This window comes from Nostoc sp. UHCC 0870 (assembly GCF_022063185.1).
GTDB lineage: Bacteria > Cyanobacteriota > Cyanobacteriia > Cyanobacteriales > Nostocaceae > Trichormus.
In genome coordinates, this window is the sequence record NZ_CP091913.1 from 894,558 (window position 1) to 1,009,900 (window position 115,343).

At 41.2% G+C, this 115,343-nt stretch carries 117 protein-coding genes and 5 pseudogenes (2 of these 122 cut by a window edge); 36 read left to right on the forward strand and 86 right to left on the reverse strand.

Annotated features, from left to right (window positions below):
* The 7 genes from gpmI to L6494_RS03875 form a co-directional block, all read right to left on the reverse strand.
* Positions 1-477, reverse strand: the beginning of a protein-coding gene (gene gpmI / locus L6494_RS03845) for a 2,3-bisphosphoglycerate-independent phosphoglycerate mutase (protein ID WP_237991533.1). The gene continues 1,122 nt to the left of window position 1, outside the view; only the first 477 of its 1,599 coding nucleotides appear in the window; its start codon is at positions 475-477; the stop codon falls past the left edge of the window.
* A gap of 212 nt (positions 478-689) precedes the next feature.
* The gene (locus tag L6494_RS03850) at positions 690-2,384 is read right to left on the reverse strand and encodes an ABC-F family ATP-binding cassette domain-containing protein (protein WP_237991534.1); all 1,695 of its coding nucleotides are present in this window, start codon (positions 2,382-2,384) and stop codon (positions 690-692) included.
* 293 nt (positions 2,385-2,677) lie between these two features.
* Positions 2,678-3,784 (reverse strand): RNA-guided endonuclease InsQ/TnpB family protein, encoded by a 1,107-nt coding sequence (locus L6494_RS03855; RefSeq protein WP_237991535.1) that lies wholly within the window; start codon positions 3,782-3,784, stop codon positions 2,678-2,680.
* A complete protein-coding gene (locus tag L6494_RS03860; protein WP_237991536.1) occupies positions 3,768-4,370 on the reverse strand; it encodes an IS607 family transposase in 603 nt (200 codons plus the stop codon). Before L6494_RS03860 ends, L6494_RS03855 begins: the two co-directional genes overlap by 17 nt.
* Before the next feature lie 235 nt (positions 4,371-4,605).
* Positions 4,606-4,989, reverse strand: coding sequence for a type II toxin-antitoxin system VapC family toxin (locus tag L6494_RS03865; RefSeq protein ID WP_237991537.1), 384 nt, complete (start codon positions 4,987-4,989; stop codon positions 4,606-4,608).
* The gene (locus L6494_RS03870) at positions 4,986-5,183 is read right to left on the reverse strand and encodes a hypothetical protein (RefSeq protein WP_237991538.1); all 198 of its coding nucleotides are present in this window, start codon (positions 5,181-5,183) and stop codon (positions 4,986-4,988) included. Before L6494_RS03870 ends, L6494_RS03865 begins: the two co-directional genes overlap by 4 nt.
* Positions 5,184-5,337: 154 nt before the next feature.
* Positions 5,338-5,700: a helix-turn-helix domain-containing protein gene (locus tag L6494_RS03875; RefSeq protein WP_190707514.1), complete on the reverse strand. Its 363-nt coding sequence runs from the start codon at positions 5,698-5,700 to the stop codon at positions 5,338-5,340.
* Positions 5,701-6,045: 345 nt separating this feature from the next.
* Here L6494_RS03875 and L6494_RS03880 point away from each other — a divergent pair, with 345 nt between their 5' ends.
* Complete coding sequence (locus tag L6494_RS03880) at positions 6,046-6,486, forward strand: hypothetical protein (protein WP_237991539.1); 441 nt, start codon at positions 6,046-6,048, stop codon at positions 6,484-6,486.
* 16 nt (positions 6,487-6,502) lie between these two features.
* Here L6494_RS03880 and prfA read toward each other — a convergent pair whose 3' ends face one another.
* The 31 genes from prfA to rplC all read right to left on the reverse strand — a co-directional run bounded on the left by prfA (position 6,503) and on the right by rplC (position 24,536).
* Positions 6,503-7,603 carry a peptide chain release factor 1 gene (gene prfA, locus L6494_RS03885; RefSeq protein WP_237991540.1) on the reverse strand — a complete coding sequence of 367 codons (1,101 nt, stop codon included), beginning with the start codon at positions 7,601-7,603 and terminating at the stop codon, positions 6,503-6,505.
* Between the two features lie 100 nt (positions 7,604-7,703).
* A complete protein-coding gene (gene rpmE / locus L6494_RS03890) occupies positions 7,704-7,943 on the reverse strand; it encodes a 50S ribosomal protein L31 (protein WP_237991541.1) in 240 nt (79 codons plus the stop codon).
* Positions 7,944-8,127: 184 nt separating this feature from the next.
* Positions 8,128-8,544, reverse strand: a complete 417-nt coding sequence (gene rpsI, locus L6494_RS03895) for a 30S ribosomal protein S9 (RefSeq protein WP_190707507.1) — start codon at positions 8,542-8,544, stop codon at positions 8,128-8,130.
* Positions 8,544-8,999: a 50S ribosomal protein L13 gene (rplM, locus tag L6494_RS03900; RefSeq protein ID WP_237991542.1), complete on the reverse strand. Its 456-nt coding sequence runs from the start codon at positions 8,997-8,999 to the stop codon at positions 8,544-8,546. Before rplM ends, rpsI begins: the two co-directional genes overlap by 1 nt.
* Positions 9,000-9,015: 16 nt before the next feature.
* Complete coding sequence (truA, locus tag L6494_RS03905; RefSeq protein WP_237991543.1) at positions 9,016-9,921, reverse strand: tRNA pseudouridine(38-40) synthase TruA; 906 nt, start codon at positions 9,919-9,921, stop codon at positions 9,016-9,018.
* Positions 9,922-10,002: 81 nt separating this feature from the next.
* Complete coding sequence (gene rplQ / locus L6494_RS03910) at positions 10,003-10,353, reverse strand: 50S ribosomal protein L17 (protein WP_237991544.1); 351 nt, start codon at positions 10,351-10,353, stop codon at positions 10,003-10,005.
* Between the two features lie 34 nt (positions 10,354-10,387).
* On the reverse strand, positions 10,388-11,335 hold the full coding sequence (locus tag L6494_RS03915; RefSeq protein WP_237991545.1) for a DNA-directed RNA polymerase subunit alpha: 948 nt from the start codon (positions 11,333-11,335) through the stop codon (positions 10,388-10,390).
* 346 nt (positions 11,336-11,681) lie between these two features.
* Positions 11,682-12,077, reverse strand: coding sequence for a 30S ribosomal protein S11 (gene rpsK, locus L6494_RS03920; RefSeq protein WP_010998331.1), 396 nt, complete (start codon positions 12,075-12,077; stop codon positions 11,682-11,684).
* 54 nt (positions 12,078-12,131) lie between these two features.
* Entirely contained in the window at positions 12,132-12,512 is a 381-nt protein-coding gene (rpsM, locus tag L6494_RS03925) for a 30S ribosomal protein S13 (protein WP_190707492.1), read from the reverse strand.
* Between the two features lie 119 nt (positions 12,513-12,631).
* Complete coding sequence (gene rpmJ, locus L6494_RS03930) at positions 12,632-12,745, reverse strand: 50S ribosomal protein L36 (RefSeq protein WP_015129703.1); 114 nt, start codon at positions 12,743-12,745, stop codon at positions 12,632-12,634.
* Positions 12,746-12,861: 116 nt separating this feature from the next.
* The gene (gene infA, locus L6494_RS03935) at positions 12,862-13,086 is read right to left on the reverse strand and encodes a translation initiation factor IF-1 (protein WP_006196724.1); all 225 of its coding nucleotides are present in this window, start codon (positions 13,084-13,086) and stop codon (positions 12,862-12,864) included.
* Between the two features lie 179 nt (positions 13,087-13,265).
* Positions 13,266-13,820, reverse strand: coding sequence for an adenylate kinase (locus L6494_RS03940; protein WP_237991546.1), 555 nt, complete (start codon positions 13,818-13,820; stop codon positions 13,266-13,268).
* Positions 13,820-15,133 (reverse strand): preprotein translocase subunit SecY, encoded by a 1,314-nt coding sequence (gene secY / locus L6494_RS03945; protein ID WP_237991547.1) that lies wholly within the window; start codon positions 15,131-15,133, stop codon positions 13,820-13,822. Before secY ends, L6494_RS03940 begins: the two co-directional genes overlap by 1 nt.
* A gap of 71 nt (positions 15,134-15,204) precedes the next feature.
* Positions 15,205-15,651 carry a 50S ribosomal protein L15 gene (rplO, locus tag L6494_RS03950; RefSeq protein WP_237991548.1) on the reverse strand — a complete coding sequence of 149 codons (447 nt, stop codon included), beginning with the start codon at positions 15,649-15,651 and terminating at the stop codon, positions 15,205-15,207.
* Between the two features lie 45 nt (positions 15,652-15,696).
* Entirely contained in the window at positions 15,697-16,224 is a 528-nt protein-coding gene (rpsE, locus tag L6494_RS03955; protein ID WP_190707482.1) for a 30S ribosomal protein S5, read from the reverse strand.
* Positions 16,225-16,318: 94 nt separating this feature from the next.
* A complete protein-coding gene (rplR, locus tag L6494_RS03960; protein ID WP_237991549.1) occupies positions 16,319-16,681 on the reverse strand; it encodes a 50S ribosomal protein L18 in 363 nt (120 codons plus the stop codon).
* 2 nt (positions 16,682-16,683) lie between these two features.
* A complete protein-coding gene (gene rplF, locus L6494_RS03965; RefSeq protein ID WP_237991550.1) occupies positions 16,684-17,232 on the reverse strand; it encodes a 50S ribosomal protein L6 in 549 nt (182 codons plus the stop codon).
* Between the two features lie 181 nt (positions 17,233-17,413).
* A complete protein-coding gene (gene rpsH, locus L6494_RS03970) occupies positions 17,414-17,815 on the reverse strand; it encodes a 30S ribosomal protein S8 (protein ID WP_190707475.1) in 402 nt (133 codons plus the stop codon).
* Positions 17,816-17,835: 20 nt separating this feature from the next.
* A complete protein-coding gene (gene rplE, locus L6494_RS03975) occupies positions 17,836-18,384 on the reverse strand; it encodes a 50S ribosomal protein L5 (protein ID WP_190707472.1) in 549 nt (182 codons plus the stop codon).
* Positions 18,385-18,602: 218 nt separating this feature from the next.
* Positions 18,603-18,953: a 50S ribosomal protein L24 gene (gene rplX, locus L6494_RS03980; protein WP_237991551.1), complete on the reverse strand. Its 351-nt coding sequence runs from the start codon at positions 18,951-18,953 to the stop codon at positions 18,603-18,605.
* Positions 18,953-19,321 (reverse strand): 50S ribosomal protein L14, encoded by a 369-nt coding sequence (gene rplN, locus L6494_RS03985; protein WP_237991552.1) that lies wholly within the window; start codon positions 19,319-19,321, stop codon positions 18,953-18,955. The genes rplX and rplN overlap by 1 nt, the downstream gene beginning before the upstream one ends.
* A gap of 25 nt (positions 19,322-19,346) precedes the next feature.
* A complete protein-coding gene (gene rpsQ, locus L6494_RS03990; protein WP_103140480.1) occupies positions 19,347-19,598 on the reverse strand; it encodes a 30S ribosomal protein S17 in 252 nt (83 codons plus the stop codon).
* Positions 19,599-19,604: 6 nt separating this feature from the next.
* Positions 19,605-19,832, reverse strand: coding sequence for a 50S ribosomal protein L29 (gene rpmC, locus L6494_RS03995; protein WP_237991553.1), 228 nt, complete (start codon positions 19,830-19,832; stop codon positions 19,605-19,607).
* 3 nt (positions 19,833-19,835) lie between these two features.
* Entirely contained in the window at positions 19,836-20,261 is a 426-nt protein-coding gene (rplP, locus tag L6494_RS04000; protein WP_237991554.1) for a 50S ribosomal protein L16, read from the reverse strand.
* A gap of 100 nt (positions 20,262-20,361) precedes the next feature.
* The gene (gene rpsC / locus L6494_RS04005) at positions 20,362-21,111 is read right to left on the reverse strand and encodes a 30S ribosomal protein S3 (RefSeq protein ID WP_190707458.1); all 750 of its coding nucleotides are present in this window, start codon (positions 21,109-21,111) and stop codon (positions 20,362-20,364) included.
* A gap of 51 nt (positions 21,112-21,162) precedes the next feature.
* Positions 21,163-21,522 (reverse strand): 50S ribosomal protein L22, encoded by a 360-nt coding sequence (gene rplV, locus L6494_RS04010; RefSeq protein WP_237991555.1) that lies wholly within the window; start codon positions 21,520-21,522, stop codon positions 21,163-21,165.
* Between the two features lie 80 nt (positions 21,523-21,602).
* Positions 21,603-21,881, reverse strand: a complete 279-nt coding sequence (rpsS, locus tag L6494_RS04015) for a 30S ribosomal protein S19 (protein ID WP_190707452.1) — start codon at positions 21,879-21,881, stop codon at positions 21,603-21,605.
* Positions 21,882-22,031: 150 nt separating this feature from the next.
* Positions 22,032-22,895 (reverse strand): 50S ribosomal protein L2, encoded by an 864-nt coding sequence (gene rplB, locus L6494_RS04020; protein WP_237991556.1) that lies wholly within the window; start codon positions 22,893-22,895, stop codon positions 22,032-22,034.
* Between the two features lie 6 nt (positions 22,896-22,901).
* Positions 22,902-23,216, reverse strand: a complete 315-nt coding sequence (locus L6494_RS04025) for a 50S ribosomal protein L23 (RefSeq protein WP_190707447.1) — start codon at positions 23,214-23,216, stop codon at positions 22,902-22,904.
* Positions 23,209-23,841 (reverse strand): 50S ribosomal protein L4, encoded by a 633-nt coding sequence (gene rplD, locus L6494_RS04030; protein WP_237991557.1) that lies wholly within the window; start codon positions 23,839-23,841, stop codon positions 23,209-23,211. The genes L6494_RS04025 and rplD overlap by 8 nt, the downstream gene beginning before the upstream one ends.
* A gap of 59 nt (positions 23,842-23,900) precedes the next feature.
* Positions 23,901-24,536, reverse strand: coding sequence for a 50S ribosomal protein L3 (gene rplC / locus L6494_RS04035; RefSeq protein ID WP_237991558.1), 636 nt, complete (start codon positions 24,534-24,536; stop codon positions 23,901-23,903).
* 958 nt (positions 24,537-25,494) lie between these two features.
* On the opposite strand from rplC, the gene L6494_RS04040 reads away from it, so the two are divergent.
* Positions 25,495-25,983, forward strand: a complete 489-nt coding sequence (locus tag L6494_RS04040) for an NAD(P)H-quinone oxidoreductase subunit N (protein WP_237991559.1) — start codon at positions 25,495-25,497, stop codon at positions 25,981-25,983.
* 281 nt (positions 25,984-26,264) lie between these two features.
* On the opposite strand, the gene L6494_RS04045 is transcribed toward L6494_RS04040, so the two are convergent.
* Complete coding sequence (locus L6494_RS04045) at positions 26,265-26,723, reverse strand: hypothetical protein (RefSeq protein WP_237991560.1); 459 nt, start codon at positions 26,721-26,723, stop codon at positions 26,265-26,267.
* Between the two features lie 231 nt (positions 26,724-26,954).
* Here L6494_RS04045 and L6494_RS04050 point away from each other — a divergent pair, with 231 nt between their 5' ends.
* Positions 26,955-27,494, forward strand: coding sequence for a DUF3172 domain-containing protein (locus tag L6494_RS04050; protein ID WP_237991561.1), 540 nt, complete (start codon positions 26,955-26,957; stop codon positions 27,492-27,494).
* A gap of 141 nt (positions 27,495-27,635) precedes the next feature.
* On the opposite strand, the gene L6494_RS04055 is transcribed toward L6494_RS04050, so the two are convergent.
* From L6494_RS04055 to nfi, 9 genes are all read right to left on the reverse strand, one after another.
* On the reverse strand, positions 27,636-28,325 hold the full coding sequence (locus tag L6494_RS04055; protein ID WP_237991562.1) for an AMIN domain-containing protein: 690 nt from the start codon (positions 28,323-28,325) through the stop codon (positions 27,636-27,638).
* Between the two features lie 51 nt (positions 28,326-28,376).
* Positions 28,377-28,871, reverse strand: a complete 495-nt coding sequence (locus L6494_RS04060; RefSeq protein WP_237991563.1) for a hypothetical protein — start codon at positions 28,869-28,871, stop codon at positions 28,377-28,379.
* Between the two features lie 5 nt (positions 28,872-28,876).
* Entirely contained in the window at positions 28,877-31,069 is a 2,193-nt protein-coding gene (locus tag L6494_RS04065) for a cation:proton antiporter (protein WP_237991564.1), read from the reverse strand.
* Positions 31,070-31,568: 499 nt separating this feature from the next.
* Positions 31,569-32,003 (reverse strand): hypothetical protein, encoded by a 435-nt coding sequence (locus L6494_RS04070; protein ID WP_237991565.1) that lies wholly within the window; start codon positions 32,001-32,003, stop codon positions 31,569-31,571.
* 71 nt (positions 32,004-32,074) lie between these two features.
* On the reverse strand, positions 32,075-32,800 hold the full coding sequence (locus L6494_RS04075; protein WP_237991566.1) for a GDSL-type esterase/lipase family protein: 726 nt from the start codon (positions 32,798-32,800) through the stop codon (positions 32,075-32,077).
* Between the two features lie 88 nt (positions 32,801-32,888).
* Complete coding sequence (locus tag L6494_RS04080; protein WP_237991567.1) at positions 32,889-33,779, reverse strand: CPBP family intramembrane glutamic endopeptidase; 891 nt, start codon at positions 33,777-33,779, stop codon at positions 32,889-32,891.
* A gap of 164 nt (positions 33,780-33,943) precedes the next feature.
* On the reverse strand, positions 33,944-35,914 hold the full coding sequence (locus L6494_RS04085; protein WP_237991568.1) for an FHA domain-containing protein: 1,971 nt from the start codon (positions 35,912-35,914) through the stop codon (positions 33,944-33,946).
* A gap of 268 nt (positions 35,915-36,182) precedes the next feature.
* Complete coding sequence (locus L6494_RS04090; protein ID WP_237991569.1) at positions 36,183-36,821, reverse strand: FHA domain-containing protein; 639 nt, start codon at positions 36,819-36,821, stop codon at positions 36,183-36,185.
* A gap of 130 nt (positions 36,822-36,951) precedes the next feature.
* Positions 36,952-37,617: a deoxyribonuclease V gene (nfi, locus tag L6494_RS04095; RefSeq protein WP_237991570.1), complete on the reverse strand. Its 666-nt coding sequence runs from the start codon at positions 37,615-37,617 to the stop codon at positions 36,952-36,954.
* A 300-nt stretch (positions 37,618-37,917) separates the two neighbouring features.
* Between nfi and L6494_RS04100 the strand changes: the two genes are divergently transcribed.
* On the forward strand, positions 37,918-38,754 hold the full coding sequence (locus tag L6494_RS04100) for a prohibitin family protein (RefSeq protein ID WP_237991571.1): 837 nt from the start codon (positions 37,918-37,920) through the stop codon (positions 38,752-38,754).
* Between the two features lie 264 nt (positions 38,755-39,018).
* On the opposite strand, the gene L6494_RS04105 is transcribed toward L6494_RS04100, so the two are convergent.
* Entirely contained in the window at positions 39,019-40,608 is a 1,590-nt protein-coding gene (locus L6494_RS04105) for a helix-turn-helix domain-containing protein (protein WP_237991572.1), read from the reverse strand.
* A 1,162-nt stretch (positions 40,609-41,770) separates the two neighbouring features.
* Here L6494_RS04105 and fdxB point away from each other — a divergent pair.
* The 7 genes from fdxB to L6494_RS04140 all read left to right on the forward strand — a co-directional run bounded on the left by fdxB (position 41,771) and on the right by L6494_RS04140 (position 47,942).
* Positions 41,771-42,064 carry a ferredoxin III, nif-specific gene (gene fdxB / locus L6494_RS04110; protein ID WP_237991573.1) on the forward strand — a complete coding sequence of 98 codons (294 nt, stop codon included), beginning with the start codon at positions 41,771-41,773 and terminating at the stop codon, positions 42,062-42,064.
* Positions 42,065-42,502: 438 nt separating this feature from the next.
* Positions 42,503-43,459, forward strand: a complete 957-nt coding sequence (locus L6494_RS04115) for a cytochrome c oxidase subunit II (RefSeq protein ID WP_237991574.1) — start codon at positions 42,503-42,505, stop codon at positions 43,457-43,459.
* Between the two features lie 50 nt (positions 43,460-43,509).
* Positions 43,510-45,150, forward strand: coding sequence for a cytochrome c oxidase subunit I (gene ctaD, locus L6494_RS04120; protein WP_237991575.1), 1,641 nt, complete (start codon positions 43,510-43,512; stop codon positions 45,148-45,150).
* A gap of 188 nt (positions 45,151-45,338) precedes the next feature.
* The gene (locus L6494_RS04125) at positions 45,339-45,923 is read left to right on the forward strand and encodes a cytochrome c oxidase subunit 3 (RefSeq protein ID WP_237991576.1); all 585 of its coding nucleotides are present in this window, start codon (positions 45,339-45,341) and stop codon (positions 45,921-45,923) included.
* 89 nt (positions 45,924-46,012) lie between these two features.
* The gene (locus L6494_RS04130) at positions 46,013-46,498 is read left to right on the forward strand and encodes a hypothetical protein (RefSeq protein WP_237991577.1); all 486 of its coding nucleotides are present in this window, start codon (positions 46,013-46,015) and stop codon (positions 46,496-46,498) included.
* Positions 46,499-46,719: 221 nt separating this feature from the next.
* Positions 46,720-47,331: a cupin domain-containing protein gene (locus L6494_RS04135; protein ID WP_237991578.1), complete on the forward strand. Its 612-nt coding sequence runs from the start codon at positions 46,720-46,722 to the stop codon at positions 47,329-47,331.
* Between the two features lie 89 nt (positions 47,332-47,420).
* On the forward strand, positions 47,421-47,942 hold the full coding sequence (locus L6494_RS04140; protein WP_237991579.1) for an ArsC/Spx/MgsR family protein: 522 nt from the start codon (positions 47,421-47,423) through the stop codon (positions 47,940-47,942).
* A gap of 230 nt (positions 47,943-48,172) precedes the next feature.
* On the opposite strand, the gene hpsJ-A is transcribed toward L6494_RS04140, so the two are convergent.
* The 8 genes and pseudogenes from hpsJ-A to cysK form a co-directional block, all read right to left on the reverse strand.
* Positions 48,173-48,916, reverse strand: coding sequence for an HpsJ-like protein, cyanoexosortase A-associated (hpsJ-A, locus tag L6494_RS04145; protein WP_237991580.1), 744 nt, complete (start codon positions 48,914-48,916; stop codon positions 48,173-48,175).
* Between the two features lie 62 nt (positions 48,917-48,978).
* Positions 48,979-49,626, reverse strand: a complete 648-nt coding sequence (locus tag L6494_RS04150) for a cyanoexosortase A system-associated protein (protein WP_237991581.1) — start codon at positions 49,624-49,626, stop codon at positions 48,979-48,981.
* A 5-nt stretch (positions 49,627-49,631) separates the two neighbouring features.
* Entirely contained in the window at positions 49,632-50,495 is an 864-nt protein-coding gene (gene crtA / locus L6494_RS04155; RefSeq protein ID WP_237991582.1) for a cyanoexosortase A, read from the reverse strand.
* A gap of 351 nt (positions 50,496-50,846) precedes the next feature.
* Complete coding sequence (locus L6494_RS04160) at positions 50,847-51,464, reverse strand: hypothetical protein (protein WP_237991583.1); 618 nt, start codon at positions 51,462-51,464, stop codon at positions 50,847-50,849.
* Between the two features lie 302 nt (positions 51,465-51,766).
* Positions 51,767-52,015: pseudogene (locus L6494_RS04165) on the reverse strand (cysteine synthase A); the annotation flags it as partial.
* Positions 52,016-52,242: 227 nt separating this feature from the next.
* Complete coding sequence (locus L6494_RS04170) at positions 52,243-52,782, reverse strand: DUF4097 domain-containing protein (RefSeq protein WP_237991584.1); 540 nt, start codon at positions 52,780-52,782, stop codon at positions 52,243-52,245.
* A 396-nt stretch (positions 52,783-53,178) separates the two neighbouring features.
* Positions 53,179-53,418: a hypothetical protein gene (locus L6494_RS04175; RefSeq protein WP_237991585.1), complete on the reverse strand. Its 240-nt coding sequence runs from the start codon at positions 53,416-53,418 to the stop codon at positions 53,179-53,181.
* Positions 53,419-53,733: 315 nt separating this feature from the next.
* Positions 53,734-54,678: a cysteine synthase A gene (gene cysK, locus L6494_RS04180; RefSeq protein WP_237991586.1), complete on the reverse strand. Its 945-nt coding sequence runs from the start codon at positions 54,676-54,678 to the stop codon at positions 53,734-53,736.
* A 960-nt stretch (positions 54,679-55,638) separates the two neighbouring features.
* On the opposite strand from cysK, the gene L6494_RS04185 reads away from it, so the two are divergent.
* The 6 genes and pseudogenes from L6494_RS04185 (at position 55,639) to L6494_RS04210 (ending at position 57,845) form a co-directional block, all read left to right on the forward strand.
* Entirely contained in the window at positions 55,639-56,058 is a 420-nt protein-coding gene (locus L6494_RS04185) for a hypothetical protein (RefSeq protein ID WP_237991587.1), read from the forward strand.
* An 88-nt stretch (positions 56,059-56,146) separates the two neighbouring features.
* Positions 56,147-56,437 carry a hypothetical protein gene (locus L6494_RS04190; RefSeq protein ID WP_237991588.1) on the forward strand — a complete coding sequence of 97 codons (291 nt, stop codon included), beginning with the start codon at positions 56,147-56,149 and terminating at the stop codon, positions 56,435-56,437.
* Between the two features lie 2 nt (positions 56,438-56,439).
* Positions 56,440-56,751: a hypothetical protein gene (locus tag L6494_RS04195; protein ID WP_237991589.1), complete on the forward strand. Its 312-nt coding sequence runs from the start codon at positions 56,440-56,442 to the stop codon at positions 56,749-56,751.
* Positions 56,752-56,912: 161 nt separating this feature from the next.
* Complete coding sequence (locus L6494_RS04200) at positions 56,913-57,275, forward strand: hypothetical protein (protein ID WP_237991590.1); 363 nt, start codon at positions 56,913-56,915, stop codon at positions 57,273-57,275.
* A 29-nt stretch (positions 57,276-57,304) separates the two neighbouring features.
* A pseudogene (locus L6494_RS04205) lies at positions 57,305-57,481 on the forward strand (LLM class flavin-dependent oxidoreductase); the annotation flags it as partial.
* On the forward strand, positions 57,474-57,845 hold the full coding sequence (locus L6494_RS04210; RefSeq protein WP_190704927.1) for a hypothetical protein: 372 nt from the start codon (positions 57,474-57,476) through the stop codon (positions 57,843-57,845). The pseudogene L6494_RS04205 and the gene L6494_RS04210, both read left to right, overlap by 8 nt.
* Before the next feature lie 181 nt (positions 57,846-58,026).
* Here L6494_RS04210 and hypB read toward each other — a convergent pair whose 3' ends face one another.
* The 10 genes from hypB to L6494_RS04260 all read right to left on the reverse strand — a co-directional run bounded on the left by hypB (position 58,027) and on the right by L6494_RS04260 (position 67,482).
* Positions 58,027-58,884 (reverse strand): hydrogenase nickel incorporation protein HypB, encoded by an 858-nt coding sequence (gene hypB / locus L6494_RS04215; protein ID WP_237991591.1) that lies wholly within the window; start codon positions 58,882-58,884, stop codon positions 58,027-58,029.
* Positions 58,875-59,216 (reverse strand): hydrogenase maturation nickel metallochaperone HypA, encoded by a 342-nt coding sequence (gene hypA, locus L6494_RS04220; RefSeq protein ID WP_237991592.1) that lies wholly within the window; start codon positions 59,214-59,216, stop codon positions 58,875-58,877. Before hypA ends, hypB begins: the two co-directional genes overlap by 10 nt.
* Positions 59,217-59,239: 23 nt before the next feature.
* Positions 59,240-60,343, reverse strand: coding sequence for a hydrogenase expression/formation protein HypE (gene hypE, locus L6494_RS04225; RefSeq protein ID WP_237991593.1), 1,104 nt, complete (start codon positions 60,341-60,343; stop codon positions 59,240-59,242).
* A 132-nt stretch (positions 60,344-60,475) separates the two neighbouring features.
* On the reverse strand, positions 60,476-60,691 hold the full coding sequence (locus L6494_RS04230; protein WP_190704907.1) for a tautomerase family protein: 216 nt from the start codon (positions 60,689-60,691) through the stop codon (positions 60,476-60,478).
* Positions 60,692-60,745: 54 nt separating this feature from the next.
* A complete protein-coding gene (gene hypD / locus L6494_RS04235) occupies positions 60,746-61,897 on the reverse strand; it encodes a hydrogenase formation protein HypD (RefSeq protein ID WP_237991594.1) in 1,152 nt (383 codons plus the stop codon).
* A 20-nt stretch (positions 61,898-61,917) separates the two neighbouring features.
* Positions 61,918-62,178, reverse strand: coding sequence for a HypC/HybG/HupF family hydrogenase formation chaperone (locus L6494_RS04240; protein ID WP_237991595.1), 261 nt, complete (start codon positions 62,176-62,178; stop codon positions 61,918-61,920).
* Positions 62,179-62,255: 77 nt separating this feature from the next.
* Positions 62,256-64,640 (reverse strand): carbamoyltransferase HypF, encoded by a 2,385-nt coding sequence (hypF, locus tag L6494_RS04245; protein WP_237991596.1) that lies wholly within the window; start codon positions 64,638-64,640, stop codon positions 62,256-62,258.
* A gap of 56 nt (positions 64,641-64,696) precedes the next feature.
* The gene (locus L6494_RS04250; RefSeq protein WP_237991597.1) at positions 64,697-65,839 is read right to left on the reverse strand and encodes a hypothetical protein; all 1,143 of its coding nucleotides are present in this window, start codon (positions 65,837-65,839) and stop codon (positions 64,697-64,699) included.
* A gap of 214 nt (positions 65,840-66,053) precedes the next feature.
* Positions 66,054-67,028, reverse strand: a complete 975-nt coding sequence (locus L6494_RS04255) for a hypothetical protein (protein WP_237991598.1) — start codon at positions 67,026-67,028, stop codon at positions 66,054-66,056.
* 235 nt (positions 67,029-67,263) lie between these two features.
* The gene (locus L6494_RS04260; RefSeq protein ID WP_237991599.1) at positions 67,264-67,482 is read right to left on the reverse strand and encodes a hypothetical protein; all 219 of its coding nucleotides are present in this window, start codon (positions 67,480-67,482) and stop codon (positions 67,264-67,266) included.
* 286 nt (positions 67,483-67,768) lie between these two features.
* On the opposite strand from L6494_RS04260, the gene uvsE reads away from it, so the two are divergent.
* The 4 genes from uvsE to L6494_RS04280 all read left to right on the forward strand — a co-directional run bounded on the left by uvsE (position 67,769) and on the right by L6494_RS04280 (position 72,717).
* A complete protein-coding gene (gene uvsE / locus L6494_RS04265; protein WP_237995795.1) occupies positions 67,769-68,716 on the forward strand; it encodes a UV DNA damage repair endonuclease UvsE in 948 nt (315 codons plus the stop codon).
* A gap of 57 nt (positions 68,717-68,773) precedes the next feature.
* Positions 68,774-70,366: an Hsp70 family protein gene (locus L6494_RS04270; protein ID WP_237991600.1), complete on the forward strand. Its 1,593-nt coding sequence runs from the start codon at positions 68,774-68,776 to the stop codon at positions 70,364-70,366.
* 87 nt (positions 70,367-70,453) lie between these two features.
* Positions 70,454-71,644, forward strand: a complete 1,191-nt coding sequence (locus L6494_RS04275; protein ID WP_237991601.1) for a hypothetical protein — start codon at positions 70,454-70,456, stop codon at positions 71,642-71,644.
* An 8-nt stretch (positions 71,645-71,652) separates the two neighbouring features.
* Positions 71,653-72,717 (forward strand): hypothetical protein, encoded by a 1,065-nt coding sequence (locus L6494_RS04280; protein WP_237991602.1) that lies wholly within the window; start codon positions 71,653-71,655, stop codon positions 72,715-72,717.
* On the opposite strand, the gene L6494_RS04285 is transcribed toward L6494_RS04280, so the two are convergent.
* The 6 genes and pseudogenes from L6494_RS04285 to L6494_RS04310 all read right to left on the reverse strand — a co-directional run bounded on the left by L6494_RS04285 (position 72,714) and on the right by L6494_RS04310 (position 78,583).
* Complete coding sequence (locus L6494_RS04285) at positions 72,714-73,544, reverse strand: zinc-dependent peptidase (protein WP_237991603.1); 831 nt, start codon at positions 73,542-73,544, stop codon at positions 72,714-72,716. The two genes, L6494_RS04280 and L6494_RS04285, sit on opposite strands and share 4 nt — an antisense overlap.
* A 123-nt stretch (positions 73,545-73,667) precedes the next feature.
* Positions 73,668-75,062, reverse strand: coding sequence for a TldD/PmbA family protein (locus L6494_RS04290; RefSeq protein ID WP_237991604.1), 1,395 nt, complete (start codon positions 75,060-75,062; stop codon positions 73,668-73,670).
* 136 nt (positions 75,063-75,198) lie between these two features.
* A complete protein-coding gene (locus L6494_RS04295; RefSeq protein ID WP_237991605.1) occupies positions 75,199-75,609 on the reverse strand; it encodes a hypothetical protein in 411 nt (136 codons plus the stop codon).
* A gap of 41 nt (positions 75,610-75,650) precedes the next feature.
* Positions 75,651-76,484, reverse strand: a pseudogene (locus L6494_RS04300) (FAD-binding domain-containing protein).
* Between the two features lie 210 nt (positions 76,485-76,694).
* Positions 76,695-77,477: an RDD family protein gene (locus tag L6494_RS04305; protein ID WP_237991606.1), complete on the reverse strand. Its 783-nt coding sequence runs from the start codon at positions 77,475-77,477 to the stop codon at positions 76,695-76,697.
* 140 nt (positions 77,478-77,617) lie between these two features.
* Entirely contained in the window at positions 77,618-78,583 is a 966-nt protein-coding gene (locus tag L6494_RS04310; RefSeq protein WP_237991607.1) for a DUF975 domain-containing protein, read from the reverse strand.
* Between the two features lie 81 nt (positions 78,584-78,664).
* Here L6494_RS04310 and L6494_RS04315 point away from each other — a divergent pair, with 81 nt between their 5' ends.
* The 5 genes from L6494_RS04315 to L6494_RS04335 all read left to right on the forward strand — a co-directional run bounded on the left by L6494_RS04315 (position 78,665) and on the right by L6494_RS04335 (position 84,369).
* Positions 78,665-79,630 (forward strand): stage II sporulation protein M, encoded by a 966-nt coding sequence (locus L6494_RS04315; RefSeq protein ID WP_237991608.1) that lies wholly within the window; start codon positions 78,665-78,667, stop codon positions 79,628-79,630.
* Between the two features lie 244 nt (positions 79,631-79,874).
* Positions 79,875-80,342, forward strand: coding sequence for an Hsp20/alpha crystallin family protein (locus L6494_RS04320; RefSeq protein ID WP_237991609.1), 468 nt, complete (start codon positions 79,875-79,877; stop codon positions 80,340-80,342).
* Positions 80,343-80,561: 219 nt separating this feature from the next.
* Entirely contained in the window at positions 80,562-82,451 is a 1,890-nt protein-coding gene (dnaK, locus tag L6494_RS04325) for a molecular chaperone DnaK (protein WP_237991610.1), read from the forward strand.
* Between the two features lie 656 nt (positions 82,452-83,107).
* Positions 83,108-83,353 carry a hypothetical protein gene (locus tag L6494_RS04330; RefSeq protein WP_237991611.1) on the forward strand — a complete coding sequence of 82 codons (246 nt, stop codon included), beginning with the start codon at positions 83,108-83,110 and terminating at the stop codon, positions 83,351-83,353.
* 11 nt (positions 83,354-83,364) lie between these two features.
* The gene (locus tag L6494_RS04335) at positions 83,365-84,369 is read left to right on the forward strand and encodes a hypothetical protein (RefSeq protein ID WP_237991612.1); all 1,005 of its coding nucleotides are present in this window, start codon (positions 83,365-83,367) and stop codon (positions 84,367-84,369) included.
* 239 nt (positions 84,370-84,608) lie between these two features.
* Here L6494_RS04335 and glpK read toward each other — a convergent pair whose 3' ends face one another.
* Together glpK and L6494_RS04345 are read right to left on the reverse strand one after the other, a co-directional pair.
* A complete protein-coding gene (gene glpK / locus L6494_RS04340; protein ID WP_237995796.1) occupies positions 84,609-86,114 on the reverse strand; it encodes a glycerol kinase GlpK in 1,506 nt (501 codons plus the stop codon).
* Between the two features lie 287 nt (positions 86,115-86,401).
* Positions 86,402-87,604, reverse strand: coding sequence for a phosphoglycerate kinase (locus L6494_RS04345; RefSeq protein WP_237991613.1), 1,203 nt, complete (start codon positions 87,602-87,604; stop codon positions 86,402-86,404).
* A 90-nt stretch (positions 87,605-87,694) separates the two neighbouring features.
* On the opposite strand from L6494_RS04345, the gene L6494_RS04350 reads away from it, so the two are divergent.
* The gene (locus tag L6494_RS04350; RefSeq protein WP_237991614.1) at positions 87,695-88,102 is read left to right on the forward strand and encodes a universal stress protein; all 408 of its coding nucleotides are present in this window, start codon (positions 87,695-87,697) and stop codon (positions 88,100-88,102) included.
* 233 nt (positions 88,103-88,335) lie between these two features.
* Here the strand turns inward: L6494_RS04350 and L6494_RS04355 are convergent, their stop codons facing one another.
* On the reverse strand, positions 88,336-89,895 hold the full coding sequence (locus L6494_RS04355) for an alkaline phosphatase D family protein (protein WP_237991615.1): 1,560 nt from the start codon (positions 89,893-89,895) through the stop codon (positions 88,336-88,338).
* 222 nt (positions 89,896-90,117) lie between these two features.
* Here L6494_RS04355 and L6494_RS04360 point away from each other — a divergent pair, with 222 nt between their 5' ends.
* On the forward strand, positions 90,118-91,194 hold the full coding sequence (locus L6494_RS04360) for an RNA-guided endonuclease InsQ/TnpB family protein (RefSeq protein WP_237991616.1): 1,077 nt from the start codon (positions 90,118-90,120) through the stop codon (positions 91,192-91,194).
* 99 nt (positions 91,195-91,293) lie between these two features.
* On the opposite strand, the gene L6494_RS04365 is transcribed toward L6494_RS04360, so the two are convergent.
* The 7 genes and pseudogenes from L6494_RS04365 to hemW all read right to left on the reverse strand — a co-directional run bounded on the left by L6494_RS04365 (position 91,294) and on the right by hemW (position 107,167).
* On the reverse strand, positions 91,294-92,679 hold the full coding sequence (locus L6494_RS04365; RefSeq protein WP_237991617.1) for an ATP-grasp domain-containing protein: 1,386 nt from the start codon (positions 92,677-92,679) through the stop codon (positions 91,294-91,296).
* A gap of 3 nt (positions 92,680-92,682) precedes the next feature.
* Positions 92,683-93,516 carry an O-methyltransferase gene (locus L6494_RS04370; protein ID WP_237991618.1) on the reverse strand — a complete coding sequence of 278 codons (834 nt, stop codon included), beginning with the start codon at positions 93,514-93,516 and terminating at the stop codon, positions 92,683-92,685.
* Entirely contained in the window at positions 93,513-94,751 is a 1,239-nt protein-coding gene (locus tag L6494_RS04375; protein WP_237991619.1) for a sedoheptulose 7-phosphate cyclase, read from the reverse strand. Before L6494_RS04375 ends, L6494_RS04370 begins: the two co-directional genes overlap by 4 nt.
* 1,051 nt (positions 94,752-95,802) lie before the next feature.
* Positions 95,803-95,940, reverse strand: a pseudogene (pgk, locus tag L6494_RS04380) (phosphoglycerate kinase); the annotation flags it as partial.
* A gap of 375 nt (positions 95,941-96,315) precedes the next feature.
* Entirely contained in the window at positions 96,316-100,698 is a 4,383-nt protein-coding gene (locus L6494_RS04385; RefSeq protein ID WP_237991620.1) for a non-ribosomal peptide synthetase, read from the reverse strand.
* 565 nt (positions 100,699-101,263) lie between these two features.
* Positions 101,264-105,229 carry an SdrD B-like domain-containing protein gene (locus L6494_RS04390; RefSeq protein ID WP_237991621.1) on the reverse strand — a complete coding sequence of 1,322 codons (3,966 nt, stop codon included), beginning with the start codon at positions 105,227-105,229 and terminating at the stop codon, positions 101,264-101,266.
* A 759-nt stretch (positions 105,230-105,988) separates the two neighbouring features.
* Complete coding sequence (hemW, locus tag L6494_RS04395) at positions 105,989-107,167, reverse strand: radical SAM family heme chaperone HemW (RefSeq protein ID WP_237991622.1); 1,179 nt, start codon at positions 107,165-107,167, stop codon at positions 105,989-105,991.
* 250 nt (positions 107,168-107,417) lie between these two features.
* Between hemW and L6494_RS04400 the strand changes: the two genes are divergently transcribed.
* The 5 genes from L6494_RS04400 (at position 107,418) to L6494_RS04420 (ending at position 111,809) form a co-directional block, all read left to right on the forward strand.
* Entirely contained in the window at positions 107,418-108,494 is a 1,077-nt protein-coding gene (locus L6494_RS04400) for a PIN/TRAM domain-containing protein (RefSeq protein WP_237991623.1), read from the forward strand.
* Positions 108,495-108,499: 5 nt separating this feature from the next.
* Positions 108,500-108,694: a hypothetical protein gene (locus tag L6494_RS04405; RefSeq protein WP_237991624.1), complete on the forward strand. Its 195-nt coding sequence runs from the start codon at positions 108,500-108,502 to the stop codon at positions 108,692-108,694.
* 192 nt (positions 108,695-108,886) lie between these two features.
* The gene (locus L6494_RS04410; RefSeq protein WP_237991625.1) at positions 108,887-109,303 is read left to right on the forward strand and encodes a hypothetical protein; all 417 of its coding nucleotides are present in this window, start codon (positions 108,887-108,889) and stop codon (positions 109,301-109,303) included.
* An 89-nt stretch (positions 109,304-109,392) separates the two neighbouring features.
* Positions 109,393-110,181 carry a hypothetical protein gene (locus L6494_RS04415; protein WP_237991626.1) on the forward strand — a complete coding sequence of 263 codons (789 nt, stop codon included), beginning with the start codon at positions 109,393-109,395 and terminating at the stop codon, positions 110,179-110,181.
* Positions 110,178-111,809 (forward strand): ATP-grasp domain-containing protein, encoded by a 1,632-nt coding sequence (locus L6494_RS04420; protein ID WP_237991627.1) that lies wholly within the window; start codon positions 110,178-110,180, stop codon positions 111,807-111,809. Before L6494_RS04415 ends, L6494_RS04420 begins: the two co-directional genes overlap by 4 nt.
* A 225-nt stretch (positions 111,810-112,034) precedes the next feature.
* On the opposite strand, the gene ccmS is transcribed toward L6494_RS04420, so the two are convergent.
* Positions 112,035-112,463, reverse strand: coding sequence for a beta-carboxysome assembly chaperone CcmS (gene ccmS / locus L6494_RS04425; protein WP_237991628.1), 429 nt, complete (start codon positions 112,461-112,463; stop codon positions 112,035-112,037).
* A gap of 70 nt (positions 112,464-112,533) precedes the next feature.
* On the opposite strand from ccmS, the gene L6494_RS04430 reads away from it, so the two are divergent.
* Entirely contained in the window at positions 112,534-112,692 is a 159-nt protein-coding gene (locus tag L6494_RS04430; protein ID WP_237991629.1) for a hypothetical protein, read from the forward strand.
* On the opposite strand, the pseudogene L6494_RS31115 reads toward L6494_RS04430, so the two are convergent.
* Positions 112,684-112,852 (reverse strand): annotated as a pseudogene (locus L6494_RS31115) (ABC transporter ATP-binding protein); the annotation flags it as partial. The gene L6494_RS04430 and the pseudogene L6494_RS31115 sit on opposite strands and share 9 nt — an antisense overlap.
* Positions 112,853-113,436: 584 nt before the next feature.
* Positions 113,437-113,592, reverse strand: a complete 156-nt coding sequence (locus L6494_RS04440; RefSeq protein ID WP_237991631.1) for a hypothetical protein — start codon at positions 113,590-113,592, stop codon at positions 113,437-113,439.
* A 420-nt stretch (positions 113,593-114,012) separates the two neighbouring features.
* Between L6494_RS04440 and L6494_RS04445 the strand changes: the two genes are divergently transcribed.
* Positions 114,013-114,855 carry a prohibitin family protein gene (locus L6494_RS04445; protein WP_237991632.1) on the forward strand — a complete coding sequence of 281 codons (843 nt, stop codon included), beginning with the start codon at positions 114,013-114,015 and terminating at the stop codon, positions 114,853-114,855.
* A gap of 87 nt (positions 114,856-114,942) precedes the next feature.
* Positions 114,943-115,343 carry the 5' portion of a DUF1824 family protein gene (locus L6494_RS04450; protein ID WP_237995798.1) on the forward strand. It continues 16 nt past the right edge of the window, so the window shows 401 of its 417 coding nt (coding positions 1-401); its start codon is at positions 114,943-114,945; its stop codon lies off the right edge, out of view.

Consider the following 115,343-nt stretch of genomic DNA (forward strand, 5'->3'; position numbering starts at 1 on the left):
TGCAGTGTCACGACCATCGGTAATGGCGTGAATACAAACTTCTGAAATTCGCTGTTCTTTGGCTAAGTCAAGTAGTCCAAACAGATGGGTGATATGCGAGTGTACACCCCCCTCAGAACAAAGCCCAACTAAGTGCAGTTTGCCATTTCGAGAGCGAACTTCCTGGCAAATTTTGACAAGAGCTGAGTTGCTGAGGATAGAACCATCTTCCACTGCATCAGAAATGCGTACCAATTCTTGTGGTACAACCCGTCCAGCACCAATGTTCAAATGACCAACTTCTGAGTTACCCATTTGACCTTCTGGCAATCCTACGGCTTTCCCTGACGTGTGGATGAGGGTGTGCGGATAAGCTGCCCATAGACTGCCCATAATGGGAGTTTTAGACGCAGCAATAGCATTTCCTCGCTTCTCCTCGCAGTAGCCCCATCCGTCTAAAATGACTAGCACCACAGGAGCAACAGGTGCTTTGGTCATAATAAATTGCCCTTTACTTTTTGTAATATCCGAATGATACCATTGCTAAATACCACCGCAAGTGAATTTCTGCTTATTAAGTTTTTTTTATGAAATAATTCTATGTTTTTTAGCTTTTCTTAAATCTTAGTAACTGTTGCATATATTTGGTGATAAACCAGCCACCAAATAATTGAGTAGCAGCCTGAAAATGCTACTACTCAATTATTGTCTTATTTCTTTTTGGCAGCCGATTTGGTAGATTTAGCGGATTTTTTCGCTGCTTTTTCCGCAGCGATCGCAGCTAATCTGGCTTCTTCTTTCTCTTCGGCAATTTTTGTCAAATAATAGTGATAGTCTCCCAGATAGACACGAAAATCGCCATCACGAATTTCCACGATTTTGTTAGCTATCTGAGAAATAAAATAACGGTCGTGAGAAACTACAATCGCTGTACCGTCATAATTTTGCAGTGCTTCCTCTAACATTTCCTTGGCGGGAATGTCTAGGTGGTTAGTAGGCTCATCTAAAATAATTAAGTTCGCCGGACGCAACAGCATCTTTGCTAAAGCCAGACGGGCTTTTTCTCCCCCACTCAATGCACCAACTGCTTTAAATACAGTGTCGCCAGTAAATAAGAATCGTCCTAAGAGTGTGCGGACTTCTTGATTATCCCAGTCAGGAACTTCATCATGGATGGTTTCCATAACCGTTTTGTGCAAGTCCAACGCCTCGGCTTGGTTCTGCTCAAAGTAACCAGGAATAACGTTGTGTTCACCTAGTTCTACATTGCCATCTGTGGGTGTTTCTGAACCCATAATCATCCGCAGGATTGTAGATTTTCCTGCACCGTTGGGGCCTAAGAAAGCAATGCGATCGCCTCTTTCAATCAAGAGATTCGCACCCAAAAATAAAATCTTATCACCGTAGTTGTGAGTTAAATCCTTGATTTTCACTACCTCGCGTCCGCTACGAGGTGCGGGAGGAAAGCGGAAATGTAAGGTTCTTACTCCTTCTATTGGTGCTTCGATGCGTTCGATTTTATCCAGTTGCTTTTCGCGGCTTTTTGCTTGGGTGCTGCGGGTAGCACTGGCGCGGAATCTATCCACAAAAGTCTGTTGTTTTTCGATTTCTTTTTGCTGGCGTTCGTAAGCACTCAGTTGTGCTAGTTGACTTTCGGCTTTTTGTTGGAGGTAAGCCGAATAGTTCCCCAGGTAGGTGCTAGAAACACCCCGTTCAGTTTCCACAATTTGGGTGCAGAGGCGGTCAAGAAACTCCCGGTCATGGGAAACTATCACCATTGGGGTAGTCAGCTTTTTCAGGTAATTTTCTAGCCACTCAATAGTTTCTAAATCCAAGTGGTTAGTTGGTTCATCCAGCAGTAATACATCTGGCTTTTGCAGGAGGATTTTACCCAAACTCATCCGCATTTGCCAACCACCAGAGAAACCACTCACCAGGCGATCGCTATCTTCTTGCTCAAATCCCATTTCTGGTAAAATCTTGCCGATGCGTGCCTCTAAACCATAGCCGTCTAAAGCTTCAAACTGACGCTGCAATCGGTCTAATTTATTAATTAGCGGATCGAGTTCTTCTAGCGTCGCCTTTTCCATGTCGCGCTGTACCTGAGTCAAGGCTAGCTGTGCTTGGTTAGCCTCATTAAATACAGTCCAAAATTCTTCTCTAACTGTGCGGCCTGGGTCTACTTCAAATTCTTGATTCAGGTAAGCTATGTGCAAGCTAGCCGGACGAATAATTTCGCCAGCCGTCGGTTCAATTTCGCCGGTGATAATTTTCAGTTGGGTGGATTTTCCCGCACCGTTAACACCGACTAACCCAATGCGATCGCCTGGTTTGACTTCCCAGTTGACATCCTTGAGAACTTCGCCTGTAGGATAAATTTTACTAATATGTTCTAGTCGCAGCATCAAGTTTCTCTCAGTTAGGAATTTAGGAATTATGGATAGTTGCGGACGAAGCACCTGCACTGTGTCTAATATTAACAAAAATTAACCAACAATTCGTCCTTAGTAACTCTTTTTAGACTTGCACCACCCGCTACGAATCAAAGCAAAACTTACTTTCCGTTATATAAAACCTACTCAAACTTATCTATTTAGACTTTTCTATAGAAGATAACTTGTACTAAATAGGGTTTGACGTTTACTTTCTGTTTCATCCTGGTAATGTCGGCATTATCCAGTCCACAGACTAACACTGTCTAACTGACAGCTTTTGACAAATTAATTTTGGATAAATTAATTGCTGCGTTTAAATCCCTATCGCACTCAAAACCACAATTTTCACACTTGAAAATTCTTTCGTTTAGAGTAAGATTTTCTTTTTTAGTCCCACAGCTAGAACAAGTTTTAGAACTGGGATACCACCTATCAACTACTACAAGTTCGGAATTATACAATTCACATTTGTAAGTTAATTGACGACGAAATTCATAAAATCCCATATCTGAAATAGCTTTTGCTAACTTTCTATTTGCTAGCATTCCAGATACATTTAAATCCTCAATTACTACTTGGCTGTGGTTCTTAGCTAAGAGTGTAGTGAGTTTATGTAATGTATCTTGGCGGATATTAGCAATCTTCAGATGCAACTTAGCAATTTTTAACTGGGCTTTTCTCCAATTATTTGAATTGATAATTTTATTTCGACTTAACCATTGCAGTCTACTTAATTTAGATTCATATTTTTTGTAAGACTTTGCTCCTTCTATAATTTCACCTGTTGATAGAGTAGCTAAATTTTTTACGCCTAAGTCTACTCCAACAATACTATTGGAATTATTTTCTTGTTTTTGTTTTTCTACCTCAAATCTAAAGCTAATAAACCATCTATCAGCTTTACGGCTGATAGTTACTGATTTAATTTCTTTTTGAGGCAATCTTTCGTATGTTGTCAAAATTCCAATTTTGGGGACTTGAATTTTATTTGAGCTGAAAATCTTGACAGCACCTTCTAAGGTAAAACTATCTTGTTTACCTTTCTTTTTGAATTTTGGCACTCCTGATATTTTCTTAAAGCACCTGTCCCATGCTATTTTTAAAGCTCTTAGTGCTTCTTGTGGTGCTGACTTTGAGTATTGATAATACCAAGAGTTTTCAGGTTTAACTAATGCTACTAACCATTTGTGTAAATCTATTGCTGTAGGAAATTTTATTTGAGAGTCAGGATATCTTTTATTGTGATCTAAAATTTGTTTAGTAAGAGCTAAACCCCAATTCCAAGCATGACGAGCCACACCACAATGTCCTATCAATTGAGTACGCTGATAATTATTTATTTTTAGCTCAGTTTTAAATCCTCTCAGCAACTTCTTTTAACTCCTCGATAATTTTTTTGTTTTTGTGACTTCTAGATCCATAAAGTCTGGCACTGAAAACTGTAATTATTTCTAAAACATCCTGAGCTAAATCTTCTTCAAAAGTAGCATCTTCAGTTCGGTTAATAATCACAATCTCAGTACCGAAGTGTTCACAAAGACTAAAAATTAATTCACTGCCAAATCTTAGCAGTCTATCTTTGTGAGTTAGTACCAGGCGTTCAACTTTACTATCAACAATTAACCGGATCAATCTTTTTAACCCTTTTTTGCTGTAGTTTAAACCTGAACCTAAATCTTCTATGATTTCAAATTGCCAACCATTTTGAGAGCAAAACAATTCAACAACTTGTTTTTGTCTTTCTAAGTCTTCTTTTTGGTCATGACTAGAAACTCGACAATAACCAATTGTGTAAGACAAATCAGGTTTTATTCCTAGCAATTGAGCTAAATCATAACGTCTATGACCACTAGGTGTTCTCTCAGGAATTAACTTACCCTCAGACTCCCATCTTCTAAGTGTGGAAACGCTTACACCTTTTAATTTTGCTGCTTCTGATATTGATAATTTACTCATGAACCTATGATAGCATTCTCTTTGAATAGATATGAGCAATTATAGATAATAATTTTTAATCAGTTACTACCCCTCTTTTCTATCACCTGTCCCCTATATTTTTTGTGCCGCCTGTTGTACTTCCTCCACACTCAAGTCTAAAGCTTAACTCATAGCCAAAAATCCCAAAAATACCCTATTTCTTCAAGAAATAGGGTATTTATTTTTTATTTTTTATAATATTACTATTTACATCTTAATTAACAAAAGGATTTTGAATCTTTAGTTCAGTAATTTCTTGAAAGTCCTGAACATTTCTTGTTACTAAAAATGCGTCTTGATGTATTGCCGTAGCTGCAATAATTGCATCAGGAACTTTAATCTTATACTTTCGTTTTAATTGAATTGTCTGATTCTCAATTTCTTGTAATAATGGAACTGAGTTAAACTGGGACAATAAATCTTCAATTACTTGCTCTTCTTCCTGTGATAAACCTGCAAAACTCAGTAGTTCAATCCGAATAATTGGTGAAAAAAGAACTTCATGCAAATTCAAGAATGTGTCTGCAAACCATGAATTAACTGTTGGCTCATCAGCAAGATAGTAAATAAAAATATTTGTATCATAAACGTATTTCATGCGTCCCATTCCTGACGCAAATTATTTAAATGAGCCAGCATCGCCTCTTTCTTATGTTTTAAAATCCCTTTAGCTTGAGAAATTTTTTCATAGTCTTTTTGCCAATTTAACAGCATTGACTCTGGTATATCTACTGTAATTGAATCTTCATCTTGATATACAAGATAATGTTTTGGTATCTTGATTAATGTCATAGCTTGATGCTCCTGTTTTCTTTATGATATGGAATTTACAATAAATCAATCTTCTTTCTATTGACTATTAGCATCATGACATCTGTTTTCATTTATCCAAAATTATAGTTTTTGAAAAACAAAAATGGTAAAAAACGCTACAAAGTTTCTGGATTTAACTAACGGGTGCTTCATCTTCTGATGCTTCCGCGACAGCCGCTAATCTATCCGCTGCCGCTTGGACAATCTGAGCCACCTGACTCAGAGGCATATGCTTAATTTGTCTCAAAATCAAACTCAAATCCGAGGTTTCTTGTATTGGTTTACCTTCAAGACAACAGAGTAACTCTTCCATCGTGTAGCCTGCTTTGGCTGCGATTTGAGCCAGATTTTCCGTATCTGGAACTTTTACGCCTTTCTCCCACATCTGAACCGCAGTAGCAGAAACTCCCAAAGATTTACCAAAGGCTCGCTGACTTAACGAACCACGAGCTAATTTAATGATTTCAATCAGTTTTTGTCTGCTTTCAAGCTTCACTGCTGTTATGGCTAGTCAACTTTATTTACAAATTAAGTTGTAACACTACAAGTTTACTTTACGCGATGTGCAACTTATTCTCTCCCCTACAAGGAAAGAGGCTTTGATTTTTGCTTCCCTTGCCTAGCAGTGAAGGGGTTGGGGGTTAGGTTTGAGAGAAAGTTGCACACGGCCTTACTTTGTATATTGACAGGATTTTGTTTTAGCAGTAAAGTATATAATCTTAGGTTATAATCCTACAACTAAAGTAATAAGAAAAATTACTGTTAGATAAGTAGTCTTGAGCGCAAAAGCATTAATTTGCGATCGCTGCAATAGCCGTGTGTTTAATTGAACAGGTGCATCATGTCCCGGAAGCTACATAAAATTAATCAATATCGTCGTAAAAATAAAAATTTAATTGCGGCTAATAAAATCAAACCACAAGAATGGTGCATATCTAACACCGAAGCACAAGCAACTTTAAAAGCTAAAGGCTATGATGTGAAGGAAATCAAAAAAATCCATTGCCTTAAGCATCAAATTTGTATTTCCTTCTGGGACACAAAAGGCAATGTTTGCAGTAGCTTTTTTAGCTATCGGATTTTTCTGCGTTGGCAACAAGAAATAGAAAATTTAATCTATGCCTGCGAAATCTTCAAGGAATGGCAGAAGTTAAATTATCTCATGAAATACGAGTTTGCTTACTACCACTATCCCAGTGAGATTGAAGAAGGGCTGCAAGCGAAATTAGAAAATCGCTTGACTGTGTTAAAAAACACAGAACTACAAGCGGTTTTCACATAATTAATGAGCGCGGTGATTAGGCATTAGTGCCAGAAGCCGCTAACTCTGCTAATTGTTCCTGCTGGTCTTGAGAAATACAAGATTGAATCAGTGCTTCTACATCCCCTTCTAAAACAGGGTTGAGAGAGAAGTTTTGACCTAAACGGTGGTCAGTAACCCGGTTATCTTTATAATTATAGGTACGAATTTTTTCCGATCGCGATCCTGTACCAACTTGCGATCGCCGCATCGAAGTTACTTCTTCTTGTTGTTCCCGTAACTTGATCTCATAAAGTTTCGCCCGCAGAATTTGCATCGCCCGTTCTTTGTTTTGCAACTGGCTGCGTTCTTCTGTACAAAAAATCCGAATTCCCGTTGGTTTGTGCATCAAGTCAACAGCCGTTTCCACTTTGTTGACGTTCTGTCCACCAGCACCACCAGAACGAGCCGTAGTCATTTCAATATCTTTGGGGTCAATGTGGATTTCTACATCATCCACTTCTGGCATAATTGCTACTGTCGCTGTAGAAGTGTGAACTCTACCCCCGGCTTCAGTGGCTGGTACGCGCTGTACGCGATGTACACCGGCCTCATATTTCAGCTTACTGTAAACGCTGTCACCTTGAATTTCCAGAATTACCTCTTTGAAGCCGCCCATCTCACCCAGAGACTCGCTGACTAATTTCACCTTCCAGCCTTGAACATCAGAGTAGCGGGAGTACATCCGCAGCAAATCCCCAGCCCAGATACTGGCTTCATCTCCACCAGTCCCGGCGCGAATTTCCAACATAATGTTTTTATCATCATTGGGGTCGCGGGGTAGCAGCAATACCTTCAACCGCGTCTCTAGGTATTCCACCTTTTCTTCTAACTCATGAACCTCCAGTGCTGCCATTTCTTGCAACTCTGGATCTGTATTAGACTCTTTGACTATCTGACGCGCCCCTACTAATTCTTCCTGAGATATTTTCCAAGTTTCATAGGTATTGACGACTTCTTCCAAGGAAGAACGAGACTTGGCAATTTTTTGATACTCATCGGGGTTCTTAGCGGTATCTGGGTCAGCCAAGCGGCGAGTCAGTTCATTAAAAGTTTCTTCAACTGACTTAAGTTTTTGCAGTAAGTATGTTTCAGCCATAATTCAGTGCGATAGCTCTATAAAATAACAAGTTGGCTCGGCCAAAAATGACAATCGACCCAGCCAACGCAGGGTCGTCGTTAACAGCAGAGCCAACCCGCTACTTTTTGTCTTGTTCGCCAGAGGTTTGAGTGCTGCTCATACCGTACTTCCGCAGGAATCGTTCTACTCGTCCTTCGGTGTCAATAATCTTCTGAGTACCAGTGTAAAAAGGATGGTTTCCAGACCAAAGGTCTACGTGTAATTCTGGTTTGGTAGAACCAACAGTCATCACAACTTTACCGTTACAGTAAACTTTTGCTTCAGGATACCACTGGGGATGAATATCAGATTTAGCCATTGTTCCTTTTGTGGTGAATCTATAAAAATTATAACTTTTTGCTTGTAATTCGGTACTAGGGATTAGGGACTGGGGACTGGGGACTGGGGACTGGGGACTGGGGACTGGTTAAATTGAAACCCAATCCAAAATCCACTCATTGAATTGCCCAATGCCCAGTAACCAATCCCCCATCCCCAATCGCTTATCGCTTGGAGTATTGAGGAGCTTTCCGGGCTTTGTGCAAACCATATTTTTTCCGTTCTTTTGCCCTGGGATCGCGGGTTAAGTAACCTTCGACTTTTAAAGGTGGACGGTTTTCTGGGTCTAGTTGGCATAAAGCGCGGGCTACTCCCAAGCGCACAGAGTCAGCTTGTCCAGTTAAGCCGCCGCCTTCTGCTTTGACTAAAATGTCGTATTCGTTTTCAAGTCCCAATGTTTCCAAAGGAGCTTTGATGACTCCCAGATAATTGGCGTTGAATTGAAAGTACAAGTCTCCAGGCTTGCCATTCACAATCATTTGACCGCTACCGGGAACTAAGCGTACCCGTGCTACTGCGGATTTACGGCGACCAGTACCCCAATACACGGCACGTCCGCTATTTGCTTCTGCTACTACCATTAATTTTCTGCTCCGGGAATTGTATTAATGTTGATTTCCGTTGGTTTTTGGGCTTCGTGGGGATGTGTAGGCCCAACGTAAACTTTTAGTTTAGTAAACAACTGCCTACCCAAGCTATTTTTCGGTAACATACCTTTGACAGCTTGTTCCAGGATTCTTTCTGGTAAACGCTGTTGTAGTTTAGCGAAGGTTTCAGTCTTCATCCCGCCTGGACGACCAGAGTGACGACGATAAAGTTTTTGAGTCCGTTTTTTGCCTGTAACTGCTACTTTTTCAGCATTCACAACAATCACGAAGTCCCCTGTATCTAGGTGGGGGGTATAGTGAGGTTTGTTTTTGCCTCTTAAAATCATGGCGATTTCGCTGGCGAGGCGACCGAGACGTTTATCAGTAGCATCTACTATGTACCAATCACGCTCAAGAGATGCTTGAGGAGGGACGTAGGTTTTACTCATGTTTGTTGATCCTTTGTCATTTTTTTTGGGAGTCCGTAGTTAAGAGTCCATAGTCCATAGTAAAAGCATTGGACTCTTGACTTTTAACTAATGACTCTTGACTAATAGCTAATTTTGGCATGGTGTCATACCAAACATCAGGGGAAAAGGGGAAATCTGGATATCCGACCCGCAACAAGCATAAGCCTTGTGGGGGTGCGGCGTATTTGACTTCTAAGCGGCGTTGCTCTTTCCAGATGTCGGTGAAACTAGCCAGGGTTCTTTTTCCAGAACCTACTTGTACTAGCATTCCTACCAACAGCCGCACCATGCCATATAAAAATCCATCTGCCTGAATTTCAATATGGATAAATGGGCCTTGACGATGACACTCTGCTGCTTGTACTTCCACCCAGGAATGCGATCGCTTTGACCCTGCTCGGTGAAAAGCTGCCAAGTCGTGCTTTCCCAAAAGTGGTTGCAGTGCAGCTTGGATGAGTGATTCATCTAAGGGCGGATGATAATAATGCCAACTGAAGGGTTTCACAAACAAGTTGGAACAACCTTCAGTATAGATGGTGTAGCGATACCGTCGATACGCTGCACTAAAGCGAGAGTGCCAATGGTCACTCACACTTGCTGAAGCCCTGATTAATATATCTTCGGGCAGATAACTATTTAAGACTGCCGCCCACTTATGAGCAGGGATAAAACCTGTAGCATCAAAATGGGCTACCTGAGCAGCAGCGTGAACTCCGCTATCGGTACGCCCAGCACCGTGGAGTGTGACATGATAGCCAAGAATTTTGGCGATCGCTGTTTCGATATCTTCTTGAACTGTGCGGTGCTGCTTTTGTCTTTGCCAGCCATGAAAATGAGTGCCTAGGTATTGAATTACCAAGGCTACTCGCTGAGTCGGTGTTGGCTGGTGGCTTGCTAACATAGAATTTTGTTGAGTGCTGGGTGCTGAGTGCTGAGTGCTGAGTAAAAATACTAGACTCCTGCCTTTTGCCTCCCGCTTTCTCTACACTAGTTCAATGATTGCCATCTCAGCTTTATCTCCCCGCCGAGGTACGGTATGGAGGATACGGGTGTAACCACCTTGACGATTACCATACCGAGTTGGGGCTTGCTCAAATAGAGCATGAACTAGCTGTTTGTCGTAGATATAACCTAGAGCTTCTCTACGTGCTGTCAATGAACCGCTTTTAGCGAGAGTAATCATTTTTTCTACTTCACTGCGTAGCACTTTAGCTCGCACTAAAGTAGTGGTAATCCGTCCATGACGGATCAGTTCAGTAGTGAGCGCACGCAACAGGGCGCGACGCTGGTCAGTTGGTTTACCAAGTTTTTTAACCCGACAACGGTGACGCATAAAAATCTACTTTGAAAGTATGAACGGTTTTGGTTTAGCTGCTTTTAGAGCTTCTTTCTTGGGGTAAGGTAATACCTAAGCGGCGTTGTAAAGCTTCTACTACCTCTTCTGCTGACTTCTGACCGAAGTTTTTAATCTCTAACAGGTCTTCTTGGGTGAAATCCAACAAGTCTGCTACAGAGTTAACCTGCGCCCGCTTGAGACAGTTGTAAGCCCGCACTGAAAGTTGTAACTCTTCGATGGGGATCTGAGCAGTTGGATCGTCTGGAATATCGGAACTGGTATCTGTAGGTTCTAGGGAGATATCTTTCAAGGGGTTGAATAGGTCTACCAGAATCCCAGCTGCTGAAGATAGGGCTTCTTGGGGTGAAAGACCACCATTTGTCCAAACTTCTATCAGGAGTCTGTCTTTGGTAATCGATCCGTCTACACGAGCTTCCTCAACGCTATAGTTAACTTTCCGCACTGGCATAAATACCGAGTCGATTTGCAAAAAGTCCAAGGATGTGGCTTCCTCGCGTCCTCTTTCTACGGTGCGATAGCCTTTACCTCTCTCGATCCGAAATTCCATTTCCAGCTTGCCGCCTTCTGCAATGGTGGCTATATACTGGGTAGGATCTATGACCTCTACTTCACTGGGCAAATCAAAATGTGCCGATGTAACTGTTGCAGGTCCGTTCACAAGTAACCGACCAATTTGGGGTTGAGAGGAGTAATTTTTGAGAATTACTTCCTTCATTCGCATGAGGATTTCTAATACATCTTCACGCACACCCGGAACTGTTGCAAACTCGTGTGTAACCCCGGCAATTCTGACTGCTGTAACTGCTGTTCCCTCTAAATTTGATAGTAAAACCCGTCTTAGCGCGTTGCCAACTGTTGTTCCTTGACCACGTTCTAGGGGTTCTAAGATAAACTTACTGTAATGACTCCGACTTTCTTCTGTACTGGAATCTACACATTCAATTTGAAATTGCGCCACGGAGTAGCCTCCCTTATTTAAGGTGCTGCTAGCAGGCAAATTGATTGCCTCTGGAATTTAATTTATTGCCTTGGGCTGGCTTTCGGTGGATCAAACTGCCAACTTCTCAGAGCAGCCATGTTTGATCTGCCTATTAAGCTTACGGGCATTCACTATAGTTTTGGGTGATTTGAACTCTAGCAGCCCTCCCAAATGGAAGAGCTGATCTAATTTTCCTCACCCCAGCCATTGAAAGTTGTTTACATACCACCCCGCTTGATAGGTTGTCAAGTCAACTTACCAGCAGTAATTACAGGTGATTTTCGTTGCTAAAACTGCTTACCTTCACTGGCCAAAAGTTTTGGATCTACACTCGGCGGCGTTTGGGAGGACGGCAGCCATTGTGAGGAATTGGTGTAATATCACGAATGAGTGTAATTTCTAGTCCTGCTCCTTGGAGAGCGCGAATCGCAGTTTCTCGTCCTGCTCCTGGGCCACTCACCATTACCTCAATTTGGCGCATCCCTTGGTCTATAGCTCTGCGGGCGGCACTTTCAGCAGCTGTTTGCGCTGCAAAAGGTGTTCCCTTCTTTGCACCTTTGAACCCACTAGAACCAGCACTTGCCCAGGAGATGACATCTCCATTTTGATCGGTAATAGTGACAATGCTATTGTTGAAAGTAGACTGGATGTAGGCCATCCCGTTGGGGACGTTACGCTTCTGTTTCTTACTCCCAGATTTTTTAGTCGGTTGTCTCGCCATATTTGTTCAGTTAATTTAAAGGAAAACTTGCTGAGGTTAGCAAGCATGGGAAAATTACTTACCAGGAGCTTTCTTCTTACCAGCCACTGTCTGCCTTCTACCCCGACGGGTTCTAGCATTAGTGCGAGTTCTTTGTCCTCTGACTGGTAAGCCCATCCGGTGACGGCGACCTCTATAAGTACCGATGTCAACCAATCGCTTGATGTTCAGCGATTCCCAGCGTCGCAAGTCACCTTCAACTTGATAGTTGCTTTCTATTTCTGCCCGCAAGGAGGCAACATCAGCATCGCTTAATTCTTTGACACGGGTATCAGGATTAACTCCTGTAGCTGCCAGAATTGCTTGCGACCTTGTTAATCCAATTCCGTAAATATAGGTTAGACCAATCTCAACGCGTTTGTCGCGTGGTAGGTCTACTCCGGCAATACGTGCCACAATTAATCTCTCCCTATTGTTATCGCAGTTGCTGATCGAAAAACGCAGTTTACACGTTTATACTTTTTTCAGTGATGATTGATGTTTGGTTTCACGCCAATCTTCAGAGTTTGAGAAGACTATCCTTGACGTTGTTTATGTTTAGGGTTGACGCAAATCACCATGACGCGACCACGACGTTTGATCACGTTACACTTTTCACAAATTTTCTTGACTGAGGCTCTGACTTTCATGCCTTTTGCAAATGACTCCAAATATTAAATTATAGCATTTCTAGGAAAATTTATTCAATTAAGTAAATGGGTAACACCCAAATAAATTGTTTTGTGGTAGACTTCCATACATATATCTACTTTTTCCGCAGCCGATAAGTGATTCTGCCTTTGCTGAGGTCGTAGGGAGTAAGTTCCACTTTGACGCGATCGCCAGGCAAAATCTTGATGTAGTTGCGTCTGATTTTCCCAGAAATGTGTGCTAGAACGTTAAATCCATTGTCCAAATCAACCCGAAACATCGCATTTGGCAATGATTCGGTGACCGTGCCTTCCATTTCAATCAAATCTTGCTTAGACAAGTTTTTCCCTCAATTCAACAATTTTTTGTTCGGTCGCAGCACTCCTCTGCAAGAGAACACAGTTAGATAAATATATCAACAGTTTATTAATATATCTTAGCTAAATATCGGTGGGCATTTGGAACAAAAGGGAGTAGTGGGTTTTTTGAATTCTCGACCTCCTACCCCCTGACTACAGTCTATGAACCTACTACAGTTTGTAATTCAACAGTGACTTCTGCTTGGGATTGGTCGCCATTGACAGTTAGGAGTTTATGGCGATCGCGGTAATAATCAATTAATGGTGCGGTTTCGTTCCGGTAAACTTCGAGACGACGACGAATTACTTCTTCGCTATCGTCTTTACGTCCTCTATCCAGTAAACGTGCTACCACAACTGCATCTGGTGCATCTAAATTGATTACTCTTTCGCCACCTTGACCAGTTTTTTGCAGCAATTCCTCTAAGAAAGCTGCTTGTGTTACCTTGCGGGGAAACCCATCTAAAATCCAGCCAGATTTGGCATCTTGTTGATCTAGACGTTCCGCTACTAGGTCTTGTACCAACTGGTCAGGAACTAACTCACCACTATTAACATAGCTTTGAGCTTTAATTCCTAAAGGAGTTTGCTCTTTCATGGCTTCCCTCAATATTTCCCCAGTGGAAATATGAGGTATATGTAAGTGTTCTGCCAAAATTTGAGCTTGCGTTCCTTTACCTGCTCCAGGTGGCCCCAAGAAGATTAATCGCGTCACTATTGCTTCACCATTCCTTCATATCGCTGAGAGATTACATAGGTTTGGACTTGTTTAGCTGTATCGATTGCCACACCAACCAGAATCAGCAAAGATGTAGCACCTAGTCCTCTAAAGGTTGGTACTTTCAAAGCACTTTCGACCGCCGTGGGAATAATGGCAACCAAGCCCAAAAATATCGCGCCTAAAAAAGTGAGTCGGTTGATAACTCGCTCAATATACTCACTTGTAGCTTTTCCTGGGCGAATTCCAGGAATACTAGAACCCATCTTCTTCAAGTTCTGCGCTACATCAACTGGGTTGACAATCAATGAAGAGTAGAAGTAGCTGAAGAAAACAATTGATGTTAAATAGACTAGAGCATAAACCCAAGGTGCAGAACCACCAGGACTCAAATAGGTGTTGACAATATTTGCCAGTTCAGGGTTTTTAGTGAAGTTAGCAATTAACAAAGGCAAACTGAGAATGGCAGCCGCAAAAATAATCGGCATGACACCGCCAGAGTTGAGCCGCAGGGGTAAATAGCTGCGTTGTTCTGCTAATACTCTTCTACCTACCTGACGACGGGCTGAAATAATGGGGATACGGCGGATTCCTTCCTGAACAAAGACAATACCAACGATTGTCACGAGGAAGACCAACACCAACACAATTACCCGTCCAACTATTTCTCTACCACCAACTTGCACCAAGTCAATGGTGTCACCCAAAGATTTAGGCAGGGAAGCAACAATGTTGACGAAAATCAACAAAGATGCACCATTGCCAATACCACGTTCTGTGATCAGTTCCGAAGCCCACATCACAAACATAGAACCGGCTGTTAGGGCGATCGCTGTTTCCGCTACAAATATAGGTCCGGGATTTAAGGCAAACTGTTGCAGAAATAAAGCCGAGAAAGCCACACTTTGAACAATTGCCCAACCTACAGTGACATAGCGTGTGATTTGGGAAATTTTCCGCCGACCAGCTTCGCCTTCGTTTTTCTGTAAATTTTCTAAAGTTGGAATGGCCGCCGTCAGCAATTGAATGATAATGGACGCATTAATAAAGGGCAAAATCCCTAAAGCAAAGACCCCTAAAGTGGAAAGTCCCCGCCCAGAGAAAATATCCAATAAACCGAATATAGAATTATTGCCCGATATGGCTTCAGCGAACCTACTTCTATCAATTCCTGGTACGGGTAAAAAGATACCCAGGCGAACCAAAATTAAAATACCGACAGTGACAAGCAGCCTACCTCTCAGTCCAGCTGCTTGTGCCATCTGCATAAAAGTTTCTTGAGCCGTTGGGGCTTTATCTCGACTGATCATAGAGTGCTACCTTTATCGTGAACCACGCGCTGGAAGCAAGTTAGCTAGTATTTTAAGTGCGCTGTTCTGGCTCAACCTAAAACTTCACAACTCCCTCCAACCGCCTCAATTTTGCTCCGAGCTTGTCCTGTAAAAGCTGCTGCTTTCACTGTAAGTGCCACGCCTATTTCCCCATTACCCAAGATTTTCAATGGGCCTTTGGCAGCAGTCAAAATACCTGCGGCTCTTAAGGATTCCAATGTTACTTCTGTATTGGCAGGAAGAGCGGCTAACTTCTCTACATTAATCGTAGTGTAAATTTTCCGATTAACTAAAGGAAAGCCCTTGAGTTTAGGTATACGGCGGTACAATGGCTGTTGACCACCTTCAAAACCAGGGCGAGTACCGCTACCAGATCGAGATTTTTGACCTCTCATCCCTAGACCAGCACTAGCACCTTGTCCAGCAGCAATACCTCTACCTACACGGCGACGGCGTTTTTTAGAGCCTTTTTGGGGCTTAACATCGTTAAGTCTCATGATGTAATTGACACCTGTTTACACAAACAATTTGTAACAGTAGCTCTACTGAATGTAGAGCTTTTCAATAGCAATGCCTCTGTCTTCAGCGACTTCAGTCAAGGTACGCAGGGTAGATAAGGCGTTGACTGCGGCTCTAGCATTGTTGAGTGGGTTATTAGAGCCAAGTTGTTTAGCCAAAACGTTACGCACGCCAGCTAATTCCAAGACTGTGCGGACAGCACCCCCAGCAATTACCCCAGTACCAGGTGCGGCTGGGCGCATCATCACTTTCGCGCCACCACCAACACCATCAATGGGGTGTGGAATGGAGTTTGATTTGGTGATGGGGATGTCAATTAGGTGTTTTTTGCCATCAGCGACACCTTTTTTCACAGCTCCAATCACATCAGAGGCTTTACCTACTCCCACACCCACTTGACCGCGTTCGTTACCAACGACCACGATCGCCCGGAAGCTGAGTTTTTTACCACCTTTGACGACCTTGCTCACCCGTCGGATCTGAATTACCCGCTCTTGCCAGGTGGTTTCTTCTTTTTTTGTGCGGTTAGCTTTACGACGACCAGTTGCCATAATCTATGTTCTCTATTTAGTCAATAGTCAATAGTCAGCAGTCAATAGTCAATAGTCAATTACTTTTGACTTTTGACCTGAGACTTTTGACTGTTTAAAAATCTAAACCAGCCTCGCGTGCGGCTTCGGCTAGTGCTTTGATTCGACCATGATATAAGTTACCACCGCGATCAAAAACGACTTTGCTAATGCCTTTTTCTAGCGATCGCACTGCAATCAATTTACCAACTTGTGCGGATGCTTCACAGGTAGCACCTGAAGCCAAATTAGATTTCAAATCTGCTTCTAAAGTTGATGCTGCTGCTAAAGTTTGATGCTGCGTGTCATCAATTATTTGAGCATAAATATGCTCATTCGAGCGGAATACCGCTAACCGTGGGCGTTCTGATGAACCTTTGACTTTGCCCCGGATGCGTCTGTGACGACGCTGTTTTGATTCTTTACGAGTAAGTTTCATGTTTACTTCTTACCACCCTTACCAGTCTTACCAGCTTTACGTCTGACCACTTCGCCTGCATAGCGAATACCTTTACCCTTATAAGGTTCAGGTGGACGAACGGCGCGAACTTTGGCTGCTGTATTCCCTACTATTTCTTTGTCATAACCACTGACTATGACGTTGGTGTTATTTTCTACAGCAAACTGAATTCCTTCAGGTGGCACAATTTGGACTTGATGGCTAAAACCCATATTGAGAACTAGGTTACGCCCTTGCACTTGCGCCCGATAACCCACACCTTGGATTTCTAAGCGTTGTTGAAACCCTTGAGAAACTCCCTCGACCATATTGGCGACTAAAGTCCGGCTCAAGCCGTGCATTTGTCTGGAGGTGCGAGATTCATCCTTACGAGTTACTTGTAATATTTCCCCTTCTTGAGAAACTATGACATTAGCTGGCAAATTCCGGGAAAGTTCACCTTTAGGGCCTTTCACGACAACATTTGAGCCATCAATAGTCACTTGTACTTTGGCGGGAATAGTAATTGGACGTTTACCAATACGAGACATGACTTTTTGTCCTTTGTCCTTTATCCTTTTTCAGTTGTTTTTCAGTGTGGTCTGCTCTACGGGAGGCCACGTCAAGGGGTTTTTCCCGTGATTAACTGACATTCCCTTTCGCATTAGCAGAGGGTAGGGCTTCTCGTGAGGAGAAGATTACCTTAAGGGACAGTTGACAACTGATAATTCACTACCAAACGTAGCAGAGTATTTCACCACCGACGTTCTGACGACGGGCTTCACGGTCAGTCATAATGCCACTAGATGTGGAAATTATGGCAATGCCAATACCGCCGAGTACCCTTGGTAATTCTTTTCTGTTGGAGTAAACACGTAAACCTGGTTTACTCACCCGTTTCAATGCAGTAATCAGGGGTTGACGATTTTTACCTTTGTATTTCAAAGAAATTACTAGGTTACGTTTTACGCCTTCACCGTCTTCTGCAATTTCCGCAATGAAGCCTTCTTCCTGTAGCACTTTAGCAATACTACGGGTCATTTTTGTGGCTGGCACGTGTGTAATCTGATGCCTTGCCATGTTGGCATTGCGGATGCGCGTCAGCATATCTGCAATTGTGTCGTTAGCCGCCATCGTTCCCTCTTTAGATGAACTTATTGATCGCGAAAGGGCATTCCAAATTCTTTAAGTAAAGCGCGTCCCTCTTCGTCGTTTTTTGCTGTGGTGATAATGGAAATATCTAAACCACGGACTTGATCGATGCTATCGTATTCGATTTCTGGAAAGATTAACTGTTCTCTTACGCCGAGAGTATAGTTACCGCGACCATCAAAGCTTTTGGGGCTGATACCGCGAAAGTCTCTAATTCTAGGCAGTGTCAAGCTAATTAATCGGTCGAAAAAGGCATACATTTTCTCGCCTCTGAGCGTCACCATGATGCCAACAGGCATACCCTGACGAATCTTGAAGCCAGCGATCGCTTTTTTCGCTCTTGTCACCACTGGTTTTTGACCGGTGATCACTGCAATTTCGTTTAAGGACGCTTCTAGGGACTTAGCATTTTGAGCCGCTTCTCCCAAACCTCTGTTAATAGTTACTTTCACCAACTTTGGCACTTGATGAACGTTGGTGTATTCAAACTGATTAATCAGTTTGGGGACGATTGTCTCTTGATATAAGGTTTTGAGTCTTGTTGTCGCCATAGTTTTTTGTCCTGATTTTCCCTGGTCTTGGTCAGGGACACTTTAATTTCAGATTTTAGATTTGAGATTAAATTTACAATCTAAAATCTCAAGTTGGTAAATCCTCTACTAAGCAATTCAAAATTCAAAATTCAAAATTCAAAATTAAGAAACCGAATCAAAGTCAGAAACGCATTCGTTACTTTTGTCTTTTGCCTTTTTACTTTTGGTTTCTTGTCCTAGCTGTCGAGAATTTCACCAGTTTTCTTGAGTTTCCTGACTTTCTTCCCTTCGGAGGTGAAAGTGTAGCAGATACGACTAGCAACGTTTTGCTTGGTGGAATAAAGCATGACGTTAGAGCTATGAATCGGAGCTTCTTGAGTGGAAATCCGCCCTGATTCCCCTTCTTGTTGGGGTTTCACGTGCTTAGTTTTAATATTGACACCTTTGACAATGACTTTACTCAGTTGAGGAAATGTTTTAATCACTTCGCCAACTTTGCCTTTGTCTTTGCCAGCAATTATCTGCACTGTGTCTCCAGTTTTGACGTGCATTTTCTGGAATCTAGGTTGATCCTTTTGGTTGGCCATTACAGCACCTCCGGAGCAAGAGAAACGATTTTAGTAAAGCTTTTTTCGCGCAATTCCCGTGCTACTGGGCCAAATACCCGTGTGCCTCTGGGATTACCTTCTTTATTGATAATGACGGCAGCATTGTCGTCAAAACGAATGCTCATACCACTATCACGACTGATGTTGTGGCGGGTGCGAACAATCACAGCTTCGACAACATCAGATTTTTTGACTGCCATGTTAGGAATAGCATCTTTCACAACGGCGATAATTCTGTCGCCCACAAAACCGTAACGTCTGTTACCCGCGCCTAGGACACGAATACACATCAGTTTGCGTGCGCCGCTATTATCTGCCACATTCAGGTAAGTTTGGGGTTGAATCACAATTGGTCTCCCTTATGCACAACTATCAAGTTGTAGCTTTAGTGTTGAGGATTTCTGCCACTTGCCAGCGTTTGGTTTTGCTCAGGGGTCTAGTTTCCTGAATCCGCACGCGATCGCCCACTTTGCACTTATTTTCTTCATCGTGAGCTTTATAGCGGCGTGTTTTGACTACAATCTTGCCGTACTTGGGATGGGGAGCGCGGTTTTCAATGGCAACAACCACTGTTTTTTGCATTTTATCGCTCACTACCAAGCCAACTCGTTCTTTGATTGCCATAATCTCCTACTTTTCTTCTTGAGGCGGTTGACTTGCTGCCCGTTTCCTTTCTCCTTCTACTGTTAGTAGTTGGGCTAGGCGATGGCGAGCATGGCGGAACTGGTGGGGTTTTTCTAACTGTCTGGTGGCCTTTTGCAAGCGCAACTGAAACAGTTGTCTTTTGACGTTGATAATTTCCTCAGCCAGCTTTTCGTCACTTAATTCTCTAGCTTCTGCAATTTTGGGAAGAGGCATAACCTACTCCTGCTCCTCTACTTGAGATCGCACAATAAATTTGGTCTTGATGGGTAGCTTGTATGCCGCTAAACGCATGGCTTCACGAGCTATTTCTTCAGTCACGCCGGCGATTTCAAATAAGATCCGCCCTGGCTTGACTACTGCTACCCAAAACTCTGGATTACCTTTACCTGAACCCATCCGGGTTTCAGCCGGACGCATGGTTACGGGTTTATCTGGGAAAATCCGAATCCAGATTTTACCACCCCGGCGGATGTAGCGTGTCATTGCTCGACGGGAAGCCTCAATTTGTCGAGAGGTGATCCAAGCTGGTTCTTGAGCTTGGAGTGCAAAATCTCCAAAGTTGAGGGTACTCCCACGGTGGGCTAAACCTCCCATCCGTCCGCGCTGTTGTTTGCGGAATTTAGTTCTTCTAGGACTTAACATGACTTTTACTAGGGATTAGGGATGAGGGATTGGGGATTAAGGATGAGGGATTGGGTGCGGTTTTTTGCCCAGTCACCATTCACCAGTCGCCATTCCCCTTTTATCCTTCATTGGAACGGTCTTCAAACTGCTGACGACGACGCTGTTGTTGACGGCGGCGAGGTTCACGAGTTGTTGGTTGGGATGGGGCTTCTTCCTGTCCAGGAATAATTTCTCCCTTGAATACCCACACTTTGATCCCCAAAATGCCGTAAACGGTTTTGGCTGTGCAGTAAGAGTAGTCAATGTCAGCCCGTAAGGTATGGAGGGGTACTCTACCCTCACGAGTCCACTCGGTTCGGGCAATTTCTGCACCGTTGAGCCGACCACCGACTTGCACTTTAATGCCTTGAATACCTGCACGTTGAGCGCGTTGAATTGCTTGTCTCACTACCCGACGGAAAGAAACACGACGTTCTAGTTGTTGAGCAATATATTCAGCAATTAAGTAGGCATCAGCATCAACTTTTTGGACTTCCACTACGTTGATGCGGATTTGGCGATGACCACCGAGCAAGTCTTGTAGTCCTGTCCGCAATGCTTCAATGCCTTGACCACCACGACCTACTACTACCCCTGGGCGAGCAGTACGTACTTCTAGATCGATTTGATCTGCTTTCCGTTCAATCCGCACTTCGGAAATACCAGCATTGTTTTGAGCGTATCTACCCAATTTTTGCTCTATGTATTTACGGAGTTTGTAGTCTTCTTGTAAGAGTTCTGGATAGCGATCGGGTTCGGCAAACCAACGTGATTGGTGTTCTTGGGTAATTCCCAGACGAAAGCCAACTGGATGAATTTTCTGTCCCACAAATGTTTCCTCTAAAATTTCTTACTTTACGCAATTTTATGTGTATGTAAATTACTTAGCCTTGGCATCAGCTGCTACAGCTAAGGTGATATGACACGTTGGTTTGCGAATTTGGTAAGCTCTACCTTGCGCTCTAGGTTGGAAACGTTTTAGTACAGGGCCTTGATCAGCAAATGCCTGAGTAATCACTAATTGAGTGCGATCTAATCCTGCATTATGCTCGGCGTTAGCAGCAGCACTTCTCAGGAGCTTCAGCACAGGCTCAGTGGCTCGATAGGGCATAAATTCTAAGATAATCAGTGCCTCTCTATAGGAGCGACCCCGAATTTGATCAAGTACGCGGCGTACTTTGTAGGGAGAGATGCGTATAAAACGGGCGATCGCCTTTACTTCAGTAGTATCAGTAGCCATATGTTTCTCCATTTTGGTCATTGGTTATTGGTCATTTGTCATGCGTCTTCAGCTAATGACTAATGACTAATGACTAATGACTATCTCCCCGCTTTTTTGTCACTTTTGCCATGGCCTCTGTAGGCGCGTGTGGGAGCAAATTCTCCCAATTTATGACCCACCATTTGGTCGCTGATAAATACGGGTACGTGTTGTCGCCCGTTGTGAACTGCGATGGTGTGCCCTACCATTTCGGGCAAAATTGTTGAAGCTCGCGACCAAGTTTTAATAACTTGCTTTTCGTTTTTAGCATTCAGTTTTTCAATTTTGCTTAACAAATGATCCGCAATAAAAGGACCTTTTTTAAGAGAACGACCCATAGTGCAATTTTGGATTTTGGATTTTGGATTTTGGATTTAAAATTATGAATTTTGGATTTTGGATAAATGGGTGTCTCATCAGTGTTCACAGTTTAATTAATGCTCGACTAACAGACTTAATCTCAAACCCAAAATTTAAAATCTCAAATTCTAAGACTCCCGACCACCACGACCGCGTTTAGAAGATTTACGACGACGGCGGACAATCAATTTGCTGCTAGCTTTCTTGGGTTTACGTGTTTTAGCACCCAATGTTGGTTTACCCCAAGGAGTCACAGGCCCTGATCTACCAATAGGCGCTCTACCCTCACCACCACCATGTGGGTGATCTACGGGGTTCATCACGCTACCTCTAACTTTGGGACGGCGACCTTTCCAACGGTTTCTCCCAGCTTTACCTGCACTCAGGTTTCTAGCATCGGTGTTACCTACTTGTCCGATGGTGGCGTAACATTCACGCCGAATCATGCGGACTTCTCCTGAAGGTAACTTGAGTGTGACGTAATTACCTTCTTTAGCCACCACTTGGGCGGTAGCACCAGCAGCACGTACAATTTGACCGCCTTTGCCAGCGATTAATTCTACGTTGTGAACGCTAGTACCTAAAGGAATGTTGGATAAGGGTAAAGCATTGCCATCTTCAAAGGGAGATTCTGGCCCCGCAATTACTGTTGTGCCTACTTTCAATCCATTGGGGTGCAGGATATACCGTTTTTCCCCATCTTCATAAGATAGCAGCGCAATCCGCGCGTTACGGTTGGGATCGTATTCAATAGCAATGACTGTAGCCGGGATATTACGTTTATCCCTTTTAAAATCAATGATCCGATAAAGTCTCTTGTGTCCGCCACCCCGACGACGGCTAGTAATCCGCCCTTGGTTGTTCCGACCTTTGGCACGGTGTTTATATACCGTGAGGGACTTTTCTGGTTCGGTTTTAGTAATTTCCGCAAAGTCAGAGATAGTAACTTGGCGGGTACTGGGGGTATAAGGACGATAAGAACGAGTACCCATAATATCTTAGACCTCTGGGAATAATACTTGTCTAATTTTGTCTACATCCCCAGCTGCGACTGTGACGATCGCTTTTTTATATTGGGGCTTAAAACCAATGAATTTACCAACGCGCTTTTTTTTGCGGGGTGGTAGTGCGGTATTTACTTTTACAACCTTTACCTGAAATAAGTCTTCGATTGCCGCTTTAATTTGTGTCTTATCGGCTTTGGGAACAACTTCAAAGGTATATTTGTTTTGTTCCATCAGGATGGTCGCTTTTTCGGTAACGATGGGGCGACGGATTAAATCAGGCAGGTTGCGGGGGTCAAACTTAGGCATTGTAGACCTCCTGAATTTTATCTAAAGCTGATGCTGTGATGACAATCTTGTCAGCGTGTAGCATATCGTAAACATTTAGTTGGTCAGCAGGAATGAGTTTGAGATTTTCTACGTTGCGGGCTGACAAGTAAACGTTTTCAGTAAACTCAGACAAAATTAATAGTGTCTTATTTTCTGGTGCTGCACCCCAACGGCCTAGGGCTGCTACCAACTCTTGAGTCTTAGGACGGGATAGCTCGTTATTAAATTCTTCTACTACAATCAAGTCGTCTACACGGCTGACTAGGGCTGTCCGTAATGCTAACCGCCGTTCTTTACGGTTCATCTTTAGGTTGAAATCTCTGGGTTTAGGCCCGAAGATCACACCACCACCACGCCACAATGGTGAACGAATAGAACCAGCACGAGCGCGACCAGTACCTTTTTGCCGCCAGGGTTTGCGACCACCACCTCTAACTTCCGCACGGGTTTTGGTGCTGACAGTTCCTTGGCGAGAGTTGGTCATTTGCCTGACTAGGGCGCGGTGGACAATATGAACCGCCGTTTCTTCTTTGGCAATACGCAAGTCGAACTGTTTTTGTCCGACTTCTTCTCCTTGCCAATTTTTAACTACACTTTCAACCATCTTTGTGTCCTTTGTCGTTTGTCCATAGTCTGAAGTCAGTCAACAGTTAACACTCAGCACTACTTGCCAACTAGGTTGGCTGGCACAATATTTAGCAATGCTCCTGGCTTCCCAGGAACTGCTCCTTTGATGAGCAATATATTGCGGTCAGTATCTACTTTTATTACGGTTAATTTGCTAATTGTGACGCGAGTACCACCTAAACGCCCTGCCATCCGTTTACCTGGATAAACACGACCTGGGGTTGTACCTGCACCAATCGAACCTGGCGCTCTATGGTTTTTAGAACCATGTGACATTGGTCCACGACCAAAGTTGTTTCGCTTTTGGTTGCCTGCAAAGCCCCGACCAATACTTGTACCGATAACGTCTACAATTTGACCTGCACTAAACATATCTGCTTTAATCTCTTGACCTAAAGCATAATCACTAGGGCTGTCTGTGTGATACTCTTTCAGATGCCGTAATGCTGGGGCTGAGGATTTAGCTAAGTGACCCAACAATGGTCTGTTTAGTGCTTTGGGCTTAACTTCTTTATAACCAACTTGAATAGCTGTGTATCCGTCGGTTGGTTTCGTTTTAATTTGGGTAACTACGCATGGACCTGCTTGGACGACGGTGACAGGAATTGCTACTCCTGCTTCGTCAAAGATTTGGGTCATGCCCAGTTTGGTGCCGAGAATGCCTACAGACACGGTAACTGGCTCTCCTTTCTACTTGCTGACCTTGAAATTGGGTTTTTAAACACAAACTGTATAAGTATCGGTGACGATGGACGAATCTCAGAGTCGAAAGCAGTTTTTGCTGCTGTCGATCCTCCCGGACAAAACAAGCTGTGTTGTTACTGTTTGGTGATTTTATTCAGTTGCACTCACTTTTTCACCAGCACAGCCACAAGTGCCTTCTTGAAAGAAGGAATAACTTCTGGTATCAAGGCAATGCTTTAGAGCTTTGCACTTTGTGCAGCAACGCTTTCGTCCCAGCCGTTGCTTAGGCACTTTCTGGAGGCAGCGCGATTAACGGGTCTCCCGATTTGGCGCGACTGCCCTGGCTCAGTTGGACTTAAGCAGCTTTTGCCGCTCAGTATCCTTTGTACTGAGACTAATGTAATGTCATCCAGCTAACATCACTACTCAGCTTTTCATTCACTGAACAAATCAAACCTTGAGTGTTAGGTTTTTATTGTTCTTTATGACTACAGGAGTGTGTGTAGCCTCGTGATGAGGGTGGGCTTTGTTTTTGAGCTTTTTACCCTGAGCTTGACCTAAAAGCTTTCTAAGTTTACCAGTCTTTGAGCTGTTTCAACCTGGTTGTTTTCCTGGTGAAGCTTTTCGTTAACTTTTCACGCTAGCGATCGCTCAAAATGTTGACTTTGTGGTAGCTTAATTTGCACAAATGGTCACAATCTAATACTATATACTATAGACTAATCTTTGTCTAGAAAATTAAAGATTAATTTTTACAAGACTAGTATCATTGGGCATTGGGTAAAAACGTTTCCTTTGTCTCCTCAGCTTTCTACACTCTGCCTTTGTTGATAAAATTGAGTTTAGCTTAATCTAAAGCATAAGCTTTGTGATCTAACTTGATCTATCACTTCAGGGTCAATAATAGAGATATCAAAGTGGGATAGGACAATCATACGCAAAATTTATGGCACTAATTACCACTGGCAACGGTTTCAAGCGCAATCTGGAAAAATTTGGTTCTTTAGGGGTTTATGTACCCTTGGAAGGGGGTTTTGAAGGTCGGTATCGCCGTCGTCTGCGTGCGGCTGGCTATGTGACTCTACCCATGACTGCTAGGGGATTGGGTGATGTCGCCGCTTATCTTACAGGAGTTCACGGTGTCAGACCTCCCCACCTTGGGAAAAAAAGTTCTGGTAACGGTGCAGCAGTGGGTAATGTCTACTATTTACCACCGATTGTTAATTACCAACTAGAGCAGTTACCGCCGAACTCTAAAGGGTTAGTTTTGTGGATTATTGAAGGACATATCCTTTCTGATCAGGAAGTTGAATTTTTGACAACTCTGCCTAGTTTAGAGCCAAAAGTGAAAGTAGTCGTAGAAAGAGGTGGCGATCGCTCTTTCCGTTGGCGGCCTCTCAAGGATACTTTCTCTGCAAGTTATCAGGCTGTTTAGTTTTTAGGGACTGGGGACTGGGGACTGGGGACTGGTGATTGGGGACTCAGAACTCACTACTCAGAACTCAGAACTCACTACTCAGCACTCAGCACTCAGCACTCAGCACTCACTACTCAGCACTCACTGGTTGACTGTCTGAGATAAAATTTGGGCGATCGCTTTGGCAATGTATTAGGCAAATGGCGATCGCCTAATTTTTTGATACAATGCTCAAACATTTATGAGCCATTGTACTGTCTTTGAAAGTGTTTATCTATACAAAAAGACCTATATTTTTTTCAAAATCCGACTGGGTAGATTAAATCAAATTCTCGATAAATGGTAATCTGAGCCAAAGGATCAGGTTTGTCTAAAACTTCGTAATCTAAACCACCTGTAATTTGTGTTACTGGACGCTTCAACGGTTTCTCAAACTGATGCCACTCACGGTTACTCCACTCGAAAATGGCTGCATCTAGATCGTTTTGCAATTCGGAAGCTAAAAGTAATAGTTCCAATTTATCTTGAGTATTGCCAGTAAGAATAAATTTTAGCGAAACTGACTGGGTAATTGCTGGTCTAGGTTCGTTGGCTGCCAAAGTATTACAACCACCTAACTGGACATCATAAGGCTGTAGTTGCAGATTTTTTTGCTGTTTCAGGGTTTGTTCGATGTCACTGAGGCGTTGATCTAAATAAGGCAGTAGCCCTAGTTTGCCATCGATCAACAACTTACGAATGTTAGAGACTTGAGTCATATTTGCTTCTGATCGGCTTACCCAGTCAGATTAGCGTTTTGTTGACTGAGAAGATAGAGAAACTTGGAAAAACTTTGTTTGCAGCTAGTCTTCTTGGTGAGCGCATTTATTACGCCATACCCCAGTGCGAATATTTGTCTAGAAAGTTGCGGGCAAATATAGTCACAAATCGGCATACTAAAATAGGGAGAGACTCTTGGCTTTTTCAGGCGTGAAGGTTAATAGGCACAAATGAGACGTAAATCAACTGGTAGATCAGCTACTACATCTAAACCTTCTGGTTTCCAATCTTCTATGTTTAACTTCACCACTATTGCCATTTTGGGAGGGGTGTTGATTCTGGGAATTGGAATCGGGATTGCTTTTAGTTCCACAACTACGTTAACTCCATCCAATGTAGCTTCCCGTGAATTTATTGATACTAAAGCACCGAATCCTGAGATTTGCGTACAGTATGGAGCAAGTTCAATGGTGATGGACGCTCGATTATTCGTGACTCTCAACCCCTTTAATGTCTATGTTGCCCAACCAAGTATGCGTCCTGGATGCGTAATCCGTCAAAATAACTGGGCAATTTTAGAGCAACGCAAGTTAGTCACATCTGATCAGGTGAGGGAATGTAAAAATCGCCTGAATACTTTTGGTTTTACTGGTAGCTTAGACAGTGAAAAACCTGATATTAGATGTATTTATCAAAATGAAGCCGGGCAAAATTTCTTTTTGTCTCAACCAGGCGCAGTTGCACCACAACAGGAGACGGAAAGATTTTAGTGATGTTTGTTAGCAACGCATCGAGATTAACGGTGCGTTACGGCAAAATATTTATTTTCGTAATCGTTGAGTCAGCTTGTGCCATAACGCACCCTACTTAATATGCTTATTTTCGGTTAGGTAGAGGTTGACCAAATTCAATCACCACTGGATTAGTAATATTGGGTGGATTGTTTGGTTGGCTTGAGATAGTGGGAGTGGGGAAATTGGTGGGAGATGGGGAGTATTTGGTATTTGGACAGGATTACTGGAATTTAGGGGAGGTACAGTGACAAAGGATTGCTGTGGACTGGTAATCGTCTGGGGTAGGGTGCTGGGTAATTGTAAGTAGTTATATTGTGTTGGTAAAAGATTGCTGGATGAATTATTGGTGTTGCTCAGTTGTCTAGAGCCGCTAATAAAAGGACGTAAAACCCAGCGAGTGGGATTTTGCGGGGAAATAGGTTGTAGTTTTACTTGGTTAGGGTCTACAAAAACTCCGGTTGCTAAATCTAAGACTATACGGGTGATATTGGCGTTTAATTGGGAAACACGAATTCGTTGGACAACACCAGCGTAATTTTGTTGGGTGGGGATATTACCTAGCTTGGTATCGGGAATATCAACGACAATGCGCGGCGGTTCGGAAAGGTAGAAGTAATTTGGTGTTTTGCCAACTGAAAGGTTAATTTCTAACTTCCCTGCGTCTGGGTAGAAACGCCAATTATTGAGCTTGGCTACCTGTGCAGCAATGGTAGTGGTGGTTGGAAGTGTAAATGCAGCAAACAAACTAATGCTAAACAGCTGTTTACCCCTGTGAAAAAGTTGCTGACTGGAAATTCTCTTAAACATTTTTATTTATCTGTAATTGTGTTTAACCATCAGGCAATGGGTTGCCACATTCTAATGGTTATTTGAGTTTTTGGGTTCTGCCTGGGCTGCTTCAGGTGTAGCATTAAATTCTAGATTTTGCGCGATGGTACTGATAATTATTTTTCCTTGTAGTCTACCGCCTTCTTCTAGTTGCATTTGGGCTTGAAGGGTGTGGGGAGGAGCAAGGTTACAAAGAAGAGTTTCGTTAACTTCTCCGGCTAAATTTAACTGCTGATTGTTCAAGATACCTTTGAGAGAATATTGCTTTTGAGTCTCTGCATTAGCTTGGACTGGTAACAAAGAGGCATTCAAATAAATACCTGATTGCTGAATGTTTAGTCTCAAGGGTAGTGATTGCTGACATTCGGGTACATTGTTAGTGAAGGTTAGAAGATAAGAACCGTTAGTAATAGGGGACGCTTGGAGATATTTTTCTCCATAAATAGTGACTGTTTTAAATAACAGGAGAACTGAACCTATTGCGACTGCATAGAAGGTTAGGGATTTGGCATGGAAGTGATTCATACTTTTCAGTTCTTCACGATAGGATCTTTAGTTATTGGCTCAGACAGTGCTGAGGTAAGATGAGATGTAAGATGGCTATAGCGACGGGTAATTAGCAGTGAGGAACGGCATTGAATAGCTAGCTCATCTGTATATCTTCCTAGGGTTTGACGCTCAATTCCCCAGGCGCGGCTAGTACCAGCAATGGTCAAATCAACACCCTCTGAGGCTGTGACTACAGCTTGGAGTGGATCGGGAGCATGGATAATTTTAATGTTGATGCGATCGCGTACACTCTTGGGCAATTGTTCAATCATCGCGTGCAGTTCGTAACTCAATTCATCCTGGATTTGATGTTCTGGGAATACCTGTAAAACGCGCAACATACAGGTATCACGATTTATTAATAGTCTCAAAGCCAGTGTGAGTGCCAAATCATCGTGGATATTTGCAGAATAGGGAACTAATAAACTTTCTAATCTATCTCCCCCCCTGTCTACAAAAACTGCTACATCTACTGGTACGATGCTGAGAATTTGACCAACTCGTCCACCCAAACGATTGTTACTGAAAGCAGGACGATGCCACCCTACCAGAATTAAATCTGCTTGCTCAATTTTGGCAATTTGTGCTGTTTCTCTGGCAACATTGCTAGATATCTGCACAATGGGATGGACAAAAGGTTGTGTTGTTGGCGGTTCTAGGGTACTAATCAAATCTTCTAATTGCTGACGATGCTGAATAATTAATCGGTTAGCTTCCTCTGGGGTATTCTCGAAACCATAATCTTCTTCTAATTCGATGAGGCTGAGGGGATTAACAATAGCTGGTTGTCGGTAATTCAAGGCGATCGCTGTTGCTAACTGTACCAACCCTTTTTGAGTGTTGGGATTAGCGACTGGAACTAAAATACGGTAAGGATTAATGTAAGTTTGGTGACTTGCGTCGATGTCTAAGCCTGTATTTTCTTCTGGTTCTGCTTCTACTAAATCTAATTTGATCAGTTTTTTGGGATAAGTCCACTCTAATAGAGGCGAAGTCATGAATGTGGTGACTAAAGCCATAATTACCAGCATGGTAAACAGCAAGGGAGAAATCACCCCTAATTCCAAACCAATATTCAGCACGATTAACTCAGTTAAACCGCGAGTATTCATCAACCAACCGAGTGCTGAGGCTTCCCGTTTGTTGATACCACTGAAACGAGCTGCTACATAAGTACCAATATACTTGCCTGCGATCGCTACTAATAAGACGACTGCACACAATAGCCACAGTTCGGGACGGTTCAATAAGCCGATTTCCGTCCGTAACCCACTGTAGGCAAAAAATATCGGTAGCAGAAATATGAGGACAAAATCTTCGGTTTTAATTGCTAATTCTCGGACTAAATCTGCGTTCTTGGGCATAATTGCACCCAATAAAAATGCTCCGAAAATCAAATGAATCCCAATCAGTTCGGTAATTAGTGCTGAGGCGACTACGGCGAGATAAATCCAAGCTAATACTATTTGATTTAAGCGTCCAGTGCGGCGGTAATAGGCGGAGAGGCGTTGCAAAAACAAGCGTCCTACCGTCAGCATAAAACCGATATAGACTAAGCTTTCTACAACTATGGGCAATGCACCTATGATATTACCAGTCCTGGCTACTGCGATCGCTACTGCTAACAAGCACCAAGTTGTGACATCATCTACAGCCGCACAAGTTAAAGCCAGCGTTCCTAAACGCGTCCCTTGTAAATTATTTTCTGTGATAATGCGAGCCAATACTGGAAAAGCAGTAATTGACATCGCTGCACCTAAAAATAGAGCAAAGGCTGTAAAAGAAACACTAGCATTAGAAACTAGAGGATAAAGCAGTAATGCTAATAATATTCCCAGGGAGAAAGGAACTAAAACACTGAAATGAGACGTGAAAACTGCCACTTTTAACTGATTGCTCAAATATTTGGGATTTAGTTCTAACCCAATGAGAAACATGAAAAATATCAGTCCCACCTGAGATAAAAGATTGAGAAAAGGTATCGTTTCTGGCGGGAACAAAGTAGTTGATAATTGGGGGGAAACTAAACCCAATAATGACGGGCCAATCATAATCCCAGCGATCATCTCACCAATTACTAAAGGCTGTTTAATTGATTTGAATGCTAACCCTACTAATCGGGATAATCCTATCACAATTAACACTTCAACCAGAACGAGAATCACTGTGTGCATAGTTACCTCAATAGCGACTACCTGGTTTCCTTAAGATGATTCGACAAGTGAGTAGGAATGTCAACCTTGGGTAGTTATTTATGATGATTTCCGATGGTTTTTGATGTTAATTGTTGTAACAAGAACAGCGATAAATTAGCATTACATGAAGGCGAATTTTCGAGATAATAGAGAATAAACTATGAAATATAGTAATCTGCTTTAATTTTTAACCGTACTTGCTGATGTGGTTGACTAGTACCGGAAGGCGTAAAGTAAAAAAACAAGATCCTAGGCTTCTGGAAAAAGTCTAGAATCTCAATCTCACAATGTACAAATATTCAGGACTTACGCAAGTGTCACAATCGATAGTTGGTGCGTGACGCTATATGTCTCATAACTACGTTCAAATACTTTTGCAGCGTCACACACCCTAGATAACTAGAATCTCAATCTCACAATGTACAAATATTGTTGTATTTAAATAAATACTGTGTTTAATTAATGAATATTGAATTATTTACAACCATTGTCCTCCTCGGAATCGTGAACGGGGAAATAAAATTCGCATGATGCTTTGGGAAGCGATAAATACTGATAACCAGACGATGCTGTAATGTAATACAAAAGCATCTAAGTCTATAGAATCTTTGAGTTCAGGTACTGGTAAAAAGCGAAAAAGGCTGACTCCACAAAAAACAAATATTAATTCCCAAATACCAGCCAAGAGTTGATAAGCGGCTGGCCAGTCCCTATCCCAACGGAACTTTTGTAGATAGTTATAAAGTACATCCCACCCTAAACCAAAGATAGCCACATAGCCGAGTATCCAAAAATAGATAGAATCAGGAGAGCCGCCAATTAAACCCATTGCAAAGGGTAAGGATACTAGGACACCGACAGTAGATAGTAATAATAACCGAGTTTGCCAACGACCGAATAAAGTTGGAGTCATAAGCTTGCTGATGGCTGATTAGAGGAGATGTAATTCATCTCACCTATACAAGAGATGTGAGTATTGTTTTTCTAGGATAGTTTGAATTGGTATTCAGGTCGAGGGTGATAGGCTGCTAGTGCTTCCCAATTAACGACATCTTCTAACAAAGCTTGATAACCTAGGGTATTGGGATGAAGACCATCTTCACTTAAGCGATAGTTGCACCAAGTATCGCCGCGTGCCATCCAGCGATCGAAAATATCTAGATAGGGAATTTGTCGTTGGTTGCAAGCTATTTTAGTGGCTTCTTTGTAGCGATATTGATCAACATGATTGTAGTAAAGACAATCTAGAAAAGGCATTCTAGCTTCATTGACGGGAACTACACCCACAAATAATACAGGACAAAGTTGTTGTGCTTGGTCTAATAGCGCAGCGATTTCTGACTCAAACAAAGCAAAGTCTGTATAGTTTTTACCACTAGGACGGCCTAAGCGGGGTGAATCATTGACCCCTACGGAGAGGATAATTAAGTCTGGGACACGATTTCGCAGTTCACCACGATGGCGAAATTCTACTTCTAATCTTTGTGCGACTTGCTGGGTGCGATCGCCTCTTACTCCTAAATTGTACAGGACATGACCAGAACTATTGGGTAACATCCATGAGCGACGCAATTGTTCTACCCAGCCTCCCTTTTCGGGGTCGCCAAAGCCGTATATTAAACTATCCCCCAGTGCGACAATCTTCAAAGGCTGACATTGATTGGGTGATAAAGACAGCTGCATTGAGGAAGGAACTGGTAATGTTTGCATCTTAAAAAAATTATCTTATATCTTTACAAGATTCTATACATTTCTACACCATTAAACAGTATATTTTTTTATTTTTTTCGTCAAAATTTTACTTGTATGCGGTATTAGCGTTGATTAAATATGGAATTATCGCCTCTTTGCGCGGCCAATTCCGTGTGAGGAAGCGCAGCAACAAAGGTAACGAGATTGACATCAAAAAGACTCCTACCCACCAACCAGAACGCAATTGTTCCAAAGTGTTAACGGCTGATGTCGTCCTAGTTTCAGCACCACTAGATAAAAATCCCATGCCCGATGCTAGTAAATTATTCAAGGCATGGCAGGCTATGGGTATAATTAATGACCGAGTTTTGATGTACAAAACCCCCATAACAACGCCAAATAAAGATAATCCCAAAAAGTTGGCGTGTAAAACTCCAAATAAGATGGACGAAACCACCAAAGCGGAACGAAGACCCCATTTAGCCGCCCAACGCTGTAAGATAAATCCACGAAAGATAAATTCCTCAGTGATGGGGGCAACGACTACGTAAGCGATCGCTCCCAGCAGATTGTAAAATAGCGGTGCGGAACTACGAGGTGCAGGATTGTTGGCAACTTGCTTGAGTAAGGCTTCGATGAAATTAGGTGCAATCCATGATAAAAGGGAAAACGACACTAAATAGGCACTAATAGAAAATAAAATCATCAACAAAACCAAGCCTAATGTCGAGAACCATTTATAGTTCTTGGGGACACTTCCCACTAAATATTTAAGATTAACGCCCATGCGCTTAAAGTCTGCCAATGTCCAGAGAGACAATGAGCAGAATATCAGGATGTAGAGGACTAGTATTGAAGCTTGACTATTGAGTTTTTGTCCGCTACCCCCCTGCACTAAGCCTTGTACTAAGCCGATACCAAAAGATATCAGCAAAAACTGCCAAAACAGGTAGCGAACTTTCAGTCTTTGAAATGGGTTATCTAGATTTTCATTCATCGGGATTAGGGACAAATCAATTCAAAATTCAAAATTCAAAATTCAAAATTCAAAATTAAATGACTCTTGTGGATGAGGGACTGGGAAATCGTTACCTTCACTCACAACTCACAACTCACAACTCACAACTCAGCACTCAGCACTCAGCACTCACCACTCACCACTCATGATGGTGATTGATTAGATACCCACTTTAACCACTGTCCAAAAGAACTGAAGGGGTTCAGACGGTGGACTCCAGGCGCACGGGCGGTGGCGAGTCCATCGACTGCGACTAAGGCGGAGTATTGCAAACCGAGGAAGCTATCAACGGCTGCATAGGGGCCGCCGAGGGTAATTGCCCCGGCTACATACATTTGACCTTTACCATTTCGCATTTCTGGGATTTCAAAGTTATTGGCGACAGCCAAGCGTCCCATATAGTTTAGAGGTAGGTTGTAATGCTTGACCAAATCATCTAATAGAGGATTGGCTTGCACCTTAGCATCTAAACCTGTAGCATCAACAATAAAATCAGCTACTAATTTCATTTGACCAAAGCCTTTCTCTTGGATTTGGCTGATAGTGCGATTTTGTGCGTCCCTTTCTACTGTCAATACTTCCCCAAAGGTGATTTGATACCAACCCTCTTTTAAGCCGGTTTCAGTAATTTGCTGCCAGTCTTGACGGTCGGCGGTGGTTGTCCCGCCCCATTCTGTGAGTAAGCGTTTACGTTCGTCTGGTGTGGCTTGTTCTAACATGACGCGTAGTTCACCACTCCAACAGGATTTGGGCCAGTTGAAGGGTTGAAATTCGTAATGATTTTTGACTAGGCGTGTGGCTTTTTGGAATGTGTTGCCTTGGGGTTTAGGCGATCGCATTAAATGCAAAACTGTAATATTATTATTTTTGCGTCTGGCTTCATAAATACGCTGCACAATCCGCGAAGCCACAATTCCCCGCCCGCGAATTAATACTGTTCCGCCTTGGCGTTCTAATTGCTCATATACATGATCATGTGCTTCATAAGCATTCACGACGGATTTAAAATCTTGATATTTTTCTCTATAAGCCTGCAAATCAGGGAGAAACTGAATTGCTGGATACCCAGTAGCTAAATGTAAATAACGACAAACTACAAAAGCGTGATTACCTTGTCCGCGAGAATAAGCTACACAATAGCGACCATCATCGGTTTTGCGAATTGCCCTAACTCGTCCATAACGATAAATTTGACTCCAGCCAATCCGCTTGGCTTCTCTATCAATTGAATCAAATACATTGGTTGCACGGGGAGTATAAGTTTCCGCAAAGGTTGGTTCTCCAAATACTTGCCATAAATACTGCAATGCTGTGTTTGGCTTACCTTTAGTCAAGTCGTGCCAAGCTTCTCGCCAAGCATAGCTAGGCCAACCCCAAATATTATCAGGACAAGAGTCAGAATTAGACCGCAGTCTTTCATATAAGGGAATTTGGGAATTTAAACATAGACGCTTATAACGAGCATAAGGGTCTGGTTCTAATCCCAAAGCTGCAATCTTTTCTGCACGCACACCGCTAATTCGCAGTAAATCAGACCAGATAAAACTTCCTAGTCCTCCCCCAACAGCTAAATAATCATATTCATCCACAGGTAAACCTGTAGCATGGAGTGCTTGGATAACAATCTGTTGTTCAACTTGAAATGCTGGCGGGGGAAAATTACTCCCCAAAGGTGTGACAGGTCTGGCTGGGGGTAAGCTGGGATCGGGGATATTAGTATGAGGATTAAATTGAATTAAGGAAGGGTAACTGGTGGGTGGTGGGATTGCTTGAGTAGCATTACTAGCCAAAGTCACCATCATTATATAGGGGCCAATTTGCAGCGTATCGCCATTATTAAGCACACTACGCGGTTGGCGTTGACCATTCACAAGGACACCATTGACACTACCTTGGTCAATCACCACAAATTGATTGTTTTCCCAAGCAATCAAAGCATGATAGCGAGATATTTCATTACTATTTAACAGCATTCGCGCAACGCGCTGTCCGTTCACTTCCGCAGGTAAACGAGCGAATTCTCGACCAAAAGCTATAGGCACATTTAACGTTGGTTCTCGCCGTTCCCCTGTTGTTGGATCTTCCCAAGTCAATTGAATTTGTAGGTTAGTCACGTCGCTGCGCTCCGAATTTAAAATTCAAAATTCAAAATTCAAAATTCAAAATTAATTACTCCCAGATTTATACGTAGGCTTAACGAACTTTGGGGGTCTAAATCCCCGTCGCAAAACGTAATTGCGTAAAGCCTGCGGCATAGCTGCGCTTAGAGCGGAGCGGGACGTTAGTCCATTGCGTTAGCGTAGCGGTAGCGAGTCATGCCTACGGCACGCCAAGGGCGAACGAGCGTCATTGCGAATTGCGAATTGCGAATTGCGAATTGATTTAATTCCCTGGTGCTACTAATACACTCACCGCCGCCGCTAAAGATGTACCACACCAAGGACAGCCTACTTGTAAATTTTCAATTGGGGATACTTTGTGGCATCTAGGACACTCTAAGCCGTAATTTCCTTGTGCTGGTGTTGATGGATGGTTATGTATATGGGGTGTGACTGGCGGAAGTTGTTGTACAGGTGATGTAACTTGTCGATTTTGATGCACTGGTGGCTGTTGTTGTACAGGGGGTGTGACTGGTCGATTTTGATGTGCTTGTGGTTGGGGTGGAGCTAAAATTGTGGCTGCAATGGTATTAATGTTAACAGTAGTAACTTGGAGTTGCACTTGTCCCAAGTAAATTATGCTACCTTGAACGAGGGGTCTTTCACCTTGGATGAGTTGTTGTCCATCGACAAGGGGGGGATTTTGCGATCGCAAATTTCTAATATAAAAACTTTGTTGCTGAGAATTAAAAAATACTTCTATGTGCAGGCCCGATACAGTTGGGTTTGTCAAAACAATGTCACACTGGAGTGGATCTCTACCAATGCGGACAGTGCCAGGATTTTTACTTGGTTGTTGTTCGTATATTTGCTGCGTTTTATTTTGACCAGCATCATGCCACTGTAAAGTTAGTGCGTTCATTGTTCTAACTATTGGGTTACTCTTATTTAGCTACTTCAACTACTTTCTGTGCGATTCCTAACACGATTGAGCGGTAGTAAGCAAGTTTTTAGAACAAAGTTCAACAAAATAATACGGTGTATTGTTGACTTCACCTAGCAGATGCTAATTTATCAGCTATGCGGGTGGTTTCTGGCAGACGATATTTTGGTGTGCAACGCAGCACGTAGTCAATAGCTGTGGGTAAACTGATTTTATGCCCACTGGAAACATACACAGGTTTTACTCCGGCGCGAGTTCGTAAAACTGCACCAATAGTTTCACCATGATGTATTAATGGTTGCCAACTACCCTTGGTATCAGTTAACTCTTCATGCTTACCAATCAGTAAAGATTTTGCTACACCAATTGTTGGTATATTGATGATGACTCCTAAGTGACTGGCTATGCCTAATCTACGTGGATGAGCAATTCCTTGTCCATCACACAAGATAATATCTGGTATGGTTTGAATTTTTTCTAAGGCATCAAGTATTGCTGGGATTTCTCGAAATGATAAAAAACCAGGAATGTAAGGAAATGTAGTAGGACGGTATGCTAATTGGGTTTCGATGACTTGCAATTCAGGAAAACTCAGCACCGCCACTGCTGCACGGCTAACAGTACCATCGTCTTCAAAACCCATATCCACACCAGCAACGTATTTTACCTGTTGTTGCAGTTGATCCTGTATAATTACTTGATTCCGTAATTCTTCTTGAATAGCGATCGCAGCTTCTAAGCTTTGAGGCCAAGCATGGGGTTGATAAATCTTCATATTTTTCAGTAATAATTAAAAGTTTTTTTTCTAAAAAAGGTATAGATAACTGTGTATCTACAGTTGTCACTAATTGTAATTTATTTGTACTTTCTTTATTCAAGATGAATACATAATTCAGGCTCAATTCATGAGAGATAATCTGCGAGATATTACCCCCAAATTACTACCGCTTTTTGGTGTACTATTCCCAAAAGATAAATTCTAATGATTGGCAGTGATTTGTAAAAATTTGTAATAATTCGTCAGTCAGCAGTCATCGATTCCGATAGCCAATTATTGCATAAGGATCATAAAAAGATGCGTAACCTACAGAATAATTCTGCCAGCAAATTTAAGTATAGTTTTTATCTTGCCGGAGGAATATTTTTCCTCTTTTTAGCTATGATGTTTCGTCCATTTGCAATTGTGAATGCCGGCGAACGTGGCGTATTGATGCAATTTGGTAAAGTCCAAGATCAGGTTTTAGATGAAGGACTGCATACAATTATGCCCATTGTCACATCAGTTAGAAGAATTAGTGTGCGCGTGCAACAAAATACCTTTCAAGCTGATGCGGCTTCTAAAGACCTTCAACAAGTCAAAACAGAGTTGGCTGTCAACTGGCACGTTGATCCTACTAAAGTCAATAGAGTGTTTCAACAAGTCGGAGATCAACAACAAATAGTGACCAGCATAATCACTCCGGCTGTATCTGAAGTTTTAAAGGCTGCAACTGCTAAAAAAACAGCAGAAGAGATTATTACCCGCAGAACAGAATTAAAAGAAGAAATTGATAATAATTTAAAAAATAGACTTCAGGCTTACGGTTTAATAGTCGATGATGTTTCTCTAGTAAATTTTTCTTTTTCTCCAGAATTTAGTAGAGCAATTGAATCTAAACAAATTGCCGAACAAGAAGCTAAACAAGCAGAATTTATTGCTAAAAAAGCAACTCAAGAAGCTCAAGCAGAAGTCAACCGTGCTAAAGGTCAAGCTGAGGCGCAAAGATTACAAAGGCTAACTTTAACGCCAGAGTTATTGCAAAAGCAAGCGATAGAAAAATGGGATGGCAAGTTCCCAATGGTTATGGGTGGTAATGGTTCATTACCATTGATTAATATTAATCCTAATAGTTTGACTAGCAAAAATAACTAATGCAAACGTATGTAGAGTAGAGACGTTGCATACAACGTCTCTACAGTTGTAGGCTACGGTGTACACAAAAGTTTTGGCGCAGTGTATCTATCCCGCCTCGGAATCAATTCCGAGTCTCATAGCGCAAGTCCTTTTTAGAGGACTCAAAAAGAAATTCCATTTAGTCCACTTGAGTGGACTTTAGCTATTAGACGACGGTTTTCAACCGTTGGCGAGAGTTGTAGGGGAGAGGTTTTCCAGACCCCGTGAAAGGTCACGCTACCGTTAAGCAATATTTAGCACTTTACGTAAGATTGCTTGGTCTTCTAGCTTGGCTTTTAAGCGACCATTTTCTACATCTCGAATCCAGCTTTGGCTTTTACCTGTCAGCTTGGCTAATTCTCGTTGAGAAAGATTTAAGGTTTTTCGTGCCTGTAAAATCTGCTCACCCACTAAATCACCTGCGGTGGGAGATTTACGTTTGACTCTAGCGGTGCGCCGTTGTTTTTTTTCTGATTCTGAGATTTGGCGTTCCCATTCTGGCGGTAATTCAAAAGCTAAAATCCGTGCATTCATTAAGAGATTCCACTTCCCACGGGGGCCGGTGTCGGTGAGGCGGGTTTCGCCACCAGCGTCATTAATCCAAAATTCCAAGGCTTCATCAGGATCTTCGGGAATATCCATTAATTTTGCCCAGAGGGGTTGAATTTCTGGGGGATAGGTAATGGGGTCGAAGACGGGTTTAATGCCATGATGGTTGAGAATTTCTAAATCGCTTTCAAATGTCCGTAATAGACGTTTGCGTTCTTCTCGCTGTCGGGAAGCTAGGGTAACTTTTTCTTCTCCATAAGCAATACGGAGCAAGGTAGGAACGGTGATGCGTTGTTCCTTACCCATTTTGGTTTTAAACAGCAACCACAGCATTAGTCTGACTGCGCCTTCATGTTGCTGCCAAATGCTCATGACTGTGGTTAAGACAGTTTTGGGCAAACTGCCGTATTGGTAGAATGTACTACGTTCTTTACATCCTTGTTTGTTCAAGAAATATTGTGACCATATCCCGGCGCGGATTTTAAAAGTTAGTCCGATGAGATATTTGCATCCTAGGTCATCTTCTTGAAAGTGGTGTTGAATGTTGACCAAGTGCCACAAGCGGCTATTTTTAACTGAAAACCCCTGGACTCGACCTTGTTGGGGCCAGTCGAGGGAAATAATCAGTGAACAAGCTTGCAGCACAAGGTTTTTCATTAAGGAGAGTTTGGCAATTTTACTTAGGTCTTTGCGTTTCTCCAGTCCTAAATATTTCTCTAGTTGTCGTTCGTCAATGGCAAATTCTTGCTCCCAAGGTTGATCTAAGGCTGTAGCGTGGGCTGCAAAAATGAGATGGATGCAAGCGGCGCGAATATCCAGAGTCTCAATTGCACTAATATCTTTGGCGTGTTCGCTGAGTTTAAATGGATCTTGGATGTGAAAGGCGATCGCACCCCGTCCTTGATTAACTTGTCTGCTATAACAGAGATAGCCTGCTTCATCCTGTTCCCAATTGAGGGATGTACGCTGCGCTAATAGGTTGCAAGCTTCCCAAATAGCGATCGCAGAAGCAAATGGGTTATTCTTGCCATTAGAAAACAAGTCTGAACTGGTAGCATCTCTCGGTTCTATTTTGCATCTCCCCTTCTTCGCCTGCCAGGGAATTGGAGATTTAGTTGGACAAGCTATTACACATTGCGGTTCAGGATAATAGCCTTCACAATTATTACAAAGACAAGGATCTATCCAATATTGATTGCCTTCTATTTTGATTGCACCCGTAGGACATTGGGGACGGCAGTTGTCACATCCAACGCAATTTTTGTTAGGAATTGTATAAGGCATACTGGCTCTTTTCCCACTTGAATCGTTGAGATGTTTGGTTTAAGTCTCCCCTGGATGTGTCCTGTTTATTTTGCATTTGCTACCCAGTTATTTATTCAGCAAGAAAAATATTCTTACTAGAATAATTGTCCACATCCATATTTAGACTTTGCACCCAATCAGAAGCTATTAATTTGAGCATTATTTCACTTCTTTATTAGATAAAGATTTCATAAATATTTTTATAAGTTTGTTCGTAATGAGCTTAGAAAAGGTTCTTAAGAATTTAATAAATACTTAGCTCACGAACATTTTGATTTAACCTTAAAGCCTTAACCAAAGTATTTTTATGGGATATTCATATCCATACGTATTTGATTTATTGAATTTATTAATAATTTTAATATTTAACGCTAAGTAATAATCTGTCATGGCGGTGACAAATTGGATAGGTGATGATGTAATCCTTATGTTTATGATTTTTTCCCATGATTGTAATTAAGGCATTGATAATCATTTAGCAAAAAATAGCTTTGCTGGAAGTATTTTTTTATAAATATCGAAAAAATCGTTTTGTGTATTGAGATACAGTTTTTAAATCAAAATATGGAATTGTTAGCAACTTGCTAATTAATGGCATATCTTTATTAGTATTTTTACAGAGGAATATTTATTACATTTGTAGTTATGAATGCAATACATGGGTTTATATTAGAGGGTGTTTGAAAAGTTTCAGTAGGTATAAAAATGTCATTCTGACTGGAGTCCTGAGCGAAGGGAAGGAACTGTAAGGAAGAATCTAGGCTTTGTGGCACATACCGAGATGTTTCATTCCGCTACGCTGCATACTCCTGCGGAGAAGCAAGCTACAACATGACAAAGAAACAGACTTTTCAAACGTCCTTTTACAAGCAATACCTATCTAAATAAATTTTTAAGATAATAAATCCTGTATCATTGAAGGGTAGATAGTATTTTTAATATAGAGGTGATATCAAATCATTAATCATAATCTTTTTCATTTAATTAAAATTACATATTAGGGAGAAAGTTTTTGTATTTAATTAGCTTTTATTGACTCTATGAATTAATTAATTGGTAACAAAATAACCAGATAAAATTGAAGTAGGATGAATATTCAAGTACCAACAAGTTTATTGGCAGGATGGCCGGGAGTTTAGTGATGGCAACACTCACAGGATTGACATTTGGCGGCAAGACTTGGACACCTAAATTTGCTCAATCAATCAATAAAGACAAATGTATCGGATGCGGCAGATGTATTAAAGTCTGTGGTTATTCTGTGCTGGATTTGAAAGCACTGAATGAAGAAGGTGAATTTGTAGAAGATGAAGAAGATGATGAAATCGAGCGCAAAGTCATGGTAGTTGCTCACCCAGAAAACTGTGTTGGTTGTGAAGCTTGTGCGCGGATTTGTCCTAAAAATTGCTACAGCCATGCTGCATTAGAAAACTAAGTTGTGTACCAAAGAATACTGTTATTAGCGACATAAAAATACTCAGCAAGGTGACTAGAGGGGAATATTTTAACTTTACGGATGGTAAAAAGTTCGTAGTAAACAAACGCGTAAACCACTAATTGTTTACTATTAACAAATTCATCCTTGCTATTACAACTAACAGTGTTCTTGATGGGATTCCGCACAAACATCCTTGTTCAGCAACTTCACAATCTATTGTTAAGTTTTTGGGGGAAGATATGAAGATATCTGGAATAATTCCCCCGATTTTTATTTTCATAAGCTAAAACTTTAATAAGTGAAAAAAACATTATCTGGTAAATAATGTAAAAGCCTATAGCTGGGGAATAGGGACTATGTGTGATAAAGCAATGCTCAACACCCCATGCTCCACGCCTAAAGCCCCTAATACCAATATCTAAAAAAGCAGGTACTATGCAACAAATTCCTGTTTCATTATGGACTCTGATTGCTGGAATAGTAATTGGAGTAATCAGTCTGTGGATAGGTCAAAATCACAATCTATTGCCTGTACAAGCATCACTACAAGCACCCTTGGTAGACGGATTTTTTAATATCATGTTTACCATTGCTGTAGCCCTATTTTTGGTAGTAGAAGGCACGATTTTGATTTTCTTGTTCAAATATCGTCGTCGTCGGGGTGACAATACCGATGGTGTAGCTATCGAAGGTAACATTCCTCTAGAAATCTTTTGGACGGCAATTCCATCACTGATTGTAATTTGCCTAGGTATCTACAGCGTAGATGTCTTTAACCAAATGGGAGGTTTAGAGCCTGGGAGTCATCCTAGTCATGCGGCTCACACCTCTGGAACTGCTCTGGCTGGTACTCTGGATGAAGCTAAAACTGCTCCCCGCATTGGGATTGGCGCATCTCCTACAAATCAGGCGAAACCTGCGGATTTGGTGGTAAATGTGACTGGTATGCAGTTTGCTTGGTTATTTGACTATAACAACGGCGTTAACTCTGGGGAATTGCACGTTCCTGTCGGTGCTGATGTGCAGCTTAATCTCTCAGCACAGGATGTAATTCACTCCTTTTGGGTACCTCAATTTCGGCTCAAGCAAGACGCAATCCCTGGTATCCCTACCGAATTAAGATTTGTAGCAACTAAACCAGGTACATATCCAGTAGTTTGTGCTGAACTTTGCGGTGGTTATCACGGTTCAATGCGGACACAGGTGATTGTCCACACACCAGAAGAGTTTGATAGCTGGCTGACAGAAAATCAGGTTGCTCAACAGCAGAATCTCCAACAAGCGGTTGCTGTGAACCCAGTGAACTTATCTACATCAGAGTTTCTTGCACCTCATGTTGAGAACTTGGGGATTGATGCAGCAAGTTTGGAGTCGTTGGTCATTGGTCATTAGTTAATCAACTGTTGACTTTGGACTATTCGGTAAACGTCAAAAAATCGGTTATGACACAAGTAGAATTTCCACCATACAGACCTTCAGATAAGGGACACAGTGTACATTTTCAACCGGCTTGGAAATGGCGGGATTATTTCACGTTTAACGTAGATCATAAGGTTATAGGCATCCAATATTTGGTGACTGCCTTTTTCTTCTACTTGATTGGTGGGTTGATGGCGATCGCAATTCGTACTGAGTTAGCCACGCCTGATGCAGACTTCATTGATCCGAATCTGTACAACGCCTTCATGACCAATCATGGAACAATCATGATTTTCCTATGGATTGTTCCCAGTGCGATCGGGGGTTTTGGTAATTATCTCATCCCCTTGATGATTGGGGCGCGGGATATGGCGTTCCCGAAATTGAACGCGGTCGCTTTTTGGTTGAACCCACCAGCCGGATTACTCCTTGCAGCGAGTTTCATTTTCGGTGGTTCTCAATCTGGTTGGACTGCTTACCCACCATTAAGTCTAGTTACAGCACCCATCGCTCAAAGTCTGTGGATTTTAGCGATCGTGTTGGTTGGTACTTCCTCCATTCTCGGTTCGGTGAACTTTGTTGTCACCATCCTGATGATGAAAGTCCCCAGCATGAAATGGGATCAATTACCTCTGTTCTGCTGGGCTATCTTAGCGACTTCTATACTAGCACTGGTTTCTACACCTGTATTAGCTGCGGGTTTGGTATTATTGCTATTTGACATCAACTTTGGTACTTCTTTCTTTAAACCAGATGCTGGTGGTAACGTCGTTATCTATCAACATTTGTTCTGGTTTTACTCTCACCCGGCAGTATATTTGATGATTCTGCCCATCTTCGGCATTATGTCCGAAGTGATTCCCGTCCATGCACGGAAGCCAATTTTTGGATATAAGGCGATCGCCTATTCTACTGTCGCTATCTGTGTTGTTGGCTTGTTTGTCTGGGTACACCATATGTTTACCAGTGGGACAGCAGGCTGGATGCGGATGTTTTTCACAATCTCAACTTTGATTGTGGCAGTTCCTACCGGCGTAAAGATTTTCGGTTGGGTTGCGACTCTCTGGGGTGGTAAGATTCGCTTTACTAGTGCCATGCTATTTGCGATCGGCTTATTGTCGATGTTTGTCATGGGTGGTTTAAGCGGCGTGACAATGGGGACTGCACCTTTTGATGTTCACGTCCACGATACTTATTATGTAGTGGCACACTTCCACTATGTGCTGTTTGGTGGTTCTGTGTTTGGGATTTATGCCGGGATTTATCACTGGTTTCCCAAAATGACAGGACGGAAGTTAAATGAGTTTTGGGGACGGATTCATTTTGTTCTGACTTTGATTGGAACTAATTTAACTTTCTTACCTATGCACAAGTTGGGTTTGCAAGGTATGCCTCGGCGGGTAGCAATGTATGACCCGCAGTTTGTGGATTTGAATGTGCTTTGTACTATTGGGGCGTTTCTTTTAGGGTTATCGGTCGTTCCTTTTGCGCTCAATGTTCTCTTCAGTTGGCGCAAGGGAGAATTGGCTGGTGATAATCCTTGGGAAGCTTTGAGTTTGGAATGGACTACTAGTTCTCCTCCTGCGGTGGAGAATTGGGAGGTTTTGCCAGTGGTGACTCATGGGCCTTATGAGTATGGTCATTCTTCGGAAGTAAGTGAGTAGTTAGCTCACGCATTCGCCGCTAGGCGTTCCGCTTGCGGTAGACGCAAAGGCGCAAAGAAGAGAGCGAAAGGGTAGGCTTTGTACCTACCCTAACTACTGGTGAAATGTTTCGCCCTAGGAAAATATGAAAGAAACACTCCCCCTTCTCTCTTCTCTGTAACCTGTAACCTGTAACCTAAGAGGTATGTATGACTGTAGTGACGGCGCATGAGGATCATGAGGCGCATCCTGATTTACGGGTGGCGGGGTTGTTGACTTTCCTCGCTTCGGAATCTTTGATGTTTGGTGGCTTTTTTGCTACTTATTTGTTTTTTGGGGGGACTACGGATGTTTGGCCTCCAGAGGGAACGGAGGTGGAGTTATTTGTACCGGCGATTAATACCGCGATTCTGGTTTCTAGTAGTTTCGTCATTCACTTCGGTGATATGGCGATTAAGAAGAATAATGTCTGGGGAATGCGGTTTTGGTATTTCTTGACCGCTATTATGGGAGCGGCTTTTTTGGCTGGTCAGGTTTATGAATACCAAAATTTGGGGTATGGTCTGACTACCAATGTGTTTGCTAACTGCTTCTATATCATGACCGGATTTCACGGTTTGCACGTATTTATAGGACTGTTGTTGATTTTAGGAGTGTTGTGGCGATCGCGTCGTTCGGGTCATTATTCTGCAAGTAAGCATACTGGCATCGAAATGGCAGAAATGTACTGGCACTTTGTAGACATTATTTGGATTGTTCTCTTCACTTTGGTTTACATCATCACACGGTTTTGAAATTAGGTTAGCGGTGGTCAGATCCCCGACTTCTTGAAGAAGTCGGGGATCTTGCAGTCCACTAGTCTTTAATCCCTACCCAGACAATTATGCACACTGACACAAATAAATTTTCCTGGTTTCAAGTTTCTGAAGATGTCAAAAAGTTATTAATTTTAGCTGCACAGCATTGGGAAAATACTTCAGAATCAGAAAAATACATACAACAAGCTTTAGCTATAACTGGGGAAAATACCGATGTTTTAGTAGCAGCTTATAGATTTTTCTTTTATAAAAATAATTATTCTTTGGCATTGCGAACAACTAGCCAATTATTAGATAAAATTAAAGAATCAGAGAAATTGCCTGATGAGTGGGAGCAGCTTAAACCAATCTTAGCTAATCGGAAGGAAGAACCACCTATCAGGTTGTACTTAAATGCTTATGCCGCTACAGGATTGGTATTAGCAAAGTTAGGGGAAATCGAGCGAGCTAAGGAAATCAGCATGAGAGTTAAAGAAATTGACTCAAAGCAAGATTTCGGAGCAGGAATCCTACTGGATGTATTAACACGTCCAGCAGAAGAAGATGATTAAAACAGTGAACAGTCCACAGTTATCAGTTAATACTCTACAACCATGAATATTTTTTCATTTTTTAACGCATCTTCCTACAACGCTCTATCTGCATCTTCTGATAACAATAACCTCTTTCCCTCTAAGGTTGTTGTGCCAACATTTTCTAATGAACCTCTTCCTAATCTCGCTACTCCCGTGTTGGTTTTCTCCCAATTCTCTCAACAAAGACTTTAAATATTATGCAAGGTAGGGATTGGCTCTTGACAGGAGACGGTCAATATCAAGCGTGTAAATCAGCTAGAAGTTGGAATTTATTACAAGAGAATTATCGTCTATATCGGTTTTTAACTGAGATAGAAGATGTTCTCAATGGTGTAGATGATGAATCTATTCGTCTACCCGAAATCCGAATGCTGGTGAGACGTTTGATTGTAAATTCTTACTGGGTGCAGAGTCAGTATTTAGAGCCTTCCCCTACAACCGGAACATCTGTTCTACTGTTATATGATGAATTGGGTTTCCCATTAACAGTACAAACAGTTACATTCGCACCAGGAAGCATATCTAATATTCACAATCATGGAACATGGGGAGTGGTAGCAGTATTAAAAGGACAAGAAAAAAATACTGTTTGGCGACGCACCCAACACCCAGAATTTGCAGACAAAATTGAGCCAACGGGAGAAATTCTTCTATCCCCAGGAGATATTATCAGCTTCACTCCCGATGCAATTCACAGTGTAGCAGCAGTAGGTGATGAACCAACTGTGACTTTTAATATTTATGGTGAGACTGACCCCAAACAAAGATTCGAGTTTGATGCAGTTACCCATACCGCCAAAAAATTTTAATTCGTAATTGCAATTACAAATTACAAATTACGAATTACGTAGCTTGCTTCTCGCTTTGCGAGTATTACGAATTACTAGGAGATACTTCAATGGCTAGAGTAATTTTCTATGAAAAACCTGGTTGTAAGGGTGGTACTCGACAAAAGGTTTTGTTAACTGCGGCTGGACATGAAGTTGTAGCTTATAACTTATTAACTGAACCTTGGACAGTAGAACACCTGCGGTCATTTTTTGGCGATCGCCCGATTACCGAGTGGTTTAATCCTTCTGCGCCCAAGATTAAGTCTGGTGAGATAGTTCCAGGAAATTTAGACGAACAAACCGCCTTATTCCTCATGTTGAGAGAACCTCTGTTGATTCGCCGTCCTTTAATCCAAGTAGGCGATCGCCGTGAGGTAGGTTTTGATGTCGAACAACTAGATGCGTGGATTGGCTTGAAGCCTGTAGATGAATCCTTCCGCGAAATGAGCGAAAACCTCATGAGTCAGGATTTGCAAGGCTGCGCCCACGGTCACGGACATGGACACAGTGATGGTCATCACCACGATCATCAAGGTAATTGCAACCATCACGGTCAACAAGAACACCACCGTCAAGGTTGTAATCATTAGGAGATGAGGGCGCAAAATATAGCTTAGACCTCTTGCATAAATGCTGAAGCTGTCATGTTAAGCGAAGCGAAACATCTCAAAGATTCTACATTTCATTTAGAATGACATATCTCATTTTCGGACTTTTGCAAGAGGTCTCTTGAATTAATTGTACCTGAATATTAATATTAAGCCCTTCTAGATTTGTCTACAAGGGCTTTTAATCGTAATACTCTTTTATCTAGAGGTTACTATTTGTATTGTCTTATCCACTTGTTATTTCTCCAGATGAAAATTAACCATGCCGCCGATACTAAAGCTCCTAAACACCATTTAATAGCATTTTTAATCAGACTCAATCGTTGAACTTTTTGATTTTCTTGGGTTCTTGTCTTAAGTTGATTTTCTGAAGCAACAAGAAATTCAGAAAATTTAGTTTTGATCTCTTCAAATTGTTGAGATGTTTCAATTTTGGGAATAGTACCTATGCTTGGGGTGCTGCGTAAAAGCTCCTCCATTTGTGCCGATGTTGTTGTTTGTTCCAGTTGTTTTTTAACTTGTTCCACTTGATCTATTTGCTGAACAAGTTGCGTTGTATATAGCCGCTTGTTCTCCATATCAATTCTGACACTATTAACAATTCCTAAAGGGATTAGTAATATTAATAATAAAGCAAATAATAAAGTAAACCAGTATATTACTTTTAACCCCAAAGTTTCCCATTTCTTCCGTAGATTATCTTCTCCATAGAATATAAAACTTAGACTGATTAAGGGTATAGCGATTCGTTGAATTAAATCACCAAAAACTTTAAACTCCCAAGCTGGATTCATAAAACTTGGTGGGACGAATATTGCTACTAGTTCAAATAAGAACAAGAGCAACAGACAATAGCCAGTCCAACGTAAAACTAGTATAGAACGAGCAATTTTATTATTAAAATTCCATAATTGTGTGGTTTTGTTAACCAATTCTTCTGTATCTAATGGAGTCATGAGGTAAAAAATTCCTTAATTGAAATAAAAGATATATGGTTTATTTGACAGTTATTTAAAATTTAGTTAAACAAAGAAGGCCAATATTGATACCAGGAAAACCATACATTTTCTAAAATTTGGTAGGTACTTTCCGGGGAAGAATTCTGGATAGGTATAGATAAATGTGTCCAAAAACAACGACTATCTCGCAGTGATTCTTGACCTAATAATGCTGGTAGCAGGCGATGTAACTGTATATCAGATGTATAGCGACTGCGGATAAATTGTTCATAAGTTATTGCACTTGGACTGTTTGGATTGATACAAGAACGCAAATATACACGATCTTCCTGAACTGATAGGCTGTAAGCACCAATTTTATCATTTTGACGGATAATGGTACGAGGTTTATCGGGAGCAAAAATTTTTGGATTATATTGATGGAATAATGATTCGTTATCCATTAATGTGACTACATAGTTCATCTCGATTTTTAGGTTAATCTGGTTGCGTGTATATTGATATATTATTCTTTTTGTATCTTTATCAGTTACAGGCTCACTGGACTGAAATTGCCATCCAGATAAATCTATCTTTGAAGGGAAAGTGAAAGATGCTAATATTGGTTGCTCTTTAACTGGAGCTACTATAGATTTTAAAAGAACCAAGAGGATTCCCAAAAAACTGCAAGCTAAAAAATAAGGTCGGGCTTGTTTCCAGAAAATCATTACTACTATCCATCTAGGGTTTCCTGAGTTTGAATTTTAGTTACTGTAGTTGCTGCATTATTTTCTCGTGTTAGTAAAAAATAATAAATTATACCCAATATAGCAGTAGAAATTATGGGGAAAATGAGAGAGCCTTTTCCTTTATGCCAGTAATCAAAGCCTACCTGATTGTGAGCAGCAGTTAAAATTGCCATTACAGCAATTCGCATACTGTTAGTCAAAAATGCAATGACAACAGATGCTGAAAATACCAAGATTTTTTGCTTGCTTCCTTTTAAAGGGAATAAAATCAAGAACATTACAGTCAGCCTGATTAAATTAAGTATGTTGCTTAATCCAGAACAGCCGTGATATACAACAACACTTCCTTGAGGAAGGACAACAGAAACTCCTTCTACAGATGCTTCAAAACCTAAATACCAAAGCATATAAGTTGCAAATTTAGCAGTCAATGCCGATATATCAATTAATGGTAATATTACGATATGGGGGATATTAAAAAAAAATAGCAATATGAGTTCTTGTTTATATTGTTTTATGCCCTTAAACCCAGAAGCAATCAGGCTTAATGCTAAAGCTGAAACAAAAGGTGCAATACCAATGAATGTTAAACTGAGATAATTGCTACTTCTAAAAAGAATAATGGCAACGAGAAGTAAACCTAGTATGGTGGCATAAAAACTACTGTCTAAATTTAGAGTGTCACGTTTTCTCCATACCAAAAAGGATGTAGCAATCCAAAATATAATGCTCCAAACAAATATGTTACTTTCTTGCCGACTGGTTAGTGTTACGTGAATAGCGATTAAACCAGATGCAATTCCTAATAACCAAAATTGATTGCTTTTGATTGTTTTAATTGGGTTCACAGGCTTTCATCAAGGGATAATACCAGCGCATCGTCTCCTGTGGGAGAGGCTACGCCTTCGTACAGTTTCTTCTGGGGAATGGGTTTCTCGGCTTGTAGTCAGTGGTGTTCCTACGCCGGGAAACCCTTGTGGTTTTGCCCATTACCTGGTTAGGGAAGGCTTTTTACACATCATCTTGATTGCGAATTGCGAATTGCGAATTGCGAATTGCGTTAGCGGAGCGGGGCGTTAGCCCATTGCGAATTGCGAATTGGTTTTATTTCGGCTTCTTTGTCAATGTTTAATTCCTATTTTTTTAAACAAACACTGGATTGGATGTTTAGATTTTAGGAAGTTGACAGAGGCTATAACTTAAACTTTTGAGAGAGATTTTACCTTGCTTTTTTTGTAGTATCTCTTACCCAACAACCAGAAAAAACCTAAAGAAGCTCCAATAGCTAATGTATCTTCTGGTTCAGGAACATTGTTTACTACTGTAGCTCCGCTCGAAGCTACTCGTCCTCCAGCCTGAAAGTTAAGCCCTCCAGCGAGAGTAAACCGTAAATTTCCAAAACCTTCAGCAGCAGCAGTAACTCCGCGACTTGTCACAAGTGCATTTGTTGTTGCTGGTAATTCTGAAGGTAATAGAAATGCGAAGGCTCTACTACCAGTGGTGAAACTAAATAGCCTGTCAGATAATGTTCCAAATAATCCTGCGTTTACCCGACTATTGCTAGTTGTGTAATTGAACCCTGCAATATTCCCATCTGTCGTAGTGATATTCCAATTGGTTAATTGGTTTGTAGTTGCATCATAAGCGAAAGAACCTGTTGCTTGCCCTCCACCACGAAAATTAAAATTGTTTAAATCCCAAGTTAGTGCAACCGCAGATGCTGGAGCTTGGCTCAAACCAATAGCGATAGGGGTCAATGCTATCGCAGATAAAGCGAACAGAGTTTTGGAATGTTTGGGCATAAGTATAATTGACATTAGGTTATGTATTTCTCACTATATATAATTACATACCTAAGTGCTTAAGTAATTCAATTAATTATGAAGAATATCATGAAGTTTTCATATAGATAATCGGGTTTTATTACTCTGAATAAAGAAAATATTAGTTGCGGTTGGGTTGAATTTTTTATAGAGATTCTCCCTTTTTTATTACTCTGAATAAAAAATATAAGGTAATCGACCACGCAGGGAAAACGCATCTAATTTGTTTTGACAGAATGCAACTTTTATATATGTAGATAAAAAGGTAATTATTATCAGGTTAATATCAATCTAATACGTTGACCTACCTGAATGGCTGCACAAAAAACCGCACAGAAGGATATACCAGAGAGTAAGCGTTCTTCTTTGGCTAACCGCCATCCGTAACTCATGGCTTGATCGTCGCTAACTCTAATCACTTCATCAATTAGTTCCAGACGGAGGACATCGGGAACAAAGCCTGCGCCAATACCTTGGATTTTATGCGAACCTGCTGCACCACCAGAGAGGACGGGACTATTGCTGGGTTCAACTGCGATCGCCCTCTAACCGAAGGAAACACCGCTAAATTGAAAATTTAGCGGGGGCTTGAAACCCACATAATTACCAATTACCAATTTGCTCAAGGTTGTAATCATTAGGAAATGAGGGTGCAGAATGTTGATTAATTAAGGCAGTGTGAGTTCATTTTACCAAGGAGCGATCGCTCCTTGGTAAAGAGAGTTAGTAGTTGAGAGTAGAGTGGATTAATTTATCAGTAAGCACAGTAATTTCATAAATTTGCACACTGATCTTCTTTACTACCTTGGACAATATTCCTACCACCAATTGGCTTAGGAGCATTTTCCTTACACTGCAAATTACCATTAATGCGATTTTCTCGAATTGTCACCCCTCCAGTATTTTGAACAGCTTGTAAATTTCCGCCAATCTGGTTTTGATTAGCAACTATTTGTCCTGAATTTGACTCAAACTGCACATCTCCAGTGATGCGTGTACTCACCACACGAGCAGCACTACCTTGCTTGACTTGGATGCTTCCACCCACGGTAGCACTAGAATTTACTTCCACTAGTTTTGCTCCCTCTGCTTGAATATTGCCATTTACTTTTACACCTATGGCCTTGAGGGTTGCTCTGCGTTCAACAACAATATTTCCTTTAACAGTGGTTTTACTGAGAGTGCAAGTTTTACCTTGAGGTACTTTTACATTATCAACGGTGATTGCACCTAAGTTTCCTTGGCAAATAATCTCTTCAGCGATCGCAATGTGAGGGAACATTAGACTCGTGCTGAGTCCGATCAATGTCATTGAAACACCCGAAATTGCCTTTAGCATCATGATAAAAGTTTCTGCGACAACAGTTATCAATGTCGCATTGACACATGAGAAATACTTAAATAATTGATGAGAAAAAACTCATCAATTACAGTCAGACAATTGAAAAATTTTTACCCATCCCCATTAGACATCTTGTAAAAATATTGTACAGATGTAGCAATACTACGTTTCTACTAGAATTATTACTAAACGTGATACCCTGTAATTACTATTTGCTTGTCTGGAGAGTATATCGACTCTACCCTAGGGAATTGATTGTGAATCCACCAGACTTTTACTCTGTTACCTTTAGCTGGCGCGCTCCCAGATTTAGAATATCCTGCACCAACCATTAATAATTCAAATGTACTGGCATCCAGTATTGTACTAGTGAAGTTTGGTAAACCCTGTATCTGGTGTTTGTTTAGGGTCATAACTACCCTGGTAAGTCGTTAGTATTTTATATCCTGGTAATACTAAAGCGAAACCAGCAGAGCTATGAATTTCTCCTGGATATCTATAAGGTTCATCATCTGGTATGTCACCACCAAGACGCAGAGTAAAACCTCCGAACCATAGATACAAGCCAGGTATCAGCAAATCCATGCTATGAGCTATTGCTCTCATTCTCTCCTTAGTAGAAGAATTTGAAGATAAAACTTCTTTTGAAGACGACCAGAACTTTGTGACAAATGACATGGGTCTAAATTCCCTTTCCAGGGAGAAAGCAATCAAAAATCGCTTGGATTTGATATGTGTGAATCACAATTGATGCACCTATCCCTACACATTCTATTGTGACTCACAAAAAATAACAAGTTAAAGGGATACAGTGAGACAAGTGAGAAATTTTTACGCAGTTTCCAGCTTTTCAATTTTGGATTTGCAATTTTGGATTTTAGATTATTCAATCCAAAATCCAAAATCTAAAATTCCCACTCTCTAATCAATCGTCAACCCCTGAAACATAGCTGTACTCAGATAGCGTTCACCAAAGGAAGGCTGAATCATCACGATTAATTTCCCCTGGTTCTCTGGACGTTTACCTACCTGAATAGCTGCACACAAAGCCGCACCGGAGGATATACCAGAGAGTAAGCCTTCTTCTTTGGCTAACCGCCGTCCATAACTCATGGCTTGATCGTCGCTAACTCTAATCACTTCATCAATTAGTTCCAGACGGAGGACATCGGGAACAAAGCCTGCGCCAATACCTTGGATTTTATGCGAACCTGCTGCACCACCGGAGAGGACGGGACTATTGCTGGGTTCAACTGCGATCGCTTGAAAACTCGGTTTACGTTGCTTAAGCACTTCTGCAATCCCAGTGATCGTTCCACCAGTCCCTACCCCTGCAATTAAAATATCTACCTCACCGTCTGTATCTGTCCAAATTTCTTCGGCGGTGGTTTCTCGATGAATTTTGGGGTTAGCTGGGTTACGGAACTGTTGCGGTATATAAGCATTAGGAGTGTTAGCTACAATTTCTTCAGCTTTGCGAATTGCTCCCCGCATACCCTCAGCCCCTGGTGTTAATTCTAAAGTTGCACCATAGGCTTTGAGCATTGCTCGTCTTTCTTGACTCATGGTTTCTGGCATAGTCAAAATTAACTGATAGCCACGAGCTGCTGCTACCATTGCCAAAGCAATTCCTGTATTACCAGAAGTAGGCTCAACTAAAATAGTTTTTCCCGGCTCAATTAAACCTTCTGCTTCTGCGGAAAGAATCATACTTACCCCAATCCGGTCTTTCACAGAAGCAGCTGGATTCATGCTTTCTAATTTGACAATTATTCTGGCAACTACCCCTTCCGATTGAGGAATTTTATTTAGTTGAACTAAAGGAGTTTTACCAATCAGTTCTGTGACATCTTTAGCAATTCGCATAAATTTACTCCTAAAAATCTTACATTTACAGGTCTGTACTTATAATTTTTAGTTTATAACAATGAGTTTAAATACCTTGATTTTACTAATAGGCGTATGTGTGAGTATGAGTCATGTAATCTCACTTAAGCACAAAATTTGTGAGCAAAAAGCAATTTGATGACATTTTTGCAGCGATTTATATTGCCATAAGCTTCCTAGTGGAACTTTCTTTATCAAGCTAATGTCCAATAACCAATAACTCTAGAAATTACTGTTTATTTGAGCAGCATTTTCAATTCATTACGCCCAATTGCTTAATTAATAAGAGAAACATGACTCATTTATAAAAAATTAATAGTTTTTTTTGAGTTATTTGTATATACTCACCAATAAATAGAATTTGCTTGAGTACAACTTTTTGGCATCAACTACTCAAGCAAAATCAGCCTGAGATATCCGCCCAATGAGGTTTTAGTCTGATTTGATAAATACTAGAACCCCATCTGATTAATGCTAGTACCCCGCCCCAAAAATACTAGCACCCCTACCCCAAATTATTTTTATAACCCTTAATATCTCAAGGTTTTAGACTTTGAGTACAAACTTAATAACTTTAATAATCTTAATCTGACACCCTGAAACCATAGGCGAGAAGAGCAACTGATATAAAACGTATAGGATTTACGCAGAGATTCCCCTCTACCCCCCGAAATTCAATGGGTTAAACCAGCGAACTAGGGGGGACTTCTTAATCATTAAAAAGTGATTTTTGAACAGTTATCTGTAAAAGTATCTATTTCCGATAATAAGAATACTTTTTTGTTGAATTTCCTTTCATTCACAGCGTAAATTTATTATTTTTCTGTATCATTAGCTCCTTTATTATCCAAATTATATCTCAGTTTTTTCACTCTTCATGTATGGAATTATTACGATATTTAATTTGGTGGTGCTGAGTACATAGCAAGGGGAGCAAAGATGAAATCTAAACTGCTCAATGTTCTCACTGTTTGTCTAGTTGCTTTAGTGGTAATATCTCCTGGGCTAATAGTGTTGAGTTTAGTTTGGGAAAAACACACAGAGTTCGTTAGAACACAGAAATTAGTCCCAGATGTTAATAAAATTAGTCCAACGAATAATCAAGTAATAACTAGTAACAAATCATCTCCATCTCAAATTGTTACTCCATTACCTGCTCATCAAGGTGTAAATCAAGTGGTAACTATTGCTGAGAGTTACAAGCTTGCTATTATCATCCAATGGTTTATTGTATTAATTCCTATTTTTATTGGCTTAGGAATTATTATTCATGACCGTTATCTTGTTCATCGGGCTGCAATGTTAAAAGAACAAGTAGAAATGTTAGAAAGACTTTGGCAGCAAAGTATAGAACAATAGATTTGAGGAATCAATGGTCAGTATTTATTTTTAAATTCTGACTTATCCCTAAGAATTAATCGTCAACATAATCATTCAAAAAAGCACTATGAAAGAAGTCAAAGAAGAACGCCAAACATTATATTTTAATTTAATTGATGAATTGCTACAATGTCCTAATGGGCAAGAGCCAGAAATTTTAGAAGCCAATAAAGAATTAATTGATGCTAATTTTGTAGAAACAATTGTACAAGTAGCGACTACATTTGCCCATCAAGGTAATCAAGATGGGTCAAAGTTTCTCTTTTTTCTAGCTCGTGAGTTAGCAAAATATTTAGGTTTATATCCTGAGTTACAACAAACTGAAAATACTAATACTGAAGCTGCAAATAAGGAGTAATCATGCTACTTACTGCAACTGATGCTGGACATATAGCATTAGAGTTTCTGTTGGCAGACTGGAATATTTCAGTAGATTATAGAGATTGGTTTACCATCTTAAATTCTCGCTTAGTAGGTGAGAGTTGGTATATTGTAGAATTGGGTGTAGCTGGCTTTCCTGATAGGTGGTACGTTCAAGTATATGATACGGGAGAATGTGACCCAAACTATACGTTTAAGTCGCCTATTAGTAGCTCTGAGGGATTTGTAGACTTAGGCAATTTACCTGAGATTATAGCTGAAGTATTATTTGCAGAGCGAAAATCTAGATAAGAACATTCAGGCTAAAAATTAAGCTGATTCAGTTGAAATTATTTGAGGTGTCACTTCTAAAAAGTACACCTCATTTTTGATTTATATCTAAATTTTATTCCAAATAAATTTATTATTTTGTCATGATTAAATAACAAATATATGTTATATTGAGTAGAGTGATGGACGCTACAGAAATATCAATTCCAATGATTACGGAAGATATATTAGCTAAAGAATTCATAAGAGTCGTCACTCAATATTATCCAAAAGTTGGGGAATTATTAGACGGGTGTCATGTGAAAGTCATCACCTGTTTTTGGGGACGGCCTGCCAGACGCTTGCAATATATAGGCATTTATTGTTCTGATGATATGCTTCCTCATGTGCAAGCTCACAAAGAAATACTGCGGGAATTAGCAGAAAATATGGGATTAGTGCAAGTAGTCTGCATGAATGCCAAGCGATTATTGCGAGATCCTTTATCGAAGCTTAAAGATAATGATCCACGTCTATGGTTGGAGTTACATATGGTAGAAAAATAGTCAGATTATGTAAAAGTCAAAAAAATTAAGACTACTTGATTGAAAACTCAATCATTGGGGATGTAGTCATCTGTCGGGACAAAATCAAAAAATTCCAGGACGAATTAAATCTAGGTACATTGGCGTTCAAACCTACTTCATTCAATCTAGCCAAGAATCAAGAGAGTTTGTTGCGCTACAACCAAAAGGTTAGAAATTATGTCTAAAATCAACCAGCTTCCTCCCGATGATTTACCCCCAACTGGGGTGACAAAAGAGGATGGAATGCTGCATCTGGAACTAGAACAGTCTATTGGCAGATGCTTTTATCTAGCTTGCGATCGCATTACCCAAGCATTATTATCTAATTGCCAGTGGTATCTCACCAAAAAAGACACGATGATCATGCTAGTGATTGACTGTCCTGATATAGTCTCTTACTGGCACATTGTCAGCAATATTCCGCAGCTAGGCAATAGACTCGAAAGATTTACTAATAATGCCAAAATTCGCGTTTACCCCCCTTTTGGTAAAGGCGACCCCTTGGAAATTAGTGTCAATGAAATTTCAGCTTACCGAGATTGGCTATAGAGTGCTAGGCAATCTTTTTAGGATAATTGCAATTTTATAGGACTTACGCAACTGGCACATTTGGCACGTAGGGCGTGTGACGCTGCAAGCCCTCTTTAAACGTAGTCATGAAACTTATAGCGTCACGCACCAACCATCGATTGTGACACTTGCGTAAGTCCTGTTTTATTGCAAACAACAATCAAGCATTAATGAAATTTGAATAATTTATTACCTTTTCTGTTAGCCATTTATACCAAGTATCTAAGCCTGCACCTGTGGTTGCAGACACCTGAAAAATTTGCATATTCGGATTAACCTGTTGTGCGTATTCTATACAACGCTGCACATCGAATTGTACATAGGGTAACAAGTCAATTTTGGTGATAATCATAATCTCACTGGCGCGGAACATATGGGGGTATTTAATTGGCTTATCTTCCCCTTCTGTAACCGAAAGAATGACTACTTTCGCCTGTTCTCCCAAATCAAATAAAGCTGGACAAACTAAATTACCCACATTCTCAATCATCAAAACTGAGTTGAGGGGGGGGTTTAGTTGTTGCAAACCTCTATCTATCATCGAAGCATCTAAATGACAGCCTGTACCTGTGTTAATTTGCACAACTTTACAGCCTGTCTCTTTAATTTTCTGAGCATCATTAATTGTTTCTTGGTCGCCTTCGATGACAGTTATAGGTAATTGATGTTTTAAATCGTTGATAGTGCGAGTTAAAAGAGTTGTCTTACCCGCACCGGGGGAACTCATTAAGTTTAATGCGAGAATATTACGACCTTTAAACCAGCCGCGATTTTGGGCTGCTAGGAGGTTATTTTTTCCTAAAATCTCTTGTTCTAAAGATATAGTTGTACCATGAATTTTGGCGTGAATTTGTGGTGCTTCATGGTTATGATTTTGGTCGTGATTGTGGGAATGTTTAATCACAGTACCATCTGGTAAGGTGTGGGTATGATGATGGTGATTATGTTCCATTTCACCTGTTTCTAAATTAGTTATTTTGCCGTCAGCATCATCAGAACAACCGCAGGTTACACACATACTTCCTCAATTTCTATCTCTTTAATTTTTAGTTCTTCCCCAGTGATTAAATCTAAGTGAACGCTACCACATTTACAGATACCAAATGGTTTTTCTAGAGCAATTTCTGCACCACATTGACGACATTTAGCTAAACCAGGAATTTCAATAATTTCTAATGTTGCACCTGCCAAAACTGTACCTTGGGTACAAATATCAAAACAAAATTTGATAGCATCAGGCATAATAGCGGAAAGTTTGCCAATCTCTAATGAAACTCGGCTTACTTTTGAGCCTTGAGCATATTCATTAACGATCGCAATAATATTTTGAGTAATTCCTAGTTCGTGCATGACATGAAATGCTCTACTTATTATCAACAAATTCTTGGTAATTGATCGCCAACTAGCATATCAACAATTCTTTCTGTACCAAAGGCAGTTTTTAATAAAACTACTCCTGCGGGTGAATCAATAACCTCCCCAATAATAGACGCATCTTTACCAAATGGGTGAGATTTCATTGCTGATAAAACTGTTTCGGCTTTCTCTCTCTTCACCGCTAATACTAATTTGCCTTCATTAGCTAAATATAAGGGGTCTAATCCCAAAATTTCACACATTCCTTTGACTTCTTCACGTACAGGGATAGATTCTTCATTGATGCGTATCCCTACATTAGAAGTCATGGCAAATTCATTTAAAACTGTTGCTAAACCTCCCCGTGTTGCATCCCGCATAGTGTGAACTTCAGGACAAACATTGAGGATAGTTGCTACTAATTCATGTAATGGCTGACAATCACTTTCTATGTTAGTCTCTAATGCTAATTCTCCACGGGCAATTAAAATTGCTGCGCCATGATTTCCTAATTCTCCATTTATAATTATGACATCGCCGGGTTGAATATTGTGGGCGGAAATATTAACCCCTGTGGGGATAATGCCAATACCAGTAGTGTTAATAAATATTTTGTCAGCCGCGCCACGATGAACAACTTTTGTGTCACCGGTGACGATTTGCACGCCTGCTTTTTGGGCAGATGTTTTCATACTGGTGACGACGCGCCGGAGGGTTTCTATTGGTAATCCTTCTTCTAGAATTACACTACAGGTTAAATATAAGGGTTTAGCACCACTGACGGCTAAGTCATTAATTGTACCGTTTATTGCTAGTTCTCCGATATCGCTACCAGGAAAAAATAAGGGGTCTACGACATAGGAATCTGTGGTAAAAGCGAGTCTATCTCCTTGTTTTAAAAGACTAGATAAATTAAAGCTAGCTTGGTCTTCTAATTGGGAAAGAATGGGATTATCAAAACTACTGACAAAAATATCATCTATTAAGTCGCGCATGGCTTTTCCGCCGCTACCATGTGCGAGAGTGATGTGAGTATCTCTTACTTTAGCTGGGCGACGGCGAGCTTGTTCGATTTTTTGAAATAGGGGATTTGGTGTTAATTTTGTTTTTGAAATATCCATTTTTAATAATTCGTAATTCGTAATTCGTAATTTGTAATTTGTAATTTTTAATTTGTAATTAAGAAGTTTTGGTGATTAGTTTCATGTAAGGTGCGTTACGCTTTCGCTAACACACCCTACTATTTTTTAGTGCTATCTGCCTGTTTCGTCGTGTCTACCACGATGGCGATCGCAGTGTAAAATACCATTTACAGCCCAGTTTTCTCGCTCAAACTCATCTATGTGAATGGTTATCCATTCTGGTTTGGTATCTAATGCTGCAACCATCGCATTGGTAATGGCTTCTACTAAATGCCGTTTTTTTTCGATGGAATGTCCTCTGGCAATTTTGACGGTAACAATTGGCATACAATTTTTCCTCGCAGTGTTGTTGTGTGACGTTTATCGCCACTTTTGTGGAGGTTATGAAGAGATAGTCACTTTTGGCTTTTCGACTGCTTTATTTTGCATTACAGTCGAGAATCTGCCATATTTATAGTATGCTGCACACGCGCCTTCGGAAGAAACCATACAAGTCCCAATGGGTGTTTCGGGAGTGCAAGCTGTACCAAATACTTTACACTCCCAAGGTTTTAGGACTCCTTTCAGAATTTCTCCGCATTGACAGGCTTTATGGTCGGCAACTTTTTGGTTAGGAAGAGTGAATTTTAATTCAGCATCAAATTGGGCATATTCTGGACGAATTTTTAAGCCGGAATATGGGATTTCATTTAAGCCTCGCCATTCAAAAGTTTCGCGGACTGCAAAAACTTGATTCATGGCTTTTAATGCTATTTGATTACCTGCTTTTTGTACTAGTCTGTTATATTGATTTTCGACTTCACAGCGATTTTCTACTATCTGCTGTAATAGCATCCAAATTGATTGGAGAATATCTAACGGTTCAAAGCCGGAAATAACTATGGGTTTATGATATTTTTGGGCTATAAATTCATAAGGGTCAGTGCCAATTACCATGCTGACATGACCAGGCCCGACAAATCCATCTAGTTGTAAATCGGGGTTATCTAATAATGCTTGTAAGGCGGGAATCACGAGGACGTGATTACTAAACATACTGAAGTTTTGAATGTTTTCTTCAGCTGCTTGGAGAATAGTAAAAGCTGCACTGGGGGCGGTGGTTTCAAAGCCTAAGGCGAAGAAAACAATTTCTTTACCGGGGTTGTTTTTGGCAATTTGCAGGCTATCTAGGGGGGAGTAAACCATGCGAATGTCTGCGCCTTGGGCTTTGGCTTGCAGGAGGCTATGTTTAGAGCCGGGGACGCGCATGGTGTCGCCAAATGTGGTTAAAATGACATTGGGGTTTTGGGAAATAGCGATCGCATCATCTAATCTCCCTTTGGGCATGACGCAAACTGGACAACCAGGCCCGTGAATTAGTTCAACATTATTTGGTAAGATTTCTTCGATGCCGTATTTAAAAATAGAATGGGTATGCCCGCCGCATACTTCCATAATTTTGATGTGTTTGTCTAGTTTGTAACTTAGGTTCTCGATTTCACGCCGTAAGGCTGCGGCTTTTTCTGGTTCTCTAAATTCGTCTACGTATTTCATGGGTTGGGGACTGGGGGATATTAGTTACTCATTTCTGCTTGGAGTGTGGCAATTTCTTGGAGAATTTTTAAGGTTTCGGCTGCTTCTTGTTCGTTGATTCTGTTCATGGCGAAACCTACGTGAACTAATACCCAATCTCCTACGCATGATTCGGGGGGATGTTGTTCGTCAATGATGCAGGCGATGTTAATTTGACGTTTTACTCCAGCGACGTTGACTATGGCTAGTTTTTGGTTAATGTCGGTGATTTCTGTGATTTGTCCGGGGATTCCTAAACACATTTTTATGTTCCTTGATGATGCGGAATGAGGAATTTTTTCACGCAAAGGCGCAAAGGCGCAAAGGGTATGATTTAATATTAGTGAGTTTTTATTAAGTTGGCGGCTGCAATTATTGCTTGTCCTAGGGATAAATTACCGTCGTTTGTAGGGACTAGGCTGTGGGTTAGTAGGTTGATTTTTAATTCTTTTAACTGTTTGGTTACTAACTGTAATAAAATGGTGTTCTGAAATACTCCTCCTGTGAGGATGACTTGATTAATGAGGTTTTCTTGTCGCAGATGTTTCACCATCTCTACAACGACGTTAGCTAAACTTTTGTGAAATTTTGCAGCAATGACTTGTTGAGGAGTTTGCTGCTTGAGGTCGTTGAGCAGGAATTGCCACATGGGACGGGGGTCTATACAATAAATACTATCGGAAAAGACAAAATTAAAGGGATAGATTGCCTTTTCTTCATGATTATTTAAGGTGGGTAGATCAACTATAGCTTCCATTGCGATCGCAGCTTGTCCTTCATAGCTACATTCTTCTGGACAAATCCCGATAGCCGCCGCTACAGCATCAAATAGCCGTCCTACTGAGGAAGCTAAGGGGGCGTTAATGCTTTTTTCTACAAGCTGATTCAACAGTTTTATGGGCTTTTGATTTAAAAATTGTAATATTTCTAAATCAGTATATTCTTGTTGGCAATCTTCCCAAAGATTAGCTGCGAGTAAATGGGCGTAGGTATTACGCCAAGGCTGATAAATTGCTTGTTCGCCGCCAATCATTGCGACTGGTTTGAATGTGGCGAGGCGTTTAAACTGGCGATAGTCTGCTAAGATAAATTCTCCTCCCCAGAGTGTACCATCTACTCCATAACCCAAACCGTCAAAGGCAATACCTAAAACTGGGGATGTATCTAAGGGAATGCCATTTTCTGCCATGCAAGCGGCGATATGGGCGTGATGGTGTTGAATGGAATAAAGTTGGAGATGGTTAGCTGTGGCGAGTTCTCTACCAAGTTTACTAGATAGATATTCAGGGTGTAAATCAACTGCGATCGCTTGTGGTTGATGTGCAAATAAATTTAAATATAAACTGAGGGTATCTTGGTAAGTACCAAAGGCTGCTGCATTTTCTAAATCTCCTAAATGTTGAGAAAGAATTGCTTCGCCTTCTCGTAAGAGACAAAAGGTATTTTTTAACTCGCTACCCATTGCTAAAATTTGGGGTATATTGTCAAATCCCGGTGGTAATTTTAGCGGTGCTGGTGCATAACCTCTAGCGCGGCGAATTGTTTGTAATTTATCGTCTACAACTCGCACAACTGAATCATCTAGTCTGTTCACAATCTCCCGATTATGTAAGAGAAAATAATCAGCAATGTGAGCTAATTTCTCTCTAGCTTCACCGTTATCTATACATTGTGGTTCATCGGCAAGATTACCACTGGTTAACACAATGGGGCGATTCATCCGCCGCAAAATTAAATGATGTAAAGGCGTATAAGGTAGCATGAAACCAAGTGTATTCTGCCCTGGTGCTACTGAAGGGGCGATAGATTGCTGAGTGTGTTCTTTAATTTTGACTTGATTTGTTCCCAACCCCTTTTTTTGCAACAAGACAATAGGCGCAGCCGGACTTGTTAATAACTCCCGTTCCCTATCGTTAACAATGCAATATTCTTCAATAATTTGAATATCCCGCGCCATTAAAGCGAAAGGTTTATCATAGCGTTTTTTACGCTGACGTAATTTCTGTACAGCCGCCTCTTGTGTCGCATCACAAGCGAGATGAATACCGCCTATACTTTTAATAGCGACAATTTCACCCTTTTGCAACAATGTACAAACCGCATCCACATCATCCAACATAGAAAACATGGAAGCAGTCACGGGTTTACCATCAGCTCGTTCTAGCCAAGCTTGTGGGCCACATACATGACAGGCTACAGGTTGGGCGTGAAAGCGGCGATTTTCCACATCGTGGTATGAGTTTTCACATTCGGGACACATGACAAACGCAGACATACTGGTGTTGCATCTGTCATAAGGGATGGCGCGAATAATACTCAAACGGGGGCCGCAATAAGTACAATTCGTAAAAGGATAACGGTAAAAGCGGCTAAAGGGGTCAAAAATTTCTTGCTGACATTGAGGACAGGTAGCAGCATCCGGGGCGATTTCGGTTCTAGATACACCGCTAACACTATCAGTAATGACAAAATCATCAAAGTGCAACTCACCTTGATAGGAAGTTCTCACAAGTTCCGTAATTTTTCCTAATGGGGGACATTCCTGCTGTAATCTGGTGACAAATTCTGTTAAAGCTGCTGCACTACCAGCTACCCGAATTAACACACCTTCCGCATCATTACAAACATCCCCCCGCAAACCGCAGGCTTTAGCCAAACGATAGACAGTAGGGCGAAATCCTACCCCTTGTACAGTACCGCGAACTCTAATTTCTTCCCTTCTCATATCCCTAAACGGCTTTCCTCTCCGTGTTCTCAGTGTCTCTGTGGTTCAATCGCTTCCTAAAAATCCCAAAGCAAAATCCGATTATTTCCCGAATCAGAGATTATCGCCGTCTTCCCACAAATTTTTACTCCATAACACCAATTTAAGCTGTGGCGTGTCGGCATTCCAAAGTTACGATTTTCACTTTTACTTTGAAAAGTATCTTGTCCAGCAATCCCATCTGCAACTACACCCGGCAATGATAATATTGACTCTGGCTGCTTCCATCCTAACAACCGAGAATTAGCAGTATCTGCCACTAACAACCATTCCCCAGTTGCTGCTACCCCATAAGGCATACTCAAACTACTAGCACTAGGGAAATAAACCCCCTGGTTTATCTCCACAACATCAAAATTTTTCTGTCCTAAAACCACCGCACAAGGGGCATTATTTTCTGTTGGTATCCCCTGCCAAATCATCACTCGATTATTACCCGCATCGGTGACAACTAAATTATCATTCCAAATAGCAATATCATGACACCAGCGCATACTCGCCGCCGTGGGAGAAGCCCCGCCATTTTCATTACGAAATGTCATATCTGGCTGTCCCAGAACTATATCAGCAGGCTGACCATTTTCTGTAGGTAATTGTTGCCAAATTAATAATCTTCGATTACCTGTATCCGCTACAAATAACTTACCTTGATGATATAAAATACCATAAGGCCAGTGCATAGTATTAGCCGCAGCTTGTTGACTACCCCGATTAGATTCGTTATCAATAAAATTAGCTTGCCCTAATACTAAATCGGCTGGAACATTGCTATCTTCCGGTAACTTATGCCAAATTAAAACCCGATGATTCCAAGCATCAGCTACCGCTAAACCTTCCCCACACACACAAATCCCTGTCGGTACGCTAACAGTATTTCTGCCTGGTGTACCTTTAGCATTTTGTCCCTCATGGTAAAAGTCTGGTTGTCCAATTACCCAATCAGCCGGTTGATTATCTCTTGTGGGTAAATTTCGCCATCCTAATAACCGATGATGTCCTGTATCTGATACCCATAATGACCCTGTTTCAGATACCAAACAAGCACTACGGGGGCCAAACATTGTACTAGGAGTTGGTGCTAAGGGAGTCACTAATAATTCTGGGTTGAGAACATCACCTAAAATTACCTTTGCGCCTGGAGATAAAAAGTTATTAGTCATTGGTATTGGGCATAGAGAATTTGAATTTTCCCCCTGCTACTGGTTTTCTAGATTAGACCTCTTGCATAAATATTTTTTTGTTTCGCGCATTCGCCTTTGGCGTTCCCGTTCGCGTTAGCGTCTCCGAAGGAGAAGGGTAGGCGCATTCGCGGAGCGTCCCGCAGGGAAGGCGCAAAGAAGGACGCTATAATCATGATTTTTGCAAGAGGTATATTTATATACTTACCCTAATTTCTGCTGCCACATCTTGCAAAGCTTGGGCGACTGCTGCCGCTTGTTCTATTTGTTGATGTTGGCTGAATATTTCCCAAGCTTCTTGATAGTAATTACGGGCTTGTAAAAGATTTTTGGGATTACCTAACTCTGGTTTTTCTGGGTCATCAGGTAAGTTAAATAAGGCGTTAGCTTTATTTGCGATTGTGTTAGCGTACTCTAAAGGTGTATCTTGAGCATTACGCACCTTTAACGCTTCATTATAAGCTGCGATCGCCTGTAAATTATTCTCTACAGGGTGGGAACTTGGTAAATATTGCAACGCATTACCCAAGTTGTTTTGCAACATCGCATATTCCTTGGGGTGGTTAATTAAGTTAATCTGTTGCAATGCTGCCTCAAAAGTCTGTACTGCCAAGCCTTCACACAGATTTTTCTGTTCCGCACCTCCAGACATCGAAAGGTATGCGATCGCAATATTATTAGACAAAATAGCGTATTCTTGAGGATAATCCTGACTAGTAAACACCCGCATCGCCTCATGGTAAGCAGCAATACTGTCTGTTATCTTGGCCAAACTAAAAGGAACTAAAGACTGTAACACCAGCCCCAAATTCATCTGTGCTTCTGCCACTTCTGCCGGTGCAGCTAATTGCTGTAAAACAGGTAACGCCTCCTCATAACCTGTCTTCGCCTGTACCAATAATTCCGCCCCCACATCGGGAATCGACCTTAACGCCCCCGCCATCCCCGCTTGAGAACGGGCTTTCCAGAGAGGATAATCTGCATCACAAATTTTCTTCGCCTGTTGATATAACTCAACCGCATTCCATAAATCCTGGGCAGTTTTGGGTTTTTTTTGTAAACCTTGTGCTAATTCAATCAGCATCTGAATTTTTTCTTGTGTCGTTGCTGATTCCGATGCAATGGCTGCAAGTGCAGCTTTAACTGTTGAATCTGTAATGCTGGGTATCATCTAAGGTTAATTCTGTTCAGTGAAAGAGGAAAAGGTCGATACGCTTAGATGCAAACAGCTAATTAATCTCAAAATTCTGACTGTTTATTGCCCTGAATACCGTGAAAAGAGGAATTGCCTGTATTTTAACTCTCTATTTCTCAGAATAATGAGGCGATTTTAACAAAAGCTGCTTGGGGCATAGGGCATTGCCAACTCTTTTCCATACCCAATGCCCTTTCAAATCTAATTAAAATCAAACCCTAGATGTCGGCTTCAAAAATAGCCATGCCACAAAAAATGTAGCTGCTGTAAATAGTTGCGTCAAATCCAATGCAGATAGATAGCCATCAGCAAAGGATGCAATACTGCGGTCAGTTATGCCAAATACCCAAGAGGAAAGGCCGAACAGCCAAATGCCATTCTTGAGATTACCTAAGAATTCTTGAGAATCTGACTGTGGCTGGTCTTTCATACTCCTGTACTCCTTTGCTAGAAAATTCACTGGTTTCTAAAAAATACTTGCTATCTTGAATTGTTTGAACTCCCAACCCTGGATTTATACTTATACTTAATATTAATAAATATTTCATAGACTTGACAGAACTACCAAAAGATACATATGCAAATCTTGACATTCTTCCTTTGGTTCTGTTTACTTCACACTGTCAAAATCCAGACAAAATCAAGCTTGAGATACTCCACACTGACAAGATAAATTCAGTTAAATAATAAAGATGATAAAAGTAACAGATAAATCAATGGCTGCAACCCAGTTAAATAATTTGCCTAACACAGCAAAGTTAAACAAAAACGCTACGCCAGAATTAGGACTGGTTTGTATTACTGCGGATAAAAAAGTTCGCTTTCGGACAATGACACGCACACGCTACCTAAAACTCTCCCTAACTCAGCGTGAAACTGCGTTGAAAGAAATTTATCAACATAACTTGCAACGGTTGCATGATGCCCTTTCCTTTTGTGAAGAGAACAAGATTCGCCTATATCGAATGACTTCAGCCTTGTTTCCCCTCAATGATATGGAAGACCAAATTGGGGCAAATATTTTAGAAGCAATGAGTGCTGATTTAGAGAAAATCGGTCAAAAAGCCCAATCCTTGCACATCAGAATGGTACTACACCCAGATCAATATGTAGTGCTGAGTTCTGATTCTCCCGAAATAGTCCAAAACAGCATCAAAATCTTAGCGAGACACGCCCAAACCCTAGATTTATTAGGCTTACCTCCTTCACCTTGGTCATTGATGAATATTCATGGTGGCAAATCCCAACGTAGCGAACAACTAATCAAAGTCATCTCCGAATTACCAGCCAACATCAAAAACCGTTTAACACTAGAAAACGATGAATACGCCTACAGTGCCGACGAAATTTTAGCAGTATGCCAACAAGCTAACATCCCAATGGTATTTGATGCCCATCATCATATTTGCCACGAAAAACTAGACAGTTACAATCATCCCAGCGTAGAAGCCATGTTTTACGCAGCCAGAGAAACCTGGACACAACCAGACTGGCAACTAGTCCATATTTCCAACGGTGAACAAGCATTCAACGACAGAAAACACAGCGATTTAATCACCGCCATGCCCAACATATACCACCAAGCCCCCTGGATAGAAATCGAAGCCAAAAAAAAAGAAGCAGCAATTTCACATTTGCGCTCATGGTGGCTTATGGGACAATAGTTTCAACCTCAAACACCCTTTGCGTCTTTGCGCCTTTGCGCGAAACAAATTTAGACTATGGCGATCGCAATCGATTTTGGTACAAGTAACACAGTCATCGCTCGTTGGAATCCCGTCACCCAACAGCCCGAAACCCTTACCATCCCAGGCTTATCAATTCAACAAAGCCTCAACCCCCCATTAATTCCCAGCCTAGTGTACGTTGAAGATGCCAACCAAGGTAAAATCATAGTAGGGCAACAAGTACGCGATCGCGGTCTTGACCTCAAAAGCGACACCAGATTTTTCCGCAGCTTCAAACGGGGAATCGGTTCAGATATCCAAGGCTTCCTCCCAGAACTAGACGGACAAACCATCACCTTTGAACAAGTAGGACAATGGTTTCTCACCCAAATAATTCAACAACTAGCACCCCAAGAAGGCGGCTTAGATTCCCTAGTCCTAACAGTCCCCGTAGATAGCTTTGAAGCCTATCGCTATTGGCTAGGTAAAGTTTGCCAAGCCCTCCCCGTCGAACAAGTGCGGATGCTAGACGAACCCACAGCCGCCGCTTTAGGCTATGGTTTAGCCGAAGAAGAAAACCTCTTAGTCATTGATTTTGGTGGCGGGACATTAGATTTATCCCTCGTCCAATTAAATAAAAGTAGCCAAGCCAACACCAAACCCGTAGGCTTTTTACTCAAATGGGGTAATAAATCCTTAGCGGAAGACTCCAAACAAAAAGTCAAAACCGCCCGTGTTTTAGCTAAAGCTGGGCAGAATTTAGGCGGTACAGATATTGATAATTGGTTAGTAGATTATTTTGCCAAAACCCAAGGATTAGCCGTCAGTCCCCTTACCATGCGACTAGCGGAGAAAGTCAAAATTCAGCTATCCAGCCAAAACCAAGCCAGCGAAGTGTATTTTAATGATGAAACCTTTGAAAGCTACGAACTAGAATTAAACCGCGACACCCTGGAAAATATCCTCAAAGAACACGCCTTTTTTGAGCAATTAGATGAGTCAATGACCAATCTATTGCAGCAAGCACGCCGCCAAGGAATTGAACTCTCGGATATTAACGCCGTGTTGTTAGTGGGTGGGACTGTACAATTACCAGCAGTGCAGACATGGGTTAGGCAATATTTTGCACCAGAAAAAATTCGTTCCGAACGTCCCTTTGAAGCGATCGCCCAAGGCGCATTACAACTATCCCAAGGCGTAGAAATTAAAGATTTTCTTTACCATAGTTATGGTGTACGGTATTGGGATCGTCGTAACCAACGCCATAGTTGGCATCCCATTATTAAAGCCGGACAAGGCTACCCCATGAGTCAGCCTGTAGAATTATTCTTAGGTGCTTCCCTAGAGAATCAACCCAGCATAGAGTTAATTATTGGTGAACTTGGCGCAGAAACCGGGGGTACAGAAGTGTATTTTGATGGCGATCGCCTAATTACACGCCGTCTTGATAGTGGTGTCACCAGCGTCAAACCCTTGAATGAGCAAGCAAAAACCATTGCTCAACTCACACCGCCTGGTTTTCCGGGGAGCGATCGCATTAAGATTATGTTTCAAGTTGATCAGCAAAGGTTTTTAAGAATCACCGTTGAGGATTTATTAACCAATGAAACGCTATTAGAAAATCAACTTGTAGCCCAATTGAGTTGAAAACTGATAGAACATCAAATTATATTGGGTTAATAAATGCCAGTTAAGATAAAAAATAAATACCAAATTTTGTGAGAGGCAGTAATTATGGAGAAAATAAGGAAAGAAGATATAGATATTTTAAACGATACCAGGGTAAATTGTTACTCTGTTATGACGCATTTAACAGTGAGTCAATATCTACATTTAGTTGATAGTGCATTTCATAAAAGAGGAGGTTTAGAAGGACAGAGAGAAACCCTAAAATCTACTACTGCTCGACGAATTCGTAAAAGAATGGTTCAAGATATAGAATTAGGTGCTGTACTACCACCTATAGTTTTAGGTGTTATTGTTGATCCAGATACTTTTCAAAAGATAGATACAAATAATATTAATAAAAAGGATTTAATGGATTTAATCCAAAATAATCAACAAGATAATATATCAATTATTGATGGTATGCAAAGAACCAGTGCTTTACGGGAAGCTTTAGAGAATAATCAGAATATCGAACAACATGAAATACGTATAGAATACTGGATTGCATCACAAATCAATAGTCTTACTTATCGTATGTTAGTCCTTAATACGGGACAAGTCCCTTGGAATATTAGAAGACAAATAGAAATAGTCTTCAAAACAATAATTAAAGAAATCAGACAAAAATATCCTGATATAGAAATCATGGATATAAACGATGAACGAAGACGCTCAAATCCAGGTCAATTTCAAGCAGATAATATCATTGAGCTATATCTGGTATTTGGTGCTAGAAAAGAAAAGATAGATGTTCAGGAGAGATTAGCAGATGAATTTACAAGGCAAGATTTTATTGAATCGACCTCAAATCCTAATTTCACTGAAATATTCTATGAAGTTATAAATTACTTAACTAGATTCGATAAGCTTTTTTCTATGTATAAAGACAGTACGATTGAAGGATATTTCAAGGAAGGGAAAGACTTATTTAGTAGTCAACCTGCTTGTGTTGGGTTTGTAACTGCAATTGCATTAGCTGTATTAGGTAGACCAGGATTAGACTATACACCAGAAACACAAAATCAAAAATGGAATGATATAAAAAATAATGCTAATACACTATTGAAAAAATTAGAAAAATTAAACAATCAAAATTTGGGAGATTTTTTAGATTTTAATACTTTGAATGAACTGATTCGGAAAAAACCAGGTAAATCTAGTTATTTTGAAAGGGAATTTTTTCTACAGTCCTTTAAAGTCTTAGTTGAAGAAAATTTCAGTATTGAAAGTATGACTCCTTGCTGGAGGTCTTACTGATTGAGATTATGTCCAGAAAGATGATAGACGCTAACCAATATATATTTGATGTGTTAGCTAATTTCGTTCAAGAAAGTAACCAAGGAATTTATATTCCTCCTAATAAACGTTGTATAGAAACTGATCAGGAAGAAAAAGAATGGTTACAAAAATTAAAGATTATTAAAATCAAACAGATATTACCTGATTTTAAAACATCTTCTTTTGGATTTGATAATATTAATTATTTTGCGGTGAGTGGCTGGACTAATTCATCAGAGATTAAATACGAAAACCTTGATTTGATTGAGTTAAATGCTGGTATAGTCACAGCCTTAATTTTTGAATTCAAACTAACTGTAGGAAAAAATATAGATGCTTATACTATTGCAGAGCAAGTTTTTTATGAATCTGACGAAGAAATTATAAAATATCAGTATACTCAAATATTAAAATTTTTCGCCCCTTTATCAGTATATAGAATTAGCAATAACTTTCCATTAACTAATATCATTGATTCTGATATTGCAAAGTTATCAGGATTTTTCATTATTAAAAATCCGCAAATACAATTTTTGAAATTCTCTCGCGAAACAAAAGAATATTTCGAGCGTATTTTTCTCGAAGGTGCGAATAGTATACCTTATGATAATTTACTCTTTAGCTTAGTAGCTGTTTATTGGAGATATTCTTTTCTTGATATATACAGATGTATAGAAAGATTATTTCCTATTTTCTTTCTAGAAGAACTTCATAATAAATTGCAAATAAAAACTAGTTTACTAGATTTTTCAAGCAATATTGAAAAATATATTGGCTGGAAACCAAAAGAGAGCGATGCCATTAATTATTTAATGGATAAATCACCAGAAGATGCAATTGCTATTTTTAAAGAAATAAAAAAATTTATAGATGGAAATGAAGAAGGCAAAAGTGGGGATATTGTTTATAAAATTCGTAATTCTATTGTACATTTCAGACCCGTAAATGAATATGTTGATCTAGATGATAAACAGTGGGATAATATGATATTAGCTTGTTTATATGTCATTGAATATTGGTATGCTAAGTATGATACGCAAATAAATAGCTAGATGTAAATCCATTTTACTGGGTTTAGTTGGTAGTAATTTTTCAGTAGCTCATAAAGTGCTGGATGTAGTTGCAATAATTGCTGTGGCTTTTCAAAGAAAGTCTCGGTTGACACCGCAAAAAATTCTGCGGGATTTGTTGCACCATAACTATCAATGACAGTCTCAACACCTTGCTGCACATCATGACAAAGTTGTTGATATTCTAACGTCATCACCCTAGACCAAATCCCATAATCTGACTGACGTGGCAAAATTGGGACACCCTCAGCTTTACCATCTTCTTGATCTAACTGATGAGCAAATTCATGCAGTACAACATTATGTCCATCACTCCAGTTTTGAGTATCGCCTTGTACCTGTTGCCAAGATAAAATTAATTGGTCTTTAGTCCATGATTCGCCTAATCTGGCATCACGTCTTTCTTCAATAATATAATTATCAATAGCGACAGTTTGATTAACAAAATACGTACTAGGATAAATCAAAATTGAACGCAATTTAGGAAAGTATTCACCGCGCTCATTGAGTAGTAGTAAACAAGCAACAGCAGCGATAGTTAATTTCATCTCTTCCGTTACCTGCAATCCTCCACAACCAATGAATTCTTTTTCTGCTAAAAATACTTGTATATGTCCCTGAAGTCTTCGGCGTTCAGCCGGAGAAAGACGCAGATAAATAGGTAGATTATTTTCAACTACCGCATTCCACAAACCAGGAAACAAAAGCTTTTGCATACGGCTTCTGCGTTTTCTCCTCAAAATAGGACTGAGAAAAATGACAGCAATAATCAGCCCAATAAGAAGAAAAATAATAATTGCGTTAACCATTGCTTGTTAGTGCTTATTAATATCTCTAGAAATCCAAAATTATTGTTGAAATCCCCCTAGAAACTATATTTAAACCTTGGTGGGCTTTGCCCACCATAAATTACTTTAATTACGAATTACGAATTAAATATCTCCCCCCACTACTACATCTCGAATTCGCAGACTAGGGCCGCCACAACCCACAGGTAAACCATTTTGCCCACCTTTACCACAACCGCCAGATTCATCCCAATAAAAATCATCTCCAATAGCTTCAATATCTGCCAAAGTTTGAAAAACATTACCTGAAAGCGTCACATCTTTTACTGGTTCAGCAATCTCACCATTTCTAATCATCCACGCTTCCCCCGCACTAAAAGTGAACATTTCCCCGTTTGTCATTCCACCCAGCCAATTACGGGCGTATACTCCTTCTTTAATACCAGTAAATAAATCTGCAACTGGGGTTTTACCCCGTTCAATCCAAGTATTAGTCATGCGGACAATCGGATTATAGTGATAATTGAGACAGCGCGCGTTACCTGTTGGGCTTTCCTCTAACTTACCTGCGGTTTCACGGGAATGTAAACGACCAACTAAAATACCATCTTTAATCAGTTGGGTTGTCGTGGCTGGTGTTCCTTCATCATCATAAAAATAGCTACCGCGATGACCTTCTGGGGCTGCACCATCAAAAATTTGTAGTTCTTCCGGGCCAAATTGCCGTCCGATGGTCATGACTTCCAGTAAATCGGGGTTTTCGTAAGCCATATCCGCTTCCGAAAGATGCCCAAAAGCTTCGTGAACAAACAAGCCAGTGAGAATAGGGTCAATCACTACAGTGTAGGTATTCCCCTTGACTGGCGGTAAAGATAAGGCAGCAACAGCCCTTTGTGACGCACTTTTTACCTGTTCATCCAAATTCATTAAATCTTCGTAAGCTTTGCGAGAACCTGTAGTTTCCCTGCCAGTTTGAACAGTTTCACCATTTCTGGCGGTGGCTGCAAAGCGCATTTCCATGTCTACCCAAGATTGATTGATGAGAGTACCTTCTGAGGTAGCAAGAATAATTTTATGAGAACTATCGCTATAACGAACCGAGGTAGTAGTGATGCGATAATCTTCAGCTTTTAATAGTTCAGTATAGCGATCGCACAACTCCTTTTTCTGCGCCAGGGTTACTTGTCGCGGATTTTTACCCGTCAAAGGTAGACTGCATATTGCTTGCACCGGGTCAATAGGAGCAAGTAAAGTTTCTTCATCACCCACCATCCGTGCAGATGCTACTGCTTCTTCAATGCGTTCCTTAATAGTAGACAGCTGATTAAAACTGCTCAAACCCCAGCCACCTTTATAACAAGCGCGGATATGTCCACCGCTAGAGATTCCTTCACTGAGGGTTTCCACCTTGTCGCCACGCAACAAGATATCTGTCCCCTCTGATTCCTCTAGGCGAATCATCAAATAATCTACACGCGATGAGTAGCGGGTGATGAGGTCAGAAAGTAAATTTTGTGCGTCAGCAAGTGTAGTCAGCATTTCTTGGTAGTCACCAGACAAACTGCATTTATTCTGCAATTATTTCGGTAATCTCAGCTAGTACAGCACGGTGTTCCCTTCGCGGTAGCGTCTCTAAAGAGAAGGAAAGGTAGAGAAGAGTGAACAGCACTCAGCACTAAAAAACATACTTTTCTGCTACCTTCCAATAGCGGGAGAATCGCTTGAGGTCAATATGTCCATCGTAATCAAAGAATGGTTCGACCTCAAACACTTCTAAGTTTAAAGTACGCTCAATTTCATCGCAGATATAACTAAACCGAGGACTAGGGCTATTACTTGTCGCTACTAACTCAGCGTTATGTTCTTTAGCAAAAGCTAAAACTTCTTGCGCCACATTACCGCGACGAATTTCTACAGGTAACTCTAGCAAGCATTCATAAATAAAAGTCAGCCGTTTGAGACTGAGTTGCCATTCCTCTATCAAGGCATCATCCCAAACCCAAATAGCCGGCGCATCTGGGTATGCTTGTAAGGCAGGGTTATGAGGACTTAAACAGTCACCATGTATCCAAATAATTTTAGTCATTTTTATTTTTCTCCTGTCACCTGTCACCTGTCCCCTGTCACCTACTTCTTTCCCTTTTGCCAACTTTGACTGTTGGGTTTTTTAATAAATTCTCCTTTGGGAAAAAGACGCTGTTCTAATTCTTAATAGCTACCTTCAAAATCACAATGACCGTAAAGGGGACATTGTTGACAATAAACGCTTTTGGTGTAACGTTCTAAGTTTTCACGGTTGAAAAAATAAGGTTTATGACTGAAGGTGCTGGCTACCCACTGCCAGGACATATTATTACTAGCAGGATCACCATCTAATAAGTGTTCTAGAAACCATTTTGCACCTGCTTGCCAACGAATCCGCCGCCAATGGACAACGTAAGCAGCTAACCACATCCGCATATGGTTATGTAAGTAGCCAGTCTCTCGCAATTCCTGGCTGAAGTTGTCGATGCAAACTAAGCCTGTACTACCCTCTTTGATATCTTGGGGTAAATCTGCTGCGTATTCTGCTAGGGTGTAGCCGGTTTTGTATTCTTCTTGGTCTTGCCAGATGTTATTTCCTAACTTGACATATAATCTTTGCCAGTAATCCCGCCAACCTAACTCATTAATTAGTTTGGTTGCATCATCAGGGTTTTGGACGTTATCAAGTACATAATCACGAATTTCTCGCAGACTCAAAACACCATAACGAATGTAGGGCGAAAGTCTGGTTACGTCACCTGTTAAAAAATTACGTGTCTTGGCGTAGGATACAGGGTTGATTTTTTGCAAGGCTGTTTCAGCTGCTTTTCTTCCTCCCAAAGTGTTGCTAACATGATAATCACGTTCTGCGGCTTGGGGGAATTGTTCACCCAGATAGGCTATTAATTCATCTCGACTGGCAAATTCACGCAGCATAAGTTATTTCTTGACAACATTTAAAGTCTGAAAAGACAGGTTTTTTGACCAAAGAAAAAAAGGGTACAAGCCCCTAAATAAATTTAGGGAGAAGAAAAAATTCAAACAAGATTAATTCAAGCCCCCAGATTTATCAGTGGGGTATTTAATTTTGAATTTTGAATTTTGAATTTTGAATTCGGAGCAAAGCGACGTGACTTCACGGCGGTACTAGCCCCAATCCTGATTCTGAGACCCTAAATAAACGGCTTCTAAAATAATATCTGAGTGAATGGTTGCTGGTAAATTTTCTATATTCAAAATCTCTTGAACTTGTTGGGATAACTTCAAAGATAACGCACTTCTAGCCTTGGCTGACATAGCACTACGTCGCTGTAAATATTCCCGAATTACCGCAAAATCATCAGGTAATAATCTGGATAAATCAGTAATTTGAATTAACTCCTGATATAACGATTTAGCCTGTTCAGAAATGATGATATTCGCTGATGTGGTTGGTGTCCCGGCTTGAATTACAATTGTGCCGGCGGCTAAATCACCAAGACGCTTTTCTTGGCGACTAAACATAATAAGAAAAGCTCCTATAAATAGGAACTCATCAAATGGACGCAGTAGAGCGCGTAAACTTGCTTGCTGTATCCCAATTGGTCTACCATTATCACGAACTACCCGAATTTGTGCGGCTTTTTTACCAGGAGTTTGACCTTGCCATAGAGTTTCAAAAAATACAAAATAACCAGCGTAAATGACAAAGCTGACGATGAATGTAATGGCTATCAACCACTGACTAAATGTAGAACCAAAAACTTGTTGCCAAAAATCTGATAATTGACCAGCAATAATCACCCAGGCGATTAAGAAAGTTGTCAAAATCGTGGCTAATACCAAATAGTCGATTAGCAACGCCCAAGCACGATTACCGATACCTGCAAGGGTAAATTCTAATTCTACACTTTCTGGTGTGCGGTATTTAACACGGTTAAACAGGTGCATAATTTCAATTACCCAAATTTGGCCGTTAAAAGCGAGGTTTTAGCACATTACAAATTACAAATTACGTAGCTTGCTTCCGCGTAGCGTCTTGTAGAGAACCGGAACGGAGTCTATTACGAATTACGAATTATTTTTGGTGGTTAAAATTCCCGTTCCCGTAATTTTAGCCCTAACCCTTCCCGGCGACTCCGCAAGTCATAGTAAATCACAGCTTTAATTGACTGCCAAAATGGTAAAAAGGCTGCATTTAATAAGTATGCTAAAACAAATGTGACTAAATAAACTGCGGCTATAGAGTAAACAGCATTTACTGAACCACTGATAGCATCTTGGATGGATTGTAATAATATGGGTTGGGTGACGCTTTGGGTAATGATCTGAAAAACTAATTGGATGGGAAATGTAATTAACAAGGCTACAAATAATATTACAACAATCCGCCAAGTATTATTTTGAGTTAATTCCCAACTGCGTCCAACTGTGGTAACTGCATCAAGGTTATTTTCTATTCCTATCAACACATCAGCAATCAAAAACCTAGCAGAAAACCAGACAACAGCAGTTAAGATGACCAAATATACCAGGATAGTCAGCAGTATCGTAGCTATATTCGGTTCTGTTACTCCCAATGCAAATTGAAATAATCCTAGGACAATTGCCCCAAATATAAAAAGCATGACAAAGATAGCCAAAAAAATCACAAATAATAAGAGTGCATTGAAGACAAATGTCCATAACTTAGGATTTACTTGACTGCGAGCTATACTAACAGTTTCTGGTTGATTCACTAATTCGCCAAATGCTAACCTGGAAATAACTGAAGTGTTAACTAATGCTTTACCCAAACCATACAAGTAAGCAATTATTCCCACTACTACTAAAACTACCCAAATCCCAGGGGCATTATTATTAAAGCGAACATTCCAAAAACCTACTAAACCAGCACCGATAAAAAACAATAATGGTAAGAACAACCATAAAGATGCAATTAAAGCTACGAAAAAGTAATCCTTGAGATGAGAGCGATATAATCTCATTCCAGCACTCACCACATTGCCCACAGTCAGTGGTTGCATGGGACTAGGAGAACCAATATTTCCAGCCATAAAGTTGAGCTTTCCTTAAAATTACGGGTATGAATTTGAAGCTATCTTAAGGTACGTTAGAAGCTAATATGCCCAAAATTTATGAATATTCAACGTTGGATTGCACGAAGAGAACCAAATTGGCAGCGTTTGGATGCTTTACTGAGACAGTTAGAACACAAAGGGTTAAAATCCCTCAACGCTGGGGAGATTAGAGAAGTAGCAAGTTTATACCGTTCCGTGGCGGCTGATTTGGCACGCGCCCGCACTCAACAGGTGGGCAATATTTTGATTCATAATTTACAATCCTTGACCACCCGCGCCTACACGCAAATTTACCAAGGTTCTCGTCGGCAGGAATGGCAAGCCGTATGGGACTTTTATCTTTGGGGGTTTCCCGCCGTCATCCAACAAACGTTTCTCTATATCGCCACAGCGACGGCTTTGTTTTTTGTGGGATTACTGGTGGGTTGGTGGTATGCGTGGCAAGACCCGACCTTTATGTCCTTGATTGTGCCAGAAAGCTTAATTTCGCAAGTCCGAGATAAAGGTGAATTGTGGATGGGGTCAATTGTTGGTGTTGAACCTTTAGCATCTAGCGGCATCATGATTAATAATATCAAGGTGTCCTTTGCTGCGGTGGCTGGAGGGATGACAGCCGGGGCGTTCACGACCTATATCATGGTATTTAATGGGTTATTAATTGGTGCGATCGCCACCCTAGTCAGTCAAAATAATTTAGCTTATCCTTTTTGGGCTTTTGTCTTTCCCCACGGTGCTTTAGAGTTACCAGCTATCTTTTTCGCCGGTGGGGCTGGTTTATTATTAGCAAAAGCAATTTTATTTCCTGGTAAATATCGCCCGAGAGATGCCTTAAAATTTTATGGCTCTCAAGCAGTACAGTTAGTATTTGGCATTGTGCCAATGTTAGTAATTGCGGGGATTATCGAGGGTTTTATCTCTCCTAATCCTATAATTCCAGACCCATTAAAGTATCTACTTGGTTTAGGATTATTCATAATTTTAGTCATATACTGTAACCGCAAACTTACATCAGCCAATAGTTAGATTTATTAATTTTGAATTGTACATTTTGAATTTTGAATTTTTTCTGTACGGTTATTGCGATCGCCACTGTTCATTAAACCGAACCTACGTCTATTTCACCGTGTTCTATTGTGTTAGTGAGGAAGCTTAAGACAAAGCTTTTGGAAATTAAAGATTCAACTAAAAATATATTGCTGCGCTTTCAGCTATAAAGCTTTAAATTAGGCTGCCTACATCTAAATAGTACATTTTTAGAGGTGATATTATGGCACTTGTTCGTTGGGAACCTTTCCGGGATATCGAACGCCTAGAACCATTCCGAGAAATTGATACCTTGCAACGGCAAATGAATCGCCTGATTGAAAGGTTAATACCCACCGATGGCGGCGAAAGAACGGGATTTACATTTATGCCTGCTGCTGAAATTGAAGAAAAAGATGATGCAATTCATCTCAAATTAGAAGTACCTGGTCTAGAATCCAAAGATATTAATGTAGAAGCTACACCAGACTCAATTTTAATTAGCGGTGAACGCAAATCTGAAACCAAAACTGAAGAAGGTGGTATGACTCGTTCTGAATTTCGGTACGGTAGATTTCAAAGAGAAATACCTTTACCCTGTCAAATTCAAAACGACAAAGTACAAGCTGAATACAAAAACGGCATTCTCCGGCTAAATCTGCCAAAAGCAGAATCCGAAAGACAAAAAGTTGTGAAAGTTAATCTCGGATAAGAGTGAGTGCTGAGTGATGAGTGCTGAGTGTAGTCCAGTAGGGTGTGTTATGCCGTAGGCTAACGCATTAGCCTATATTTTCGGTGCGTTAGGACTAAAGTCAATAACGCACCCTACTTAATAATACCCCACACCCCCACACCCCTACACCCCTACACCCCTACACCCCTACACCCCTACACCCCTACACCCCTACACCCCTAAAGAGAGGTAATTCTTATGGCGAAAGTAGTTGGTATTGATTTAGGGACAACAAACTCGTGCGTTGCTGTTATGGAAGGGGGACAACCAGCCGTCATTGCCAATGCAGAGGGACAAAGGATTACGCCCTCTGTTGTTGCATATACCAAAACTGGTGAACGTTTGGTGGGTCAAATTGCCCGACGGCAAGCTGTGATGAACCCAGAAAACACCTTTTATTCTGTCAAACGCTTCATTGGGCGCAAATTTGATGAAATTACCCATGAAGCCACAGAGGTTTCTTATCGAGTCATGCGCGACAGTCAACAGAATGTCAAATTAGACTGTCCCGCCGTAGGTAAACAATTTGCTCCTGAAGAAATTTCTGCCCAAGTCTTGCGGAAACTGGTAGATGATGCCAGCAAATATCTAGGTGAAAAAGTTACCCAAGCTGTAATTACAGTCCCGGCTTATTTTAATGACTCCCAACGCCAGGCTACCAAAGATGCCGGGAAAATAGCTGGTATAGAAGTTCTCCGCATCATTAACGAACCAACAGCCGCCGCCCTGGCCTATGGTTTGGATAAGAAGGAAAATGAAACTATTTTAGTATTTGACCTGGGTGGTGGAACTTTTGATGTTTCTATCTTGGAAGTAGGCGATGGTGTGTTTGAAGTCAAATCCACTAGTGGCGACACCCATTTAGGCGGTGACGACTTCGATAAAAAGATTGTTGATTGGCTAGCTAATGAATTCCAAGCTAATGAAGGCGTAGACTTGCGTAAAGACAAGCAAGCACTGCAAAGATTAACAGAAGCAGCCGAAAAAGCCAAAATTGAACTTTCTAGTGCGACTCAAACTAATATCAATCTCCCCTTCATCACCGCCACCCAAGCAGGGCCGAAACACCTAGACATGACCCTAACACGAGCTAAATTTGAGGAGATGTGTGCAGATTTGTTTGACCGTTGCCGCAAACCAGTACAACAAGCATTGCAAGATGCCAGACTCTCCCATGCTCAACTTGATGAAATTGTACTAGTTGGTGGTTCGACTCGCATTCCTGCGGTGCAAGCATTAGTCCGCCAGATAACTGGGAAAGATCCATGTCAAGGAGTTAACCCAGATGAAGTAGTAGCAGTTGGTGCAGCTATTCAAGCGGGTGTGCTATCAGGTGAAGTCAAAGATATCTTACTCTTGGATGTAACACCGTTGTCTTTGGGTGTAGAAACTTTAGGCGGTGTGATGACTAAGATTATTGAACGTAACACCACTATCCCGGTAAAAAAATCCGAAGTCTTTTCTACCGCCGTTGATGGGCAAACAAATGTAGAAATTCATGTCCTCCAAGGTGAACGAGAATTAGCTCAAAATAACAAGAGTTTGGGTAATTTCCGTTTAGATGGTATTCCTCCAGCACCGAGGGGTGTGCCGCAAGTTGAAGTAACCTTTGATATTGATGCCAATGGGATTCTCTCAGTAACAGCGAAAGACCGGGCGACCAACAAACAGCAGTCAATTTCGATCACAGGTGCTTCAACCTTAGATAAACGCGATGTGGAACAAATGGTGCGGGATGCAGAAGCCCACGCCGCCGAAGACCACAAACGCCGCGAACAAATAGACACCAAGAACTTAGCCGACTCTTTGGTCTATCAAGCAGAAAAACAACTGCGAGATTTGGGAGATAAAGTTAGTGCTAGCGACAAGAGTCGAGTTGAAGGGCTAGTAAGTGATTTACGAGCGGCGATTAACCAAGATAATTTCGATCGCATTAAATCTCTAACTAATGAGTTGCAACAAGCCCTCATGCAAGTCGGTAGTGCTGTTTACGCCCAAGCCGCAGGAACAACTCCGGGCGGTACACAGGGCGAACAAAGAGGCGACGGTGAAGATGTGATTGATGCTGACTTTGTAGAGAGTAAATAGTGATGGCTGAGTTTTGTTAAGGAGATATGAAGGCGCAAGCGATCGTCGTTTGTGCCTTTTAAACTAAAAGCCTTGATATAAAAAACTTTTGACTTGTGACTTCTACCTAGCGTTACTAGGGTTGATTTTACTGAGATCATTATTAATAATTGATGATATTTTTAAACCTGCCCCTACTTAACAAGGGTTCTTCTGGACTCCCCAATCCCTACCTAATTAAGTAATTTTAAAAATTAAAGCAGATTACTACATAGACTTTTTATACACTAATATTCACCAACTCTTTCCATTAGAGAATCTGGCTCTTAGAATGGAAAGGTGATTTTTAATTACATCCTTCATTGGGCATAAAACTTTATAACAAAAAGTACAATGTGGACACTAAAGTTACTTTGTCATAAATCTTTGTGAAAAAAAAATTTTGTGCCTAATCTTCCAAAAAATATGGCAGTAAATAGTACCTATATGTTGATAATGAACTATATGCTAATAAGACAACCAATTGATTGTTCCCGGTTTCTACTATGCCAACTGTGCATCTAATGTTTTACTCAAAATTGCTGATTTAAATCAAGCTGATAACTAAACACACACGGATCTCAGTTTATTTGCTTGAATAGCTATATTGATAGAATTGGAATTCAACGTTTTTGATTATGACCACTAAGCTAATTAATGTTAGGGAATATACTGTCAAAGCCCATCAAAGACTGATTCACACTCGCGTTTTTAATTTCGTCTGTAAAGAGTGTAACGAAGCTACACAACGCGAGACGTTTGGCCCCCGTCCTTTATATTGTGAGAGATGTCGCCCACCGCAAGCACCGAAAAAGTCTCAGCAGCCATCTCACAAGGCTAAACCTCGACCAATGTCTTATAAAAGTGATACCGATTTGGGTTGATGTGAAACTACATGATAAATACTCAATTGCATTTAGAACCCCCCCCTCAAGACTTTCTCTCTCCGTTGTTAGAACTACGAGACTACTATGCTCACCTTGTAGAAGAGTACGAAACTTTGTATACACAGGCGCGATCGCAACTTGATCATGTACAAGCTTTGTTATCTACTTGGTCTTCAGATCCAGATACAAACGGCCAAGTTGCAACTCTCGAAGCTAGACAAGAAGCATCCACCACATCCCAGGATCAGTCTTTATTATCTTTGTCTGATAGTGTTTCCCCTACTGCTATTAAATCAGTAGAGTCTAAGCAAGCTGACATCCAAAGCTCAGATCGTTTAGAAATCAAGGAATCTGCTGCTACGTTTGTAGATAATAAAGAGCCTCCAGTTATCAAGATATCAGCAGAAAGCATTAAGGGAATTGACTTTCCCATGCTACCTGAGTATCAATCTATGAGTCGGATGGAAGCTATTTCCAAACTATTGCAAGAACATCTTGGTTCTGTCTGTCATATAGATTTTGTTGTGCGATCGCTCTATGGTGAGTTAGATCCACACATCTTTAAGGTAGTTAAAGGTAGAGTCCAGTCTTCTCTTACCCAAGGTAGAGAAAGACAGGCGTGGTTTGGTATACCTGACGAGCCTGGTTGTTATACCTTAGACTTAAGTTTGGTAACTTCTAATCGCACTCATACTTACTCTCGCAATACTAAAAGTAGGAAGAAGCCACCTTTAGTAATGCCGAAGAGTAAAATTGTTCCTATGTTGAAAGCCTATGAAGGTCAATTTTTAATTGATGCTCTAACCTCTTTCTTTCGACATAATCCAGGAAAAGTTTTTAGTGTGGCGGAAGTCATTACAGGACTTTATGGAGACATCGATGCTGATGATCACAGAGAAGTCAAAAGCAAGGTATTAAATGAATTATCACGCGGTTATCGCATAGGTAGATTCGACAGAATACCGAAAAAAGTTGGTTTTTATACCTTGGATTTGGAGTTGGCTGGAAATTAGGGATTGGAGATTGGGGACTGGGGACTAAAAAAATTATTCTTTGTCTCCCAATACGGTTCGGATAAGATAATTTCTCAAAATAATAACGCCTGTAGAGACGTTGCATTGCCACATCTCTACCCACCCATAACATTATTATCCTTGTCCACCTTCCCCTATCCCCTGTCCCCTGTCCCCTGTCCCCTGTCCCCTGTCCCCTGTCCCCTGTCCCCTGTCCCCTGTCACCTGTCACCTACTCCCTACTCTTCCCACTCTAAAGTGCGTTTAACGGCTTTTTGCCAAGTAACAAAGTTAGCTGTGGCTTGATGTCTTCCTTCCCCTGGCTCAAATATGCGGTCAATTTTTCGCTGCTTTACCAGTTCTGCATAACTATCCCAAAATCCTACAGCTAAACCGGCGGCAAAGGATGCACCTTGGACTGTGGTATCACGCATGGTGGGACGTTCTACAGGAATCCCTAACACATCTGCTTGAAACTGCATCAGGAAATTATTCTCGCAAGCACCACCATCTACAATTAAACGCTGCATGGGATGACTACTAAAGGCGTTGATTGCTTGTACTACTTCTAGCACTTGGTACGCGATCGCCTCCAACACTGCGCGGACTAAATGCTGGGGTTGGACGCTGGCGGTAATGCCAAAAAATGCTCCTCTGGCGGTCATGTCCCAGTGGGGTGCGCCTAGTCCACTAAAAGCCGGGACAAAATAGACTCCGCCGTTATCTGATACTTGAGCCGCCATCGTCTCAGTGTCCGCCGCAGTGTTAATCAACTTGATGCCATCACGCAACCATTGGATACAAGCACCACTAGTAAACATACTACCTTCTAGGGCATAGCCTACATTTAAGTTATGACTTGAATTTGCTTGTGTCCATGCCACTGTAGAAATCAGTTGATTGTGCGATCGCACAATTTTCTCGCCAGTGTGAGCAACTAAAAAACTACCAGTTCCATAAGTACATTTCATCAAACCGGGGCGATCGCAGCCATGACCAAATAAAGCGGCTTGCTGATCACCTAAAATAGCAGTGATGGGGATAGCCGCACCGAGTAATTCAGCATCAGTCACGCCAAATTCGCCTAAACTCGGTTGAATTTTGGGCAAAATATGAGCCGGAATCTGGAAAATATCTAATAATTTCTCATCCCACGCGCAGGTTTTGAGATTCATCAACATTGTTCGGCTAGCGTTGCTGTGGTCAGTAGCGTGAACTTTTCCAGCAGTAAGATTCCATAGCACCCAAGTATCAATAGTACCTGCCAGGACATTATGCAAGTCAACGCCTGTAAGATTATCTAAGAGCCATCTAAGTTTAGTCGCTGAGAAATAAGCATCTATGACTAAACCAGTGCGATCGTATATTTCCTGAGCATAACCTTGCTCTTGTAATTGATTACACAGGGGAGCAGTGCGGCGGTCTTGCCAAACAATAGCTTTATGGAGTGGTTTACCTGTCGTTTTATCCCAGAGTAAGCAGGTTTCCCGTTGTACAGTCAGACCAATGGCTGCAATTTCCGACGACGCGATTTGAGATTTAGCGATCGCAGTTTTAATCACCCAGCAAGTATCCCGCCAAATTTCTTCAGCGTCATGTTCCAACCAACCCGGCTGGGGATAATATTGTGTCAGTTCTTTATATGCCTGTCCGACAATTTTACCTTCGGCGTTAAAAATAAAAGCGCGGTTTCCTGTTGTACCCAAATCCAACGCCAAAATATAGCCGGATGATGTGTGACTCAAATTCACAGTAATACCTAATTATTACGAATTAACCGAACACTAGGACTTTAAGCTACCCTTGATCATTTTGGCGGCGTGAATACCAGAAATATAGCTTTTCCTAATCACATGAGGTATATCATAGCCCCCTCCTTGCTTGCGGGGAGGGGGTTGGGGGTGGGGTTCTTGTACCTCACTAAAGCGAGAACCGCTATATCAACAAAAATAGCAAGGGTACGTTATACCGTACCCTCACTAAAGTTGTCATAAATTAACGTAATTGGACAATAGCTAGAGCAATTATTCGATTACGCGTCATTTAAAGCAGCGATACCGGGTAATACTTTACCTTCGAGTAACTCTAAGCTAGCACCGCCACCGGTGGAGATATGGCTCATTTGTTCAGCCAAACCTACCTTTTCAACAGCCGCTACAGAGTCACCACCACCGATGATGGTGGTTGTACCTGTTTTGCTGATTTCTGCTAAAGTATGAGCGATCGCTTCTGTACCAGCTGCAAACTTATCAAACTCAAATACACCCATCGGCCCGTTCCAAATCACGGTCTTACAGTCAGCCAAAGCTGCTTGGAAAACTTTGATAGAATCAGGTCCAATATCCAAACCCATGCCATCAGCAGGAATATTTTCAATGCTGACGGTGGTAGCATTGGCATCGGGGGCAAATTTATCAGCTGATACAATGTCTGTAGGTAGCAAGAAGGTGACACCACGTTCTTTAGCCTTAGCTTCCAAAGACTTTGCTAGTTCTAGCTTGTCTTCTTCTACTAGAGACTTACCAACATTCAAACCACGGGCTTTATAGAAGGTGAAAATCATCCCCCCACCGATGATTAGCTTGTCGCACTTTTCTAGTAGGGTTTCGATTACGCCGATTTTGCTAGAAACCTTAGAACCGCCAATAATTGCGGCTAAAGGACGTTGGGGTTCTTCAATTGCGCTTTGCAAATACTGCAATTCCTTCTCAATCAAATAACCACCAACAGCAGGACTCAAATAATGAGTAACGCCTTCAGTAGAAGCATGGGCGCGGTGTGCTGTCCCAAAAGCATCATTTACATAAAAATCGGCATTAGCTGCCAGTTTTTTAGCAAATTCTGGATCGTTCTTTTCTTCTTCTTTATAAAAACGGACGTTTTCTAGTAACAGCACTTGGCCATTTTGTAAAGCTGCTACTTTGGCGGCTGTTTCATCGCCAATACAGTCATCAGTTTTAACGACTTCTTGACCCAATAACTCAGATAAACGCTTTGCAACGGGAGTCAGGCGCAGTTTGTCATCTACACCTTTGGGACGACCGAAATGGCTTGCTAGAATGACCTTAGCACCCTTCTGCGTTAAATCGTTAATGGTTGGTAGAGCAGCGCGAATGCGAGTATCATCTGTGATGTTGCCTTGGTCATCCACAGGTACATTAAAATCAACCCGCACAAAGGCGCGTTTACCGGAAATATCAGCCGCAGATAAACTTGCTAAAGTTTTTTTGGACACTACCAAACCCTCCTGATTGCCTTTTTGTTATCGTTTTGAAAGTATAACCATCAAGATTTTACCGGAGTACGGGGTGCTGAGGAGAGATATATGTTCAACACAGTTTTATTTCCAATCGATCAAAGTCGGGAAGCACGGGAAGCTGCTGATGTGGTGGCTAATGTCGTGCAGAAATATGGTAGTCGCTTAGTGCTGCTATCTGTGGTGGAAGAACCCGCCGCAGATGAAGCTAAAGCTGATCCAATGGTGTCACCGGAGGCGGTTGCTAAACTTTTAGCCGATGCTCAAGCTTTATTTTCTGGACAAGGTATTCCATCGGAAATTATGGAAAAGCAAGGTAAACCAGCCTTTACTATCTGTGATGTCGCCGATGAAATTGGGGCAAATTTAATCATTATGGGCTGTCGGGGATTAGGTTTAACGGAAGAGGGTGCAACTGATAGTGTGACTACTCGCGTGATTAACTTATCACCTTGTCCCGTGTTGATTGTGCCTTGAGAGTGGTGTTAGCGGTAGCGCGGCGTTTAGCTGGTGGTGAGTGGTGCGTTGATGAAGTGTTACGCACCGCATTAAATTGCTTTGACAAATATTACTTACTTTGCTGGACGATTAACTCGAATTAATTTTCCTGTGAAAACTTCAATTACAGCGATCGCCTCATGAATGCGTTTCGCCAGTCCTGAAGAAGAAGGGAAAGGCGATCGCTTTCCCCTCTCTCCTAAAATTTAGGATCAAGCCCTTTGTGCGCCGGGTTGTCCGTTTTCTACGACAAAGGAAGCTAGGGTTCTGATAGTAGTATTCTGGTCAAGAATGCTGGAAACAACTCGATAATCACTTTGCCAGTTATTTCTAGTCAATTTGCAACGCACATAACCACGGTTAGCACCATCAAAGAATTTTGTATGGGGATTATCGCTGACTGCGGCTTGCACTGGAGCAATGAACTGGGAGGGAAAATCGGAAGTAATAGAAGTACCGACAAATTCAGTACCTACTGTTGCTGATAGGGGATTATTAAAATCAGCTTTTAAATCATGTACCCAACTGGAATGGATATCGCCAGTAATCACCACTGGGTTAGAAGGTTTACGTTGTTCTAAAAAGTCCAACAACCGCTTCCTCGCGGCTACATAGCCATCCCATTGGTCAACGTTAAATACTTGTATTCCGGGACGGGGATCAAAATCAAATTGAGCCAATATAAGCTGTTGTGCAATTACATTCCAGCGTGCTTGTGATTTGTCTAGTCCTTGGAGTAACCAATTTTCTTGTGCTGCACCTGTCATCGTCGCTTGGGGATCTAAAGCTGCGTCACACAGGGGTTTGAGTCCGTCATTACAAGGTTGGTCTGTACGGTACTGGCGAGTATCTAAGACGTTGAACTCTGCTAAATCACCAAAGGTCAACCGCCGATAAAGGAGCATATCAGATTGCTTTGGTAGGGAAGATAAGCGCAATGGCATATGCTCATAGTAGGCTTGGTAAGCATTAGCTCGTCGCTGTTCAAAGGCTGCTGGACTTTGATTATCTTCGGGGATTAAGTTGGCGTAGTTGTTATCTACTTCGTGGTCATCCCAAGTTACTGCCCACGGAAAGTTAGCATGAGCGGCTTGTAAATTTACATCGCTTTTATATAAAGCATAACGATCGCGATAATCAGCTAAAGTAATGATTTCTGGGCCAATGTGCTGACGTGGCGCACCAGTTTCGGGGCCGTATTCATAGATGTAATCACCTAGATGCACAACTAAATCTAGGTCTTCTTGAGCCATGTGTTTATAGGCTGTATAAAAGCCGTTTTGCCAATCTTGACAAGAAGCAAAAGCAAAGTTTAGTTGTGAAATTGAACTATAGATAGCGGGTGCTGTACGCGTGCGACCGATGGGACTAACTTCACTACCAACTTGAAATTGATACCAATACCAACGATGAGGTTCTAGTCCTCGGACATCAACGTGTACAGAATGACCTAGTTGTGGAGTGGCTAAAACTGTACCTCTCTGCACAACCTGTCTCATTTTTTCGTCCCGCGCAATTTGCCACCGCACAGGGACGTTTACAGGTGGCATACCGCCGCCATTTAGGGGTGCTGGTGCGAGACGAGTCCATAACACCACGCTATCAGGTAGAGGATCACCAGAAGCGACACCCAGCTTGAAGGGATAGTCAGAAAACCGTCCTCGCGCCATTACAGGCTGCAATTGGCTAGTTACGGCTAAACCTGTAAAAAAGCTTGCACCCAGCAAAAAGTTACGCCGTTTGAGCAGGCGATCGCCATTTATAAATTCCATACTCATCCCTACTAAGATTTAAATATGGTTGGCAAGCTTTAACTTGACTTGCAACCAAGCAAAAAGAACTTACCAACCCATAATCAAAGCGGGATTAAGACAATGTTAAATTTATTCACGCTCCAGGCGCAGAGCAATAACTTAGTTGACAAATAAATAGACAAACCTGTACAAGATATAACAAGCTTAGACAAGAAAGCAATACAGTGTTGAGGTCGAGCAATGCTTTTATCCATCAAAACAAAGCTCAAACTAAGTCAAAACCAAAAAATCATCATGAGTAAACACGCGGGTATTGCGAGGTTTACTTATAATTGGGGTCTTGCTACTTGGAACAACCTTTATAAAGATGGATTAAAGCCTAACAAATATCTCCTAAAAAAGTTCTTTAACAACCACGTTAAACCAGAATTTACCTGGATTAAAGAAACTGGTATTTGTCAGAAAATAACTCAATACGCCTTTGATAATCTTGGTGATTCTTTCTCTAGATTCTTTAGTGGGAAAGGTGGATATCCTAACTTTAAAAAGAAAGGACATCACGACGCTTTCACTATTGATGCTGGCGGTAAACCTATTCCTTTTGGTGGTAAATCAATAAAGCTACCTACAATTGGATGGGTAATAACTTACGAGATTTTACCTCATACTACTTGTAAATCAATCACAATATCACGCACTGCTGATAGTTGGTTTATTGCTTTCGCTTACGAGCAGAAACATGAACCAACCGTTAAGCAACACGATGTTATTGGCGTTGATTTAGGTGTCAAGGAACTGGCAACACTCTCTACAGGTGTTGTTTTTCCTAATCCCAAGCATTACAAAACTAATCTAGAAAAACTGAGAAGATTATCTAGAAGGTTTGCCAGAAAAAGCAAAGGGTCTAACAACCGATATAAAGCTAAAATTCAACTCGCTAAACATCATTATAGGGTAGCTAATCTCCGAAAAGATACTCTTCACAAAATCACTACTTTCTTATGCAAAAACCACGCAAAAATAGTAGTAGAAGATTTAAATGTTTCGGGGATGTTATCTAACCATAAATTAGCTCAAGTAATTGCTGATTGTGGTTTCCATGAGTTCAAGCGTCAGTTGGAATATAAAGCTAAAAAGTTTGGTTGTCAAATAATTATTGCAGATCGTTGGTATCCATCAAGTAAAACCTGTTCAAATTGTGGACATATTCAAGATATGCCACTCAAACAAAGAACCTATAACTGTGGTAGTTGTGGTCATTCAATGGACAGGGATTTAAACGCTGCAATTAATTTATCGAGGTTGGCTAAACCTTGAAAGCTTATTGAGGGATAACCGCTCCCATGCTCCCAGTGAAGTAAGAAATAAATGTCTAGACTTGTCTAGGATTTATATAGCAGAGTAAGAGGGAAGATTTTAATCTCCGCCCAATTCCACCAACTTACCGATATTGAAATCTATCCGCGTCCAGCCTTTCAGTTGACGGAGATTATTCAACAACAACAGAGGAATTTGCCAGTGATGCACCATCAAGAATGGTAAGGGGTCATCTAACTGTAAAATTGCATCAGTCCCGCGCCAAATATTTAGCATCCATTTCTTTAACTGGGTGAAGGAACGAATACCAGTCAAACGCCAAACTTCGTGATAAGTCCAGTAAGTTGGTTTGCTGGTCGCTAATGGCTGTAGGGTTTCCACCATTGGTGTTTTACCAATGTAAGCTTCTGCAACCTGGGGGTGGTCGTAGAAGGTGGTAATTGCTGAATGTGTGCGGGGGTTACACTCGATGACGTATACTTGTCCGTCCTCAGTTTGGATGAAGTCGAAGGAAATCTGTCCTGTCAGTTTGAGTTCCTTAACGAAGTGTCTCACCCATTCCATGATTTGAGGGTTTTCAACGTTTTCATAGTTGACTTGAAACGCTGATGATTCACAGCAGCAGTGTAGTCTTAGTTCGCCATCCCTAACGGTGCTGTGGGTGCAAAATTCTTCCCCAGGGATAAATTCTTGCATAATCCACGGTTTTTCGGGACTTATTGGCAAACTTCTGACGAAGGCGGCTGTTTCCTCTGGGGTGGCGCAGGGAAGTTTGGTTAAGTCTAAACGCCGCACTGAGTCGTAAGCAATGCTTTTGATGATGTATTTGCGAGTCTCGCCGGAAAAGTCGAAGTTGATGACTTGTTCGCCAGAGGTGATTTTAAAGGATTTGGGTACTGATAACCCAAGCGATCGCGCTTTTTCCGCTAGTGCAAATTTATCATCCAACATTTGGGTGATATCTGCATCAAAATGAAATACTTCGCAATGACGCGATAACTCTGGTTTGGCTAGGGAGTCGTAGTAACTCCCGATGGGACTGGTGACGGGAACATAGACATCGATGTTTTCTCGTTTGACTATATCCACTAAGGCTTGGATATAGGCTTCTGAGTTTTTTTCTGGTGCGGGAACTGTATAAAATTTATCCACCGCTTGAGAAAATCTATGTCCAGTTAACCAATATTTATGGGTTTCCAGCAGGACAACCCGATGTCCAGCCGCGTGGAATGACCTTGCTAGTTGCAAAGCTTTGGTCATTTTACCGCCACTGATGAGGATATTTTTGGGGTTGCTGGTTTTCGCCGTTTGGGGACGCAAAATAGCACCCAAAAACAAAGATATAAAAACGATCGCAGCGTTGACTGGCAATGTTAATAATAACAAAGCCAAAGTCAGGATATTTTGGATAATTGCGGCTATTTTCGTCTCTGAACTTAGAGACGGCGTAGCAGGGGAGGAATTAAATGAAATAGATTGTGCCATAGTTTACACTCTGCGGATAATCGTCAAACCATCGCGCAGGGGAAGTAAAACCTGTTCAACACGGGGGTCGAGGGCTACGGTATGATTAAATTCAGCGATCGCTTGACCGTTGACGCTACGTTTTTGTGCAGGTAAGTACACCTCTCCTTGTAGGAGTGTGTTATCGACACAGATAAAACCTTGCGGTGCTAACAAACTCGTATCCAGCAGCATTTGGAAGTAAGCTATATACTCTTTTTTATCGGCATCGATAAATACCAAGTCAAAAGTTTCTCCAGCCGCCGCTAATTTCTCTAAGGTTGCTAAGGCTGCACCCAATTCCACACGTATCTTTGCACCGTGGGGAGACTGTCCAAAAGCTGTCTGTGCAACTTCTGCTGCGTAAGGGTCTACTTCACAAGCCACCAATACACCATTTTCTGGTAAAGCTTCCGCCATTGCTAAGGCCGAATAACCGGTAAACATCCCGATTTCTAGGACTCTTTGCGCTTTGGTCATGTGAACAAACATCTTTAAAGTTTGTCCTTCTATATGACCAGAAAGCATTTCCTGTTCTAGAGGTCGTACAGTTGCACCTGCTGTAAAGTGTTCACCCCAAGCTTCTGTGGCTGTTATCTTCGCCAGTACAGCCAAGGCTGCTGATTCTTGGGTGGTGCATTCTTCTAAATAAGGGTCAATACCTGCTGCTAATTGCCATGCTTGGGTGATTTCAGCTACCAAATCAGCAGGTAAGTCTTGGCGTTGGTTAACTTCTTGAACAACAGCTTCTAACTTCTGAGTCAAGATTCCCAAGGGTGTGACAGGTCTAGCTGTCGGCTTTGCTATCAGATTAGTCATGATTTAGCACTCCCGACGAGTTCTTTCTGGCTGCTGAGGGGATACATATCTACACCTTCGCCACCACGAGGATAGGTGCTGCAAAGTTCTTTATGTTCAGCTAAAGCGGCGGCTAATTCTTCTTTGGTCAGGTCATTGACGAAGTGACATTCACCTATAGGTCTTGGCATTGCAGCTCGAAGTAAACCGTCTCTAGTCAGAGTAATGGATTGGGTAGCACGCCATAATAACTCTACATCCAACAGGGGATGGTCTAGTGCTAGACCAATACGGCTCATTAATCCTAAAATGCGATCGCGTTCTTGAGTAGTAATGTAGCCTCTACGTGCTGCAATAGTGGCAGAAAAAGCCATATCAATATTGACTGCGTGACCGTGGAACATGGGTATATGCGGCGCAAGTTCCAATGTCGGACTCCAAGTGTGACCGTAAGCAATTACCCTATCTAGGTCTAACTCGTGGAGGTTGGGTACTTCTAACTCCAACATCTTTTTGATGGCTTTGTGGGTGACTTGATGTGCTATTTCTTGGGTTTGAGTCGCTGCGTCAAGATTGCCAAAATGAGTATGCAGTAAGTCTTCCCCGTACTTTTCCAATAGTTCAAATACTTCTTTATGAGCAACCACGGCGATTTTGACTAATTCCGCCATACCGTTGCGTACTTGGTCTGTTGGTAAAGTACCCAGGAAGGAAAAATCTAAGAAAACTTTGTGAGAAGCGTGATAAGCACCTAGACGGTTTTTTAGCTTCTTGTGATTAACTGCTACCTTAATGGCAACACTAGCATCAATTAACCCAATTAAACTAGTAGGAATACGGATGTAATTACTGCTGCGTCGGTAGGTAGAACAAGCAAAACCAACAACATCTGTAACTAAACCCCCACCCACTACTAAAACTGGTTCTTTGCGAACTAATTTGAAATCTGCAAAGACATCGATAACTTTCTCAAAAGTTTGAATAGTCTTATTTGGTTCAGTGATGGTAATGGGGAACAGCGTCAACTCAATGCCGTAATGCTGGAAGTATTTCTGCATTTGAGTGCTGTAAAATTGACTCACATTCGCGTCAACAACAGCTAAACATCGCCCAAAACTTTTGTACACATCTGCAAGTTCTTGATTTTTAATGGCAAAAACTCCATCGACATACACTAAATCGTACTCAATTTTTTCGTAGCCTTCCACATGAAAAGCTGTTTCTGTCGCTTCAAATTTTGATTGGAAAATGCTCATTTTTTAGTCCTTGCTATACAAAAAATAGCTGATTTTGCTGGGTTTGCACACTCACAATATCTAGAAAATATTAGTTTCTAGTTAAGTAGAGCTTGCTGAAAATTTGCACTATACATAACACCTTAAATTCATAAATAAAGGCGTTTTGTAACAGTTGCTGATAATATCCAAGACTTAAATAATGCCAATAAATAACCCCAGATTTATATGGAGATTGCTTTTAAGGCATAATTAATGATTATGTTAAGCCTTGGTTAACTTTACTTGCTCCTGTGATTTGAAAGAGAAAAATGACATAAATTTTCTCTTATTTTGATATTTTGGTTACTAGACTACAGCCAAAATAAACTGACTTTTAGCTCTAGACCTTTTGTAAAGAAGCTTGTGGCAGTATATTTAAGCTGCCCAAATCACTTAAGTTTTCTTTACATTACCAAACATAACATTGTTTGTAAAATATTGGATCGATTTTTCAGATATTTCCTATGGGATACATCAGAAATGTTGAACATTCAGTAATTTATAACTAAGCTTGTTCATGCTTTTCACCTAGCGCATCCGACATAATTAGGACTAGCTAAATCAGAAATTTTACATCTAATTATTTGAGATGTTTCTGAAAATTTGCAGCGTAAATTACCCCCAATTAAATTTTAAAAAGAGGCTCTTTCAACTACATTTGATGACAGTTATAAACTTATCCGCTCCAAAACAAAACGCTTATATTTAGCGTCTTTATTTTGGTTGATACAGCCAAAGAGTTATGAACTTTAACTGCAACTTAAAGTTTTAGCAAAAATATGCAATAAAACTTTATGACTTGACTCTCATTTTTAAACCATGAATACCATGCTGAGTCCAAGGAAATTGGGGACTTTTAGCAATTAGGGACATGGTTCTCAGCCACATTGAGCAGATGTTTTAACTGCCCAAATAGCTTAAAATCTACTTTACATTTCTAAACATAACATTGTTTGACAAACAATGCACCTAGACCAAAGGTATATATTCCACACCTGCATCTGAGATATTTGGTGATTTTTTAGGGACGCACTTGGCCATTTTGTAAAGCTGCTACTTTGGCGGCTGTTTCATCGCCAATACAGTCATCGGTTTTAACGACTTCTTGACCCAACAACTCAGATAAACGCTTTGCAACGGGAGTCAGGCGCAGTTTGTCACCTTGTCCAGTGTTGATTGTGCCTTAATAGCAGACCCACAATGGGGAAGTCAAATCGCTTCTCTACGAGACGCTACGCGAACGCTCCAATTCAAAATTCAAAATGACGCTCTCTACGTTAGCGGAGCGTGTCGTAGACAGACGCTGCGCGTTAGCGGAGCTTTCGCTTTAGCGATACGCGGACTCGCTCTAAGCGTTGGCGCAGCCTCTCCGACAGGAGAAGCTATGCTGTTGGCGAAGCCTCTCGTAGAGAAGGCTTTACGCTGCGCTAACAAAATTCAAAATTAAAGATAGCCACCCACAAGGGGTGGGGCTTGAACCTTCCCCCAAAAAATGTCAAGTTTCAACTGCCAGTCCTAATATTAAGAATAGTTAAATTTGGCATCACCGTGCCGAAACTGTAAAATCTTTCTTTTTTGGCACGGTGATTGTCCTCAACAAAACAGTTAATCTATCTGCTAATACCTGTACATGAGGTTCTGCTAGAAAAGTTAAGTGATTACCTGGCAGTTTATAAACTTGTTCTACTGTTTCCTTTTTCCAACCAAAACGGGGAAAAAACAAGCGTAATAACTTGTGATGTAAAGATAATTCACTAACTAAAAACAGGTGAACTTTCCCAGAATAGCCTTGCATGAGGTAAAGCGGCAGGAACTCATTCATTGGTAAAGATGACTGGTTTTTATGCCTTTGAATGAGATGTTTGTAGCACTGATTTACAAAAGCTCCTATCTGGTAGAAAACAGGATAAACTTTAGCAAAATATTGATGCAGAATTGGATTATACCCGGTAAAATCCAACATCACTAAAAGAGAAACTTTTTTGCCCTGACGCTCAAGTTGTTTGACAATTTCATAAGTTACTAAACAACCCAAAGAATAACCAGCCAACATATAATCTCCCTCTGGTTGCAAGGTGAGAATATCCTGAACATGATAAGCCGCTAGTGCTTGGATGTTTTCTTCTTTAACTTTAGGCAGAAATACAGAAAAACCTGATTCCATAAAATGAATTGGTTGTTCATCTCCTAGGTATTTCATGAGTGGTAAGACCTCATCTAAACTGCTACCACAGAAGAAAAATGGCTGTTTATTTCCTTGATGATTGAGACTTACAATTAAAGATTCCGGTCTAGGTTTTTTCCCCTGACGACCAGCAGTAGTAGCTAGAAGTTTTCGATAGTCTTCTGGATTAAACTTTGGGTAATTGAGAGAAAAAGAAGATTCTGGAGTTCCTGTTTGACGAATCACCTGAGCAAGTTCTTTAATGGTTGGGACTTGAAACAGAGTTGCTAGGGGTAGCCTTTTTCCTAAAGTCTTCTCAATTTCTGCAAATAGGCGCAATGCTAACAAAGAATGTCCTCCCAAGTTAAAGAAATTATCCTCAACACATACAGATGAAATACCCAAAACTTTTTGCCAAATTTGGATCAATTGCCGTTCTAGTTCGTCTTGAGGATCAGATTTAATAACCTGGGAAACTTGTCTGCGCGGGTTGATTCTCGGTGAGTTCTTGAATTTATTCCTATATTGTGACCAATATTGTTGATCCTTCGTCAACATTGGTATTGACAAAATACTCTGATTTGGATTGGTTACAAGTTCCTGCAACAAAGTTTGAAAGTTGTAGATGAACTGCTCAATTGTGCGTTGATCAAAAAGATCGGTGTTGTATTCTAATATTCCTGCTAATCCTGTCGTTGTTTCCCACATCAAAATTGACAAATCAAATAGGGAAATACCTTTTTCAATTGGTAGTTGTTCTATATTCAGTCCAGTTAGCTCTAAATTGCTCATAGGCACATTCAGCAGATTAAATACCACCTGATACCAGGGAGAGTAGCTCAAATCCCTAGTTGATTTTAAAGTCGGTAGCAACTGTTCAACTGGAAAATCTTGATAGGTATAGGCTTCTAAAGTTGTTTGTCGTATCTGCTCAATCAAATTGAGAACAGAGGGATTCCCAGCTAAACTGGTGCGAAGTGGCACAATATTAGAGAAGCAACCGATGACAGATTCAATTTCGGTGCGGTTGCGGTTGGCTACTGGAGAACCTACTACTATCTCTTGTTGACTACTATAGCGATGCAGCAGAATGATAAAACCTGCTAACAACGTCATAAACAGTGTAGAGCCTGATTGTTGACTGAGGCTTTTCAGTTGCTGCGTTAGTTCTAAATTAATTTGAAATGATTGGATACGTCCTTGAAAGGATTGTAATTCAGGACGGGGGTTAATGTTTGGTAATTCCAGTAAGGGAGGAGCATCAGCTAGTTTTTGACTCCAGTAGTCTACTAACGGGGTATATGTCTCTGGCTGCTGAAACCATTGCCGATGCCAAAGGCTGAAATCACTGTACTGAAGTAATGGTGAATCTAAGGCAGAAGGACATTTTTGAGTATAATCTGCGTAAAGAACTGATAGCTCCTGGATAAAGATTCCTAATGACCAGCCATCGGCAACAATGTGATGTATCGTGATGATCAGGACGTGATCGTTTTGTGCCAACCGCAGTAATCTAACACGGATTGGTGGCTCTTGTGTAACGTTAAATGGTTGTTGGGCTTCTGCATCTACTAACTTTTGTATATCCGCTTTCTCATCCCTTTCAATCTGTTGAATGGGAATGGAGATAATTAATTCTGAAGCAATATGTTGAACAGGTAGTCCTTCCACTATTGGGAACGTAGTTCGCAGAGATTCATGGCGTTGTATAATTTTGTTAATCGCCTGTTCCAATCTGGAAACTTGCAAAGTTCCTTTCAGTCGAAAGGCCATTGGTAGGTTGTAAATCGGTTTAAGACCGGATTTTTGTTCTAATAGCCACAATCGTTCTTGATATAACGATAAGGGTAAATCATGATCGTGGGGAATTGGTTGCAGTGGTGGAATACTCTGTTGAGTCTTTTGTTGCTGAAGTGCTGACTCTATCCACCGACTCAACTCGACAATTGTAGATGCTCGTAGGACTGCGTAAACAGGCAAATCTACCCCAAAACAGTCTCGCACACGGGAAACAATCTGAGTGGAATGGAGAGAATGACCACCTAATTCTAAGAATGGTTGATCAATTCCCACTCGTACCCCTAACACATCTGCCCAAATGGAAGCTAGTGTTTCTTCGGTTGGAGTACGGGGGGAAGCGAAATTGGTATTGACATCTAAAACGAGGTTATCTGGAGTAGGTAGAGCCTTTCGATCCACCTTACCATTAGCATTAAGGGGTAACTGATCCAACCAGATAAAAGCCGATGGAATCATATAATTTGGCAGTTTCTGTTGGAGAAAATGATGTAATTCACTATGGGTTACTGGACTGATATTTTCCGATTCTCCAGTAAAATATGCTACTAATCGCTTGTCTCCTGGCTGATATTCCTGGACTACTACGACTGCCGATCGCACGGATGGATGTTGTGCTAAAATTGCCTCAATTTCACCCAATTCTACCCGAAAACCCCTGATTTTGACTTGAAAATCAATTCGTCCTAGGAATTCAATTGTACCATCAGGTAGCCAACGTGCGCGATCGCCTGTTTTATAAAGACGGGAACTAGGTTCATTACTAAAGGGATTTTTAATAAATTTTTCTGCGGTTAAATCGGGTCGATTTAGATAACCTCTTGCTAAACCATCACCCCCAATATAAAGTTCACCTGCAATACCAATGTTAACTAATTGTAAAGCTTCATCGAGTATATATACTTGAGTATTGGCAATAGGACGACCAATAGGAATCGAATTTTTTCTGAGGTCATCAGCAGTAATTTTATGGCAACAGGTAAAGGTAGTATTTTCTGTAGGTCCATAGCCATTAATTAATTGACAATCAGGTAATTCTTCTAAGGCCTTTTTAACGTGATATATCGATAAAACATCACCACCCGCTAAAAGTTTTCGCAAAGGTTTTAGATGTTCTATTTGTTCCTCCACCATTAAATTAAATAATCCAGATGTTAACCATAGGGTCGTAACATTCTGTTCCTTAATTACTGTCCCAATTTCTTGCAATGATGGCATTTTAAATGGCATCAAAACCAGTTTACCGCCATTTAATAAAGCTGCCCAGATTTCAAATGTTGCTGCATCAAAGGCAATAGATGCAAGTTGTAAAATTACATCATTAGGACTAAAATTAGCATAATTTGTATTTTTTACTAGTCGTACAATACCCCGATGTAAGACACAAACGCCCTTGGGTTTACCTGTTGAGCCTGATGTATACATCACATAAGCTAAATTATCGGCTTTAACTTGACTTTGGGGTGCAAAATTATCGGGGAATTGTGTTAAATCTAGTCCCTCATCAATACAAACAATATGCAGATTATCAGAAGTTTTTGGCAGTTGCTTTATCTGAGATTTCTGAGTAATTAAAATAGGTGCTTGTGCATCTTCTAAGATGCTCTGTAAGCGTTCTAAGGGAGCATCAGTATCTAGCGGTAAATAAGCTCCACCTGCTTTTAAAATAGCTAAGATAGTAATAATTAAATCTGAAGAACGTTCTAAAAAAAAGGCAACTAAGGTTTCTTTTTTTACCCCAAACTGTTGTAAATAATGAGCAAGTTGATTTGATTTATGTTCAATTTCTTGATAAGTTAGCGTGTGATTTCCATAGGCGATCGCAATAGAGTTAGGAGTCTTTGATGCTTGAATTTTAAATAATTCATGAATGTTAGCATTACTAGGATAATCTGTTTGTGTTATTGTCCATTCTTCTAATAATTGATAATCTTCTAATTGAATTGATGAAGAGAAAATATTCATGCTTTTCGTAATAAGGAAATTTTAATGTATTATCTGCTCTTAGCTAAAGCAATTAATCTCTCATTATAGCAGCCACAGATAATTTTTAAATAACAAAATATTTCTTTTTTTTGTAAATTTATGGTTGTTAATTTATCGATTTTAAAAAATAGAATGTTATTATCATGTAAGTTAAAAATTTATTTATTTACAGGGCTTACGTAAGTGTCACAATCGATGCTTTGTTCGTGATGAGATAAGTCTTATTACTAAGTTCAAATACTTTCGTAGAGTTACACAACGGCAGTAAAGCGGGAGAAAAATCCACAATACTTTTTGCCTCCCCTATATAAAAAATATGCCAGTTGCGTAAGTTCTAATTTAATCAACTTTAGTTGTGGTGAATAATTAAACTTATCTGATTAATTTATATATGTGAGAACACAGCGTAATGATAAAATTTCATATCAGCTACGCTGTTGTTACTTAGAATTTAATCAGACATTACGAGATAGGGGAGAGCCAATCTTTGGAAGTCCCTAAGTATGTTTTTAACCTAGGGACTTCCGAGGGGGAATGTTAAATACTAAACTCGGAAGTACACATCAACCATGTCGATGGTGCTACCGTTCTTAACTGCGCTACTGAACTCACCCAAGATATTGCCCTGAGCATCTGTGCTGAAGACATTGGTGTAAGATATCTTCAGGTCAGTGATGCCAGCAGACCCTAGGGAAACCAGTTCACCCTGGTCAGTAATACCATTAGAGTTAGCGTCTTGCCAAAGCTTCAACTCACTGAACAGGGTATCATTGGCGTTGACAATGCCGTCGCCGTTGGAGTCAAAAGACGCAAGTTTAGCAAAGCCTTCACCCACGTTTACTCCACCAAATAGCTCGGAGCGATCATCGATTTGCCCGTTACCGTTGTTGTCAATTGCGAGGAACCCGTCTTCTCCAGAGAGCCATCCTGTGTTGACTTTCTCACCGATATTGAGCATGTCGAACTTAATTCCTTTGTCAATACTCTCGGTTTGAATGCCATCACCATTCAGGTCAAAAGCGATTGGACTGATATTCAGCAAAGCGATTGCACTGTTCAAAATTGCACTGCTCAAATCGTTAACCCCATTGACTCTCAAGGTGACATGGGCAGTGTCTGTTCCCCCTTTGCCGTCAGATACTGTGTAGTTGAAACCAACATCAGAGATTTGTCCACCTCCGAGGAAATTAAAATCACCGCCAGTAGCAAAGTCAATAGCTCCGTTCTGATTGACGAAGACATCGCCCTTGTCGAGATGAATCCATCTACCACCACCAATCGCAATACCGTTGACATGGGTAACGTGCAGACCGTCGCCGTCTACATCAAAGTCGTTGGAGAGCAGGTTGTTACCATCATAAACTCCACCACCTTCATTTTCTGTGTAGTGGAATAGGTCATTTTTGGCATCTGGTGCATCGTTAAGCCCTTTGACTCTCAAGGTGACATGGGCAGTGTCTGTTCCCCCTTTGCCGTCGGATACTTTGTAGTCGAAGCCAACATCACGGGTTTCTCCGGCTTTGAGGAAGTCAAAGTCACCGCCAGCAGCAAAGTCAATAGCTCCGTTCTGATTGACGAAGACATCGCCCTTGTCGAGATGAATCCATCTACCACCACCAATCTCAATACCGTTGACATGGGTAACGTGCAGACCGTCGCCGTCTACATCAAAGTCGTTGGAGAGCAGGTTGTTACCATCATAAACTCCACCACCTTCATTTTCTGTGTAGTGGAATAGGTCATTTTTGGCATCTGGTGCATCGTTAAGCCCTTTGACTCTCAAGGTGACATTGGCAGTGTCTGTTCCCCCTTTGCCGTCGGATACTTTGTAGTCGAAACCGACATCACGGGTTTCTCCGGCTTTGAGGAAGTCAAAGTCACCGCCAGCAGCAAAGTCAATAGCTCCGTTCTGATTGACGAAGACATCGCCCTTGTCGAGATGAATCCATCTACCACCACCAATCTCAATACCGTTGACATGGGTAACGTGCAGACCGTCGCCGTCTACATCAAAGTCGTTGGAGAGCAGGTTGTTACCATCATAAACTCCACCACCTTCATTTTCTGTGTAGTGGAATAGGTCATTTTTGGCATCTGGTGCATCGTTAAGCCCTTTGACTCTCAAGGTAACATGGGCAGTGTCTGTTCCCCCTTTGCCGTCGGATACTTTGTAGTCGAAGCCAACATCACGGGTTTCTCCGGCTTTGAGGAAGTCAAAGTCACCGCCAGCAGCAAAGTCAATAGCTCCGTTCTGATTGACGAAGACATCGCCCTTGTCGAGATGAATCCATCTACCACCACCAATCTCAATACCGTTGACATGGGTAACGTGCAGACCGTCGCCGTCTACATCAAAGTCGTTGGAGAGCAGGTTGTTGCCATCATAAAATCCACCACCTTCATTTTCTGTGTAGTGGAATAGGTCATTTTTGGCATCTGGTGCAGTATTTTTAAGCTTGATACCCGCATCGAGGGTGTCATTAAACTCGCCACTGGAGAGGGTGACGGTTTGAGTCATGCCATTAGTTGGGTCAGCATCACTATCTAATGCGTCATTGCCAACATTAGCAGTGGTGAATTCAAACCCATTGGGAGCGACAAACATGACTTTGTATTCCCCTGGGGTTAAGCCTGTGAAGGAATAACCTCCATTAGCATTAGTGGTGGTGGTGATGGGGTTGCCACTACCATCTACAACTGCTGTGCCATCAGCATTTTGCAGTTTTACCAACACTCCGCCTACACCTGCGTCTCCTGCATCTTGGATGCCGTTACCGTTTTTGTCTTCAAAGACGAAGTTTCCTAAGCCTGCTGGTTTAATTAAACCCGCATCGAGGGTGTCATTAAATTCGCCACTGGAGAGGGTGACGGTTTGAGTCATGCCATTGCTGGGGTTAGCATCACTATCTAATGCGTCATTGCCAACATTAGCAGTGGTGAATTTAAACCCATTGGGAGCGACAAACATGACTTTGTATTCCCCTGGGGTTAAGCCTGTGAAGGAATAACCTCCATTAGCATTAGTGGTGGTGGTGATGGGGTTGCCACTACCATCTACAACTGCTGTGCCATCAGCATTTTGCAGTTTTACCAACACTCCGCCTACACCTGCTTCTCCTGCATCTTGGATGCCGTTACCGTTTTTGTCTTCAAAGACGAAGTTTCCTAAGCCTGCGGGTTTAATTAAACCCGCATCGAGGGTGTCATTAAATTCGCCACTGGAGAGGGTGACGGTTTGAGTCATGCCATTGCTGGGGTTAGCATCACTATCTAATGCGTCATTGCCAACATTAGCAGTGGTGAATTCAAATCCATTGGGAGCGACAAACATGACTTTGTATTCCCCTGGGGTTAAGCCTGTGAAGGAATAACCTCCATTAGCATTAGTGGTGGTGGTGATGGGGTTGCCACTACCATCTACAACTGCTGTGCCATCAGCATTTTGCAGTTTTACCAACACTCCGCCTACACCTGCGTCTCCTGCATCTTGGATGCCGTTACCGTTTTTGTCTTCAAAGACGAAGTTTCCTAAACCTGCTGGTTTATAGATACCTGCATCAATAGTGCTATTGAACTCACGCGGATTCAGTTTGATAATCTGACTCATGCCCGTGAGTGGGTCGGCATCGGAATCAAGAGTATCATCGCCTTGATTGGCATTGGTAAAGACAAAACCATTTGGCTTGCCAAAGGTCACTTTGTACTCTACACCTGGCACAAGAAGAGGAAACAGATAAGAGCCATCAGCATCTGTGGTTGTGGTAACTATGGTGTCATCTGCTGTACCGATTACACCATCCTTACCGCCACCAGTTAGGGTGACAGTAACGCCTCCCACACCTTTCTCATTCGCATCCTGAATACCATTCGCATTGAGGTCTTCAAAGACAAAATCGCCCAAAGCAGCTGTTTTGAGGATATTAATCGTACTTTGTGCAATGTTATTCCCTGAGCCGTCAACAGGAACAACAATAATTCCTATGTCTTGAGGTGTTCCATCTGTGCTAATACCAGGTACAAAGCCTGCACCATTTGTAAGAGCTGCATTAACAATCTCATCCACTCGACTTTGCTCGAATGGACCGACTGTACTGAATATATTTTGCGGCAATGTGTTCAATGTGTTCTCAAGTAGATTCCAGATAGCTACTTGTATATCGCCGGAAGTATAACTACCGAAACCACCAGAAGATTGTTTACCTACGAATTGTTGGTTAATTAGCCAATTAACCTCATCTAAATTTTCAGGTTTATCAATGATTCCTGTGGGGATTGGGTCATTGTAACTGGAATAGACTTGAGCCTGGTAGGTTTGTCCTGGAAGAATTCCTTTATTCGCATCAATACAATAGCTATCGTAAAGACCATTAAGGAAATTACCGTTAGTAATTGTGATATCTAGGTAGCTAGGTGCATCACCACCAGCACCGGGAAAAGCAACTACGAGGTTTACGTCGTTATCAGGTAATGTTGACTTTAATGCTTGCAACAGGTCATCAATTAAGGGCATGAAAAAGCTCCGTAAATTATGGGTAGAGTAAACCTAGTCGAGCCAGTTAAATATGAAATGAATAACAGGGAACACATAAATAAGTAAATAAGCTCTTACTGAATAATCTCAGTAATCTACGAATTTTTTCCTATTTAGTACGGATTTTCATCAAAAAAATATAAAATTTATCTTTTTTATAAAGAACTTACTAACCAGGGAAACGCATCTAATTTTTTTTGACAAAATGCAACTTATATGTGTGGAGAAAAAGGAAAGTATTGGTAGGTTAATGTCAATGCAATAGATGTACGCGCAGAAGATTTGATGGTAAATTCGTTTTTATTTACCTAAATATTTTCACTTAAATATTTTCACTTAAATACTTATATTTAAATTAGGCTTTGTTGCACGATAAGAAAAGCATTCTTCTGTCAATAGAGAAGCTAATTTAGAATTTTGTATATATGGTTTATTTTTATGACTTACACATTGACAGAAGTGATTAAATATGAATATAGATTTTCAGGCATTCAAGTTTAATTTTTCACCCTACAGAGAGGGCAGAATTATTTTCAGACTTCTGCTCTCTACCTTTCTGTGATCAAGACGTAACTCAATTTTTATTAAAATTATGAGACTGGGGTTGAAGGGGAGAATCTGGACGCTATGCAACAAAACTTCATGAATTGACTCTCATTTTTCAACCATGAATACCAGGCCGAGTCCAAGGAAATTGGGGACTTTTAGCACTATAGATACCATAAAATAAAAGTATGTTCATCCCAACTGATTAAATAAATCTGCTAACACTACATTAGAAAACAAAAACCCCTCTGGGTCGAGTAAACGTAACCTGTCGTCTACAACTTCTACCCAGCCTTTGGCAAAATAAGGTTGTAGACATTTGTGAATTGCTTCTATCTGCTGTTGACCGAATTGGTGGGTAAGTGCAGTTAAACTCACACCCTCAGCTAAACGCAACCCCAGCATCAAAGTATCTAATAATATTTCTTCTGGAGGTGTAACTTCACAATCAATCACACAGCCAGTTTTTACCCATTGATAATATTCCTGAGTTTTACGGGGACGGGTGAAGCGTTTACCTTCGAGATAACTCGCCGCACCCATACCAAAGCCATAATAGGGGCGATTTTCCCAATAGACGCGATTATGTTGACATTGATGTCCTATTTGGGCATAGTTGGAAATTTCGTAATGTTCATAACCCGCAGATGTTAAGGCTTGTTGCGCCATGCGGTACATTTTGACTGTGGTTTCATCTGTAGGTAATGGTTTGTCTCCAGGTTGGTAGTAACGACCAAAAGCAGTTCCCGGCTCAATGGTGAGATCATATATAGATATGTGAGTGGGTTTAATCGCTACTGCTTTGGTGAGAGAATCTTGCCATTGATCTAAAGACTGATGCGGCAATCCAGAAATCAGGTCTAAGCTAAATTCTGAAATTTGGGCTTGGTGAATTAATTCTACCGCCGCAACAATATCTTCTACCGAGTGCGATCGCCCTGCCAATTTTAACAATTCAGCTTGCAACGCTTGTACACCCAAACTTACCCGATTCACGCCCGCGCGACGATAGCCTGTAATATGCTCTAAATCGAATGTTCCTGGGTCTACTTCCATAGAAATTTCCGCGCCAGCAGTCAGACCAAACCGCTTCTCTAGTACCTCTAAAATTTGTTGTAACTGAGGAGTAGATAGCAGTGAGGGAGTCCCACCGCCAAAGAAAATTGTTTTTAAAGGTTGACCAAAGACTGGGGAAGTAGAAATTTCTTGACAGAGCGTCTCAACGTATTGAGAAATAGTACCAGAAGTTTCCCCCCGCGAGCGATCGCCCACCACAAACACCGGGAAATCACAATAAAAGCACCGCCGTCTGCAAAACGGAATGTGTACATAGGCAGAACTGACAATGCTAGAGTTATTAACTTTTGCCATATTAATGAAAAAAATAACTTAATTAACAGAAAATTAGAAATAATGAGAATGCGTAGTTTCTTTACAACTTTTTATCGGTTTTTCACAAAACTATGAAAAATATTAAGAGAAAGCACTTTAGTTATAATATTTGCAGACATTGCCTGCATCAAACCCTAGTCTAAGTAAATATTGATTAGTTTCTCTCAAGGAGTAAATTTAAAATCTTGGATTCGATTAGGTAAAACAGTCGCAGGAATACATCATAACCATGCTTGATGCCATTATCATTCTCTCATTTATCCTGGCAGCCGCAGGCATCGGGTTCTACAGCACCGATCTGCTACCCAACGGGTCATTAGATCGGGTGACGAATCTGGACGCTTTACGCCTAACTGTTGCAGTTTTTGCCGCCATCATTGGTGGTGCGATCGGACTGAGTTTTCAAACCACCTACCGCCGCTTAGAAAACCAAGTCCGAGAAATGCCTCTGGAAGTAATTTTAACCCGTGCCATTGGCTTAGTCATTGGGTTATTATTAGCAAACTTAATGTTAGCCCCGCTATTTTTACTGCCCATTCCAGCAGACTTTAGTTTTATTAAACCACTAGTAGCAGTGGTTGGTAGTATTATCCTATCCGTTACTGGCATGAATTTAGCCGACACCCACGGACGGGGTTTATTGCGGTTTATTAATCCTAATACTGTGGAAACAATGGTAGCGGAAGGAACACTCAAACCCGCCAGCACCAAAGTTTTAGACACAAGCTGTATTATCGATGGTCGAATTGAAACACTACTAGAAACCGGATTTCTAGAAGGGCAAATCATCGTTCCACAGTTTGTCTTACAAGAATTGCAGCAAGTCGCTGATGCGAGTAAAGACCAAAAGCGGGTGCGGGGAAGGCGTGGACTAGAAATATTGAACCGTGTTAAGGAATCATATCCAGATCGAATTATTATCAACCCATCCGATTATGATGATATTCCTACGGTAGATGCTAAATTAGTGCGCTTTGCCCAAGAAATCAACGGCACACTCCTCACCAATGACTACAACTTATCTAAAGTTGCCAGCGTGCAGAAAGTGCCAGTGTTAAATGTGAACGACCTCGTGAATGCTGTCCGTCCTACCTATTTACCTGGGGATAACCTTGACCTCAAAATTCTTAAAGAAGGTAAAGAACCCAGCCAGGGTATTGGTTATTTAGATGATGGCACAATGGTTGTCGTTGAGGAAGGTAGAAAGTATGTAGGTGGTGAACTGCGGGTAGTAGTTACCAGCGCATTGCAAACTACAGCCGGACGGATGATTTTTGCCAAACCCCAAGCTTCAGCATTGGCGTGAGGGAAATGTCTGTTGGAAATAAAGTTAAATTATGCGATCGGTGTAGGAATACTCAACCTGCACCGATTTTGTATAGGGTGAAATTTGAAGCAGATGGAAAGTGGGTTTTCGTCTGTCCTCAATGTTGGACTGATGTGAGTGCAAATAACCCATTCTATGTTTACGGTGGAACGTGGAAAGCGAAGAAGCAGAAGAAGTAGTAGTCTGTCAAGAAATAATTGATTAATTCCCAATGACTAATGACTAATGACTAATGACTCTTCAAATTTTTTATTTTTTCCTTAAAGACTGCATAAAGCACAAAAGTCAAACCTATTGGACAATAACAGCTTGAAAAATCACAAGATGCAAGCTGGTTCACAATGTTGTTAACCAATTAGGGTTTCAGAATTATGAATATCAAAACTATGCTGTCGGCTCGGTTTTTATTGATGCTGAGTCTAGCTGTTCCTACTGTGATGCTGTCTACAGTCGCTGGAGTTAAAGCCCAAGAGGTTGCACCACATAAAGTCAACTTAAGTCAGAAACAGCCTTTTATTCAAGACACTTTCCGGCGCGATACTCTATTAGATTTGCATAAATCACCCGTATTTAGTAACGATGGCGGTACTGGTAAGGAAGCTTCTGATAAAGGCAAAGATGCCTCTGATAAAGGTTCTGACAACAAAGAAGCGTGTGATAATCCCTGCGGTGGTCATTTCAACTCTAGAGACCCCGTAATTTTACCAGCCGATGGATTTCGTCGTCCTGCACAATTACAGAACATTCGTTCTAAGTCTTTGCTCAAAGGCAGTAACCCTATTTTTTAAGTAGAACTTAGAAGGCAGAAGGGAAAAGGAGTATCTAATTTTCTTTTTCCTTCTTGACTAATTAAAAATATCTAAAATAATTCAAGACAATGGACTTGATAATTGTAGGCGATCGCAGCGATCGCTTTTGTACCGAAGTTCTCGATTTAGTGCAGCAAGCTGGCTACAAGACTGATATTCTCGATGTCTGTGATGCAGCTCGTTTATTTTCCATTGGTATGGAAGACGGACAAGTTTTTGTCACCCCTGACATCCCAATTTTACTGAGAATTCAACCACCATCTACCATCAGAACCAGTTTTGATGATTCATTTATCTACGGTGAATGTCTCTCAACTTTATGGGCAGCTGCCACACTCAATAAATCACCAGTAATTAATCGTCCCACACCCCAGAGTATTTGGGGTAAAACCTCATATTCTTCTGTGTTAACAGCAGTGCGTGCAGGCTGTCAGGAAAACGACATTGAAATATTTTCCTCTCAAATGCTACCGCCGCACACCCCCAAAATTAATCAACAATGGTACGTGCAAGATTTAGCAACCTATAACACCACAGCTTACCCCAACACGCCCCAAGGTGAAGGGCCTTATCGGGGACGTTGGGCAGATATCGACCCTGGTTATGAAATTGTTGTTGTCTTAGAAGATAAAGCTTGGCGTTCCACCACCGTTCCCTTAGAACATTTAGCACTAGAAGAAAAAAGTATTTCCCTCATCAGGAATTTAGACCTGACATTCGCTACTGTCACCTGGAGTATTTCCGAAAACCTGGAAGATGCAACTATTGCCAGGATAGATTCTTTTCCCTTAATGGAACAAATTCAATTTGTTTGGCCTGCTCTTGCTCCCGCACTCTTGGAGGTTCTGTTCTCATGATTTACGCCATTGGCATCGACTCAGACCGAACTTTTCGTCATTTTAACCGCGAAACTGCCAAGCGCGGTATTGAGGTACAATCCATTAACCTCAGAGATGTCATTCTTTCAGGAGACTGGCGGTTGGCACTTCCTGATGATGGCATGAGTTGGCTGAGTATAGGCGAAGAAAAATATCCCCTAGACCCCAAAGGTGCTTATTATTGCCGGATTATTGACCTTTCTAGTGTGCAATCAGACATGGCTACGGCTATGCGTTGGCGGAGTTTGTTAGCCGCGCTTTGTGTTTGGTTAGAACATATTCCAGGGGTGGTAATTAATCGTCCTGGTGGTCGTACTGATAATTCTTCTAAACCCCTGCATGAGTATTCTTTGCAATCGTGGGGCTTCAATGTTCCCCCCAGCCTCACAAGTTCTGATCCCGAACTATTAGCAGCTTTTGCTAGTGTTGGTAAAACTATTGTTAAACCTGCATCGGGTATTCGTGCCGATAGTCGCTTAGTTGAACCCGAAGAATTTCTCGATTTTCACCCATCCCAAGGGCCAGTGCATTTACAAAGATACGTCGCTGGTGCAGATGTCCGCGCCCATGTGGTAGGAAATCAGGTTCACGCGGAAATTATTAACTGTTCACAAGTAGACTATCGCCGTTCTTATCAAGAGTCAAAATATTCTCCTTGGCAATTACCTGAGTCTTTAAATCAACAAATTATTCAGGCTACAGCAGCTTTTGGTTTACAGTTTGCTGGCTGGGATTTTAAAGTTACAGAAGACCATCAATACTGGTGTTTAGAAGCTAATCCGATGCCGGGATATGATGGCTATGATATTAGAGATGAAGGACGGATTACCGATTCACTATTAGCCTTGCTGACACAACAAAATACTATTAAAGAATTCCCCAATAGCCAAGTTTTCACAGATGAAATTTTAACAGAAAAACAATGTGCTGAAGTTTATGCCACGATTAAAAACTTAAAAGAACATTGGATTTCCAGAGGGCAAGAACCAGCTAGTTTTTTCACTTTGGGCACAGCATCCTATTTGGATTTCTTAAATATACCTGACTTTGCAGGCGATTATTATACTAGAGCCAAACAATATAATTCCCTGTTGCAAAAACATTTTGCTTGGCTTTATACATTAGTGATAAATTCCCTAGAAAAACAACTACAAGCACCAATTAATTATCACCCTGATTTTGCCCTACCTGGATTTCATATTTGGGAAACACCAGCAATTTTCACGAAATCAACAGCATCAGTTCATTTTGATTTACAATACCAAAATCTCAATTGGCAAGACCAAGCAAATATAGATTTTCAACGCACAATTTCTTTTACTCTCCCAATTAAACTGCCTCAATTGGGCGGGGGGCTAAATGTTTGGGATTTAACTTATGACGAATATACTGATGGTCGCGACTCCAATCATTTAGGCGATGTAGAAGTGATGAAACGCTTTAGAAATAAAACTGTTCATCCTTATACAGTGGGTAAAATTGTAATCCATTGTGGACATTCACTGCATCAAATTGCTGCGATCGCTGAAGTTAATCCCGGTGATGAACGCATCACTCTACAAGGTCACGGCGTATATCACAATGGGCAATGGCTACTCTATTGGTAATAACTTACTCACGAAGAAAGACAATCCCACCTCAGTACACTGGGGAGGTGGAATCAGTCCAATGCGGTCAAAATATAGCGTTTGGGGATTGAGTCCTAAACTACGGGAGACTTCACCCATTTTGAACAAAAATGTTGAGCGCAGTCCTTACCTATAACGAAGTTTAGGTAGGGTTTGCGAACATTGATAGGACTCCATAGCAATTTATACTTTTCTAGTTAAGTTTTATACAAAAATCGCCTCACTCATGCGCTGTTCCAGCAAATCTAACAACCCATCTACATCCTTACCAACTCGCTCAAAACAAACTGGCGGTGCTGGTTCTGGTGCAAACTGAATTAACTTAATTTCACCCTTACCAATACCAATCATCACTACTTCAACTTCCGGTTGATTATGTTCAATAATTCCCAAAAGTTCTTGAAGCCGATTCTCAACATTATTATTTAATTTTTCTACCGCGTCCTTTGGACAATAAACAAAATGCGGTGTAGGCTGTAAATCGATGCCTATAGTACCTTGACTATCACCATTTTCTAACCATAAAGCCCAAAAAAGTGCAGCCAAGTCTTGCTGGTTTTCTTTCACAAACCTATCCAACTGGCCACGCCACTTGCTATCCCCTGATTCCGGCTGATTACTACCAAACATCATAATTAATTCGTAACTACAATCAGCATTGCCAATGGTGGAAAGACGATGCGCGATTACCTAACGGTACGCTATGCGATTACCTAACAGTACGCTATGCGATTACCTAACAGTACGCTATGCGATCGCAATTGTCGTTCTATCCACTGTAATTCTTTTTAGCGATCGCCCAATTCTTGCTTTAGTTTTATTATCCACCGCCGAGGTCGCTTTATCTAAAAATATTGAGTAACCCCATTTTGTCCCGCACATCAGCGTAAAATGGTGCGAGCGATTTTTGAACCACCACTGAATCCAAGAGAATCAATGGCATCGGCTAAGATAGCCATCCAAGCTAAACTGGGAGCTAACACAAAGAATGCACCGCCAATGACTACAATAGTTGTATTGACACTCCTCGACCTAAAGGTACGAGGATTCTTGATTCATAGGCACACCTTAAAGCTAGAAGGAATTAGGCTCGCTAATTCGACTCCCTCACCAAATAACCCTACCTAAAGGTGGTATTACTCAGCTATGGCAACTAGTTCCAGTGGGCTTGCCTCCCCAAGCGTTCGGGTACTTGCTGAAAGTGCCTTAAAAAGCCGTTTCTCTCTTTCCCCTCGTTCCCGTATGCCCTACGGTACGTTGTTTTTTTGGGATAGCCAATTATTGAACTTCACTGGTATCGGCACTCTTTTGAGTCCATGCGTTTTTTAAGAGGTCTTTCGCTCCTCACGCACTAGCATCACTTTACGTCGTGGGTCGAGGGCAGTACCGACGAATCCTGCCCGATGCTAGACTACCTCTATAGTGTAGCACAAATCTTGCCACAATGCCGAGAGAAAAAACCCTGAGAGTCCGACTTTCTGAAGATGAGTTTGAGAGACTTAAAAGCTATGCTGACAGCACCAATAGGATGGTTTCAGAGGTTATTCGGGACTACATTAAAAAACTCCCTAAAAAGCCGTCCTAGAAGGACGGGACTTGTATCCCATTATTTTCGGTCAAAAATTTTATTTAAAACCGAACAACCAGCCGCCAACAAGATTTGTTGATGATACTGGTGTCCATAGTCAAACAGGCGACGGAGAGGATGTACGGAATGTCTACGCCCTTTTAATACCCGATGAGATTTAGATGCTATAGCCACAGCCGTTTACAGTTGCCAGACCCTGATAATACCACGGAAGAGAGTTGTAAGTGCTGTTAGCAGTAGCGCGGCCTTTAGCCGATGATGAATTGTGAGTGAGTAGTTTAGTATAACGAGTAATTAGTAGTGAATACTAACCGCTTAATTTGGTAGGTTTTTTCTCAACTTAGTGAACAATGGGAGGCTGTTTGAGTAAGTTTAACGCCAAAATTTTGACTATTTGCTATCCTTTCCTAACGGAGACGTTACGCGAACAGACTTATCTGTACACGTTGACTCACCATTCACAACGGGCTAAACGCCCCGCTACCGCTAACACAACTCAGCACTCACAACTCAGCACTCACAACTCAGCACTCACAACTCAGCACCTGCTAAACGCCGCGCTACCGCTAACAGCACTCACAAGGAGATAAAATCTTGAAAAATCAACAAATAGGGAATTGGCAAACCACAGTTTTAGGGATTGTGTTAGCCATAATTGTAATTATTGGGTTAAATTCTTTTATTATTATCAACCCAGGACAAGCAGGAGTAATCAGTATTTTAGGCAAAGCTAGGGATGGTGCTTTAAGAGAGGGTATTCACTTGAAACCGCCTTTAATTTCCGTGATAGACGTGTATGATTTAACCGTACAAAAATTTGAAGTTCCCGCCGAAAGTTCTACGAAAGATTTGCAAAATTTAACAGCTAGGTTTGCTATTAACTTTCGCATTGATCCCATCCAAGTAGTTGAAGTGAGAAGAAAGCAAGGAACTCTAGAAAATATTGTCTCCAAAATCATCGCACCCCAAACCCAGGAATCATTCAAAATTGCCGCAGCTAGAAGAACAGTAGAAGAAGCAATTACTAAACGAAGCGAACTCAAGGAAGACTTTGATAATGCCCTAAGCGATCGCCTAGATAAATATGGGATACTTGTATTAGATACTAGCGTCATTGATCTAACTTTCTCACCTGAATTTGCCAGAGCCGTAGAAGAAAAACAAATTGCCGAACAACGCGCCCAAAGAGCCGTCTATGTAGCACGAGAAGCAGAGCAAGAAGCCCAATCAGATATTAACCGCGCTAAAGGTAGGGCTGAAGCTCAAAGACTCTTAGCGGAAACTCTCAAAGCTCAAGGGGGACAATTAGTGCTACAAAAAGAAGCAATTGAAGCTTGGAGAAATGGCGGCTCGCAAATGCCTAAAGTATTAGTTATGGGTGGTGAATCCCAAAGTAATGTTCCCTTTATTTTCAATCTTGGTAATACCCAAGATTGACTATAATTTGCCTAATCACATATAACTCCCTGTCGGTTATCCCTACCTCATACACACAACAACAATCAATAACCCATGAAACAATCTATGCCAATGCCCAATCACCCCAACCTCACAACCACAGAAGCCAAAAAAATCCTCAATAAATTTAACTGTCTAGATATCGCACCCATTCTTAAACCATCAGAAAAAGAATTGGTACGCCAAGCATTAATTTTGTTCACCAAACTTTCTGATTATCAAATACTAGGAATTTGCGCTGACACAGCCGCAGAAGGACTACTAGCCATGAGAACATATTCTCATGCTTTGGGTTATGAAGTACCCATTGATTTACCTGTAGTAGAAGGGCCAGTTTACATCAAATTAAATGGTAAAAATGGCTTATGTTACCTCGATTCCTACGCAGGACATCATCGCGGCGTATTAGTCTCTTGTCAATCTTATGCAGAAGGAGGCATCAACGAAATGTATGGACATCTACCCCT

Coding starts and splice junctions, on each gene's coding strand:
- L6494_RS03850 (WP_237991534.1), bottom strand. CDS start 2,384: ATGCTGCGACTAGAACATATTAGTAAAATTTATCCTACAGGCGAAGTT.
- L6494_RS03860 (WP_237991536.1), bottom strand. CDS start 4,370: ATGAGTAAATTATCAATATCAGAAGCAGCAAAATTAAAAGGTGTAAGC.
- L6494_RS03865 (WP_237991537.1), bottom strand. CDS start 4,989: ATGAAATACGTTTATGATACAAATATTTTTATTTACTATCTTGCTGAT.
- L6494_RS03870 (WP_237991538.1), bottom strand. CDS start 5,183: ATGACATTAATCAAGATACCAAAACATTATCTTGTATATCAAGATGAA.
- L6494_RS03880 (WP_237991539.1), top strand. CDS start 6,046: ATGTCCCGGAAGCTACATAAAATTAATCAATATCGTCGTAAAAATAAA.
- prfA (WP_237991540.1), bottom strand. CDS start 7,603: ATGGCTGAAACATACTTACTGCAAAAACTTAAGTCAGTTGAAGAAACT.
- rpmE (WP_237991541.1), bottom strand. CDS start 7,943: ATGGCTAAATCTGATATTCATCCCCAGTGGTATCCTGAAGCAAAAGTT.
- rpsI (WP_190707507.1), bottom strand. CDS start 8,544: ATGGTAGTAGCAGAAGCAAATAGCGGACGTGCCGTGTATTGGGGTACT.
- rplM (WP_237991542.1), bottom strand. CDS start 8,999: ATGAGTAAAACCTACGTCCCTCCTCAAGCATCTCTTGAGCGTGATTGG.
- truA (WP_237991543.1), bottom strand. CDS start 9,921: ATGTTAGCAAGCCACCAGCCAACACCGACTCAGCGAGTAGCCTTGGTA.
- rplQ (WP_237991544.1), bottom strand. CDS start 10,353: ATGCGTCACCGTTGTCGGGTTAAAAAACTTGGTAAACCAACTGACCAG.
- rpsK (WP_010998331.1), bottom strand. CDS start 12,077: ATGGCGAGACAACCGACTAAAAAATCTGGGAGTAAGAAACAGAAGCGT.
- rpmJ (WP_015129703.1), bottom strand. CDS start 12,745: ATGAAAGTCAGAGCCTCAGTCAAGAAAATTTGTGAAAAGTGTAACGTG.
- secY (WP_237991547.1), bottom strand. CDS start 15,133: ATGATCAGTCGAGATAAAGCCCCAACGGCTCAAGAAACTTTTATGCAG.
- rplO (WP_237991548.1), bottom strand. CDS start 15,651: ATGAGACTTAACGATGTTAAGCCCCAAAAAGGCTCTAAAAAACGCCGT.
- rpsE (WP_190707482.1), bottom strand. CDS start 16,224: ATGGCAACTGGTCGTCGTAAAGCTAACCGCACAAAAAAAGAAGAAACC.
- rplR (WP_237991549.1), bottom strand. CDS start 16,681: ATGAAACTTACTCGTAAAGAATCAAAACAGCGTCGTCACAGACGCATC.
- rplF (WP_237991550.1), bottom strand. CDS start 17,232: ATGTCTCGTATTGGTAAACGTCCAATTACTATTCCCGCCAAAGTACAA.
- rpsH (WP_190707475.1), bottom strand. CDS start 17,815: ATGGCGGCTAACGACACAATTGCAGATATGCTGACGCGCATCCGCAAT.
- rplE (WP_190707472.1), bottom strand. CDS start 18,384: ATGGCGACAACAAGACTCAAAACCTTATATCAAGAGACAATCGTCCCC.
- rplX (WP_237991551.1), bottom strand. CDS start 18,953: ATGGCCAACCAAAAGGATCAACCTAGATTCCAGAAAATGCACGTCAAA.
- rpsQ (WP_103140480.1), bottom strand. CDS start 19,598: ATGGCAATCAAAGAACGAGTTGGCTTGGTAGTGAGCGATAAAATGCAA.
- rpmC (WP_237991553.1), bottom strand. CDS start 19,832: ATGCCTCTTCCCAAAATTGCAGAAGCTAGAGAATTAAGTGACGAAAAG.
- rplP (WP_237991554.1), bottom strand. CDS start 20,261: ATGTTAAGTCCTAGAAGAACTAAATTCCGCAAACAACAGCGCGGACGG.
- rplV (WP_237991555.1), bottom strand. CDS start 21,522: ATGGCTACTGATACTACTGAAGTAAAGGCGATCGCCCGTTTTATACGC.
- rpsS (WP_190707452.1), bottom strand. CDS start 21,881: ATGGGTCGTTCTCTTAAAAAAGGTCCTTTTATTGCGGATCATTTGTTA.
- rplB (WP_237991556.1), bottom strand. CDS start 22,895: ATGGGTACTCGTTCTTATCGTCCTTATACCCCCAGTACCCGCCAAGTT.
- L6494_RS04025 (WP_190707447.1), bottom strand. CDS start 23,216: ATGCCTAAGTTTGACCCCCGCAACCTGCCTGATTTAATCCGTCGCCCC.
- rplD (WP_237991557.1), bottom strand. CDS start 23,841: ATGGTTGAAAGTGTAGTTAAAAATTGGCAAGGAGAAGAAGTCGGACAA.
- L6494_RS04040 (WP_237991559.1), top strand. CDS start 25,495: ATGGCACTAATTACCACTGGCAACGGTTTCAAGCGCAATCTGGAAAAA.
- L6494_RS04045 (WP_237991560.1), bottom strand. CDS start 26,723: ATGACTCAAGTCTCTAACATTCGTAAGTTGTTGATCGATGGCAAACTA.
- L6494_RS04050 (WP_237991561.1), top strand. CDS start 26,955: ATGAGACGTAAATCAACTGGTAGATCAGCTACTACATCTAAACCTTCT.
- L6494_RS04055 (WP_237991562.1), bottom strand. CDS start 28,325: ATGTTTAAGAGAATTTCCAGTCAGCAACTTTTTCACAGGGGTAAACAG.
- L6494_RS04060 (WP_237991563.1), bottom strand. CDS start 28,871: ATGAATCACTTCCATGCCAAATCCCTAACCTTCTATGCAGTCGCAATA.
- L6494_RS04065 (WP_237991564.1), bottom strand. CDS start 31,069: ATGCACACAGTGATTCTCGTTCTGGTTGAAGTGTTAATTGTGATAGGA.
- L6494_RS04070 (WP_237991565.1), bottom strand. CDS start 32,003: ATGACTCCAACTTTATTCGGTCGTTGGCAAACTCGGTTATTATTACTA.
- L6494_RS04075 (WP_237991566.1), bottom strand. CDS start 32,800: ATGCAAACATTACCAGTTCCTTCCTCAATGCAGCTGTCTTTATCACCC.
- L6494_RS04080 (WP_237991567.1), bottom strand. CDS start 33,779: ATGAATGAAAATCTAGATAACCCATTTCAAAGACTGAAAGTTCGCTAC.
- L6494_RS04090 (WP_237991569.1), bottom strand. CDS start 36,821: ATGAACGCACTAACTTTACAGTGGCATGATGCTGGTCAAAATAAAACG.
- nfi (WP_237991570.1), bottom strand. CDS start 37,617: ATGAAGATTTATCAACCCCATGCTTGGCCTCAAAGCTTAGAAGCTGCG.
- L6494_RS04100 (WP_237991571.1), top strand. CDS start 37,918: ATGCGTAACCTACAGAATAATTCTGCCAGCAAATTTAAGTATAGTTTT.
- L6494_RS04105 (WP_237991572.1), bottom strand. CDS start 40,608: ATGCCTTATACAATTCCTAACAAAAATTGCGTTGGATGTGACAACTGC.
- fdxB (WP_237991573.1), top strand. CDS start 41,771: ATGGCAACACTCACAGGATTGACATTTGGCGGCAAGACTTGGACACCT.
- L6494_RS04115 (WP_237991574.1), top strand. CDS start 42,503: ATGCAACAAATTCCTGTTTCATTATGGACTCTGATTGCTGGAATAGTA.
- ctaD (WP_237991575.1), top strand. CDS start 43,510: ATGACACAAGTAGAATTTCCACCATACAGACCTTCAGATAAGGGACAC.
- L6494_RS04125 (WP_237991576.1), top strand. CDS start 45,339: ATGACTGTAGTGACGGCGCATGAGGATCATGAGGCGCATCCTGATTTA.
- L6494_RS04130 (WP_237991577.1), top strand. CDS start 46,013: ATGCACACTGACACAAATAAATTTTCCTGGTTTCAAGTTTCTGAAGAT.
- L6494_RS04135 (WP_237991578.1), top strand. CDS start 46,720: ATGCAAGGTAGGGATTGGCTCTTGACAGGAGACGGTCAATATCAAGCG.
- L6494_RS04140 (WP_237991579.1), top strand. CDS start 47,421: ATGGCTAGAGTAATTTTCTATGAAAAACCTGGTTGTAAGGGTGGTACT.
- hpsJ-A (WP_237991580.1), bottom strand. CDS start 48,916: ATGACTCCATTAGATACAGAAGAATTGGTTAACAAAACCACACAATTA.
- L6494_RS04150 (WP_237991581.1), bottom strand. CDS start 49,626: ATGATTTTCTGGAAACAAGCCCGACCTTATTTTTTAGCTTGCAGTTTT.
- L6494_RS04160 (WP_237991583.1), bottom strand. CDS start 51,464: ATGTCAATTATACTTATGCCCAAACATTCCAAAACTCTGTTCGCTTTA.
- L6494_RS04170 (WP_237991584.1), bottom strand. CDS start 52,782: ATGACATTGATCGGACTCAGCACGAGTCTAATGTTCCCTCACATTGCG.
- L6494_RS04175 (WP_237991585.1), bottom strand. CDS start 53,418: ATGAGAGCAATAGCTCATAGCATGGATTTGCTGATACCTGGCTTGTAT.
- cysK (WP_237991586.1), bottom strand. CDS start 54,678: ATGCGAATTGCTAAAGATGTCACAGAACTGATTGGTAAAACTCCTTTA.
- L6494_RS04185 (WP_237991587.1), top strand. CDS start 55,639: ATGAAATCTAAACTGCTCAATGTTCTCACTGTTTGTCTAGTTGCTTTA.
- L6494_RS04190 (WP_237991588.1), top strand. CDS start 56,147: ATGAAAGAAGTCAAAGAAGAACGCCAAACATTATATTTTAATTTAATT.
- L6494_RS04195 (WP_237991589.1), top strand. CDS start 56,440: ATGCTACTTACTGCAACTGATGCTGGACATATAGCATTAGAGTTTCTG.
- L6494_RS04200 (WP_237991590.1), top strand. CDS start 56,913: ATGGACGCTACAGAAATATCAATTCCAATGATTACGGAAGATATATTA.
- L6494_RS04210 (WP_190704927.1), top strand. CDS start 57,474: ATGTCTAAAATCAACCAGCTTCCTCCCGATGATTTACCCCCAACTGGG.
- hypB (WP_237991591.1), bottom strand. CDS start 58,884: ATGTGTGTAACCTGCGGTTGTTCTGATGATGCTGACGGCAAAATAACT.
- hypA (WP_237991592.1), bottom strand. CDS start 59,216: ATGCACGAACTAGGAATTACTCAAAATATTATTGCGATCGTTAATGAA.
- hypE (WP_237991593.1), bottom strand. CDS start 60,343: ATGGATATTTCAAAAACAAAATTAACACCAAATCCCCTATTTCAAAAA.
- L6494_RS04230 (WP_190704907.1), bottom strand. CDS start 60,691: ATGCCAATTGTTACCGTCAAAATTGCCAGAGGACATTCCATCGAAAAA.
- hypD (WP_237991594.1), bottom strand. CDS start 61,897: ATGAAATACGTAGACGAATTTAGAGAACCAGAAAAAGCCGCAGCCTTA.
- L6494_RS04240 (WP_237991595.1), bottom strand. CDS start 62,178: ATGTGTTTAGGAATCCCCGGACAAATCACAGAAATCACCGACATTAAC.
- hypF (WP_237991596.1), bottom strand. CDS start 64,640: ATGAGAAGGGAAGAAATTAGAGTTCGCGGTACTGTACAAGGGGTAGGA.
- L6494_RS04250 (WP_237991597.1), bottom strand. CDS start 65,839: ATGACTAATAACTTTTTATCTCCAGGCGCAAAGGTAATTTTAGGTGAT.
- L6494_RS04255 (WP_237991598.1), bottom strand. CDS start 67,028: ATGATACCCAGCATTACAGATTCAACAGTTAAAGCTGCACTTGCAGCC.
- L6494_RS04260 (WP_237991599.1), bottom strand. CDS start 67,482: ATGAAAGACCAGCCACAGTCAGATTCTCAAGAATTCTTAGGTAATCTC.
- uvsE (WP_237995795.1), top strand. CDS start 67,769: ATGGCTGCAACCCAGTTAAATAATTTGCCTAACACAGCAAAGTTAAAC.
- L6494_RS04270 (WP_237991600.1), top strand. CDS start 68,774: ATGGCGATCGCAATCGATTTTGGTACAAGTAACACAGTCATCGCTCGT.
- L6494_RS04275 (WP_237991601.1), top strand. CDS start 70,454: ATGGAGAAAATAAGGAAAGAAGATATAGATATTTTAAACGATACCAGG.
- L6494_RS04280 (WP_237991602.1), top strand. CDS start 71,653: ATGTCCAGAAAGATGATAGACGCTAACCAATATATATTTGATGTGTTA.
- L6494_RS04285 (WP_237991603.1), bottom strand. CDS start 73,544: ATGGTTAACGCAATTATTATTTTTCTTCTTATTGGGCTGATTATTGCT.
- L6494_RS04290 (WP_237991604.1), bottom strand. CDS start 75,062: ATGCTGACTACACTTGCTGACGCACAAAATTTACTTTCTGACCTCATC.
- L6494_RS04295 (WP_237991605.1), bottom strand. CDS start 75,609: ATGACTAAAATTATTTGGATACATGGTGACTGTTTAAGTCCTCATAAC.
- L6494_RS04305 (WP_237991606.1), bottom strand. CDS start 77,477: ATGCACCTGTTTAACCGTGTTAAATACCGCACACCAGAAAGTGTAGAA.
- L6494_RS04310 (WP_237991607.1), bottom strand. CDS start 78,583: ATGGCTGGAAATATTGGTTCTCCTAGTCCCATGCAACCACTGACTGTG.
- L6494_RS04315 (WP_237991608.1), top strand. CDS start 78,665: ATGAATATTCAACGTTGGATTGCACGAAGAGAACCAAATTGGCAGCGT.
- L6494_RS04320 (WP_237991609.1), top strand. CDS start 79,875: ATGGCACTTGTTCGTTGGGAACCTTTCCGGGATATCGAACGCCTAGAA.
- dnaK (WP_237991610.1), top strand. CDS start 80,562: ATGGCGAAAGTAGTTGGTATTGATTTAGGGACAACAAACTCGTGCGTT.
- L6494_RS04330 (WP_237991611.1), top strand. CDS start 83,108: ATGACCACTAAGCTAATTAATGTTAGGGAATATACTGTCAAAGCCCAT.
- L6494_RS04335 (WP_237991612.1), top strand. CDS start 83,365: ATGATAAATACTCAATTGCATTTAGAACCCCCCCCTCAAGACTTTCTC.
- L6494_RS04350 (WP_237991614.1), top strand. CDS start 87,695: ATGTTCAACACAGTTTTATTTCCAATCGATCAAAGTCGGGAAGCACGG.
- L6494_RS04355 (WP_237991615.1), bottom strand. CDS start 89,895: ATGGAATTTATAAATGGCGATCGCCTGCTCAAACGGCGTAACTTTTTG.
- L6494_RS04360 (WP_237991616.1), top strand. CDS start 90,118: ATGCTTTTATCCATCAAAACAAAGCTCAAACTAAGTCAAAACCAAAAA.
- L6494_RS04365 (WP_237991617.1), bottom strand. CDS start 92,679: ATGGCACAATCTATTTCATTTAATTCCTCCCCTGCTACGCCGTCTCTA.
- L6494_RS04370 (WP_237991618.1), bottom strand. CDS start 93,516: ATGACTAATCTGATAGCAAAGCCGACAGCTAGACCTGTCACACCCTTG.
- L6494_RS04375 (WP_237991619.1), bottom strand. CDS start 94,751: ATGAGCATTTTCCAATCAAAATTTGAAGCGACAGAAACAGCTTTTCAT.
- L6494_RS04385 (WP_237991620.1), bottom strand. CDS start 100,698: ATGAATATTTTCTCTTCATCAATTCAATTAGAAGATTATCAATTATTA.
- L6494_RS04390 (WP_237991621.1), bottom strand. CDS start 105,229: ATGCCCTTAATTGATGACCTGTTGCAAGCATTAAAGTCAACATTACCT.
- hemW (WP_237991622.1), bottom strand. CDS start 107,167: ATGGCAAAAGTTAATAACTCTAGCATTGTCAGTTCTGCCTATGTACAC.
- L6494_RS04400 (WP_237991623.1), top strand. CDS start 107,418: ATGCTTGATGCCATTATCATTCTCTCATTTATCCTGGCAGCCGCAGGC.
- L6494_RS04405 (WP_237991624.1), top strand. CDS start 108,500: ATGTCTGTTGGAAATAAAGTTAAATTATGCGATCGGTGTAGGAATACT.
- L6494_RS04410 (WP_237991625.1), top strand. CDS start 108,887: ATGAATATCAAAACTATGCTGTCGGCTCGGTTTTTATTGATGCTGAGT.
- L6494_RS04415 (WP_237991626.1), top strand. CDS start 109,393: ATGGACTTGATAATTGTAGGCGATCGCAGCGATCGCTTTTGTACCGAA.
- L6494_RS04420 (WP_237991627.1), top strand. CDS start 110,178: ATGATTTACGCCATTGGCATCGACTCAGACCGAACTTTTCGTCATTTT.
- ccmS (WP_237991628.1), bottom strand. CDS start 112,463: ATGATGTTTGGTAGTAATCAGCCGGAATCAGGGGATAGCAAGTGGCGT.
- L6494_RS04430 (WP_237991629.1), top strand. CDS start 112,534: ATGCGATTACCTAACAGTACGCTATGCGATTACCTAACAGTACGCTAT.